Here is a 115,343-nt window from a genome sequence, read left to right as displayed (position 1 = left end):
CACTCTTCGAACCCTCCGTGCCGACGTAGGAGCGCGGCAAGGACCTGCGGCGCCAGTTCGCGCAGCAGGTCCTCGATCCGGTGGGGAGTGCTCACATCTCCATACCGGCCGCGTCCATCAGCGGCCGTACCTCCACACCGCCTATCCGAGCCCGGGAAAGGAGTGCGGCCAATCCGACTGCGCGCTCGTGGCTGTCACAGTCGAGAAGGTACTGGACCGCGACCTGATCCCGGGTCGGCAGATACGGGCCCTCGGTCACCGATACGACACCGTTGCGGACTCCGACGACGGCGCTGAGCGACGGATCCGCGAACCGGTATTCACCCAGCAGTTCCCCCGTATGCCCGGCCGTGGCCGGCAACGGCTCGCCACCGGACCCGTCCCAGGGCAGGGCGGCAACACTACGGTATACGTTCACCAGGTATTTCATCGTGTGTTCAGTCGTCGGCTGTACTCGCGAATACCACCGGCCGCACCTCGATTCCCAGTCCTTCGACCCGGGCGTCGGGGATGAACGCCGCCAACTCCAAGGCGCGGTCCCGGCTGTCGCATTCGACCAGATAGTAGCCGCCGAGGTACTCCTTGGCCTCCAGATACGGCCCATCCGTCACGACCGGCACACCGCCCCGGACTTGCACCACGGCACTCTGCGACGGGTCGGCCAGCGCTGCGGTGCCGATCATCTCCCCGGACTCGGTGATCGTCTCCATGAAAGCGCCGTGTCCGCGCATCACCTCGTTGCGCTCTTCCTCGGTCAGCGCATCCCAGATCTGCGGATTCGAATGCATGATCAACAAAAACTTCACGTCGTCTCCTTCGGTTCTCCGGCAACGCCCCAACGGCGCGCCGTTCCCTATGAAGTCGGTCCTGGTGCCGCTTTCTTGCGGCTGTGTGCGCAAGAATCGTGTGGCCGCTCCGACCAACTTCCGAAGCCGCCCAACCGGGCGTGCCCTTGACCTACTGCCGGCACTGGAGTTTAGGAATGAACTTTCCCCGTATCGGAGTCAGCCTGCCGCACGTCGACCCGTACGCCGGGCCCGACGCCGTCGCCGCCGTTGCCCGCGCGGCCGAACGACTCGGATTCCATGCCGTGTCCGCAAGCGACCGGCTGCTGATTCCCGCCGCAGCGCACTGGAGCAACGACGCAGGCCTGCCCGAGTCCCATGCCTGGGACTCGCTCGAGGTGCTGACCTGGGCGGCCGCGCATACCCACCGCATCCGCGTGACCACAAGCATCCTGAATTCGATCTTCCACTCACCCGTCATGCTGGCACGCAGGCTGGCCACGCTGGACCGGCTGTCTCGCGGGCGTCTCGATATCGGTATCGGTCAAGGCGGCGGCACCCGGCTACCTCCGTTCTACATCCCCGAAGAGTTCGCCGCGGCGGGAGTGCCGACCAGCCGCCGAGGCGCCGGTTTCGTCGATCATCTCGCCGCGATGCGCGCCTGCTGGGCTCCCGACCCCGTCGAATTCCATGGCACGCACTACCGGATCCCGCCATCGACGATCGGGCCGAAACCCTACGCAGGCACCATCCCCGTATTCCTCGGCGCGACGACCCGCCACACCATCGAACGAGCCGCCCGCATCGCCGATGGCTTCATCACCGTCGCCGTCGATTGGCCTGACACTCGCAGCCGGATCCGCTGGTACCGGGACGCCGGCGGGGCCGGCATCGTCGTGGTGACAACGATCCCGGTCCCGCCGGGCAGCCGCGTCTCCCTCGCCACCTTCACCGACGCTGTACTCAGTGACATCGCCCGCGCCACCGCCGCGGGCGCCGACGAGATGCACATCGCGCTGCATCTGCTCGCCACCGACACCGACGGGCAGGTAAGCCTGATGGAAGCCATCGCCGCCCAACTCGACCTGCCTGCCCTCACCGGGAAACCATAGAAACGGACCAACCGGTGTATGGTCGGCGTCCACCCCACAGCGGCGTCAGGTGAGCAGGTCCGGGACCAGTCGTCGGGTGAGCAACCGTCGCAGGCGATGTGGCCTGTCGGGATGACCGAGCCAGTTCCGCTGTGCCAGGGTGACCGAGTGCTTCATCATCGCCCGGGCCGTGTCGGCATCCGGGTACCGGCCCAGACCGCATGGGGCCGCGATGTCGAGTGTGTGTCCGATGGCGTCCTCGGCCAGGTCCAGCGCTTGCCGCTGAACATCCAGAGATTGATGGGCGTGGGATATCCCGGCGACGATACGGGTCTCGGCCGGTAGCGAAAGCCGCCCGAGGTGTGTGTAGTAGTCCGGTTCGAGGGGAGGGCGTGGTCCATCGGCCATGGGAAGGTGGACGAAATCGAAGTGGCGACCGGTGGGCCGGTACCGCGCGATGGCATTCGCAAGCGCGACGACACCTGCCGTCGAGCGGGGTACGGTCGCAGGCGTAGCTATGATGGGACTGTCCAGGTCCGGTGGCAGGCTACCGACGAAGTGGGTCTTCCGACAGTCGTTCACGGCTCTCTTCCGACCGATAACTCGGATGGTATTCCAGCCGGAGCGTACCGGCGGTCGGCGAAGGTGATCGCGAACGTGTTGACTGCAGATTCCCAGCGCATGGTCCATGCGTGCCCGGCCTGCCGAGTACGGTGCGAGCGGCCGGAAGAGGGCGTCGGGAAAACAGTAATGCGCATCGTCGGAGTCGCTGAGCGAACACTGGAGTTGATGTGTTCCAGAGCGCTATCGCGCCGCACATTCGGCGCGCCCCTAGCGATCGCACCAACACCCAGGACTGGATCGCCGAGGCCCGCCTCAACATCGACATGGCACGCCTGCTCACTTGCAGTCGGCGCACCTGGATGTATGCCCAAATACGTGCACTTCGACTTGCCGACGGCCCTGACGAAGTTCACAAGCGTGCTATCGCGAGGATGAAGCTGCGAAAGCATCGGCCGAGGAAGAATCGGACCGACAGCTCGTGAGCGGCCGGCTCCGTCTTGAACGCGGTGGGGTCCGGCTTCGGCTCTTGACCTTGCGTGGCCGACGCGCTGCTCCTTTGACATGGTCGACACAGGACGTCGATAGCCGGAGCAATCTTCGACGGCCGAACCCTCGAGTCGGTGCACAGGGCCGGCTCGGCCTTGATGCACTGTCTCCCCCTCGCATTCCCCCGCCCAAGAAATACTCGCGGTAATGCGCGAGTAAGTGGGCCAACCGGTCCCGGCGCTGGGGCGAGCTCGGCCTGCTCGACTGCTCCAGCACACCGCACCGGTCATCGACGGCGACTCGTGGCACGGGCCCAATTCCCGCGGAGGGACCGCAAGTGGCCGGCGCGGCGAAGCACGTTGGAATCGAGAGCCGAGGGCACACCGGTGTCGGTGCGAACCGTCGGCCGGCCGGTCCTCGCCGCTGATCCGGCGTTGTTCCACGATCCGCCGCCTGGGTCGCTGCGCGGATGGGGTGCGCCGCGGACAACAGCGCGATCCGGCTCGGCGTACCACAGCTTCTCTGGGCCGATAGCCACAGAATCGGGCATGTCGGGTGCCGAGTCGGAAGCGTCGACCACTGCACTGACGACGAGCCGGGTCAGTACACGGTGATGCGGAGCGCGCGCATCTTGGCGTACAACGTGGTGCGTGAGATGCCCAGGGTTTGCGCCGCTTTGACTTTGTTGCCGTCGCATTTGCGCAGCGCCTCGATGATGACGTCACGTTCGGCGCGGTCGATGGGTGCGAGTTTTCGTGTGGGCTGCTGCGTGCGGTATGTCTCGGGCAGATCGGTGAGCACGACGGCTCCGGTACGCCGATGCCTGATGACTTCGGTGATGACCGCGCGCAGTTCGCGCAGGTTACCCGGCCAGTTGTGCGCCGAGAGCGCTGATAGCGCGCCAGGGGTGAAATGTAAGGACTTATCGATGCCCGCTTCACGCAGCATGGCCGTGACGAGTGTGGGGATCTCACCGCGTCGGCTGTGCAGCGGCGCGAGCACCACTTGGTCGGTGCATTCTCCGGCGAGTGCGGCGGCGCGGCCGGCGAGTGTTTCGGTGGGTCCGGTAACCAGCACGATGCGTGGCATCTGCCGCTCCGCGACATGAGTTGCCACGATATCGATGAGGTCATCGGGTAACAGGTCGAGGCCGTCCACACAGACGGTTCCCTGTCGGGTGCGGACCAGTGCGGCGAAGTTGCGCGCCCAGGTGTCGCGGCCGTCGAGCAGCGCATCGGCAGCCGTCATGATGGTCACCGGCTGCTCGGTGGCATGGTCTCGAGCCGCGCGGGAGCGCCCTGATCCGGGTGGGCCGATGATGAGCAAGGGCGCGCAGGGCTCGGGGGCGCGGCGCGAACAGCCGATGGTCGCCTGTTCCTGTGGTTCGACATTGAGCAGTGCTCCGCCGGCGGGGCCGCCGACGCGGGTCGCTTCGACGCGCACGGCGAGCCCGGACTCGAGCGTCAGGTCGATGACAGCGCTTCGGCGCACGTCTGCCGCCATCATGCGCAGCAGCGCCAAATCGGTAGCTCCCAGCAGGTCGGCGGCGGCTTGGTTGGACATCAGAAGGTCGCGCCCGACCGCCACAACCGCGCGCCGCCGCGTCCCGGCTGCTCGAAACGCGGCGAGCAGTTCCTTGTCCGATATACGCGAACCGTCGAGGAGCCGTTGCTCGATGTCGGCGACCGCGCGGGCGACCAGCGGCGGCAGCAGCGGACTCGCTTCCTCTACGACGGCGGACAGGTCCAGCACGCCCTCGATGCGACGGGTCGTGGGGTGGAAGATCGGGTGTCCGTAACAGCTCACCCTCCGCAACGGGAGTGCGAAGTGCTCGTCGCCGTTGACGGCTATGCCGGCGCGGGTCTCGAGCACCACGCCCGGTGCGGTGGTGCCGACCGCTTCTTCGAGCAGGGAAGCGCCGACATCGACACCTAGGTGGTCGAATGCCTTGCGGGCATCGCGGCTGCCGCACCAGCGATGCGCGACGCGACCTTCGCGGTCGACGAGGATGGTGGTGAAGTTGGTGCCTTCGAGGCGCTGGTTGAGGTCGTCGAGAACCGGTGACGCCGCAGCCATGAGCGGACTGGCTTCGTCGACGTCGGCGTAGGTGATTCCATCCAGCGCGGACGCCGGCTCGAGGCCGGCCATCGTCGCTCGATGCCATGACGCGGCGATCGGGTCCCGTTTGGCCTCGCTGCCGATCAGGTCCACCACCATGACCACTCCATTCGATCGGGCCGTTCTCGCCACCACCGTAGCAAGCGTGACCAAGGTCACGGTTGTCCAGTTTCTGAACACTTGCGGTCTCGTCGGATTGGGAATGTGGTTCTCGTCACGTCCGGTTGGGCGCATCAATGAGGATGAGGAGAACCCGCAATGAAGACCAGGGCCGCAGTGGTCTACCAGACCGGAAAACCGATCGAGATCGAAGAGCTCGAAGTCGACAGGCCTCGCGAAGGCGAGGTGTTGATCCGATACCTCTACGGCGGTCTGTGTCACTCCGACGTTCATATCGCCCATGGTGATCTCGAGGCGCGCCTGCCGATGGTGCTCGGCCACGAGGGCGCCGGGATCATCGAAGATGTCGGGCCCGGCGTCACTCGCGTCAAGGCCGGAGACCACGTCGTGTGCTCGTTCATTCCCAACTGCGGCACCTGCCGCTACTGCGCCAACGGCCAACAGTCGATCTGCGACATGGGCGCGACGATTCTCGAGGGCTATCTGCCCGGTGGGCGCTTCCCCCTGCGGGGCCCGGCCGGTGAGTACGGCGCGATGTGCATGCTCGGCACGTTCAGCCAGTACGGGGTGATTCACCAGAACTCCTGTGTCAAGGTCGACGACGAGCTGCCGCTCGACAAGGCGGTGCTGGTCGGCTGCGGTGTGCCCAGCGGGTGGGGCTCGGCGGTCAACACCGCCGAAGTCAAACCCGGTGACGTCGTGGCCGTATTCGGTATCGGCGGCCTGGGTATCAACGCCGTGCAGGGTGCCCGGTTCGCCGGCGCGCGATACGTCGTCGCGGTAGACCCGTTGCAGAACAAGCGTGAGCGCGCCCTCGGGCTCGGTGCCACGCACGCCTTTGCCGATGCCGGTGAGGCATTGGCGACGATCAACGAACTGACCCGCGGGCAGGGCGCGGACGCGGCGATCCTGATCCCGGATCTGGTGACCGCCGACATCGTTCGCGCCGGCTTCGATGCCGTCGGCAAGGGGGGCAAGGTTGTGCTGACGGGGCTGAACAAGCTCGACGAAATCAACATCCAGCTACCCGGTTCGATCCTGACGCTGTTCCGGAAGGAGCTGCGCGGAAGCCTCTTCGGCGACTGCAACCCGACCGTCGACATCCCGAAGATCCTCGCCCTCTACCAGAGCGGCGATCTCGAGCTCGATGAGCTGATCACCCGAACCTACACCCTCGAACAGATCAACCAGGGCTACGACGACCTGCTCAACGGCCAGAACATCCGTGGCGTGCTGGTGCACGACCACTCCTGAGAACTTCCGGAGGCGAACGATGACCGAAGTATCGAACCTCACCGCGACCCCGATCCTGCCGCAGGTCCGAGACTGGCTGGCCACCCCCAAGAAGCTGTTCATCGGTGGCCGATGGGTCGAGGCGGAGGCGGGGCGCGTATTCGAAACGCGTGACCCCGCAACCGGGCAGGTGCTGACCCAGGTGGCCCACGCAGAGGCCGCTGATATCGACCGTGCCGTGCGGGCCGCGCGCGCTGCCTTCGAGGGTGAGTGGTCGCTGTGGACACCGGCGCAGCGGCAGCGGCTGCTGTTCAGGGCCGGAGAGGCGATCTACGCGCATGCCGAGGAACTGGCACAACTCGAATCGCTCGACAACGGCAAGTCCGCCGGTGTCGCCCAGGCCGTCGACATCACGTGGGTCGCCGAGCTGTTCGAGTACTACGCCGGTTGGGCCACCAAGATCGAGGGTCGCACGATCCCGGTGTCGGTGCCGTGGGCGCCCGGCACCCAGTGGCACGCCTACACCTTGCGCGAACCGGTCGGTGTGTGTGGCGCGATCGTTCCCTGGAACTTCCCGCTGCTGATGGCGGCATTCAAGATTCCGGTGGCACTGGCCACAGGTAACACCGTCGTGCTCAAACCCGCCGAAGACACCCCGCTCACCGCGGTGCGCCTGGCCGAGATCCTGGCCGAGGTCGGCTTGCCCGACGGCGTGCTCAATGTAGTCACCGGTTATGGCGACGCGGGTGCCGCCCTGGCCGCCCACGACGGCGTCGACAAGATCGCCTTCACCGGCTCGACCGAAGTCGGCAAGCTCATCGTCGACGCCGCCAAGGGCAACCTCAAGAAGGTCAGCCTCGAACTCGGTGGCAAGAGCCCCCAGGTCGTCTTCGCCGATGCCGACCTGGATCTGGCGATCCCGGGTACGGCGTCGGGGTTCTTGTTCAACCACGGCCAGACCTGCACCAGCGGCAGCCGGCTGCTGGTGGAGGATAAGATTTTCGACGAGTTCACCCAGGGAGTCGCCGAGGTCGCCGCAGCCGGCAAACTCGGCTCGGGCCTGGACCCGACCACCGACGTCGGCCCGCTGGTGTCGCAGACCCAACTCGACCGGGTGCTCGGTTATGTAGATGCCGGCCTGCGCGACGGTGCACGGGCGCTGACCGGCGGCAAACGCCACGGTGACAGCGGCTACTTCGTCGAACCGACGGTATTCGTCGATGTCGACTCCTCGTTCAGCGTATACCGCGAGGAGATCTTCGGCCCGGTAGTGGTGGCGACCCCGTTCAACGCCGAACGCGGTGTCGCCGCGGCCGCCAACGACACCCCCTACGGGTTGGCGGCCTCGGTGTGGACCAGCGATGTGTCCAAGGCGCACCGCACGGCGCGCCAGATCAAGGCCGGCACAGTATGGATCAACGCGCACAATGCCTTCGACGCCGCCCTGCCCTTCGGTGGCTACAAGCAGTCCGGGTGGGGTCGTGAACTCGGTGCGGCGGCGATCGAGGCCTACACCGAGCAGAAGTCGATCAACACCTTCCTCGCCTGATCCCGGCAACAGCGGCTCCGGTACCGAATCCCGTCGGTACCGGAGCCGCTCTGCTCACCCTTCTCTCACATTCCCGTCCCGGAGATGCCATTGACCACCGTGAACCCGTTCGCTCAGGACTCCTACGCCCGGGGTGATACGGCCCTCCCGCTGCTCGAGGAAACCATCGGCGCCTGCTTCGAACGCACTGTCGCTACCTATGGTGACCGCGAAGCCCTCGTCGAGGTGGCGACCGGGCGCCGTTGGACGTGGAACCAACTCGACGACGAGGTCAACGCCGTGGCCCGCGGGCTGCTGGGTCTGGGCGTAGCCCCCGGTGACCGCGTCGGCATATGGGCACCCAACTGTGCCGAATGGACCATCACCCAGTTCGCCACCGCCAAGATCGGGGCGGTCCTGGTCAACATCAATCCCGCCTACCGGCTCCACGAATACGCCTATGTCGCCAACCGGTCCGGTCTGCGGCTGCTGCTGGCCGCCACCACGTTCAAAGGTAGCGAATACCGGTCCATGATCGAACAAACCCGCGAGCAGACACCGGCGTTGGAATGTGTCGTGTTCCTCGATACCTCCGACTGGGACGAACTCCTCGCGGCCGGAAGGCATCTGGCGTCCGACCGCCTGACCGAACGCGCCCTCGACCTGATGCCGGACGATCCGATCAATATCCAGTACACCTCGGGCACCACCGGTTTCCCCAAGGGCGCGACGCTGAGTCATCGCAACATCCTCAACAACGGCTACTTCACGACGGAGACGATCGGCTTCACCGAGGCGGACCGGCTGTGCATCCCGGTGCCCTTCTACCACTGCTTCGGTATGGTGATGGGCAACCTCGGCTGCGTAACCCACGGCTCCACCATGGTGATCCCTGCTCCCGGCTTCGACCCTCAGACCACCCTTCGGGCGATCCGAGACGAACGGTGCACCGCCGTCTATGGCGTGCCCACCATGTTCATCGCGATGTTGGGCGTGACCGACTTCGACTCCTATGACCTGTCATCACTGCGGACCGGCATCATGGCCGGGTCACCGTGCCCGGTCGAGGTGATGAAGCGCTGCGTCGGTGACATGCACATGGAGCAGATCTCCATCTGCTACGGCATGACCGAAACCAGCCCCGTGTCCACACAAACACACGCCGACGACACCCTCGAGCGCCGCACCACAACCATCGGCACGGTCCATCCGCACGTCGAGGTCAAGATCATCGACCCGGCCACCGGTGCCGCCGTCGGACGTGGAACCCCAGGCGAGTTCTGCACCCGCGGCTACTCGGTGATGCTCGGCTACTGGAATGATCCCGCCAAGACCGCCGAAGTCATCGACGACGAGGGCTGGATGCACACCGGCGACCTCGCGGTCATGCGGGACGACGGATACTGCCTGATCGTTGGGCGGATCAAGGATATGGTGATCCGCGGCGGCGAGAACATCTACCCCCGCGAGATCGAAGAGTTCTTCTATACCCACCCCGACATCGACGACGTCCAGGTCGTCGGTGTCCCGGACCGTAAGTACGGCGAAGAACTGTGCGCGTGGATTCGGCTGCACCCGAGCGCAGCCGGCATCGATGCCGAGGCCCTGCGCGAGTTCGCGAAGGGCAAACTCGCGCATTACAAAGTGCCGCGATATGTGCTGACCGTCGACGAATTCCCCATGACCGTGACCGGCAAGGTCCGCAAGGTCGAGATGCGTGAAGAGTCCATCCGCAGACTCGGCCTGGTTTGAACACCTCTCTGTCCCTGAGGAGTATCAACCTCGCGGCAGCCGGCGCGCCGCCGGACAAGTGGACGGGGGTAGTTCTCGACGACGTGGACAGGCCGGCAACGACGCCGACCGCGGCCATACCATCGTTCCGCCCGCTTTCACCACGCCGCCCAACGGCACAGTCCCCAATGAACGAGTGCCACCGAGCCGTATGCGCCGGTCGAAGGGTCGGGATCCGGGAGTCAATGCGTGAAGACCACCGCATCGAATACCGAGACGAAGGTCAGCGCGTGATCGCGCGTGAAATCGATGCTTTCCTGCTCGCCCACCATCCTGGCCGAATCCGCCGGGGGGAGACCAGTTCGCACAGGGCCGCCATCGGGCGCAGGCCGGGCCGTCCGGCATCAGTCCGATCGAAGTGAACGGCATGGAGAAGAAGACGTCGGAACGGGCGACGGTGAAATCCGCCGCCGGCGCGAGCGGCACGCCCACGCCGACGGCCGGTCCGCGAACCGCGGTGACGACCGGACGCGGGACACCGACGATCGCCGAGATGCCCCCGGCAACGCCGGCCTCCGGCAGCACTGGACCCTGGATTACCGAAGACGGTCGTCAGGCCCAATGACCTCAACAAATCGTAGGTCACGCTGTGAACGGTCGATTTCTCGGTCATAGTGGTCGGTCGGTTCGCTTCGCCGGCAGATGCCGGCGAAGCGGGCAAACCATCATCCCGTGCGCATGAAGATCGGACCGACGCGGCCGGACGGGCGGTGAGTCGACCGGATCGCGGTTAGCATCTCGAGGAGAACTCCGGATGACAGCGCGGCGATCGAAGGAGACTTCTCATGGAACGGACAACCTGCCTGGTAGTCGGCGGCGGGCCGGCGGGACTGATGCTGGGGCTACTGCTCGCCCGAGCCGGCGTGGAGGTCACCGTGCTGGAGAAGCACCAGGACTTCCTGCGCGATTTCCGCGGCGACACCGTGCACCCCACCACGCTCGACCTGCTCGACGAGCTGGGCCTCGGTGCCGAATTCGAGAAGCTGGGAGCGCGCAAGTTGAAACAGGTACTGCTGCCGATCGCGGGCGGTACGCAACTGCTGGCCACGTTCGACCACCTGCCCGGCACGCACAAGTACGTGGCGATGGTGCCGCAGTGGGACCTGCTCGACCTGTTGGCCCGGACCGCCGCGCAGGAGCCGAGCTTTCGTCTGCGGATGAAGACCGAAGCGACCGAACTGATTCGGACCGAAGGCAAGGTCGTCGGCTGCGCCTATCGAACGGCCGACGGTGCGACCGGCGCAATACACGCCGACCTCACGGTGGCGTGCGACGGTCGCGCTTCGGTGCTGCGTGCCTCGACCGGACTGCCCTCGCGGAGCTGGCCGACCCCGATGGATGTGTGGTGGTTCCGTCTCCCGCGCACCGATAACGATCCCGCAGGAGCGCTCCCCATCGTCACCGCCCGCCGCGCCGCGGTCATGCTCGACCGTGGTGACTACTGGCAGTGCGCCACCCTCATCGCCAAGGGTGCCGACACCGAAGCCCGGCGTGGGCCGGTCCAGGACATCATGCGCGGCATGGCCGAGGCCGCGCCCTGGCTCGGTAGCCGACGTGACACCCTGACCAGATGGGACGAGGTGAAGCTGCTCGATGTTCAGCTGGATCGGCTGAGCACCTGGTACGTCGATGGCCTGCTCTGCATCGGCGACGCGGCGCACGCAATGTCCCCGGTCGGGGGTGTCGGCATCAATCTCGCGATTCAGGACGCCGTCGCCGCCGCCAGAATACTGGCGGCACCGCTGCTGGCGGGAACCACAACGACCCGCGATCTGGCCCGGGTACAGCGCCGGCGCGTCATCTCGACTGCGGTGATCCAAGGAATACAGCGGGTGCTGCACGCCCGCCTGATCGTGCCGACGCTCTCCGGTCGGATCGAGATCGCCAACGCGGCCCGCGCACCGCGCGCGCTGCGACTGTTGCGCCGGATCCCGGTGGCGCGCAGTCTGCCTCCGTATCTCCTCGCACGCGGGGTGTTTCCGGAACACGCACCGGATTTCGCGCGCCGCCCGCCCACACGGACCGCCGCCGGGCCGGACGAGGCGGGTGCCTGACACCGCGGCAGATGTACAAGCGATCCCACCACCGCGACCGCCACCATTCGCCGGCTACCGAAACCTGCTCGGGGCTCACTCCCGAACGACGGCGGCAGATGCCGCAAAACTCGCTTGTCCCGTCATCTGCGATGGCAAGAAGAGAGGACCTCTCGATGGTGACAGTGGGAATCGACCCGCACAAGCACGCCCATGCCGCGGTAGCTGTCGATGCCGCCGGCAGGCGGGTCGGCAAGCCGCTGACCGTGAAGAACGATGGGTCGCCGATCGCTGCTCTGCTCGAATAGATCCGGTCGATCACCGATGATGCATATGTCCCGTGGGCCATCGAAGATGGTCACGGGTTCGCCCGCCGCCTCGCCGATGGCCTGCTGCCGGCCGGCCACGAGGTGGTTCAGGTCCCGACCCGGACGGCTGCAGCCCACCGGAAACTGCACGCTGCTAACGGAGCCGAACCCGACCCGGACGACTTGGCTCGCAACAAGCCCTTGGATGTGGTGGTCGTATTGGTGAACGCCGAGGACCGGGCATCCACGCCCGCCAGGTCCTCACCGACATGATCTCCGAGATCGCCGAGCAACCGGATACGCTCGGCGGTTTCGACTCGGCTCATCAAGACCTCGCCACCGCCATGGCCCAGTGGGTCAGATCTCGGCGTTGCAGCCGATGAGGGCAGAATACGCCTGGTGAGCGCAACATTGCATGCCAGCGGTCTGGCGGCCGGGCACGGCGAACGCACCCTCTTCTCCGACCTCCATCTCACCCTCGCTCCCGGCGACGTGATCGGTCTGGTCGGTGTCAACGGGGCGGGCAAGTCGACACTGTTGCGCATACTCGCCGACGGCGCCTCGGACGAAGGCACGATCACGCTGAGCCCGCCTGACGCCACCGTCGGATATCTGACCCAGGAACCCGAACGCATAGGCGGCGAGACCGTACTCGAATTCCTCGCTCGTCGGACCGGTGTCGCGCACGCCCGGCAGGTCATGGACGCGGCTGCCGCACGCCTGGGCGACGGCGACGATGACTACTCCCCCGCGCTCGAACACTGGCTGGCCCTCGGGGGCGCCGACCTCGACCAGCGCGCCGAGAAGGTCGCCGCCGATCTCGGGCTCACCGACGGCCTCGCCGGTGGACTGGCCACCCTGATGACAGGCCTGTCCGGCGGACAAGCCGCCCGCGTCGGTCTCGCTTCGGTCCTGCTGTCGCGCTTCGATATCCTGCTGCTCGACGAACCCACCAACGACCTCGACCTCGACGGTCTCGATCGCCTGGAGCGTTTCGTCACCGGTGCCAGGGTCCCGCTGATGATCATCAGCCACGACCGCGAGTTCCTGACCCGCACTGTGAACAGTGTCCTCGAACTCGACCTCGCGCAACAGCAGGTGAGCTTCTACGACGGGGGCTACGACTCCTACCTGGCCGAACACGAGATCGCGCGCCGGCACGCCCGCCAGGCGTACGACGAATTCGCCGCTACCAAGGCCGGTTTGGAGGCACGGGCACTGATGCAACGCAACTGGTTGGAAAAGGGTGTCCGCAACGCACGCCGCAAGAGCAAGAACGACGACAAGGTCAGCCGCAGGACCCGCGCCGAGTCCACTGAGAAGCAAGCCGCCAAGGCCCGCCAGACGCAGCGCCGCATCGAACGGCTCGACGTGGTCGAGGAACCGCGCAAAGAGTGGGAACTACGCATGGAGATCGCGACAGCTCCACGCAGTGGTTCCGTCGTGGCGACAGTGAACAACGCCACTGTCGCGCGCGGCGAATTCGCTCTCGGACCGGTCACCGTCCAGATCGATTGGGCCGACCGCATCGTCCTGACCGGTGCAAACGGCTCAGGCAAGTCCACCCTGCTCGCCCTGTTGCTCGGCAGGCTCGCCCCCGATACGGGCACTGCCGCACTTGGCTCAGGCGTGCAGATCGGCGAGGTCGACCAGGCGCGCGGCCTGTTCCGCGGTGACGCCACCCTCGCCGACACCTTCGGCGCGGCGATGCCCGACTGGCCCGATGCCGATGTGCGCACCCTGCTCGCCAAGTTCGGTCTGTGCGGCCCACACGTCAACCGCGCCTGCGACACCCTGTCCCCCGGAGAGCGTACCCGCGCCGCGCTGGCCTTGCTGCAGGCCCGCGGCGTGAACCTGCTCGTCCTCGACGAGCCGACCAACCATCTCGACCTACCCGCCATCGAACAGCTCGAGCAGGCCATCGACTCTTTCTCCGGCACACTCGTTCTGGTGACACACGACCGCCGGATGCTGGATTCGGTGCGAGCGACACGCCGCTGGCACATTGCCGGTGGGCGGCTCACCGAGGGGTAGGGCATCGATGGGAAGGACGCTCGCGGGATCAACAGAACCGAAGCAACATGGAGGCTGTTCCGACCCGGGCGACGATCGGATCTCTCCGGCACGTCATTCTCTCGAGTTGCGCGGTGACCGAGGACAGGAAGTGGCCGGTCTTCGGTCCACCCGCGGCGGCCGCCGCGTCGGAGATCCGGAGGTTTCATCGGTGGATACGATTACCAGCCGATCGAACACACACCGGAACGTTCACGGGACAGATGGACCACGAAACCGCATCCGGTCTGCGAGCAAGGACCCGAACCGCCGCCGGGTTCTTCGATCGGCTGCCCCGGAAAGCGCTGGACCGGCTCGGCGCGGTCGAGGATCTGGACCGGTCGTCGGCGATCGCGGCCGCGGATGCGGTGGCAGTCGTAGTAGACGCGGGCGCCGGGCAAGGCGGTCGGGGCAGAACGCCTGCCGAATGAGGGCGTCGATGAGTCGGTCGCTGTGCACGAACCGGGCGGCAGCGATCTTCTTGCCGGAGGCGCGGGTGATCGGGTTGGTGCCTGCCAAAATGGGCATGCACCTGCCCTTGCAGTTCGGTGGTCTGCTCGCACCGGGGGCTCAGGCTCCGCTCGGTGTGCTGTATCGGCCATGCACCCCAGGAGACCGCGTCGTCATCGAGATCGCGCCATAAGTTGACTCTGATACCTCGGGAGCGCTTGCGGGGCGAACCCTCGAACAGAGACGTAGCTCGGCGGCTGTATTCGCAGTCGCCGGACCGCCGACTGCAGGTGAGCACAGCGGTGAGGTATAGAAATGCAATGAGCAGATGCCTGTGGCGTTCTGGGTAGACGCCCAGGCGCCGATAGCCGGCGAGCCAGAGGACCATACTACCGCCGCCCCGCTGACCGGCGACACCGAGCACCGCACCACCACCCGTCCACCCTCCCCCACCGATACGGACACGAACCCGATACCGCACCCGACCGGTACCGATGTACCACAACACCAGCGGAATGCACATCGAGCAAGCCTTCACAGCCGTCCTCATGGACCTGCTCACCCTTCAAGCAGCACTGCTCGCCGCAGCAGCACCGCCCCCGGGCCCACCAGCGACCGGCCCGAAAGCCGCCCGGCGACGCTCCACACCCCAGCCCCGCCCGCCCCACCACCGGCGGGCCTGTGCCACCCGTCCCAGGCTGCATACCGAACCGGATATCCCTACCGCAACCCCGAAGAACTCGCCATCAGACGATATGCGGGTGCGCCCGAACTGCTCACTTAGAGGGCGTCTCATATGGGGCGTTCCTTGTAGCAGATGAGCGCGGCAGCAAGGTCGAGGAAGGCCGCGAACAGATGCCCGTGGCGTTCGTAGCGGATGGCCGGACGCCGGTAGCCGGCGAGCCGGGCGAGGGTGCGTTCGATCTCCCATTGATGGCGGCCCAGTCGGGTGGAGTCGTCGATGCCGCGGCGAGTGATGCGCGAGATGATGCGCCGGCAGCGCAGCCGATGACGGTGGCGGGATAGTCGTAGCCGGTGTCGGCACGCAGCCGCTCGGCTCGACGGCGGCGCGGTCCGCGCCGGGGCCGGATCGCTGCAATCGCCTCCACCAGTGGCCGCAGCATAACGCTGCCGTGGGCGTTCGCGCCGTTCACGGCGGTGACCAGCGGGATCCTGTTCGCGTCGGAGAACAGGTGGATCTTCGAACCCGCCTTGCCGCGATCGAAGAGGATTGCGGCCGGTCAGCGATCCTCCCCTTTTCCGGCCCGCACGAACGCCGGGTCCACGATCGCCGCCGACCGGTCCACCTCCCCGGCTGCTCCGAGCCGGTCCAGGGCCTCCCGATGCAGTCGGTCGAAGAACCCCGCGGCGGCTCGGGCGGTGGATCGGCGATGCGCGGTGGGCCCACTCACCCCGAACGCCGGCGGCAACTGCCGCCACGCACACCCACTGGTCAACACGGACACTATCGCGGTGAACACCGTACGACCACCGACCGGCGCGGTCCCACCACCCTGGCGGCGCGCAGCGAACTTCGGAATCAACGGTTCGGCGATGTCCCACAACATATCGCCGAACCAGACGTCGAGTCAGAGCATCCCTCACCCGGCAGGTGATACGGTGCAGCTATTTCTGTCCACATGAGATGTTCTCTTGGCCGCCCGGATACTCCTTGATCGCAGGAGACCTCCAGGAACTCCACCGCGCATGGCGCGTCCGGCCTGGTGCGGCGATTGCGGTGGGTCGAACGCGGTGTCTCGTTTGCATAGGCCGGCGCGGCCGCCGCGCGAAAGCCCTGCGAGCCCAGCACGTCGTAGAAGTGGCGAATCGCCGGCTCGATCTCCTTGATGTCCGAGAGGTCAACCAAGGGCTGCTTCACCTTTCACCTGGGATGCCGCTCGCCCGCCTGCACCTTGAACAACAAGCCAAGGCGCTGCGCGGCTTGTCCGCCGGCGCTCTGTCGTTGGTCCGAACTGCTCTCCGGTGACTATCCGGCCGCGGCGAGAGCGGGGATATCGAGCGCGGCGCGGGCCACTTCCCGAGTCATGTCCGCGGCGCGTCGACGCGTCATGCCGCCCGTGCTCGCCGAGCTGGATAGCGCCCCACTCGGTGAGCTTCTCGGCACGAACTCGCTGCCGCGGTTGCCCGTGTCGCCGTACCCGATGTCGCCGAGCACGAACACAGCGCAGCGCAGGCCGGTCAGCTCGGGTGCTCGGCGGTCGAACGCTTCGGAGAACACCTCGGCCCTGGTGAGACCATCCTGACCATTTTGCCGGAGATGTGCTCCGACCTGTGGTCGCCGGGTCGGGGGCCGGAAGCAGCGGAAGGATAGGGGCGGTCAGCTGCGCCGATTGACGGAATGCCGAATGCGTTGCATCATTCGTAACGGTGCCCGGTGTTGTCTGGGCAACCCTCCCGTCGGCCGATGGCCGTCCGGCTCGGATGCCTGCCACGCGTGCTTCGCGACTTCCGCGCACGGTGCACCACTTCTATCCACGACGCTTCGGCGTCCGGCCGTGAGTGAGGTGAAAACGAAATGGTTTACCAGTCGTCTGGATTTCCGGTGATCAGTTCGCACCCACGCTTCGGCATTCTTCCGCATCTCTGAATGTCGCCGCGCGGAGCGCGGTCCCGGCGCGTCGATGCCACGGCAATCGGCGCCGGACGCCGCTCGGCGCGGTGCCCGGAAGGAACGGAAACCAGCGGATGGACGGAAGTGGAGACAATCATGGTGGACATGGGCGCGATGAACTCGGGGGCGGTGGAGATCCGTACGTGGACGACGGCGGGAAACCTCGCCGTGTCGGCCGCGATGATCGAGGATCTCGGGTACCTGCGAGCGGAGCTGGCGGCGGCGGAAGTGCCGTTTCTGCTCGTGCGCGGCAGCGGGCACCAGCTCGTGCTGGCCGCCGACGCGGCGCACTGCGCGATGGTGCACCGCGTGACGGCCGCCGCCGTGTCGGCGGGGTTTCGCTGCACAGAGTTGCGGCACAACGTATTCCGGCTTGGGCGCGATAGCGACCCGGCGCATCGCGTCGACGTGGAACTGTGGGAGTACCACGGCGACACGGTAACCTGCCCGCGCCCCAACGCGCTGACCAGGGCGGTCTTCGACCTCGCCGACGTCCAGCGCACCGAGGTTCGGCTGTTCGAGCGGAACTGGCCGACCTTGGTGGACATGTTCGCGCCGCAGCCCGGCGACGTCGGCTTCGACATCGACCTGGTGATTTCCTGGGTGGACGGTTCCGATCCCGAATTCCGCGCCCGCCGCGCCGGGATGCTCGCCCAGGTCGCGGTGGGCGAGGGCGACGAGGCGGACGCCAGGATCCGGCAGATCGACGAGGTGAAGTACGCCTTGCGCTCGGTGCACAAGAACGCGCCGTGGATACGCAAGATCTTCATCGCCACCGATTCGGCGATGCCGGACTGGTTGACCACGCATCCGAAGGTCACGGTGGTGCGTGCGGTGGAGCATTTCCGCGACACCACGGACTTGCCGACCTTCAATTCGCACGCGGTGGAGTCGCAGTTGCAGCACATCGAAGGACTCGGCGAGTACTTCCTATACGCCAACGACGACATGTTCTTCGCGCGCCCGGTGCGCCCGTCGATGTTCTTCACCGCGGCCGGGATGAGCCGGTTCATCGAGGCCGGCACCAGGATCGGACCGGGCCGCAACAACGAGCGGCGCAGCGGTTTCGAAAACGCCGCGCGAGTGAACCGAGCGCTGCTGGCCGAGCGCTTCGGCTATGTCATCACCCGGCACCTGGAACACACGCCGGTTCCGCTACGCCGCAGTGTGCTGCTGGAGATGGAAGAGGAGTTCGCGGCGGATTTCGTGCGAACGAGCGCGAGCCGCTTCCGGGCTGCCACCGATATCTCGGTGACCAACTCGCTGTATCACTACTACGCGCTGTTCACCGGTCGCGCAGCGCCGCAGGAGGCGGCGAAGGTGCGTTACGTCGACACGACCAGCCACACTGGGTTGGCCATGATGGACGAGTTGGCGCGCCACCGCGACGTGGACTTCTTCTGCCTCAACGACGGCAGCTTCCCCGAGGTCGCCGAGGCCGAGCGGGTACAGGTCATCTCCGATTTCCTCGCCGAGTACTACCCGGAGCCCGCACCCTGGGAGCGGCTCAGTGCACCGCCTCGTCATTCGATTCCGGAGTCGACGCCTGGCGCCGCATGACGTGCGGGATGCGCGCGGCGGGCGGGATCACGATACCCTCCTGCGCGAGACGTCGCTGTGCTTGCTCCGGCGTAGCGGGTGTGCCGACGGTGCGGCCCTGCTCGATGGGAACCACCGAGTGCACCACAGTATCCGGGTAGACGTGCACGTAGTTGAATGCCTGTGCGCCGTCCCGGCCGCGCAGGCCGCCCTGCTCGACGCCGAGATCCTGGCTGTAGCAGGTCGCCGAGGCCACCGACACCGGGATGCCCGCGAAGGTCGCGCTGGTCGAGAAGTGCAGGTGACCGGCGAGGATGGCCCGCACATCGCTGCCGTCGAGCACGTCGGCCAGCTTACGCTGGTCGCGCAGCTCCACGGCGACGGCGAGGTCGACGACACACGGGACCGGCGGGTGATGCATGGCCAGGATGGTGCCGAACGGCGCCGGTTCGGCCAGCACCGAGCGCAGCCAGTCCAGCTGGTCGTCGGAGATCTCGCCGTGGTGGTGCCCGGGTACCGAAGTGTCCAGGGCGATGATGCGCAGTCCGTCGATCAGGTGCACGCGGTCCAGCGGCGAGGTCGATGCGGGCTCGCCGAGCAGTCGCGCGCGCAGTGTGCAGCGGTCGTCGTGGTTGCCGGCGACCCACACTATGGGTGCGGGCAAACAGTCAGCGAATGACTCGATGATGGCTTTGAGCTTGTCGTATGCGGCGGACTCACCCTGATCGGTGAGGTCGCCGGTGAACACGAGTGCGGTCGGCCGGATCCGGCTGGCCGCGGCCTGCTCGAGCAACTGGCGTAACCGCAGGTCGGCGTCGACATCGCCGTACAGGGGTTGTTCGCCTGCGACGAGATGGGTGTCGCTGAAATGGAACAACACGTGATCCGGTCGCGGGTACTCCGCGACTCTGGTGGTGGGCACCGGATCGAAACCCCTCCCGGCGGGTTGCCCGCCATTGGCTTGATTCTGTCGTCAGAATAGCGGCGGATTACGGACAGGATTCCCGACGCCCGGTGACGACATGCTTGCGGGAAGGTGAGCTTTAGGTGTCGAATATCGCCTGAATCGGCCCGTGGGCTGGGGCGATTACCGGCTGCCGCGCGTCGGACCACCATCGCGACATCCACGGTGAACGGTTTGCTGTGAACTACCTCACCCCGCACGGCCGTCTGTGCGGCGATGGTGGCTGGCGTCGCGTGATCGGCGTCGGGCAGATCGAACACGGCGAGGTGGTCGGCGAGCTCGACGAGATCATCCGGCTGCGGAATCTGTTGCGGCTCATCGGTGAACAAGCCCGTGCGGCGGCACTCGACCAGACCGCCACGGACACACCGGTCGATATGCGGGCCGCACCGGAAGCCAAGGTCCGGCGCTTCCTGGACCTGTTCGATGCCCGCACCGACACCGCGATGCTGGATGCCCTCGCATACGTGAAAGCCGCCCGCGCCGCCGAGATCCCGGCGGCGTTGAAGGTGTCGCAGTCCCGTCGCGACGCGCATGTATGGATCTTCTTCGCGACCGCCGTGCCCGCGGTCTCGGCGCGGCGGATGTCCACCGGCCTGCTCGCCGGAGCGATCGGGTTACGCGGCCGGACGAACCTGTCCGGCATCGCACGGCTATCGGCCAAACAGGTCGAGGGCTTCTCCGCCTCGCTCCCCCGGCCCCAGCTCGGTCACGGCGTGCGGCGCCTGCGGCTGCCGACCTCGTCGAATTCACCGCATTGGCCGCCTTCAGCGTGGTTGCCGTGCCCCTTGGCCACAGCCTCGCCGCCGACCGGCTCCGCGAACCCCTGGACCGGCCTCGAGCCTGGCTGCAAGCCAACAACCATGTGGTGAGGGCGCTCGCGATCACGGGCACGGTTGCGGCCGGGAAAGGTATCAGCGGGCTCCGAAACAGCGGCAGGGCGTGGCGCCTTCGTGGCACGCGTTCGAATCCCTGCTTCTGGACGGATCGGAACGGCTTCTCGCGAGAACGCGGACCGAGCTCAATCCATCCGGAACGTGGCCTCCGGGTTCGAAGTGTCCCGCACGATTCGCAGCGCTTCGGTCAATGCCGTGAGCTGATCGGGCGTGAGCAATCCGACGAACCAGCGGTCGACGGCGGCGAGATAGTCCGGCAGTACCTGCGCGAGCCGCACGGCGCCCGCCTCGGTGAGCACCGCATACGCGCTGCGCCGATCCCCCGGGTCCGGCTCGCGTTCCACCAGCCCGGCGCGCGCCAGCCGATCGATGAGCCGGGTGACGCCGCTGGTGGACAGCGTCGTCTGCACTGCCAGCTCCGTCATCCGCAGCCGCCGCCCCGGCGAACGGCTCAGCCGCATGAGGGCGTTCAGATCCAGTCCGGACATGCCGTGCGCCTTCCAGACCTGCTCCAGTTTGGCGACCACACCGCCGTGCGCCTCGAACAGCAGGCCCATCGTGGTCAGGCGCGGATCGTCGAACAGCTCCGTCACGTCCATGTCGGAAACCTATCAGAATGTTTCCCTGCGGATAGTTGACGAGAGGAATAATTCATCGTAGAAATATGCATACGCATTTTTCCTCGCATCAACTAGTGGAGGTACCCATGTCGCCGACCGCCTGGATCGCCGGATTCCGCTCCGCGGTGATCCGCCCGGACGAGCAGATCAAGCTCGCGGAGTCGCGCACGTTCACCGACCGGACCGTGCGCCAAGTGCTCCACTTGGCAGGCGGCGGCGCGCGGGTACGGGTCGGACTGACCAATCGCTATGGGAAGGCTCCGCTGACGATCGGCGCCGCCCGGGTCGCCCTGCGCAAGACCGGCAGCGAGATCGTCACCGAGACCGATGCCGCATTGCGGTTCGACGGGGACGAGCAGGTAATCGTCCCGGTAGGCGGCGAAGTGTTCAGCGACCCCGTCGATCTGGCCGTCGCGGCGGACACGGATCTGGCATTGAGCCTCTATCTGCCCGGCCCCACCGGCCTGGCCACCTTCTCCCACCAGCCCGCCGAAACCGCATACATCGCGAACGGAAACGTCGCCGCCGAGGCCGCGCTCACCACCGTCGAAGAGGTGCCCGCGCGGTTCTACGTCGCCGGTGTCGACGTGCTCGCACCGGCGGAGACGCCGGTGGCCGTCGCGTTCGGCGATTCCTGGTTCGAAGGCGTCGGCACCACCCTCGGCGCCAACCGGCGGTCGGTCGATTTCCTCAACGCGCGGCTGGAGCGGGGCTGGGTGGTCAACCAGGGCATCGCGGGGAATCGGCTGCTCACCGATGAAATCGGCGAGCCGGGCCTGGATCGTTTCGAGCGCGACGCACGCGCCGTGCCCGGTGCGACGAGCGTGCTGATCAACTTCGGCATCAACGACCTCATCCTGGGCGGGATGGCGGGGCAACCGCCCGCGACCGCCGAAGAACTGATCGCGGGCTTCACCACGCTCGCGCGGCGCGCGCACGCGGCGGGGCTCACGGTCCACGCGGCGACGATCGGCCCCTACGGCGGCTGCGTCTACGAGGGTCTGCCGATCACCGAGACATTGCCGACCCGGCGGCGCGTGAACGAATGGCTGCGCGGCACCGACGTCTTCGATTCGGTGTTCGACGTGGCGCGAGCGGTCGAGGATCCAGAACGGCCCGACTTCATCCACCCCGGTTTCGACAGCGGCGACGGCATGCACCTCAACGACGACGGCGCTCGCGCGATGGCCGAAACCATCGATGTCACAGCGGTTTTCGGTTAGGTCGCAGCTTCGTCCGCCGCTAGGACCCGAAACCACGCAGCACGATCTCGACGCCACCGCGGAATTCGTCGTCGGCCGACATGCCCTTGGCCTGCCCCGCGGTCTGCGCCAGGTGCGGGTATTTCTCCGCGGGCAGGTCGGCCGGCACGATCGTCCCCCGCACTCGCAGCGGGAGCGTAGTGCTCGTTCCGGAGATAGCCGATCAGGAAGGCGATCAGGGTGCGCTCGGCTATGACGTGGACGCGCCCGGTGAACCCGCCCTCGGTGAGTACGGCGAGCATCGTTTCCATCGCGCGTAGCGATTCGACCGACGACTGCCGACGCCGCGGCACGACCGGCACGGAGGCCGGATGGGCCGAGAACGCGTCGCGGATGTTCTCGAGCAGCACCGTTCGGAGTAACCGCAGCCGAGGGGTGCTATCGGTCGTGACGCCGGGTCCAAAGAGGCGCCACCGATAGATCACCCCTACCAGGGGGTATGCCGAACTTCGTTGGACTCTCGGCGATTACTACCGGAAGCCCTACAACCACTGGTCCCGGCGTGCAGCCGGAAGACGGGATTACGCAGGGGGCAGGACTGTCGCACTGCATGCGTGTACTGCTCTCCGGCCGGTCACATGGCAAACAGGAGTGCAGTAACTTCGAACTGTGTGTGGCATACCACACACCATTGAATTCGACGCCTAAGGTCTGACTCGGTCCGCCCATCAGGGGCAGCTGAGCGGAGGGATTCGAAGGATGAAGTTCGAGAAGATCACTGCTGCCGCTTTCCTGGCCATCTCGGCCGTGGGTATCACTGCGGCAACCGCCCATGCAGAGCCGGCCGCAACGGAGCGGCCGGCTGCGGTGACCGCGGGGGGCGCGACTTCCGGCGTGGATCACGGAATCAACTACCGGATCATCGTTTCGCCGGTCGACAGGGTCATTATCACTACCGTCGAGAATGGCAAGTTCGAGATCGTGCAGAACGGCGCGGTGGTGCTCGAGTCCGGCGACGGAGCGGCGGTGACCGAAGTGCCGCAACGGTACGCCGTCGGCGGGCGTTCAATCGCGATTGCGCAGCACATCGGTGCGGACGTCCATACCCTGACGCTGACACCGACCCCGACGGCGGAAGATGTTGCGCAACCGAAGGACATCAGCTCATACGACCGGCTCGAGGAGCAAATCAACAAGAACCTTCCTGGCGTAGTCGGCGGTGCCATCGTGGGCGGCATCCTCGGGGCATGTCTTTTTTTGATATGGGGGGTCAGCATCCCCGTGGGTGTGCTGATCGGTGGAATTGCCGGCGGATACGTCCAGGGCGGCCCGGAGTTCCTCGACGCCGTACAGGCGTTCGCCACCGGCCGGCCGTGATCACGGGCGGGTGAGATAGCGGCCAACCGGTCGGGGGCCGAGGAGCGTCTGCGACAAATCGGATCCCGGTAGTAAACGCCGAGAGTCCAACGAAGTTCGGCACACCCCCTGGTAGGGGTGATCTATCGGTGGCGCCTCTTTGGACCCGGCGTCACGACCGATAGCACCCCTCGGCTGCGGTTACTCCGATATCCGCCCGATTTTCGGCGGGTACTATGGCGTCCCCTCGACGAAAGCGGCGACAAGGGCGGGAAACTGCTGCTCGCCCTTGGGTAAGGGACCGGCTTCGGTGTCAGACCGGCGCCGGTCGGCGTGGCGGTTATTGAGCGCAGTACCCGGCCGGGGTCAGGCAGGTCAGCCGACCGGCCACCCAGCCTTGTGCCGGGGGTCGGGCCGTTGCGTACGCGCACCTGGCGTGGGGTTGTGTCATTTCTCCGACCAGAGGGGATACCGCAATGACCACGACTGCTGCTGTTGCGACAACGATGCCCGGCACCGACGCCGCCCGCCTAACGCTCGAGGCCATCGCCTGCCGCCGTGCCCGCACGCCCTATCCCCCACACAGGTGAGCCTGCATCACCGTGCACGCGACCGCCGCCCGTCCGGATGTCGGCAGCACGTGAATACCGACCCCTGCGTGGCACCGGGGCGTCGACGAGGGGTTTGAGCCCGACACGGCGCCCAGCGGGGACCGTGTCGCTGGGCGACTCACACCGCCGCGGTAAACCGCGGGTCTCATGTGTTGGCGGGCTTGCCCGCCCAGCGCTCGTCGCGGATCCGAGCAGCGGCTTCGACGTCTTCACGCTCGACTGTGTCTGCTTCGTCGAGCACGCGGCTCAGACTGTCGGCGGGGATAACCACCGCGCCGGCCACGTCGGCATACACCAAGTCGCCAGGTGTGACAGTGACGCCGTCGATCTCGACGGCGATGTTGGCCGCGTAGGGCATCACGGTGTCCCCACCCCAACGGGTCGCTTCGCCACGGCACCAGGTCGCGAAGTCGTAGCTGCGCAGCTGTTCGAAATCGCGCAGCCGTCCGTCGGCGAGTACACCGGCGAGCCGGTGGTACTCAACTCTGCCCAGCTTGGTGCCTCCGCCGTGGGATACGTCAGGGTAGCCGCCGCTGGACAACACCAGCACCTGCCCGATCGGCTGTTGTCCGAGCGCCTCGTAGAACAGTTCGCCGAACCCGAGGTTGGCTTGCGGCACATCATCGCGGTAGGGCATAAACGCGATGGTGGCCGCCGGGCCGAACATCGTCCGCCGGGGTTCGGGGCTCTTCAGTGCAAGGATATGTGCACGGTGACGATGGACGCGGCCCATCGCGTCAACCAATGTGGCGCATCCGTATTCGGCCGCTCGGGCCGCGAGATCGCTGTTGTCGACACTGTTCATGCGGCTTCGCCGCCCCCTTTCTCGTGCTGTTATCGGCGCTGTGACCAGCGGTCAGGATGGTCCTCGAGCAAACTGCGATCCCAGCCGCCGTGTTCGGCGGCGGCCTCGTAGCTGGTTTGCAGAAAGGCGAGAAGCGTGCGGTCGGGGTCATCGGCGGTGCGCACCACCTCGTAGGGCAGCAGGAATTCGCCTTCGTCACGGCTGTAATACGCCTGGGGCGGATGGACGGGATGCTCGGCGAAGCCGTCGGGCTCGGGATAGGCGTAGGCGTAGAAGGCGCCCTCCTCGCCACCGGGCCAGAATCCGCAACTACTGAGTTCTCGCGAGTAACCCTCAACCATCACCCAGTCACCCAAGTTCGGTGCGCCGCCGGGGTGTCGTGGGGCGGGGCGGCCGGAGAATCTGGTGCATGCGAGGTCCATCGCGCCCCAGAAGAAGTGCACCGGGCTGGCCTTGCCGATGAAGTAGGAACGGAAATAGCCCATCACCCGATTGGCCTGCAGCAGCTGCCGCCAAAACATGTGCGCTGCCTGCGGATCGTAGGACGCGTGTTCGTGGTCCTCGGCGAACGGAATCGCGGGTTCGACCTCGTTAGGGTGCGGCTGAATGTGTGCGTCCATTCCAAGCTCGCCGAGAGCGTGGAATATTCGGGCGTGGAACTCAGCGACCGACATCGCCTGCAGGGCAACGCGCCGGGTTGCGCCGGTGGTCGTGTGGATCAGCAGCTGGTGGTCGATGAAATCGAACTGAATTTCGAAAGCTTCCGCGCGGTGAGGGATTAGCGACGTCGTCAGACCGCGCGGGCCGACATACAGCGTTACCTGCCACCAGTGATTCAATAGCGGCGCGTATTCCAAGCGAAGTTTGCCGACGATCTGAAGCCACATATGCAGTGTCTCGCGCGTGTCGGCCCAGTCATCGACGCGCAGGCGGGGCCATAGGTCTGTGCCGCGTTGCTGTGCGGTCATGGTGTCTCCCTCAGCTCGACGGCTATCGGTGTTCGGGATTGTCGGACTCTGGTCGACACCCCGCGTCCCACTGGCTGCGCTGATTGCCGTAGCCGGGGATACCGTCGTTGGCCTGCAGCATCCGGGCCAGGTGAAGCAGGTTGTAGGTCATGAAGGTGGTATTGCGATTCGTGAAGTCGTTTTCCGGCCCGCCCGAGCCGGGATCGAGATATGAGGGGCCGGGCCCGGCTTCCCCGATCCACCCGGCATCGGCCTGCGGGGGAATGGTGTAGCCCAAGTGCTGCAGGCTATAGAGCACGTTCATCGCGCAGTGTTTGATGCCATCTTCGTTACCAGTGATCAAACATCCGCCGACACGACCGTAGTAGGCGTATTGTCCACGCTCGTTGAGTACGTTCGAACAGCCGTAAAGCCGCTCGATCACTCGTTTCATCACCGAACTGTTGTCACCGAGCCAGATGGGCCCGCACAGCACCAAGATGTTGGCGTCCAGCACTCGGTCGAACAGGGCCGGCCATTCGTCGCCGGCCCAGCCGTGTTCGGTCATGTCCGGCCAGACCCCGGTCGCGATGTCATGATCGACCGCGCGCACGATGTCGACCTCGACACCATGACGGCGCATGATCTGCGAACTGCGCCGAATCAGTCCCTCGGTGTTGCTGACCTCAGGTGAGCGTTTCAACGTTGCATTCACGTACAACGCCCGCAATCCAGCCACCGACAGGCCCGCGACTTCGCCCTCGTGCTCGGCCCCTGCGCTCATCGTCACCCACCACCGGCCCAGCGGAACATCGACGCGATGCACCGAGCCCGCCGGTTTTCGGGGCAAAGACACTGAATACACCGCATACCGAATTTCCTTCCAATCGGTGGGCCGCCCGAGATGCCGACCCGAAGATGTGACTGCGCGACCAACACCTACATGTCCGTTTCCCTTCGAGACAGCGGACCATCGCGGCCACGTCGAGGCCATACATCTGCATACTGCTTGTCTGCGATCCCGATCTCGCGGTGTGCAGTCGACTACCCTGCCGGCGCCGATGGAAACATCGGCAACCCGTCGGTGATCGTGATGTCACCGGCCCGGCCCAACCGGCGGCCTCGGGAGAGGCGGTAGCTGCCCGATACTGCGCCGGTTGGGCGAGCCACTGCCCGACCGAGGCGTTCATGCTGCCGCAGACAGGGTCCTCGGCTACCCCGATGACGGGCGCAAACGTGCGCATCTCGGACGCGTGCTCCGACCCGTCCGGGTAGGAGCCGATCGCACCGACCATCGCGATCGGTATCTGTGACAGGTCCGGCTCCAGGTCGAGCACCTCCTGAGCGGTCGCCGGCCGCGCTACGGCCCAGCCGGGGCCGTTGTCCACCCACTGGTGGGTCGGCACTCGGTCGCTGTCGATGCCGAGCGCCGTAACGATCCGCTCCAGATATTGCTCCTCGAGATCCCCGCGCGGCGCGTGGGCGGAGCAGCGAACGACGGCAACCGTCGCCGCGGCGCACCTCGACCGGTCCCGCACTGCATTCCTGCACGACCCGATCGGCGTTTCGTGGGGTTCCGCCGTGCTCGGGCCAGGCATGCGCGGAGCCGAGCGTGGGGTGGCCGGCGAATGAGAGCTCGCCACCGGGGGTGAAGGTCCGCAACCGGTAGTCGGCCTCCAGGGTCGTGGGTGGCAGCACGAACGTCGTCTCCGACAGATTCGTCCACCAGGCCGCCCGCTGCATGGCCTCGGCACCGACGACGAACTTGTGGCCATCGGGTGGCGCGGGGTCGCTGAGGTGCGGCGCGCTGTCTTTTGTTGGACGTTGGTGTGCTGTGTCGTCCAGGTCCAGGGTGTGTGTCGAAGTGATCGAGAGTGGGCGGACCGGCGGACCGCCCACTCTCATTCGTGGCGGAGCCATTGGTTGATGGCGGCGACGTGGATGGTCTCCAGGTAGCGAACCGCGAGTTTGTCGAACCGGGTCGCGACTGCCAGGTGTAGTTCGAGCTGGTTGGTGCCGCGTTCGACGGTGTTGCGGTCGCGAGAGAGCATCGAGCCGAACGCAGGTGGCCGTCCACCGGCGCGGCCGCGAGCGCGGCGGTGGACGGCTTGATCGGCCGGCACCGGGATCGTGGCCTTGATCCGGCGCCGTCGCAGCCACACGCGGTTGTGCGACTGGGATAGGCCTTGCCGGCCAACACCCGGCCCGGTCTGTGCCCGGCCTCCACCGGGTTTGGGTACCTCGACCCGGTCGAGGATCGCTGTGAGTTGTGGGCCGTCTCCGGCCTGCTCGGCGATGACCGGCATTCCCATCACCCGGCAACCGGCCTCGCACGCCGGATGCAGCTTCGTCGTCCATCCGCCTCATGACCGGCCGAGTGTGTGGTCGTCGGGCTCGCACCCACCGGAGCCGCCCGGCGGTTCGGCTTGGCCGTTGTGGTCACGGCGGGCACCGGCTACGTGTCGATGGGCCCGCATGATCGTCGAGTCCACAATGGAATGTGATGTCGGGTATCCGCCGGCATGAGTTGCCGGCGAAAGTCGGATTGGTCGATATGACCGACGTACTGACAGGGATTATCGATCGGTTCGTCACGGCCAGTGCCGAGTTCGAATGGAGATTGCGATCGGTCCGCCCCGGGCAATGGACGTCGCCGACTCCGTGCACGGAGTGGAACGTGCGTCAGCTGGTCAATCACATGACCCGGGGGAATCTGAGTTACGTCGGTTTGCCGACAGGTGGCACCGGCGCAGATTTTCTGCGGATGCGAGACGTCGACGCTCTGAGTGGCGACCCGGTTATCGCGTATGCCGCGTCGGTGCGGGAATGCGCCGACGCGTTCGGCCGGCCTGGAGCGCTGCAGCAGCTACTGGATTACCCCTTGGGTCGAGTGTCCGGGCAACAAGCGCTGGCTGTGCGCACCACGGATACCGCCATTCACGCATGGGAGCTCGCGCGGGCCGTGGGTGTCGATGATCACCTCGATCCCGGCCTGATCGCGTGGATCGATGACAATCTCGAAGCGATCTACGCTGGTTTGACGGAAACACCGGTCGCCGCGGAGACGACGCATCGGTTCTTCGCCGCTCCTGCATGCGCACTCACTGACGACGCATCTCCGCAGGACCGGCTGTTGCACCGTATGGGCAGGAATCCGCAGCGTCGGGTGTGAGCCGTTGCCGCCAGGGCTTCAGGTCTCGAGCGACCGGGTAGTCAGGGACTGTCCAGGCGCGCCGGTCCAGAGCCGGGAAGAGATTCGCGTCATGGGCGCGCTCAGGGTTGCCGGAGGGCGATATCTCCATCGAAACCAGCGCAATGCCGAGACCCGGTGGACGCTGTCGCGGTTCAGCCTGCGCGCCGGTTGAACCCGTGGATGAGTGTGCGGTGTAGGCGGGTGTCTCGCCATCCATCGGGTCAGTGAGGCGGCCCCGCTGGACATCTTTCCGCCTGGCCGGGGCCCACCATGCGGGCCGGTCGAAGGCCGAGCTGATCAAGCTCTGCCGCTGCCCGCTGCTGGTCGTCGACGAGGTCGGCTGTGCACATCTCGTTGGAGAACGAAGCCGCCAAGCTGTTCTTCCAACTGGTCTCCTCCCGCCACGAACGCGCCTCACTGATCGTGACCAGCAGCAAGGTCTCGGCTGTTGGGGCGAGGTGTTCGGCAATGACATCGTCGCCGTGATCAACCGCCTCGGCCACCACGCCGAGATCTCGAGGCCGACTTTTGCCGGTCTCCTACAGTTTCCGGCCCAGGCGGCGCGCGCACGACACAACCGCGGAGATCCAATATTTCGGCACTCGAGGCTACCGGCGGGTGCTGGGATGCGTGGAGACACGCACGCAGGGTTCGGCGAGCGGCCCGCAGAAAATGACCGGTGGACAATACCGGCACCACACTGCGAGCCGACTCGACCAAGGACTGCTCGCCGCATTGTAGCCGGGCGTTGAGGGAAAGCGAAATCCAGCAGGATCGGCCGGACTGTTCAGTTGTCCGGCGGGAACTGTCCGTTCGCCTGCACGGTGGTGCCGCTCAGGGTGAACGTCACGACGCTCGGTCCTCCCTGCGGGCAGCACAGCGGGTCGCTCTTCTCCGGCCAGCGGTACTGCACCGACACCGTGTCGCGGGTCTTGCCCAGCACTGTCGTGTACGCGTACGGCTGCGTACTCGCGGTCCCCAGATACTTTCCGCCGGTGAAGAACAGAACATGCGTGCCGGGATGAATTCCCGGCCATTCCACCGTCATCCACGACAGCACCCCGGAACATCCCGCCGCGATCGGATCCTCGCTCGCCCCTTGGATTGTCCAGGACCCGCCGCCGGTCGGCGCGGCCAATCTGGTGACCGCGGCCGCCGCGAGCGCCGAGTTGGCGTCGAAGCACAGGCCGTGGCCACTACCCTCCGGCGCCGCCTGCGTGCTGGGAGACTCGGTCGTCGCAGCGGGTGGTTCGGGAGCCGCCGTGGCCTCAGGAGGCGGTTGTGGCGCCGTAGCCGGTTGTGGCGCCGCCCCCGGCTGTTCGCCGACCGCTGGGGTCCGTGCCCCCGCCGGACCCGCCGGTGACGCGGTGATCGTACTCCCCGCCGACGTTGGAGCTCCGGCTGATGTGCCCGAGTCGGTGCCGCATGCGGCGGTTGCGATCACGACGGTTGCAGCGATCGACACCACAGCCGATAGTCCGACGTTCATTGCGCACTCCTCGAAGGTCCTTGAGCAAGCTGCGGTTTCGATATTCGTTCGTGCACGTGATCATCGGCGCACCGAAACCGGCGCACCACGGCATCGTGACGTTACGAATATTGCTGTCCTCCAACTGTTGTCATAAGTGTCGGACCGACTGCCATAAGCGTTACAGGGATACATCCAGCGGCGAGTCCCGGGACGCCAGTGGCGCATTCGAGGGGTGTGCCACCCAGACCAGGTGACAGCCGCCCCCGCAATGGCGCCGAACCGAGGTGGCAGCGACGATGAGCCGCCGATACGCGCAGGCATTCGATGCCCGCGTCGGTGTTCATCGTGTACATGCCGATGTAGTGCATGACGGCCACATCGAAGTCGGTGGTGGCGCCCCCGAGTGGCAGCATCGAACTCTCCCGCCGGCCACGCACGACGATCGACAGTCCGAGCCACACCACCACGATCGCTACCGTCGCGCTGAACACGGTCATCGGCACGTGGTAGCGGATCCTCCCACCGTAGGTGGAAAAGCCGAGCATCGCGGTGAAGTGTATGACCCGGATTCCGGCACCACCGAGAGCGACAGTTGCGGCGACGAGCCGGCCGCCGCGCCACTCGGACGATCGGGCATGGACTGCGCATCGCAGACCGAGGACGGGTCCGACGACCGACATGGTGTAGGCCAGGGCGGAGGTTATCCATCCGGCGCTGAAGTGATCGAGTTTCAGCACGTAGATACTCCGTGGCCAATGCGGTCTCGGATAAAAGCAATCCGAGGACGAAGAGGCCCGGCTGTCGAGGGTTGGAGAACGGTTGTCGGTTGGGGGCAAGCGTGGCGTGTGGGGATCAGCCGAGCAGATGCGGTGGTGTTCGGGTGGGGCGCACTGCGTGCACGAAGTGTCGCCGCAGCTCATGGTAGGGCTCACCTGGGGCGAAGAAGTTGCGGCGCATATGGCTCAGCTCCTCGCCGCGGTAGGCGGCCAATGGCTTGATTGCCTCGTCGGCGGCTCGGCGTTGCTTCTTCGCCACGAGGAGGCTCGCCAACTCCGGGCTGTCGGCCAGCTCTGTCGCCGCACGTCGTATCGAGATCCAGAAAATCTCGGCGCTACCGGGTAGGACGCGGTCTGCCAGGCCGAGCGTCGCGGCGTCTCGGGTACCAACAGGAAGAGCTTCTCGCATCAGGCGCTCGGCCTCGGCCGCGCCGACACGCCGGGGCAGTGTGTAGGTCCAATATTCCGAACCATGCAGACCCATCAGCCGATAGTGCGGATTCAATACGACAGATTCGCGGCACCAGACCTCATCGGCGGCCAGCGCCAGCATCACACCGCCGGCCGCCGCATTTCCTGCCACCGCCGAGATCACGAACTTGTCCGTGGTGGTGAGTATCGCTTCCACCAAGTCGTTCATGGCGTTGATGTTGAGCCAGGATTCCTCGGCCGGGTCGTCGGCCGCCTCGATTACGTTCAGGTGGATGCCGTTGGAGAAGAAGTCTCGGCCCGGGCCGAGTACGAGTACATCGATCGGCCGCGCACACGCCTGCCGGAAGGCTGCCAGCAGCCTACGGCATTGGCGAGTACTCATCGCGCCGCCGGGAAAGGAGAACTCGAGGTAACCGACGGTGCCCTCTTCCCGGTAGCGAAGCTCGGACCAGGTATCACGGAAGGCGGCCGCGGCAGGTGCGACCGGGACTTCCGGAACCGATGCGGGCAGTTCGGACCCGAGCGCGTCGGTGGCGGGCTGCTTGAACGTCGGTGGGCCGCCTGCCACACGGCGGGGACGCAGCTGCGGCAGCCATACCGCGCCATCGACAGTGGCCCGACAGATCGCGCCGTCTCGGGTGGCTATCACGGTGCCCGGAACGCCGCGCAACCGATCCTCGCCGTGGCCGCCGTGCAGGTAGTACTCCCGCCCGTACAGCTCGTCCAGGACACCCGGTTGCGAATCGGCGGCGCGCAGCTTCCGCAACACGACTGCGGTGTCGTCGGCTGTCCAGTCGATCCGGCGTATCCGCTGATCGTGATAGGGACGCAGTTGTCCCCGGACATCCGGACGACGGTAGTCCAGAGGCTCGGGCTCGAACCGGCCATCGGCGAAGCGGTCGACCGCGAGTAGCACAGCCCGCACGGCGGCGTCGGCGAGCTCGTTGCGGTACAGTTCGCTTTTGCCGCAGGGCTGGACGGTGAACGGTACCGAGGCCCAGATCGGGCCTGCATCCATCTCCTCGATCGCCTGAAGCACTGTGACGCCCCACTCGTGTTCGCCTTCGTGGATGGCCCAGTCGAGGGATGAGGGCCCGCGGTCCCCCTTCGGTCCCGGGTGCATGATCAACACCGTGTGCGCGGACCAGATGTCCTTCGGAATCGCCGTGGTGAGCATGGGTGCGAGGATCAGCTTCGGGTGGAAGGCCGCCACTCGTGCGCGCAACAGGTCGTCGTCGAGGGCCAGCTCGACACCAACGTAGTGATCGCGGGTGCACAGTTCGGTGTATACGCGCTGGGTAAGGCTGTTGAATGCACTAGCGACCAAAAGAATGCGCACTGTCGCCCTCCATCATCTGATATGAAACATCGATACCTCATATTGGTGTCGTCTGAAAATAGCCGTCCTGCGGCCGATCCGCACCTCGTCGCGGTTCGCCTCATACCCCGAACCGGGTTGCCTGTCCCCGACGACGTTGCCCCGTAGGAATTTCAGCAGAAGCGGGCCTGAGACGAGCGGCACGAGAGCACCGACAAGGTCGCCGCGCATCTGGACACGCGCATTCGGGATATGAACGCCAAACGCGCAGCCGCGGGAGAGAAGACCACAGTCACCGATACGACAACGAGCCGACATCGACGAAGGCGCACGCGACGGAGTGACCAGCGCTGAACGCAAGGATCCGGCCGAGCTGCGGCGCAGGACTTACCGGTTCGAGCTCGAGAACGAGGTGCTGCGCAAGGCGGCGGCGTATTTTGCGCGGGAGAACGTCCTCCCGAAATAGTGTTCCCGGTGGTCGCTGAACCGGCCGGGATCTTCCGACGCCGCCGAGGTTGCACGACACAGGATCGGCAGGCCGGTCCACACCCGGACCCGGTCAACCGCCGCTTCGACGCCGAGCCCGGACCGGCAGTGGCGCATGGACGTAACCGAAAGGCTTCTGCATATCCGTTGACAGCAGCGCGACGACTCCTCCGGCCGTCGGTCACAATCCCTCATCTGGTCCGGTAACGGCCACCAGCACATCACCACGTGCGCGCGCACCCTGTCGGCGCGTACTGGTCGATGGTGCTGGATGCCCGCCGAGCAGAAGTATCGACCCCGTCCCATCTTGTCACCAACCCTGGGACATCCGCAGAGGTCGGCCGGGACTCACCGCGAGTTCGCCGCAGCGGTACCGGAATTTACTGGGGTCGGCCGCAGTTCGAGCAGAACGCCGCACCTACCTGAACCGCCCGTCCGTAGCCGCGGCAATCCGAACGCAGGTCGAGCACGGTGCCACAGGCGGAGCAGAAGTGACCGCCGGAGGTGGTCGCGCCGCAGGTCGGGCAGGACACCCGCGCCGGTGTGGCGACGTCGTGCTGCTGTGCCCAGTCCTGCCGGTGCGCCGCGTCGCGGATCTGTACCTCGCGCGCCTCGGCCTGAGCTTGGGCAAGCTGGTGGGCGACCATGGGTGAGCAGCGGGCGCACTGCCCGACCTGCTCGTTCCAGCAGATCCGAGCACACACCCAGGATCCGCAACCCCCGCAGAGCCGGAAGTCGTGTTTGACTTCGTCGACCGCGGTAGCGAATGCCTTGTCCTTTGTGCTCGACGCCGAGCCGCCCCAGGCGTTGGAGTAACTGTCGGCAGCCGAGGATGCCTTGTACAGCACGCTGAAGTGATCGCCGAAGAGGTCTCGTAACACCCGCAACAGCCCGCGCCCACGCGAGAAGTAGTTCTGCTGGTAGGAGGAGCGGTACTCGGTACTGCAGCGATCACAGCGGAACTCCCACTGGAAACCGTTGTCGTTCGACTGGTCGGAGTAGTAGCTGGTGAACACCACCGGTGCGGCCATAATGTGATCGATTCCTCGTGCGGCTGGACGGGATGCGGCGAATGGACACCCGGACCACCGGAGCACCTTTCGTCAGGTTCTTATCGCACAAACCGTCGGAGCGCGCAACGTTTCATCAGCACACCGCGTGTGGATCGACCCATGACTACATTGTTCGCCTGCACCGTCGCGATCGCAGGCGGAGCGTTCGGGCCTTCGCCCACATGTTCGGGGCCCGTGACGTTCGCTTTGCCGATCTGCGGGAAGGATTCGCCTCGGACCACTCTCGCGATCAAATCGGTGGACGGGCAGGCGCTTTCCTCACGTCGTCGACCGTTTTGCTGTCCGGCGCGGTCCGGTACCGCGTCTGGGTAGATTGCTGTGGTAACCGGGTATCGGCTTGCTCCCGCGTCCGGGGACATCGATGCTGCCGGTGGAGGCGATACCGTGGCACGGAAAGCCGACCTTGCAATCGAACGGGAAATCCGATCGGATCAGCCCGGTCGCGTCGACCGTCTGCCGGGAGATCCGCTCGAGCGTCGGACAACTCGGTGGGTTCGCCCCTTGGCAATTACTCGACCCGCCGGCCGACTTCGGCATGGCCGTGCGCGAAGGAAAGGCCGCATTCCCGTACGCTCGCCGCGATTCGAGGCGCCGCCGGAAGGCATTAAAAGCTTTCAGGTCCGGCAAACCATATCTTTCTCGGCACAACCGAATAGACACGACCACGATGAGCAATTTCGGTTTGTTTCGAGCGTCCCTGTCACGGCATCGATGTCAGGTCCGACGGATCAATATTCAGTTCGTTGATCCGCCGTGCGGCGTCCCGGAGCGCCTGGGTCAGGGGCGAGGTATCCGCCAGTCGGGTGCACAGGCACAGCGATGCCGGTTCCACATCGTGTATCGGAACGAAGACCACATCGGGATGGCGATGGGAGTCCTGGACGAACCCGCTCGTTATCGAGATGGCCGCGCCGGAGGCGACGACCTCGAGCAGTTCGTCCATGGTGCGTACGGAGGGTCCGTAAACGACTTGTCTACCGCTCGGGCGCGGATCGCATGCCCACCAGCGAACCCACTCCTGGTCTGCCTCCTGGTCGGTCACGTGCGGTTCGCCGTCGAGATCGGCGACCGAGACCGATGTTCTACCCGCCAGAGGGTGTGTGGCAGGTACGGCCACGACCCTGGGTTCCTTGCACAGGACATCGAGGCGCAGGCCACTGGCGTCCGCCACGGGCGGACGCATCAGCGAGGCGTCCACCTTGGCGTTGCGAACGGCCGAAGCCTGCTCCGACCAGGCGAGTTCGACGAGCTGGATGGAAGCGACGTGCGCTTCCCGGCGCACCAGGTCCAGTAGTGGCCGGGTGCGCGCACCGAGGGCCGCGGTCATGAAGCCGAGGCGAAGCGTCTCACCGTCGACCCGCACCGTGTGGAGCGCTCGCTGGGCGGCGGCGAGCGCGGCACGCGCCTCGGGCAGGAAGCGGCGCCCGGCCGCGGTCGGTTGCAACGGGTGCGCCGACCGGTCGATCAGTTCGACACCGAGTTTGTTCTCGAGTTTGCGGATCTGCTGGCTCAACGCGGGCGGACTGATGTAGAGCCGTTGCGCGGCGCGGCCGAAGTGGCCCTCGTCGAGCACCGTGACCAGATATGAGACCAGATGCAGGTTCAGGTCTACCACGACAGCCTCTCTCGCCGTGGGCCGGCGGAACCCGCCCGAATGCCGCCGGCCTGTATTGATAACCGGAAGGTTAACACCTCCCTCGAGTAATGTAATGGACATCACATCACAGTAGAAGCCACATTGGTAAATGTCCCGCCTCACGGAGACCGGCGCAATGAATTCTCGTCATCGCGGCCGCGGAAGCGGTGCTCAACGCATCCCATTCACTCGAGAGGACCCGAAACTTGACTATCTCGACGCCTGTCGGGTCGGCCTTCTGGATGAACAATCCCGGGGTCACCCCGAAGGGCTCGCGAAAGGAATTCATAGACCCCGACGCGATTCCTTGGACGGACTGGCTTATGCCGGGAACCCGTTTCAAACTGCTCTATGCGAATCTTGTCAACGGCAGCTTCAGCCTGATCCTGCAAGTCGATCCCGGCGTACAGGCCACACCGCATTGGCATATGGGCAATGTGCAGGCCTACATCCTGGAGGGCGGCTTCCATTATCACGAGGACGATCCAGGCCGCCAGGGCACGTACACCTGTGAGGTCGCAGGCGCCGTCCATCAACCGATCTCACCGCAGGGCACGACCATGCTGGCCTTCGTCGAGGGCCCGATCGCTGGTTACCTACCCGACGGCGGCCTCGGGGTCGTCGCCGATGCCCGCCTGCATTACTACATGGCACGCGACAACGATGCCGTTGCACTGACCCAGGTGGTCGACTACGCCACGGACCCCTCCGTATCCATGCACGACCGAAGGGGTGACCGATGAGCCGCGCTTCCGGACGACTCGCGGGCAAGGTCGCTTTCATCACCGGGGCCGCTCGCGGACAGGGGCGTGCACACGCCGTGCGGTTCGCGCAGGAAGGCGCCGATATCGTACTGGTCGACCACTGCGGTCAGATCGATTCGGTTCCTTATGCGCTGGCCACTCCGGACGATCTGGCCGAAGCCGTGCGACAGGTCGAGCAGTGCGGCGCCGGCGTACTGAGCGTCCAGTGTGATGTCCGCGACCTGGTCGCGCTGGAACGGGCCCGCGATGCGGCCATCGACCGTTTCGGACACGTCGACGTACTGGTCGCCAATGCCGGTGTCGGCAGCTTCGGGCCGGCGCTCGAGATCACCGAACAGCAGTGGCAGGATGTTATCGATATCGATCTGACCGGCGTCTGGAAAACCGTCCGAGCCATCGTGCCGTCCATGGTCACGCGCGGCCAGGGCGGTTCGGTAATCCTGACCAGTTCGGTCGCCGGCCTGGTCGCGTTCCTCAATCTGGCCCATTACACCGCGGCCAAGCACGGCGTTACCGGGCTCATGCGCGCTCTTGCCGCCGAACTCGCCCCACATCGGATCCGAGTCAACTCGATCCACCCCACCACCGTCGACACGCCGATGATCGACAACGCCGAAACCCGTGAGCTGTTCCTTCCGGGAGTCGAAAACCCGAACCGGGAACTGGCATCCGAGCTCATGAAGGGCCTCAATGCCCTGCCGGTTCCGTGGATCGAATCGATCGACGTCAGTAATGCCGCATTGTGGCTCGCCTCCGACGAGGCGCGCTACGTCACCGGCGTCGCTCTACCCATCGATGCCGGTGCCACCGCGCCCTACAAAGTCCCGCACCAGTAACAAAGGACAGCATGCTCAACACGGCAACACCCCAGAAATCCATCGTCACCGGCGCGGCATCGGGAATCGGCTATGCGATCGCCGAGCAACTGATCGCCGCGGGCGGCAAGGTGGTCGCCTTCGACCTCGACTCCGCAGGACTGACCGCAGCAGCCGAAAAGCTCGGTGACGCCTACATCTCGCACCCGGGAAGCGTCACCGACATCGGCGATGTGCAGGCGGCGGTAACACTGGCCGAGTCCGAACTCGACGGCATCGACAGCCTCTTCAATGTGGCGGGGGGCCTTCGGCCCGCTCCGATCACCGAACTCGCCGAAGACGACTGGGACTTCACCGTCGACGTGGTGCTGCGCAGCGTCTATCTCTGCACGAAATATGTCGCGCGCAGCATGATCCGGGCCGGCAAGGGCGGCGCGATCGTCAATATCGCCTCGGTCAATGCCCACATCCCGCTCTACGGCGGGAGCGCCTACGCGGCAGGCAAGGCCGGCGCGGACATGTTCGGCAAGAACGCCGCTCTGGAGCTCGCCCCGCACGGTATCAGGGTCAACACCGTCCTGCCCGGATTGGTACAGACACCCATGGCGGGCTTCATCCTCGAGAACGAGCAGATCATGAGCGAGTTCTACGCCAACGCCGTCCTGAAACGCCCAGCGCAGCCCGCCGAACTCGCCGCGCCCGCGGTATTCCTCGCCAGCGGCGCCGCCGGCTACATCACCGGAGCGAGCCTCGTCGTGGACGGCGGTTACGAGATCGGCAGCTACCCAGACCTCAGCAAACACCTTTAGGAGTCCGAAATGACCACGTTACAGGGACACGACACGGCCGCACCGCGCACCTCCTACGAGCAAGAGCTCGTCCATATGATGGACGATATCGACGCGCTGATCGACTCGCTGCCCAACCCGACCCATCGGAAGATCCTCATCAACTACCGCAGGCATGCGCTCCTCGAGGTCTCCGGCCGCTACGATGAACTCCTCGCCCCCGAGATGACCGTCACCCATCCGCACTACCGCATCTTCGAAGGCGGGCAAGGGGTCATCCTGGACGGCATGGACCAGGTGCGCAGCTTCTACCAGTCCCTGGCCGAGCTGGATATGCTTGTCATGTGGACCGGAAGGCAGCATATCGCCGTGGGTGATCACGGCTTCTCCGGCGAAGCCGAGTTCAGCCAGTTCGTTCCGGGAAAGATGTTGGGCGACAACGTCTTCGGATCGATCGGCGACGATGCGAAGACCGCTTCGGAATACGACCCCGACGCCTGGTATCTGGTCCGCCGGACCCTGGCTTTCGTATGGCCCTACGACGAGCACGGCAAAATGATCGGTGAACACGTCTACGAGGACACCAACTCGAAGACCGTCACCCCGGTCGACGCCGGGGACGTCATCTCCGGCGCTCGCGCCGCCGAGCTGCTCGCTCCCCTCATCGACAAGTACCGGCTACCCGCGTAGCGATCACTTGCCGCACGCCGAGTAAGGCATCACCGACGGTAGGCCCGAGCCCGCGACAGGGCTCGGGCCTACCGTGTCCGGCGAGGGGAACAGATGGATCTTCGGCACCTGTCCATGGTGCGAGGGTCCTGTTCCAAGAGCCGGAACACGTGTGGAGGACAGGGTCGTCCGGGTAGGCGAATGTCATGACCACCGCGTCGACCCCGGAGAACCGGCGCAACTTTTCTCTCGATGAGGGCTACGTCGTCGATCTCGAAATCGACTACCGCGGTGAAGGTGTGCTCGATACCGAAGTCCAGGACGCTGAACAGCGAAATACGCCCATATCCATGGTTTTTGCGCGAAACTACCGAGCCCTGTCAGGGCCGATTGGCGCACGGCTCTTTGGCCGTGCACGCACCAGAGGACAGAGCAGTGCGTCGGCTGCTGCGAAACAGCGAGGCGGGCAGGCTTCGTCGGGTGGCATGCCGCGAGGTGGTACCGCCGTATCGTAGACGGCCATACGGCCGACTTGGACCGAACCCCCGGTGCGGCAGCCGAGCGAACCGTCGAACGAATACCGCATCCGACAACAGCCTGGTATCCAGCGGAACGAAGACCTGCGAAATCGGTTTCCGCCAGGCGCCGAAACGCTCCGTCGACGACGGCGCCACGACTGTCACGAGGGTTCGTTCGGCCGGCTCCATGGCCTACTTCGGGCGCAGGTCCACCAGCCGCCGCGCCTTACCGAGTGACCGCTCGATCGAGTCGGGAGTCAGTACATCGACGACGACACTGACGCCGATTCGTTGCTTGATCTGCTGTTTCAACGCTACAGCCGCCGATAGGCGGTCATCGGGGGAAGTGTCGACCCGACATTCCACCCGTACGGTCAGTCGGTCCAGGCGTTCGGGCCGGTCGAGAACGCACTGGAACTGCGGCGACAGCGCCGGGACACTCAGGACGAGTTCCTCGATCTGTGAGGGGAACAAGTTCACCCCGCGCAGGATGATCATGTCGTCGCTGCGCCCGGTGATCTTCTGCATACGCCGCATGGTCCGGGCAGTGCCGGGAAGCAGCCGGGTCAGGTCCCGGGTCCGATACCGCACGATCGGGAAGGCCTCTTTGGTCAGGGAGGTGAAGACGAGCTCTCCCTCGGCGCCGTCGGGCAGCACCTCGCCGATCTCCGGGTCGATCACCTCGGGGTAGAAGTGGTCCTCCCAGATGTGCAGGCCGTCCTTGGTCTCCACGCATTCCATCGCCACGCCGGGACCCATGACCTCGGACAGCCCGTAGATGTCGACGGCCTGGATGCCCAACTTCTGCTCGAGTTCGGCGCGCATGGACTCGGTCCACGGCTCGGCGCCGAAGATGCCGGTTCGCAGCGAAGTGGTGGCCGGGTCGATGCCCTGCTCGATCATCGCGTCGACGATCGTGAGCATGTAGGAGGGAGTGACCATGATGGCCTCGGGCCGGAAGTCCTGGATCACCTGGATCTGGCGCTCTGTCATGCCTCCGGACATGGGGACCACCGTGCATCCGAGACGCTCGGCGCCGTAGTGCGCGCCCAGTCCGCCGGTGAACAGCCCGTAGCCGTAGGCGATGTGCACCATATCGCCGGGGTTCACCCCGGCGATACGCATACTGCGGGCGATCAGATCGGCCCAGTTGTCGAGATCCCGCCGGGTGTACCCGACGACCGTGGGTCTGCCGGTGGTGCCGGAGGAGGCATGGATCCGGTTCACCTGGTTCCGGGGTACGGCGAACATGCCGAACGGGTAGTTCGCCCGCAGTTCGGCCTTGGTGGTGAAGGGGAAGCGGGCCAGATCGGAAAGTTCCCGAAGGTCCGAGGGGTGCACCTCGGCGGTGTCGAACGCCGCGCGGTAGTGCGGGACGTTGATGTAGGCGTGGTTCAACGACCAGCGCAGCCGCTCGAGCTGCAGGGCCGCGATGCGGTCGCGGTCGGCGTACTCGATATCGGTGTCGGAGACGTTCTCGGGTGCGGAAGCGGCGGTGCTCATGGCGGGTTTCCTTCGTGAACGCGGTCAGCGGTCGAAGTCGACCGTGAGAGTGTCGGTGGTCGGATAGGTCTGGCAGGTGAGTACGAAGCCGGCGGCTACCTCGTCGTCGTCGAGCGCGTAGTTGCGGCGCATGTCGGCCTCACCGGCACAGACCAGGGCCCGGCAGGTGCCGCAGACGCCGCCCTTGCAGGCGAAGGGCAGGTCGGAGCGGACCTGCACGGCCGCGTCCAGGATGGTTCGGCCCCGCGGCAGGTCGGCGATGGTGGAACGCCCGTCCAGGGTGATGGTGACCCGGCTGGTGGGGCCGGTCTCCCCGGTCTCCCGATGCCGGTTCGGGGGCGGCGGGACCTCCCCCACGTAGAACAGCTCACGGTGGATGCGGGACGGGTCCATGCCGAGTTCGCCGAGCACCGTCACCGCGTCGGTGACCACGCCGAGCGGACCGCACAGCCAGGCGTGATCCAGGGCGTCGAGTGGAACAAGCTCGGTGAGGATGGCCCGGATCCGCTCGGCGTCCAGTCGCCCGGAGAACAATTCCACATCGCGCGGCTCTCGGGAGAGCACGTGGATCACCGACAGTCGGGGACCGTAGCGGTCCTTGAGGTCGGCGATCTCGTCGGTGAACATCACCGAGCGGGTGCGCCGGTTGCCGTAGAGCAGAGTGACGTGGGCATCGGGGTGGGTCAGCACCGAGGCGGCGATCGACAGCAGCGGTGTGATGCCCGATCCGGCGCCGATGAGCAGGTGGCGGCCACCGTTCGCCGGGTCGGCTGTGAAGGCACCGGATGGTTCCTGCACGTCCACGCGGTCACCGGCGGAGACCTCCCGCACCAGCCAGCGGGAGAAGAGCCCGGCCGAGACCTCCCGCACACCCACGCGCAGTGCCTGCCCGGCCGGGGCGCAGATCGAGTAGGAGCGTCGGTGCTCGATGCCGTCGACCTCGCGCCGCAGGGTGAGGAACTGTCCGGGTCGGAAGCGGAACCGCTCACGCAGTTCGTCGGGCACCGCAAAGGTGACGGCCACGGCGTCGTCACAGAGCCGTTCCACCGCCGAGACGGTCAAGGTGTGAAACACCCCCGTCCGTGGTACGGGCGCGGGTCGCCGCGTGGCGATCGTCATCTCAGATCTCCTTGACGTGGTCGAACGGCTCATGGCACGTCCGGCACCGGTAGAGCGCTTTGCACGCGGTGGCTCCGAACTCGGAGATGCGCTGGGTGTCCGGCGAGTCGCAGCGTGGGCAGAGCACTCGGCGTGCGGCGGGAGTCAGGGTCAGCGCGACCGGCCCAGGGCGCGGCACGGGTCCCGGCGGCGAGTAACCGTGCTCGCGCAGCTTGCGGCGGCCGTCCTCGCTGATCCAGTCACTGCTCCAGGCCGGCGTGAGTACGGTATCGACCCGCACCTGCGGGTGGCCACTACGGCGCAGAGTGCGCGCGATGTCAGCCCGGATCTCGGCCATGGCAGGGCAGCCGGAGTAGGTCGGAGTGATCGTCACGACCACGGTGCCGTCGGCTTCGGCGTGTATATCGCGTAGTATCCCCAGGTGTGCCAAGGTCAGCATCGGCATCTCCGGGTCCGGGACCGCCGCGGCGATCCGGCGGACGGCGTCGAGGGCGTCGGTGGCCATGCTCACCACCGCCCTTCCGGGTGGGCGCGGGCCACGCTCTGCATCTCGGCGAGCAGAACCGTGAGATCGTCGGTGTGCTCACCGCGACGCCCGATCGGTGTGGGCGTTGCGGCGTCGGCGGTAGGCAGCTCCAGGTTCGCGGCGTCGAGGATGGTGGCCAGGATGCGGTCGAAGTCCGCGCGCAGCCCGGCCGGGTCGGCCGCGATGCCCGCGCCGGTGAGTTCCCGCTCCTCGTCGGTGATGGCGAACAATTCCCCGACGAACGGCGCCAGCGCGCCAAGGCCGTTTCCGGTCCGGCTCCGCGACTCCTCGGTGCCGTTTCCCAGCACGACCAGCCGGCGTGCGGCGTAGTCACGGTGGTAGGTGAGTTCTTTGAGGCCCTTTTCCGCGATCGCCGACAGCACCGGGTCGCCGGAGTCGCGCAGGCGGTCGAACAGCAGCGTGCGCCATGTAACGAAGATGAGCAGCCGCGCGACGGTGTGCGCGAAGTCACCGTTGGCAAGTTCGCACAACCGCACGTTGCGGTAGTTTCCGGCGTCGCGGAAGAACGCCAGCGCGTCCTCCGCGGGCACCGGCGAGGTGGGCGAAATCGCCGGAACGACACCGGGGTCGGCAGCGGCCGCGCGGGCGAACAGCAGTCGCGCCTGCCCGATCAGGTCCAGGCCGATATTGGCGAGGGCGACTTCCTCCTCGAGTTCGGGGGCGTGGGTGCACCACTGGACGAGTCGCTGGGCGCTGACCAAGGCGTCGTCGGCGAGCATCAGGCAGTAGCATGCCAGCGCGCCGTGGTCCACGCCGGCCGGCACCGAGGTGTCGGTACCCGCCGGCGGGTCGTCGAAATCGCCGCCGAAGGCCCACCGATCGTGGTTGTCGCCCTCCAACAGGCCGGAGTAGGCGTTGTCGTGATCGATCATGACTGTTGCCTCACATGTGCGGGACGTTGTCGGGAATCTCGTAGAAGGTCGGGTGGCGGTAGACCTTGTCCCGGTTCGGGTCGAAGAACGGGTCCTTTTCGCTGGGGCTGGAGGCGGCGATGACCTCCGAGCGCACCACCCACAGGCTCACACCCTCGTTGCGTCGGGTGTAGACGTCGCGGGCGTGCCGCAGCGCCATCTCGTCGTCGGCGGCGTGCAGCGAACCGACGTGGACGTGGTTGAGTCCGCGCTTACCGCGGACGAACACTTCGTAGAGCGGCCAGTCCGACCGGGTTCCGTCGGTGCCCGACATCACCGTGCTCCTTCTCCGCGCCGGGCGAACGCGGCCGCGGCCTCACGCACCCAGGCGCCCTCGTCGTGGGCGGCCCGGCGCACGGCGATGCGCTCGGCGTTGCAGGGGCCGTCGCCGGAGATGACCCGGTTGAACTCATCCCAGTCGGGAGTGCCGAAATCGTGATGCCCGCGGCTGTCGTTCCACTTCAGCTCCGGGTCGGGCAGGGTAACACCCAGCGCCTCGGCCTGGGGAACGGACATATCGACGAAACGTTGGCGTAGTTCATCGTTGGTGTGGCGCTTGATCCGCCACCGCATGGACTGCGCGGTGTTGGGTGAGGCCTCGTCGGGCGGGCCGAACATCATCAGCGCCGGCCACCACCAGCGGTCGACGGCGTCCTGCACCATCTCCCGCTGCTCGGTGGTGCCGCGCATCATGGTCATCAGCAGCTCGTAGCCCTGGCGCTGGTGGAAGGACTCCTCCTTGCAGATGCGCACCATGGCACGCGCGTACGGGCCGAACGAGCTGCGACACAGCGGCACCTGGTTGCAGATCGCCGCGCCGTCGACCAACCATCCGATCACGCCGACATCGGCGAACGTCAGGCTAGGGTAGTTGAAGATCGATGAATACTTCTGGGCGCCGGAGATCAGTTTGGCGGTCAGCTCGCCGCGGTCGGCGCCGAGCGTCTCGGCGGCCGAGTACAGATAGAGTCCGTGCCCGGCCTCGTCCTGCACCTTGGCCATCAGGATCGCCTTGCGGCGCAGCGAAGGAGCCGAGGTGAGCCAGGCACCCTCCGGCTGCATACCGATGATCTCAGAGTGGGCATGCTGGGCGATCTGCCGGATCAGGGTGCGGCGGTAGTCGTCGGGCATCCAGTCTCGCGGCTCGACACGCTGATCGGCGGTGATGGTGTGGTCGAACTGCGATTGCAGGTTTTCGGTAGAAGTCATGATCGGCCGTCTCTTCTCATCGGCCCGTGAACACGGGGGTGGTCTTGTCGAGGAACGCCGCGACCGCGTTGCGATGGTCGTCGGTCGCACCGAGTTCCTCCTGGACGGCGCGCTCGCGCTCCAGCGCGCCGTCCAGCTCGTCGTCGCTATGGCGGATCAGGTCTTTGACCGCCCGATACGCGGCGGTCGGGCCCGCGGCCAAGCGCGCCGCGATGGTGCGCGCGGTCTGCGCCAACTCCGTCGCAGGCACGCGGCGATGCACCAGGCCCCATGATTCGGCCTGTTCGGCGGTGATCTTGTCGCCCAGCAACAGCAGTCCGGCGGCGCGGCCGGCGCCGAGGCTGCGGGTCAGGGCATGACTCAGCCCGGAGTCGCTCGCCAGGCCGATGCCGGTGAACGCGGTGGCGAAGGTGGCGTTATCGGCGGCGACCCGGATGTCGGCGGCCAGCGCCAGGCCCAGACCGGCGCCGACGCAGGCGCCGTTCACCGCGGCGATCACCGGGATGTCGAGCTCGGCCAAGGCGGTGATCAGCGGGTTGTAGTGCTCGGCGATGGTGCTCATGGCGGGCCCGGGGCCGGCGCGCAGCGCGTCCGCGTGCTCGGCCAGGTCCTGGCCCACGCAGAAGTGCTTACCCTCGGCCCGCAACAGCACAGCCCGTGCGGTTGAGTCCTCGCCCACCTTGCGCACCGCTGCGAGCAGCGCTTCCTTGACCGCGGTGTTCAACGCGTTGGCCGCCTCCGCCCGGGCCAGGGTGATGGTGACGAGTCCGGCGGCGGACTCGACGAGCACAGGGTCGGTGGTTGGGGTGCTCATCGCATCTCCTTCTTCGAGGTGTTCCAGGTGTGGAAGCCCTGGCCGGTCTTGCGGCCGAGTTCGCCGCGAGCGACCTTGTCGCGCAATAGTTGTGGCGGCTCGAAGCGCGGGCCGAGTTCGGCGGCCAGGTGTTCGGCGATGGCCAGCCGCACATCCAACCCGACCAGGTCGGTGGAGCGCAGCGGCCCCATCGCATGCCGGTAGCCCAGTTCCATGGCTCGATCGATGGCCTCGGCGTCGGCGACGCCGCCCTCGAGCATGCGGATCGCCTCCAGCCCCAGTGCCACGCCGAGGCGGCTGGTCGCGAAGCCGGGGAAATCGTTGACGACAATGCCTTCCTTGCCGAGCGCGGTGACCCAGTCGTGCACCTCCGCGACTGCCGGCTCGCCGGTCGCGGCCGAGCGCACGATCTCGACCAGGCTCGACGCGGGCACCGGATTGAAGAAGTGCATGCCGAGGAAGCGGGCCGGGTTCGCCAGCACGGCACCGAGTTCACCGATCGGCAGTGAGCTGGTGTTGGAGGCGATGACCGCCTCGGGTCCGACGGTCTTTTCCGCGGCGACCAGCACATCGATCTTGAGGGTGATGTCCTCCGGCACCGCTTCGACGACCAGCGCGGCCTCGGCGGGCAGGTGGGTGATCGCACCGACCACGCTCACCCTGCGTAGCACCTCCTCGGGGGTGGTGCCGGGGAGTTCGCCTTTCCGGGCCGCCGCTTCGAGCCCCTCGGTGATGCGGGCGGTGGCTGCCTCTCGGTCGCCGGCTTCGGCGACGGTCACGGTGCCGCCCAGGGTGGCGAACACCTGCGCGATGCCCGCACCCATGCGGCCGCCACCGATGACGGCGACGATGTCAGGTGTCCGGGTGGTCATCGAGTCCTCTTCTCCAGGAATGCGGTCATGCGGTTGTGTTTGTCGGTCGTCTCGAACAGGACGGCCTGGGCGAGGTCGTCGGCGAGCGGCCGCGGACCGGATGCGTCGACGACCAGCTTGGTGAGTCGCAGGGCCAGCGCGGAGTTGCCGGCGATGCGGTCGAGCAGGTCGTGGCCGGCCTGCAGGGGCGTGCCGTCCGCGACGATCGTCATGACCAGCCCGCTGCGCAGCGCGGTCTCGGCGTCGATGCGTGCGCCGGCGAGTAGCACCTGTTTGGCCGACGAGACTCCGATCAGGGCGGGCAGCCGATAGGCGGCGCCCGCTGCCGCCATGATGCCCAGTCCAGGTTCGGGATTGGCGAACACGGTGGTAGGGGTGGCGATACGGATATCGCAGGCGTAGGCGAGTTCGGCGCCGCCACCGAGGGCGTAGCCGTTGACCACTGCGACGGTGGGTAGCGGGAGCCGGGCGACCCGATCGAACAGGTTCCTGTTGATACCGGCCAGTGCCGCGTCGCGGCCCCGGATGCGCAGTTCGTTGATGTCGGCGCCGCCGGCGAAATGGTCACCGCGGCCGGTGAGCAGCAACAGTTTCGGCTCCCGCTCCAGGCGCTCGCACACCTGGTGCAGTTCGGCGATCATCTCCGCGTCGATGGCATTGCGCTGCTCGGGCCTGTCGAGGATCACCGTGATCCGATCGTCGCTCTCGACGACCTCGAGGGTGCGGAACTGCTCGGTCACGGCGCCTCCACCGGCATCGAGACGCCCTGGCCGACGTCCACGCACAGGGTCGCCAGTCCGCGGCGGTGGTTCCCGCGCTCCATCCGCCCCAGCAGTGTGAGCTGGATCCGCGCGCCGGAGCAACCCAGCGGGTGGCCGAGGGCGATGGCGCCGCCGTCGGCGTTGACGATCTTCTCGTCGAGTTTCAGTTGCCGGATCATCCCAGGGGACTGAGCGGCGAAGGCCTCATTGAGTTCCACGGCATCCAGATCCGTGACCACCCACCCGGCACGGTCGAGTGCCTTACGGGTGGACGGGATCGGTCCGAGTCCCATCACGTTCGGTGCGACACCGGCACCCGCGCTCGCGACGAGGCGCGCCCGCACGGTCAGACCGTGTTCACGCACCGCCGCCTCGCTCGCCACCGCGAGCGCGGCCGCACCCGAGGAGCTCGCCGTGACGATTCCATCGGCGCGGAAGACCGGCCGCAGCCGCGCCAACGGTTCCAGCGTGGTGTCCGGGGGCGGTGTCTCGTCGGCGGAGACCTCGGTATCGCCCACTGTGACCGGGACGATCTCACGATCGAAGTGCCCGGCGGCCACCGTGGCCGCGGCGCGCTGCTGACTCCGCAGCGCGAACGCGTCGCTCTCGACGCGGGTGATGTTCTCGGCGGCGGCCACCTCTTCGGCGGTCTCACCCATGGACAGAGTCACCTTGCGCGCCTGCGGCGACTCACCCAGCACAGCCCGATCGGCCTCCGTGGAGCGCGAGTTGGTGAACCGCCAACCCAGCACGGTGTCGGCGGGCATACCGGCCCACCGCACCGACTCGGCGACCACTGTGGCCGCCAAATCATCCGGACGCACCTGCGCCGAGGCATCGCCGTAGCGCCCCTGCGGGGTCCTGGCCCCGTCGACGAGATACACGTTCTGCACGTCTCAACTCCTGTCGCCGATAGTCGAATTATTACCGAACATTCGGTCAGTAATCAAGGTCTCGACATTATCCGCCACCAACTGGCCGACACCTGAGAGGATTTGGTCATGACTTCCGCACACGCCACTCGCAGACCGGGCCCGGGGCGCCCGGGCTATGACCTGGACTCGTTACTGTCCGTCGCCGTCAAGGTCTTCAACGAGAAGGGCTACGACGGCACCAGTATGGAAGTGCTCGCCAAGCGCCTCGGGATCAGCAAATCCGCGATCTATCACCATGTAACGAGCAAAGAGGAGCTACTCGACCTCGCCCTGTCGCGCGCGCTCAACGCGCTGTTCGCCGCGACTACGGAGCCGGAGGCCACCAGCGGTCGCTCGGTGGCGCGACTCGAACACCTCGTGCGCCGCAGCGTGCAGGTCCTCGTCGCGGAACTGCCCTACGTGACCTTACTGCTGCGGGTCCGCGGGAACAGCGCGGTCGAGCGACGCGCACTGGCCCGACGGCGCGAGTTCGACGAGTTCGTCGCGACGCTGGCGAAAGACGCCGCCGTCGAAGGTGATCTGCGTCCCGATATCGATCCGGCCCTGATCGGCCGACTGCTGTTCGGCATGGTCAACTCGATCACCGAGTGGTATCGCCCGCGAGGCGGCGCCACCCCCGATCAGCTTGCCGACGCCGTGGCCGCCCTGACCTTCGACGGCCTGCGCACCACCTGATTTCGGCGGCCTCCTTGACAGGACTCCGCCCTGAAGGGATCGTAATTACTGACCGAACGGACGGTTCAAGGAGACGTGGTGAGCAGACTTCTGCAAAGTTATGTGACAGGGAACTGGTACAGCGCGCCCGACGAGGGCTCGCCGGTGTACAGCGCCGTCGACAGCAGCGAGATCGCCCGATTCTCCTCCACAGGATTGGACTACGCTGCCGCAGTGGACTACGCGCGCACCGTGGGCGGCCCCGCGCTTGCCGCGCTGACCTTCCATCAGCGCGCGGCCGCGCTCGGGAAGCTGGGCCAGACCCTGCTGGCGGGCAAGGAGGAGTTCCACGAGCTGTCCCGCGCGACCGGCGCCACGGAGCGGGACTCCGGTCTCGATATCGACGGCGGTATCGGCACCCTGCTCAGCTACGCGAGCCGGGCGCGGCGCGAGCTGCCCAACGACACCGTCGTCCTGGACGGCGCCGTCGAGCGGCTCGGCAAAGCCGGAACCTTCCTCGGCCGGCACATCTACACCTCACGCCGCGGTGTCGCGGTGCAGATCAACGCGTTCAACTTCCCGGTCTGGGGCTTCCTGGAGAAGCTGGCACCCGCCTTCATCGCCGGGCTGCCCACCATCGTGAAACCGGCCGGACAGACCGCCTACCTGACCGAACTGGTATTCCGCCGGATCGTCGAATCCGGCCTGCTGCCCGAGGGTTCGGTGCAGCTGGTCTGCGGCAGCGGTCAAAGCCTGCTCGAACACCTCGGTGTCCAGGACTCGATCCTGTTCACCGGCTCCGCCGACACCGCCCGCGTACTGCGCACCCATGAGGCGGTGGTCGCGCGCGGTGTCAGGTTCACCGCCGAGACCGACTCGCTCAATGCCTCGATCCTGGGCACCGATGTGACCGCCGGATCCGCGGAGTTCGACCTCTTCGTCAAACAGCTCGTGGTCGAGATGACGGCGAAGGCGGGCCAGAAGTGCACCGCAATCCGCCGCGCGTTCGTACCCAACGCCCTGGTGGACGACGTGATCGCCGCAGCGAAGGTCCGGCTCGAGAAGGTCGTCGTCGGCCCCCCGGACACCCCGGGCGTCACTATGGGAGCCCTGGTGAACGTCGAGCAGCGCGAGGAAGTGCTGCAGGCGGTACGGGCACTGACCAAGAGCTGCGAGATCGTCTTCGGCTCCACCGAACCGCCGGCCGGGCCTGGCGCCTACCTGCCGCCGATCCTGTTGCGCAGCACCGACAACACCGCCGACGAACCACACGACATCGAGCCGTTCGGGCCTGTGGCGACAGTAATCGGCTACGACGACACCGCCGAGGTCATCGAGCTCGCCGCGCGCGGCCGAGGCAGTCTGGTCGCCTCCGTCGTCACCGGCGACACCGGCCTGGCCCGCAAGATCGTGCTCGGCCTGGCGCCGTACCACGGCCGCGTACTCGTCCTGGATACCGTCGGCGCCAAGGAGTCGACGGGCCACGGTTCACCGCTGCCGGTGCTGGTGCACGGCGGCCCGGGCCGTGCGGGCGGCGGCGAGGAACTCGGCGGTATCCGCGCTGTGCTGCACCATATGCAGCGCACCGCAGTCCAGGGCAGCCCACAGGTGCTCACCGCCGTCGGCAACCGCTGGGTGCCCGGTTCTGCCCGTGTCGACGACGGCGTGCACCCATTCCGCAAAGACCTCGGCGAACTCACCCTCGGTGACACCATCGTCGGCGGCCCGCGGCAGGTCACCCTGGACGATATCGCCCACTTCGCCGAGTTCACCGGCGACACCTTCTACGCCCACACCGATCCGGCAGCGGCAGCGGCGAATCCGCTCTTCGGCGGGATCGTGGCGCACGGCTACCTGGTGGTCTCGCTGGCAGCCGGACTGTTCGTCGATCCCGCTCCTGGCCCGGTGCTGGCCAACTTCGGCGTGGACAACCTGCGCTTCCTCACCCCGGTCAAGGCCGAAGACGAACTCACCGTCACCCTGACCGCCAAGCAGATCACCCCGCGCAGCGGCGCGGACTACGGCGAGGTCCGCTGGGACACCGTCGTCACGAATCAGAACGACGAGGCCGTTGCCACCTACGACGTCCTCACCCTGGTCGCCAAACCGAAGGAAGAGAGCGTATGAGCCGCCGGATCGCCGTCTGCTACGGCACCCCCACCGATCCCGCCGCGTTCGACACGCACTACCGCACCGTACACATCCCGCTCACCCTGAAAGTGCCCGGTCTGCAAGGGTTCACCTGGGCCAAGTGCGCCTCCCTCGACGGTTCGACCCCGCCCTACTACGCCGTCGCTCATCTCGCTTTCGAAACCGAAGAAACGCTGCAGCAGGCCCTGAACTCCCCCGAAATGAAGGCCGCCGCCAGGGATGTGCGCAACTTCGCCACCGGCCCGGTGACGATGTACGTCGAACATCAACAGTAGCCACCGTGCGGGTCGCATTCGCGGCCCGCACGGTCGCCCCTACCCCACCGCGGAGTATCCGGATGACATCCACAGACCCCACCACGGCGGACCTGTCGGCCGCAATGTTCGAGGCCGACAACGCCTCCCGCGCACTCGGCATCCAGGTCATAGACATCGGCCCCGGTCACGCCACAGCACAGATGACCATCACTGATGCCATGATCAACGGCCATGGCATCACCCACGGTGGATACGTCTTCCTCCTCGCAGACACCACCTTCGCCCTGGCCTGCAACAGTCACAACCACCCGGCGGTCGCCGCGCGCGCCGATATCCGCTACATCCGGCCGACCCGCACCGGCGCCCACCTCACGGCCGTGGCTGTCGAGCGGGCCCGGTTCGGCCGCAGCGGAATCTACGACGTCGCCATCACCGACGAGCACGGGAATCCCATCGCCGAATTCCGAGGCGACAGCCGGCTGAAGCCTGCCGTCTGACATTGCTACCAAATGAAGTCCGACCCCCTCCCTCTCTGAAGGGAGGGTTCCGACTTTCTGTACCAGATGCGTTGACCTCCGCCTGACCTCGAGGCTGCTATTTGCCGTGCCCCGACGCACTCTGCTCCGGGCCTGGTGACCCACATACGGAAAAGTGCACTGCCGCGGCCATCCAGCCACGGCAGTGCATCCCATCACGATGACCAGGGCACCAGCTCGTACATGACCGCACGTGGTAGTGACGGGTTTGCGGCCGCGGCTTCCACCACTTGCCAGTCGTCGTCGGCGGTGAGCAGGTCGACGATGACCGGTGACGGCAGGGCCGGGTGTCCAGCGGCGATACGCCTTGCTTTCCTGTCCGCCAGACAGGCAAGCAGCGACGGAGCCGTCGCATTGGGGTGCCGGGCAATCTCGCGGTACGCCTTATGCACCGTGGGTTTGTACCGGGCCAGATCCTCCAGCAATACCGGTGAGGCGTCTGGATTCGACGCCACTGCGGCGAGAACGCGTACGCCATGGCGTGCGACCATCGCGCGTAGTTGAACTTCGGACAGGCCCGGATGCGGCGCTACGGATTTGACCACCTTCGCATCGGGATCGGCGGCGAGCGCGTCACGGATCCCAGTCGGCAGATCGCGTCGCTGAGCCAGAAGCATCCGCAGGACCGGATGCGGCAACTCGGCCAGTTCCTCGACCTCGGCGGGAGAGGCGGCGGCGATCCTCGACAGCAGGGTGGAACCGATCTTGGTGGCGCCGACAAGACAGGCGAGTACATCGAGGGGCGCATGCCGGTTGTGAGCCAACCTGCGCTGCACGTCGTAGCCCCGATCGGCGGCCAACATGCGGATCAGTGCGGCATCGATCGCGGGATTCTCCGCTCGTTCGCCCCGGACACCGGGAATCGGATCGTCGGCAAGCCGTCGGTACGTCTCCAACGGCAGATCAGTACGGGCGGCGAGCTGCTCGCGCAGCAGCATCGACGGGTGGTCGACGAAACCGACAACAGCTTCGGTCGGCGTAACCCGGGTTCCACAACGCCCTTTGGTATAGCTCGTGAACGGTGGACTCATGGGAACCGTCGCAAGAAGCATCCGGCCTGAGATCACAATCGAGCCGCGAGCAGCGCGGATCGTGCACGAACGGTGTTTCCTCGCGGTCGCAGACCAGGCATCGCCGGGCTGGAGGCAATCCTTCGCCGGTGATCAGCGCCGCCAGCACCGCAGGTGGCGTCGCCTCGTTGGCCGCCGCCGCGGAGCGGACCTCTGCGTGCGGATGTGCCGCAAGCACGGCCGCGATATCCGGTGTCGTCCACAGCGCGAGTTCTGCGACTACCCGCGCGTCCGTGTCGGTAGCGAGTATCCCCATCACATCGGCCGGCAAGCGGAGGCACGCAGCCAACCTTTCCCGCCGCTCAGGAGATGAATCTTCCATCAGCAGGCGCGCCCACTCCGGGGGACCATCACCTTTTTCGAGCAGTGCAAGCGCGGCCAGTGGGTGCGTAGTGGGATCGACGTCATCGGCCGTCAGCAAGCCCCTGTCCACAAGTCGCGCAACGGTTTCCTCGAAACATGAGGCCAACGTGACAGCCTGTGCCCCGTTGAGGGCCCCACGACCAGCAAGGTCCGCGGCAATCTCGGCATCGGCGACCAAGACCAGCCGGTCGACAAGGTCGGATGGCAGGGCCGGATTGGCGGCGAGCCCGCAAAGGACAGGGTCCACGTTGAGCATCCTGCCCGGGCGCGACCACATATAGCCAATGGGTTTTCGACGATAATTCTCCACCGCCACACCCGGCTCAACCGAATGGTCTCCACCGTCTGCGAAGGCAGGTCGCTGAGCAGGACAAAGACATCGCGTTCCCGAAAAAGCGTCGTCGTATTCTGCTGCGATGCAGACGAACCGTCCCGGTTCGATCTGATGACCGAGTATGCCGGCACGTGGGCCGCAGGCCGGGCGCGCAACTGGTCACGGGAGTTTCAGACCGTTGTGGCGACGAAGGCGAGAAGGTATGCGACGGCGAATATGACCGGTACCCATTGTGCAATGTGACTGAGGGGTGGTTATTTACGCCAGTCGTGGCCTTCGTCCAGGGAGTGCCGCGCGGCTCGGGAGTAGGTGTAGGCGGGTAAGCGTTGTTCGAAGGCGCCGATCACCGCATATTTCGCTGCGTTGAGTAATCGGTAGAACCGCACGATAACGAACCGGGCGGTGCATTGGGCGAGCAGAATGAGCAGCCCGGCAGCCGGCGCCCCTGTCGATGGCGGCGCTCGTGCCGGCTGCGTGGATGAGCGTCACCGGTCACGTATCCTTCGGCGCGCCCTGGCCAACCGTTCCGGTGATCACCGCAGCCGGCTATCCTATGGGCGCCCCGGCGTTCGACGGTGCCACCTGGTCACATCGGCCGGCCGCGGCAGACAAAACCAGCGCAAACATCGCATTGCCGGTCGCGGGCCCTCGCCCGCCGGTGGCGTGACGTAACGATCTTGACACTGGATTCCTTTGCGGCCCGTCACTGAAATGGGTTTTGGCACAGGAAGTGTGGATTGCTGTGGCCAACCAGAATGTCAGTGGGTGATTCCACTTCGATGTCGGCAGCCCGCGTCGGTTATCCGGCTCGAGCCCCATGTCCAACCCGCTACCGGCCGGCGGGATCGGCGCTGACGGTCAGAAGCTGCAGCACACAGTCACCGCCGCCGGCCCGAGCCACCCCGAGCGGATTCGGTGGTCGGAACCGTTGATGGCAACGATCACCTCCGCGCCGCGTCACGCACTTCGAGCTCGGGATCGGTGGACAGGCGTTCCAGGAGCCGACGAGCCTCGCCGCCGCGATATCTGCGCAGCGCCGAGGCGAGCGCATAACGGACATCCGGGTTGGGGTGGTCGACAAGGTAGGCGATATCGGTGACATCACCGCGGCTCTTGCTACCCAAACCGTAGAGCGCCTCGACCAGATCGTCGTCGTTGTCCGCACTGCGCAGTTGAGCCAACAGTTGCGGTTTCGTGGGCTCCGGGGGATCTGTTGCGAACCGGCGACGGAGGTCGGCGGCCTTGAACTCACCACGCCCCAGACATGCCGGACACGCACAGGGCCGCTGACCGTGCGCCTCGGGGTGATACCGCCAACCCGTCACCTGCCGCAGGTGCCGAACCCGACGCAGTTCGGCACCTGCGATCGAGCGAGGCACCAGGATCTCGTACCCGCGCGCGTCCTCGGCGTGCAGGATGACCGAAACAGCCTCGACCGCCGGCATCTCGGTCGCGGCGGCGCGGTAGTGTCCGACGAGAACCGGCTCGTCGTCTCGAATCCGGAAATCCACCGCGACGATCAGCCGCTGCCCGCCGCGGCGCAGCTCGCGCAGCCACTGATGCGACAGCACATAAGACGGCATCACCGGCATACAGAACACTCCGCGTCCAGGGCCACTCGCAGTGATGCCCGCACGACGGATCCGCCGAGCGTTCTTCTCCGGTGTCAGGTGCACAAGCAGGGCCACAGGACGACCCTACTGCCCGCCGTCGTCCACGCGGCGGCGATAGCCACCCGCGACCACCGAGACCCGGAAACCCGCGTAACCGGCCCGACCCAACCCACTGCCCGACCATCACCGGCACCGGCAAACGAGCCTCTTCGTCGGCATCGAACGTCCACGCGAGGTCGAACGCACGATGCCGCGTCACCCGCATGAGACTGGGGCGATGCGGCATCGTATACGGTACGTGTCAAAGCAGGGTGTAGGAGTGGTGACGCCCGGGAACAGGGACAGGCCGGCGCCGAAGCCGATCGCGGCCGCGCGCACGCCGGCCGGTTCGTGGAAAACCTCCTGCGGGAACGACCCAATCCATTCTTCGCGGACCCGGACACAACCGCTGAGCACTTGCAGCTCGAAACCGCGTGCTGATGGAGCACGAGCTACTGGCGCCTAAGAGAACGTCTCATGTGGACGGAAACAGCTGCACCGTATAGCCTGCCGGGTGATGGATGTTCTGGCTCGACATCTGGTTCCGGATGCGTTGTGGGAGATCGCCGAACCACTGATACCGAAGTTCACTCCACGCCGCCAGGGTGGTACCGCGCCGGTCGATGGTCGTGCGGTGTTGGTCGCGATCGTGTTCGTGTTGACCAGCGGGTGCACGTGGCGGCAGTTGCCGCCGGCGTTCGCGGTGAGCGTGCCCACCACGCATCGCCGGTTCAGCGCCTGGGCAGCCGACGGTTCTTCGACCGGCTGCACCAGGAGGTTCTGGACCGGCTCGGCGCCGGTCTCCTCGAGCTTCCCTTCTTCCCGCTGCACGACAGGTTGACGACGGTTGGGTTGACGACGGTATCGTGTCGACATTTCGGAGCGACCTCTCCGATTGATATCGAAACCACCACGTGTCATATACCTGCTATCCCCTGCGTTGGGGACAGTGGGCCTCGATGTACGTTGGATTACGCTGATGGTGAGTTACTGGCCGGCTCGTGGGCGACTCCATTGTCGTAGCGGCCGTTCGAGAACGGTGGACGTGGGGACGGTCTGATTCACCTATTCATTAACCCACCGCAGGTATTGGGCGGGTCGTATCGGCAGGAAAGCCGGGTCTGAAATGTGTACAGGGGGTTCGAGAAATGAGTTGACATGTGTGGAATTGCGGGCTGCGTATCGTGGAGCGGACGCCCGTCGGATAGTGATCGGGTCATCGAGCGGATGACCGCCCAACTTGTGCATCGCGGCCCGGACGGTATGGGCGTATGGACGGATCCCCGTGCGGCTCTGGGGCATACCCGGCTGTCGATCATCGACTTGCGTGGTGGATCGCAGCCCATGGTGGTGCGCAACCACAGTGGTGACGGGTTCGTCATCACCTACAACGGCGAGCTGTACAACTATCGGAAGTTGCGATCGGAACTGCAGGCTTTAGGGCGGGATTTTGTCACGGAGTCGGACACCGAGGTGGTGCTGCACGCGTTTGCCGAATGGGGGACGGCATGTGTCAACCGCTTCACCGGCATGTTCGCGTTCGCCATCTGGGATCAACGTCGTCGTCGCTTGGTACTGGCCCGGGATCCACTGGGGGTCAAGCCATTGTTTTATTTCCGAACCGAACATTCGGTGATATTCGGAAGCGAAGAGAAAGCGATTCTTGCCCATCCCGAGGTCGCAGCGGAGGTGGACCATGAAGGGATTGCCGAGTTGTTCTGCATGGTCCCGATGACGAACCGGGACCGGTCGATTCTCCGCGGATTCCGACAGGTCCTGCCCGGCCATGTGCTGACCTTCGACGAATCGGGTTGTGTCACAAGTCGTTACTGGCAACTCGAGGCATTACCGCATCGCGACGATGCGACGACGACGACAGCGCACGTGCGCGAGTTACTGCAGGAGTCGGTGCAGGGTCAGTTGGTGTCGGATGTGTCGCTCGGCGCGATGCTCTCGGGTGGAATCGATTCCAGTGCGGTCGCCGCGATCGCGGCGACCGGGCGGATGGAGGGCAGCCTGGCGACTTTCGATATCGATTACGTCTCCGCCGAGACCAACTACTCGTCGTCGACTCTCCATGTGGAGCGCGACTCACCGTGGGCGCATCGCGTTTCCGCCCATATCGGATCCGTCCACTCGACCAAGATGGTCACTACCGAGGATCTCCTCGCCGCGCAGGAGTACACCCTGCGGATGTGGGGACGGCCGACCCACCGCACGGCGAATGTGTCGCTGTATCTGCTGTTTCGGCATATCCGCGACAACGGGGTGCGGGTTGTGGTGGGAGGTGAGGGCGCGGATGAGGCGTTCGCGGGATACGCGTGGTGGCGCAGTGGGCCGACCGGGTCATTCCCCTGGCAGCATACTTTCCGGTCGGCCGCAGGACTGCTCCGGCCCGAGGTGGTCGACCGGCGTGGCCTGAGAGAGTACGCCCACGACAGCTACGCCACGGCCATGGCCCATGTTCCGACGCTGGACGGGGAGAACCCACAAGACCGGCATGCCAGACGGGTCTCGTGGCTGACATACACCTTCTATCTGGACTATCTACTCACGCGCGTGGACCGGATGAGCATGGCGGCGAGTGTCGAGGCCAGAGTGCCGTTCTGCGACCGTGAGCTGGTTCAGTACTGCTGGAACATCCCCTGGGACATGAAGAACCGCGGCGGCATCGAGAAAGGCATCCTGCGTGACGCCGTCGGCGACCTGCTCCCGGTTGATGTGCTCAGGCGGCGAAAAAGCGGGTATCCCATGGCGCAGACGGGTGACTATCAGCGAGCATCCTATGCCGCGGCCCGGGACATGATCGCCGACCCGAATGCGCCCGTGTGGGAGATCGTGGACCCCGCGGCGATGGCCGACTTGCTCAACCGAACCGACGGGAACGTGGCCGACTGGACGGCGCTCAATCACGTAACCTATGTCCTGGATACCAACGCGTGGATGACGATGCTGGGGATGCGGGTCGTGTGAGCGTCTCGGCCCGACACCCGGGTTGTCGGGAGTCGAGCCGTGAACCACACCCGGTTCATAGTGACTTGGTACGTTTGAGGTAGGCGACGAGTTCATCGTAGAGGCCGCCTTCATCGGTGAACACGGCGGCCGAGCGCGCCGATTCGAACCAGGCCGACACGGAGGGGCGCACCTCGCGCAGCACGGTCTCCAAGCCGGCCGTGTCGATCATTCGGACCTGTCCGGTTCGGGCCGAGTCGATGAGCGCGCGCTCGGCGGTGCTCTCGCACAGGCGCGCCAGATCCGAGCCGGAGAAGCCATCGGTGCGCGCGGCCAAGCCGCAGATAGATTCCCTCGATCGGACGTTCACGCAGATGGTGACGGAGAATCTGCTCGCATGCCACGGTGTCCTGGGAGGACCGGTAGCGTCCGGTCGAACTCGACCGACTCGCAGGCGAAGTTGGCCCGTCGATCATTGTCATCGATGCGACGGACAACAACGATCTGCGCACCATTGCACAAGCCGTTGCCGCCGAACCACTCGTGGCAAGCGGATCAGGCCTGACACTCGGCCTTTCCTCCGCACGGCGACTCGACCACCGGACCGCCGGCGAGCTACCCGCCCCAGCGGGCCACCGTGCGATTGTCGCGAGCAGCGTCTCGACTCGCACCAACAAGCAGGTCACGCAGCACCCGGGCCCCAAGTTCCGGATAGAGCCCACCCACATCGGCGGCGCCGATGTCGTCACCGAGGCGATGGCCTGGGCAACACCACAGTTCGAGGCCGCCTGCACTCCATTGATCTACTCGACAGCGTCGCCCTGTGATGTCGCCGAGGCACAGCGACCAAATGCCACGCAAGTCGGCACAGCCGTCGAGGACACGCTCTCCTCGATCACCGTGCGGCTTGTCGCCGACGGCGTCGGTCAACTCGTCGCGGCCGGTGGCGAAACCTCCGGGGCATGCATTCGGGCTTTGGGCATTTCGCGAACTGCGCATCGGGCGCCAGATCGATCCCGGCGTCCCGTGGACGCACGGCCGGAGTGCAGCGGGACATTCCCTGCATATCATGTTGAAATCCGGCAATTTCGGTGCCGTCGACTTCTTCACCAAGGCATTTGGCCGTAGCGTCCGAATCCAGGAACCGGATCGCACTCGGCTTCCGGTTACCTAGAATCCGTCAATAGGACTGTTTCACAAGTAAATTGACAACTTTCATCGCTCTGTTCACCCATCGGGATGCCGCCGCGAACCGGTGGCAAGTACGTCGCGCAGCGCAGCGGTCCTGCACTTCGATACACGTCCTAGGCGGGCAAGCGGCCGTAGCCGACGATGTTGATGAAATAGTTGCCGGGGATGAGTTCGTTCATCGCGTGCCACTGCCCCGACGGGTCACGCTGATAGAAGCTCACCGGCGGGTAGCCGACGTCGTAGCAGACGATGTCGGCGGTGCCGAACGGGCTCCAATATGTCGGGGCCGCACGATTGAATTCGAACGGTGTCTTGAACAGGTGACTGCACGGGGTGATGCTCGGTTCGTAAATCGACGGGGTGGCTGCCGCGTTCGGTGCGAAGCCGGCCATCCCGCCCAGGGCAGCGAACGCCGACGCGGTAATCGCACATCGGACGAATCGACCCATAGGTGGTTCTCCTTTCGTTTTCGATCAACGGGGTCAACTCTCGCACACTCGGGGTCCGGCCACGTCGGATCCACCGCACGAGCCGGATCCGGCGTCCACGAGCACCGGAATCTGCGGGTGCGCCGCTCGGGCATGCCCGGCATCATCTCCCAACACCAGCATCCCACCCCGACACGCCACGAGCCAAGGAGTAATCAACGAATTCCGGCATGGGACACTGGCCCAGCGATGTGGCAGTCCCGGTTAGGGCGCCATCCGTAATGGCCTGACTTTGCTTTACAGTTCCGGTCCCATCGGAGCCACATCAACCGCATCGGATGCTCAACGCCAAATGTGCGGCTGTAAACCTCGATCTACTCCGCAAATGCACTCTGCTACGGAATTGATCACGAAGTCTGCACCAGAGCCCGTTGCGCACCCATCCATGACTTCGCGGTCGGATCGAAATCCGGCATCCAGATTACCTACCCAACATTGCTTGACGCGGCACTATGCCGAGCGCACCAGCCGGCAAGCGGGCAGACACCCCAGCGGCCGGCACGCCGACCGGCCCTTCATCGGCAGCCAAGCCGAGCACCAACCGCACAGGGGTGCAGAGGCATGGGCACTGCCGGCCCGCCCGTCACTTCTGCCTACGACATGAGCCGGTAGTCCGCGATCTCGACTCGGCGGGTACGTCGGTCGTATTCACTGACCAGTCCGGGCCAGTTCGTCGAGATCCGGCCGGTTTCGGAGCGATACCAGCTCGCACAGGAAGCCCATACCGTCGAGGCGAGCCTGCGCTGAACCTCGGTATCGTAGCGTCGCTCGACGTCGGCGCGCACGTCGAGCGCGGTTCCCGGACGAGTATCGAGATACTCGATGAGTTGGCGGATGTAGCGCGCTTGGCGTTCGAGCATGTAGATGATCGACCCGGAGCCGAGATTGGTGTTCGGGCCATACATGATGAACAGATTCGGAAAACCGGGAACCGCGATGCCCAGGTAGGCCCGTGCGCCTGCGGCCCACACATCGTGCAGGTCGCGACCGTTGTGATCTCGGATCTTCATCGGCGCCAACAGTTCCTGCGCCAGGAAACCTGTCCCGTAGATAATGGCATCGACGTCGTGTTCGACACCGTCGGCAGTCCGGATTCCTCGGGGGGTGATCTCGGTGATGGCCTCGGTCACCACGTGCACATTGGTTTCGGTGAGCGCGGCATAGAATTTGTTGCCGAATAGCACACACTTACACCCGATCGGATAGTCCGGTGTCAGCGCCGCCCGCAGTTTCTCGTCCGGAATTTGTATGCGCAGATTACATTTCGCGATCCAGCCGACAAGGCGTGCAATGCTTCGATTCCCCATAAGACCCAAGGCGGCAAGTTCCCCGCCCGACCAGCACAGCAGCCGCTCCGCGCTGTGCAGCAGTGGCCTCCGCCGAAAAGTCAACCGGCGCAAGCGACCGTACGCGGTGTCCGGCTTCGGCAGGATGTAGGGAGCCGTTCGCTGAAAAACCGTCAGATCTGCCACCACCGGCTGGATCCGCGGCACGAACTGGACGGCGCTCGCACCGGTTCCGATGACCGCCACCCGCTTGCCGGCGAGTTCGTAGTCGTGATTCCACTCCGCTGAATGGAAGCTGACGCCCGCAAATGTTTCTCGGCCCGAGATTGCCGGAATTGCCGGTCGGGACAGCTGGCCAGTGGCGGGCACGAACACATCGGCATCCAAGGCCTCGCCGGTGTTCGTCTCGATCCGCCACCGTCGCGTTGCCGCATCGAAGTCCGCGCCGGTTACCTCCGTATCGAACCGGATGTGCGGACGCAGACCGTAGTCGTCCATCAGCCGGTTCAGATAGTCCTTGATATCGCGCTGCTCCGAATACCGCCTCGGCCAACTGGGGTTCGGAGCGAATGAGAACGAGTAGTACGGCGACGGAACATCGCATGCCGCACCCGGATAGGTGTTTTCCCGCCAGACTCCCCCTGCCTCGGACGCCTTCTCCAGGATGACGAAATCATGGTGACCGGAGCGCACGAGCTCCAATGCCATCGCCACCCCACCGAACCCTGCACCGACGATGACTACAGCCACAAACTCAGCCTAGTACCGCATCGGACTACGTTTGCCCTATCGACGATTTGCGTAGCCGCTCGTCCTCGGTGTGCTTGGTGCGTCAGATGATGTAGCGACGAATCATCGATACCTGCTCCCGGTGACTGCCGTGGTCGGTGCCGTCGAGCGCGAAGTACCGCAGCGCGGTGAACTGGGCCTCGGTCCACTCTGCCACCCACCGACGCTCCTTGGTCGTCAGATGGAGGGAGAAGTCGTCGCACGCGATCGCGATGCGGACCTCGGCCGGGCAGATACCCAGGACAGCCCACACCGCAACCCACATCACCACTTCGATACAGAAGCCAGACACGCCTTTGTCGATTGTCAGTGCGGGTTGTGGTCGAGCGCGGCGGTATCGGTTGCCACCGCACGCAGGCGGTTCGCAGTGATCCGCCGGGCCCGGTCGTATCGGGGGTTGTCGTCGAGCAAGGCGGCGTCCTCGGCGGCGATGCGGGCGAGGGCGTCGAGTTCGAAGGCCAGGTCGGCCGGATCGATTTCGGGGCGTATCTCGCCCAGTTGCTGAGCCTCGGTAACGATGGTCGTGTAGAGGGTGTGCCAGTCCCGGCGGGCCGAGGCGAGGGCATCGCGAACTCGCCCGGGCCGGGTGTCGAATTCGGGCGCCACCGAGATGAAGAAACAGCCGCCCTCGAATACGGGCTGCTGCGCATAGTCCATCCACGACTCGGACAGCGCCCTGACCCGCCGGATCCCGGCGGGCACCTTCATGGCCGGGCGGATCACCCGGGCGGAGAACACGTCGATTGCCGCCCGCACCGTCGCCAGCTGCAGTTCCTCCTTGGACCCGAACTGTGCGAATACACCGCTCTTGCTGACCTCGAGTTCGCTAGCCAGCCGCCGCACGGACAGGCTTTCGAGTCCTTCCACCGAGGCGATGTTCATCGCCCGGTCCAGAATGATCTGTCGTGATCGGAGGCCACGCTGCACCCTCTTGTCCATAACCCCAGAGTACTAGGACGGCTGTCCGGGTTTCAGGGTTGGGGCGACCGGGCGGTGTCGCGCCAGGCGCCGAACTGGGCCGCCGCCGCATCGGTCGACAGGCCGAGTTGTTCGCACATCTGGCGGAAGTCGAAGAAGAATCGTTCCTGCGCGATCAGGCCATCGCGCATACGCCAGTGACAGGCGAACGGCAGCGCGAAGCGACGGCCGGTCGGTTCGATACCGGCCGGCGGCCCCAACCATCGTGGCGCGGATGGTCCCGGCCCCCACAACGAGACCGCGGTCTCGTGCAGGTACTCGAGCTCGACCGAGTAGTCGGGGAAGGCGCGGAAGAACCCGGTCAGATGCCCGGCTGCCTCGGTCCGGCTGCGGCCGACGACCCGGAACGGGACGGTCTCGAGTATCGCGTCGTCATGGCAGGCCGACAGCGCGGCCGCGATATCGGCTCGCGACTTGGCCTCCGCATAGGTCTGCACCGTCTCGATCGGTGTTCCAGTCATCGCAATCCTCCAGATTCCCGGGGCACTAAATGGACAGTCGGATGTCGTTTCGTCCTGAAGCAAAGACATTGATAGGAAAGCACGCTGTACATAGGTGGTCAACTAATAGTACAGTCGTCCATATACTTTTCCCGGAGCGCTCGAGGAGGGTCAGTCATGCTGGCAGTGCTGCAGGAAGAGTGGGGAAGTACGGAGAACATGCGGTTGACCGAGATCGACCGGCCGAAACCCGCCTTCGGCGAGGTTCTCGTGGAAGTGGTTGCGGCGGGCGTGAATCCGGTCGACTTCTACACCGCCCAGGGCTCGGCCTACAACCGGATCCTCGAGCTGCCGTTCGTCCATGGCTGGGACGTCGCCGGCGTAGTCACCGAGGTCGGCTACGGCACCACCCGGTTCCGGCCCGGCGACCGGGTATTCGGGATGCCATGGTTTCCGCGGGCGGCCGGCGCCTACGCCGAATATGTCACCGCGCCCGCCCGTCATTTCGCACAGATGCCGGAGAAGTCGACCTTTCCGGAGGCGGCCGCGTTACCGCTGGCCGGGCTCACCGCATGGCAGATACTGGTCGATGTGGCCCGGGTCGGTCCTGGGCAGCGAGTGTTGATCACGGCGGCCGCGGGCGGAGTCGGACATCTCGCGGTGCAGATCGCCAAGTCGTTGGGCGCCTATGTGATCGGCACCGCGAGCGCCGCCAAATATCCTTTCGTCCGAGCCCTGGGGGCGGACGAAGTGGTGGACTACACCACCATCGATGTCGCCACCGCGGTCGGCGATGTCGATGTGGTGATCCAGATGTTCGGCGGTGATGCCGCCCTCGGCGCGCTGCAGTGCCTGCGTCGCAGCGGAATCATGGTCAATGCACAGAGCGCCTGGACTCCAGGAATGGCCGCCCGGGCCGCCGAGCTGGGGGTGCGTGCCTCCGGGTTCCTGGTCGAACCCGACCAGGTGGGTTTGGCAGCGCTGGCACAGCTCGTGGACGAGGGACAGCTGACGGTGCATATCGACAGCGAACTACCACTGGCGCGTGCGGCGGAGGCCAATCGGCTGGTCGGACGCGGACATGCCACCGGCAAGGTCGTACTGACCGTCGGCAGCCCTGCCCGCTTCGGTGCCACAGCACCACGTGATATCCGGTAATCACTTGTCGGGAATCCGGTAAAGGTCGGCTATCTGCTACCGACGCGGGACCAGTCTGTGTTGGACAGGCACGGCACGCAGGCATTCGTCGAGCCGGCCTGATGCGCCGAGGCATGCGGATTCGACTCGATCCGGGCGGGCGACGGTCCTGTTACCCGACCACACGCGGATCCGCTCATATTGCCGGCCGCAGTCGCCCAGGCCACCGAACGCCTTACGCTCGGCATGGCCGTGCTGCATCCCGCGCTACATCATCCGCTCCTGCCGGCCCATCGGCCGGCCGCCGTCGACCGGCTGTCGGAGGGGCGGCCGATCGCGGGTATGGGCGGCGGATGCCCGAACTCCGCCACCCGGGCCCACCACGCCGCCAGGGGGATCGATTTTCGAACCCACACCGACCGCCTGGTGGAACCATCGATATCCTGCGGCAGCTGTGGTCCCGAGTGGAACGGAGCGCACTTTGCCTTCCAGGACGTGCGGCTCGTATCTCCACCCACGCGGCCCGCGGGTCCCGCGCTGCGCCGCGTTGCCCATCTCACCGACGGCCGTGCCGTACCCGGTGAACGCGAACGAATACAGGTTCATCGAACAGGCGGCAACCAGATCGGGGCTGCCCGCGCTTTCTCGAGCCGGCGCCGGCCACAGGCACCGACCACGTCACGCCACACCCGTCGTAATGGTTCAAGGGACCGTTACGACGGGCACCAGGGGAAGCGGATTGTCCCGGGGGACGTCGAGGATGGCGCCGGTGGGGATGTCGGGGTGTGAGTGGTTCGGTAGGTCTACGGTCCGAGTGTGGCGGGCAGGACGTTTGCCACGGTTGGCAACTGCTGTTTGCATCCGAGTGTCGATTGCGAAACCCTCCATGTGGGTGCGATCCGATCCTGGCGATGAACTGGTCGAGGCGATTGGGGGGCGATTGTGGAAATTGCTCGTGAACTCTTGGTGGTCGAGGCTGCGGGACTGTGTTGCGGAGCGGTCGGTGTAGTGAAGGTTCGCCGAATTGGGGGTGTGCTGTGATCGATTCGGGAGGTGAGGATCTCACGGAGCCGGCCGATCGGATTGTGGATGGGTTGCGGGGGCTTGCCCCGCTCGGGTGGCAACGGTTGGAGGCGTGGTTCGCGATGACCGTTGTCGCTGAATCGGCGCTGCTGGTGGCCGATGACGGCAGCAGGGCGATTCGGTGCCAGGTGTCGGATGCGGTGTGGGAGTCGGTGCGTCGGCATCGGCGGATGTCGGCCGGGTCGGAGAGCGGACCATGGTGGCGGTTGCTGGTGCGCATCGACGGGGACGGTGCCGAGGTCGTCGCCGATTATGGTGCCGAGCCGTTTCCCGGTGAGCAGTTGTTCGCGCCGGAGGCATATCTGGCTGATGTGGAACACTATCCGCGCGGTCGGCTGCCGGTGTGGTTGGCGGCTTACATCGGGCGTGGTGATCGCCAGTCGAGGCCGCCGCAGGCTGCCGCGGACGGGATGCGGGCGGACCAGCGTGCGGGTGTGCGGGCGGTGGTCGTGGCCGGTGAGTTGCCGGAACTGGCGGTGTTGTGGGCCCGGTGGGCGGTGCTGGCGGCGGCCTTCGTGGCGGTCGGATCGGAGCGGGGGCCGCGGATCGGTCCGTCGGTGGGCATATTCGAAAGCGCGGGGCATAGCGGCTCGACGTTGACTCTGCTGCCCGGGGACCGCGCGGTGCTGTCGGGCGGGGTGTGGGATGCGCCGGTCTTGGACGCTGCGTACAACGGGGGTGGCGAGATGCCGAAATTGTTTGCGGGAGCTCCGGACTGGGTGGCGGACCCGGTGCTCAATCCGCGTGCGATGACCGGCTTGCTGTCGTTCTGCTACTGGTGGGAGGCCGGGCAGTGGTATCGGGGCGAATCCGCTCCGATACCGGAATGCGCGCCGGCGCTGCCCGCAGTGTGGACGGTCGAGACGGTTGCGGGAGTGGTCGACAGCCTGCTGGATGGCCCGTCACCGGAAACGGCAGGCGCCGAGTTATTGGTGTCGTCGGCGCAGGCCGCCGCGGTGACACGAGAGGCGATCGTGCAGGTTCTCGGTAACGGCGCCGGGGTCGACATCGATGGCGCCCTGTTCCAGTTCGTGCTCGCCGATCTGGTCGCCGGTCGCACCGCCGGGATCCGCGAAGCGGATGCGCTCGACCTGGTCCGGGATCACATCCACAGGCGGGGTTACGACACCACGGGGTACCCCCTGTCGACGTTGCGGGCCGACCGCATCAGCATGGGCTGGATGGTGCGTTCGCCGGTGCCGGACGGTGAAATGACTTTGGACCGCGCGGTTTTCTACGTCGCCGACGATGGTGTCGTGGAGCGTTCGAGCTCGTCGGTGCCGCTATCGGTCTTCGTCACCGATTTCGAGCGGCGGTTCCGCCTGCGCACCAGCGGCCGAGCCTGACCGACCTAGGTGGGACATGAACAGTGAAACACGGTTGGACCTGGCCGGTCTGCGAGAGCGGGGAGCACGGCTGGCCGAACTCGGTGACCGGATGAGGCAGACCTATGCGGGATTGCGGGATTGCCTGGCGCAGGCCGAGGGTAGTTGGGGCGACGACGATCTGGGCCTGGCGTTCGCCCAGGAGTTCAAACCGCATGCCGATCAATTGCTGACCAATGTCCAGGCGATGGCGGAGAGCCTGCACGGTACGTCCGTCGGAATGACCAATGCTGCAAGCCAATTCGAGGCACAGGATGTCGACGGTGCTGCCCGGATAAATACCGCGGCTCCGGGCATGCATCCGCAAACCGGAGAGCCGGCTTTGCTGCGGTTGGACGACGGCACGGGCACGCCGTCTCCCGTCGGTGTACAGCCGCCAGTGTCGTTCGATCCCACAGCGACCTCTCCGGCGGCGAGGGCCCCGGCGTATCCGACGGACCGGGCGCAGCTCACTGCGCCACCCACACCTGGCGCACCGCTCTCGACGGATGGTTCCGCGGGACGGCCGACGTCGGAAAGCGGCCAACAGCGTCAGGAGCCGTCGGAACACGGACGCCCTCAGCCGGATCGTGGACGCCCCGAGCCGGAACAGGGCAGTCGAGCGGGCAATGGTGTATCCGGCAATCCTGCCGAAAACTCCGGTCGACGACCCCCCTCTTCGGTAGCGCCCCCGTCCACGGTGCCTCCCACGTCCTCGGTGCTGCCCCCGGCCGCCACGCGGGATGCACCCCGCACCCCAGGCCCAGCTCCTGGTCGCCCGGTAGAGTCAGGTATGGGACGGCGCGACACCCCGTGGGCCGGACAGCCGTCTCGAACAGCGGGCCCGCCCATGGGTGCCGAGCCGAGCCCTCGGCACGATTCCCCGCCGCCGTCGAACAAACCGCCCGGCGAAAAGCCCCGTGAGCGTGATCGGCGCAGTTCCGGTGAGCGACCGGCATCCGATCCCGTGATCGGGTGGCTGGCGCGAATGTTGGTCGACCGCCACGGTGTGCGGGTGGTCGGATTCGACACACCCGGCCTCCAGGTACCGGCCGTGCGGGAGTTCGTGTCCGCGGTGGACCGGGTGCTCACCGACTACCCGGTGATCACCCTGGATATCGCCGCGGTGGCAGAACTCACCGACGAATCGGGCATGGCGCGGTGGAGCTCCGAACCGCGCGGCATCCAGGGCGCAACCCGCTCGATGACTCTCGACCAGCGAACCGCACAGGAGCCGAAGCGAGCGACCGGAATCACGGAACCCGGCGCCGAGCCGGCACAACTGGATATCTATACGGCAACATTGCGTGAATTCGGCCGGGCGCTCGATATCGCTGGTGGCGGTCTCGCGAGCAGGCAGGCACAGCGGGTCCTGATCGCGGAGTACCTGCGTCGGGAGTCGGGACGCCACCGCACACTCGCCGAGGTGGTGCGTGGTTACCGGCAGTGGCGTGCCGAATTGACCGGGGATGCCACGGCCCTGGGTGGTTTCGATGTGAGCCGGGCTGTGGGCGCTGCGTTCGCCGAGGTGGTGCTGCGGGGCGACGAGGCGGGTGTGCAGGCCAGGACACTGCATGCGGTGCTGGTCGCCGCGGCGTCTGAGCCGGTGTAGGCAGTGCCGGTGGACGGTTCGTCGTTTCCGGATCCCGTCGCGGAGCTGCAGAACTTGTTCGAAAGTCTGCCTGATGGATTGCGGGATCTGATCGAGGCGGTGGTGTTCGGAGGAGGACTGCCGCGTGCCGACATTTCCGGGATGCGTTGGATGGTCACGGAGCTGCGGAAGTATGCCACCGCGCTCGACGGCCAATCCGAGGATGCGAAATACATTCTCGAGCAAGAAAATTCGGTAGGCACGGTCGGCGACCAGGCCCGCAAGGCGCTGAGTTTGCACCGGGATGGTGCGGCCAGGCTCGGTGACGACGCGCGCGCATTGGCCGATCAGGTGCAGGCCGGTGCCAACGAGGCGGAGAAGACGCTCTGCGTGATGCTCGCCTTCGGGATCGAGTTGGCCTGGCGGATTGTGACCGTGGTGTCCGCCGCCGCGGCGGGGGGTCCTGCCGGGCCGGTGGCGGCGGCGCCGGTGGTGGAGTCGATGCTGGTCGAGGGGCGGGGCCGGATCGCGATGCTGCGTGCGGCCCTGTTGCAGGCCTTCAAGGCGGTCGCGATGAGGATGGCGGCCCGGTCCACGGAGTTGGGGCCGCTCCGGTTGGCTGTCACGTTGGGTAAGGCCGCCGCGCTGCCCGTGGCTGTCGATGCGGGCGTGCAGGGACTGCAGGTCGCGTTCGGTGACCGCGCCTTCGCCGTGATCGGACCGAACGGCGAGAATCCGACGGGCATCGATCTGACCTCGATCGGGGTGGCGGCGTTGTCGGGTGCGGGTGGTGCGGTGGGCGGCATGATCGCGGGCCGGTTCGTGCCGAAGGTGTTTCCCCGGATCGAGAGCAGCAGATTGGCCTTGGGGTTGGTGCACGGCACGGCCGGCGCGGTGGGGGGTTTGGGAGCGGCGGCGGTGGTGACCGGCTGGCCGGAGAATTTCCATCAGGTGATCGCGCCGCTGCTCAATGGCGGTTTCGCCGGGGCCGTCTATGCGCATGTCGGTGCTCATCCGGGTTCGGGTGCCGCGGCGGGGGCGGTGGTCGACGGTGGTGGGGCCTTCATCCCGCCCGACCTGCCCGCGGCCATGCACAGCGGGGACACCGCCCTGGCGGCTCGCCCGTCGGTGGAGGTGTCTGCGGAATCGAAACATGCGTGGGAGGCTGCGAAGGCGGCCTGGGTGGCGGCTCCGGAGGCTGTGGTTGCCGGGGGTGAACGCCGGGAGGTGCCGGGGGCCGGAGCGAACGGGAACACCGCACCGCTGCGGCCCGTGGCAGTGCGGTCGCCCGTGACGCTGGGCTCGACACCTCACACCGAGGCGGCCGGTCGTGGTCCGGTCGCACCGGCTTCTGCGGCCGGGGCCACCGGTCGTTCCGAGGCCCTCGCGCCGGTCGAGCGCCCGCAGCCAGGGGAATCGGTCGCCCGCCCGAACGTGACAGCGCCGCGGCAGGTCGAGGCCGTGGGTGAAACGTCGGCGCCGCCGAAGGTTTCGATGAACACCCCGCCGCGTCCTGTGGGCGATGGGCCCGAAAGGGCTGTTGCTTCGGGCGACCACCCACCGTCGGGGAATGCGGAGCAGACTCGGACCGGGAAACAGAACATCCCGGCCGCCGGTCTCGGCCACGAGCCGTCACCCGGCACCCACCCGGACACGGGTACCGGCAACGGGCCCGAAGCGGCTGCCCCGGGCGAACACCCATCGCCAGGGAACAAGGAGCGCGCTCATGCCATAGAGCGCAATATCGCGGCCGATGAACCTGGCCACGAAACTCCAACCGGCGCCCGCCAGGCCGAGGTGGCCGGCGACAGGTCCGAAACGCCCGGCGCCGGCGAACACCGCTCGTCGGTGAGCGAGGAGCATGGCCACAGCGCGGAACAGGGCGCCCCTGCTGCTCGTCACGAGACGCCGGCCGACCCGGCCGCGGATACCGACAACCTTGCCGGTTCGCCGCCGCCGAGTGCGCGTGATCGTGCGGTCGACCTACTGATCGATTTCCACGCGAGTTCCGGTGATCGGGTGCCGGAGCACCTGCGGCTGAGCAACCTTCCCGATGAGGTGGTGAGGGCCGGGCTGTCCGACAGCGACGCTCAGAAGTCGATGATCGCGACGCTGGAGATCATTCGGCGCGGCACGATCAGCGACGCGGTGCCGGGGGGGATGGTGTTGCGGGTCGAGCAGGTGGAGGGGGTGTATGCGCTGGCCAAGCATCCGGTGGAGATGAAACCGGGCGAGGGTAAGTCGCTGATGTTCATGGCGACGGCGATGCAGCGGGCGGTGCATGAGGGATCGGTTCTGTTGGTGACCACGACCGACGGGCTGGCCCACCGCGAAGTCGAGAAGTATCGAAAGCTGTTGACCGATTTCGGCATCGACGTGTTCCGGGCCGATCAGCAGCAAGGTTTCGGGCCGGTCGCCGACGGGCGCCCGGCGATCGTGGTGGCCACCGGTGAGACGGTCGGGCATTTGTGCAATGCCGGTCACCGGCCGCCGCGAAATGTGTTGATCGACGAGATGGACGGGATCATCGACCGTGGTCAACGGCTGTTCCTGCGGTCGGAAGGGGCGGAGCAGGCCGCGCCCGAGCCGACGGCACGCGAGGTGTTCGCCGCACACGACTTCCTTGCCGACGCGCTCGAGAGCGGAGGTTTGTCCCATGAGGATTTCGGCCTCGCGCAGATCACCGAGGAAATCGGCCTGTATCCGGACGGAACCCCTGAAGTCGAGTTCTGGTACGACGGTCAGGCGGCGCTGACGCCGGAGGGACGGGCGAAGGTCGAGGCACTGCCGGGCGGGAAACAGTGGCTGGAAGGGCTGGGATTGTCGCGGCTCGAGACGGCCGCCGCCGCCGAGTTCACCACCCGCAACAAAACCCACTACGTGATGGATGCGGGCAAGATCGTCATCATCGATCAGGGCGAACACGGCCTGCAACGCAATCCGATGACCTCGAGCGAGTCACGGTGGAGCGCCGAGCCGGGTAAGGCGAGCCTGGCCCAGGCCGTCGAGGCGAAGGAGATCCGCGCTGCGGAGGCTCGCGGGATGAGCGCCGAGCAGCATCAAATCGTGGTGCGCGCCGACGCCGACTCGGCCAAGCGCATCGATGCGGTCGAAATCTACCGCAAGGGGGGCCGGTTCTTCGACGAAGTGACAGGTGCGTCGGGCACTCTCGCGGACCTGAACCCCGTGCTGGAAAAGATCTACGGTTTGGAGGGGTCACACCAGGTCGACCGGTCCCAGACGCATCGGTTGCGGGAGGGCTGCCCCGATGTGGTGGCCAACACCCGCGCCAAGTTGGACACCATCGCCGACTACGCGCACCAGATGTGGGAGGGGGGCCGCGGCCGGTTCCAGGAGATCCTGTGTCACCGCAACGACCTGGTCGACCGACAGGTGGCGGTGTTGGTGGGCAAGGGCGTGCCCAGGGAGGCAATCGAGGCGGTCGACGCCGACCGGATCGCCGGGTGGGGTGCGGACTGGGAAGCCGAGTTGCAGAAGGTCTTCGACGCCGCCGGCGAACAGGGCAAGATCCTGGTGATCAACCGCCAAGGCCAGCGCGGCGTCGACATCTCGGTGTCCGAAGAAGTGCTGGCCAAGGGCGGCATGCACGTGTGGATGACCGAGATCCCCGAGCAGTCCTACATCTACGAGCAGGCCAAGAATCGCACCGCCCGCAACGGGGACCCCGGCACCGCGCAGGTCCTGATGTCGCCGCAGGACGCGCTGATCCGCAACGCCATGCACCTACACGCAGTACGCGAGGCGGTGATCCACTACGAACAGGCCGCCGCCGCCCACCGCGCCGACCCCACCCCCGAAAACCACAACACACTCCTGTCGGCAAGCCACAACCTCGGCTCACTGACACCCGATCTGCAACAACGCGCGCTGCGGCACTCCACCGCCGACTTCGTCGGCCACCACGCCCACTCCACCGCCAACCCCGCCCTCACCCTCGCCGCCGCCGAAACCGGCACCTACCACAGCCGCATCGACCCCACCCGACCCGACGAGCAACCCGACGAGCTACCGGAGCAGGCCACACGCCTGGCCGGGCTGCTGGGCATCCCCACCCCCACCGTCACCGGCCACCTCACCGCCCCCGACCACCACGGTGCCGCCGACCCGCTGCGGGGGCTGCTCGAACAGACCGGCATCCCACCCGCGGCGGCAGAAGCCCTACAACAACACGTCACAGCGACCGCACCCGCCACAATCCTGCAACACGCCCGGTTCGCCGACGAACAAGCACTGGACCGGCTGACACTACTGCGGGACCGGCTCGCCACCGAACTGGGCCTACCGATCGCCGATATCGACGGCGCCGAAGGCCTACGCACCCTCGACCCCGCGCTGACCGAAGCCAGAAACACCCTCGCGAAAACACTGGACTACCCCCTCACCGCCGTCACCCCCGCCATCGCCCGCGACATCCTCGGCGAAGCAGTCGAGCGCCACCTGACCACCACGAACACCGTACAACCCTCCGCCCGCGACGATACCGCCCCGGCATCGGTCGACCCCGTATCGGTGGACCGGGACATCGAGAACCCGATGGCCGAGACGCCGGTGGCCGAGGATGTCGTCGCCGCGGCGTCACAGTATCTGGCCACCGCGGCCCTGTTCGACCTCGTCGTGCAGATCCACCGCCGCAGCCCCAAAAGCTGCCTCAACAACGCCGTGACCGGCATGCGGGTGCTGTGCCCCGACAACGCCCACCGCTTCGAAAAGCCCGCCACCACGCTGCAGGGCCACGACCTCGACGTGGTGCAGGAGGTGTTCGACGCCCCGCTCGAGAAGGCCGCATCGCTGGACCAAGTGGTCGAATCGTTGAAGGCCCGGCCGGGCGGCATCACAGTCCTGATCTACAAATGGAAAGACACCCCGGCCCGAAACAACGCCAACGCCGACGACCGCGCCGAATACCACATGGTGCTACTGGTCAACGACAGCACATCGGTCCGGCACCCGAACCTGGTCGTAGTCGACCTCGCGGTCTCCAGAGACGGTGACACCGACACCGACTACAGCCCCAAAGACCTCCACAACCGCCGCACACTGCTGAACAAGGCCGTCGGATTCGACGAATGGCACCACAAGCAACGAAAGTTCCTCGACAAGATCCCCACCCACAAGCAACATTTCGAGACCATCGAGTTCGACCACAACGGCAACCTCACCTCGGACCCCCGCCGAGGCGCCCCCGCCGCCGAAGCCCTGCCGCCATCCCAGCGCGCTGTCGTCCCATCGGCCATGGTGGACGAAATCAACAGGGTGTACCCCGATCGGCCGAGGCCCGAAGCGGACACGCATAATCAGCCGAACAACCCCCGCCAGGCCGAACTCGCCCTCGTCGGCAGCCGGCCATCGGAGCATCCCGGTGACCGTCAGGACGAGCGGACGCAGGAGCACGGTCCGCCGGGAGATGCGGCATCGGCCGACCGGAACACCGGTTACCTGCCGAGTCCCACCTCTGCGCCGTTGCCCGTACAGGTGATCCAGCGCGAGATCGACGAGGTGACCGAGATCCTGCGCTCACGGGTGCCGCAGGCACAGCTCGGCGATCCGAAAATCTTACGCGGGATACGACTGGCGGCCGAGGGGCTGTTCATCGGCCGGACGCGGAACGACGACGCGGACGTCGCTCGCGCCGACCGCATCCGAGACGATGCGATCGGACTGCACGAGTTCGGGGCGGTGGACCTGCGCCACAGCGGGATGAACGTCGCGGAGGACCTGCGCCACATTCTGGACAACGGCGTATTGCAAGGCGCCGACCTCGGCGAGATCATGGCGGCGATGATCGCTGCCTCCTGGAGCGATCTCGGCGACGGGCGACGCAGCGCCGACCGGCCGCGCTACGACACATCGACATCGGCGGAACTGCTCAACGCCCGTGCCCTGGCGCACGGCTATGCCGTGAGCACCGCCCGGATGCTCGGATTCGCGGTCAACGGCGCCGGATTCGACGAACGGACCGGAACCCAGCTGATCGCCTTGCCCACGGCCGTGACGGAGATGCGGCAGCGCTGGGAGGAGACCGACGACGGCGAGTTCGAGACGGCGATGCGAGTTGCCCGCTGGGTCGCGGCAGCGGGCCTGCAGACGTTGTCGGAGTCCGACGCGGTCGCCGGGTGGGTCCTGTCCGAGTGGCGCGCTCGGGGCAACGAGATTCCGGAGCGCCAGGCCCTTGTCGACCACCTTCGTGACCGCGCCGACTTCACCCACCCCGACAGCGGATACCGGGTGCCGGACGGGTGGCTGCTGTCCAACCGGGACATGCGTCGCGACCACGCCGTGAAGGCACGGGAGATCGCCGACCGGTTGGCGAGCGACCCGGGCTATGCGCCGCTGGATGCTTATCGTGACGCTCGGTCGCATGCGGTCGAGATGCGAGAGGAGTACAGCGGTTTCCGCTGGCAGTTGGTCGTCGGGCCGGTCGCCGACGCATCGGATCCCGGTGCTCTCGCCGCCACGGTCGCGGCCCGGCTACCCGAATCGGACCCCGCGCGGACGCGCGAGGCCGTCATCGATGCGGTGCCGCGACTCGCGGACCTGGTCGGGCCCTACGTCGGGAACGACTCCGTATTCGTCGTGACCGCGTCCCAGGACGCCGACGGCCGCCACCGATTGCTCGCCCAGCTGGACTACACCAGGCCGGCCGCCATCGATCCCGATCCCGGTGTGACGGTGGAGGAACTGCGTCGCGAACTGTCCGACGTGGACGGCCGCATCGATATCGGCACCGCCGAACCCTTACCGGAGGGCCAGGTCTGTCATCGTGTCCGGCTCGACCTCACTAGGCAGCGGATCCTGGTGTGCTGCAGCCAATGGGGGGCCGGCGGGACAGGTATGGCCACGTTGAACGTGTCGCTGTGCGAGGGACTGGCGCAGGCCGGGCACGAGGTGATCGTCTGGGCGGAAGAGGTGATCGTCCAGGCGGAAGACGTCGAGAGCGATTTCCGGCCCCCTGATGTGGAGGCATCTCTCACCGCCGCTGTCGGCAGTCCGCGTCTGCCGAGGCTGGTCGACAGGTACGCCGACGATTTGCCGCAGCCGGTGGATCTGGTGATCGTGCATGATGCGGACGACGGCCTCGAGGCGGCGCTCGAGGCCGAGATGCGGTATCCCGCCGCGAAACTCGTGAGTGTCCACCACCTGACACCTATGCTTTGGGAAAGACTCAGCGACAATCCGGAACAAGGCCGTTCCAAGGTTGCGGCCGGTATCTACATGGCGCGGCGCGCACATCTGGTGACGGGCTTGGGGCCGGTGCTCGCCATGGATGCGCTGTCGGAAGCTGTCATGGCGGGGCGCGGCTCGGTGCACGAACTGCGGCCGGGTCTGGCGATGGTCGAGCAGCCACAGGTCCCCTCACCCGGCGACCCGGCCCGGATTCTGCTGTTCGGTCGGTTGGAAGACCCGTTGAAAGGTGTCAAGGAGATCGCCGGGGTGGTGGGGCAGCTGCGCGCGCAGGGGCGTGACGTGCGGCTGGTGGCTCGAGGTTACTCGGGGGATGACGCGGAGTTGGTCGAACTGATCGGTGACCCGGCTGCGGTCGAGCTGAAGCCGCATACGTCGGATCTGGAGGAACTGCAAGCCGATATCCGCTCGTCGACCGTCGTGGTGATGCCGTCGCGGGCCGAGGGGTTCGGCCTCGTCGCTACCGAAGCAATCGAACAGGGTGTGCCGGTGGTGGTGCCGTCATCCAGCGGAGTGGGCCGCTTCCTCGCGGATATCCCGGAGTACCGTGTGTGGGCGGAGCGATTCAACCTGGTCGAGCAGCCTCTCGGTGCGAAGCCGGACGATACGGCGTGGGTGGCCGCACTCGGTGCCATACTCGCCGATGTGCCCGCCGCGTGGGCGGCGGCCCGCCGGCTGCAGGAACAGCTGCGGCCGTTCACTCGCGTCCGCAGCGCGAAGATGCTTCTGCACGCGGCACTGAACGTCGACCCGCACCCTCGGCCGGAGATCTGGCCGTCGCGGACCCAGGTGTCGGTCGAATCCGGGCAAGTGGTGGTTCGCGGCGAGGGCGAAGACTACGAGCTGATACTCGCCGTGGCCGACGCGATGGAAACCGACCCTCTGGTAGAGGGGGCCATCATCCGCGGTGCGGACGTCGTGTTCGCGCCGCCCCGGGAGCCGACGTTCCTCCGGCCCGCGGACGACGACGAGCGGTTGTTCGCGCCGCCCCGGGAGCCGACGTTCCTCCGGCCCGCGGACGACGACGAGCGGTTGTTCGCGCCGCCCCGGGAGCCGACGTTCCTCCGGCCCGCGGACGACGAGGAGTGGTTGTTCGCGCCGCCTCCGAGAACTGCTGTGCAGCAGGATGATTCCCGCGAGAGATTGCTGCGGGCGTTCGTGGCGACGGTGTTCGAGCAGGGGTTCGACGCAACCACCGTCGACGGTGTCTGTCTACGTGCGCAGGTCTCCCCCGAGATCTTCGACGACTACTTCCTGAGCACGTATTCTGTCTTCGCCGAGGCGCATGAGGAGGCACTGAGCAATTTAACGCAGCTGGTCATCGACGAGGTGCGTGTCGTGCCGGCGTCGGACCGCGCCGCTCGCGTCGCTGCCGCGGTGGATACGTATGTGACTGCTTTGGCCGCACGCCCGGCTACGGCGCGCATGCTGCTGGTCGAGGGGTTCACCCTCACCCCGGAAGAGCGCGCCGAGCGAACCGTGGAGACGACGGAAGCGATTGCCACCACACTCGCGACCGTCTTCGACGAGCGGGTCGTCCCCGAGCGCGGGCTTCCCGCCTTGGCAGCAGCGGTCCACGGGATTCTCGCCGACTGGGCCGTGACCGGCGACACCGCCGCCCTACCGGCCCTCCGCCGAGATCTTGCCGACCTCCTCCGGATCGGCACGATGACACCGGCCGTGAACCTCGCCGCCACCCCGGACGTCCTGCCCCCGGTCTCTCGGCCTCATCGGGAACAGCTGCAAGGTGCCCCGGTCGCACCAGCAGAACCCGATCAGAGGGAATGGATACTGACGCAACTGATCGCGGTCGCAGCCGAACTCGGCTACACCGAGATGTCTCCGTACGATGTCAACTGGAGTGCTGGGGTATCCATCGAGAACCACCAGGAATTGTTCTCCGACAAGCAGGCCGGATTCGAGGCTGCCTGCGTCGCGGCCATCGAACGCCTGCGAACCGCCACCCGGGCAGCCATGTCCGACACACTGGGCGGCGACGTGCGATCGCGACTGGAGGCCGCGATCCGCGCCTATCTCACCGTCCTTGCCGCCCATCCGGCCGAGACGCGCGTGCTGCACCTGGACCTCCCCGCATTCGGCCCGCTGCACGACCGGCATCGGGCGATGCTGGCCGAACATCTCTCCCGGGCCGTCGACGAGATCGACGACCGTGCCGGCCGGCTCCTCGCCTCTGCCGTGTCGGGAGTCGTCACCAATTGGATCGTCTCCGAAGAGTCCGCCATATTCGAATTCCGAGTGCCCGGCGATGGCGAGTCCGCGCGGATCGAAGCCCTGCCCGAGGTCGCGCCGGTGGTGACCGCCTGGGCCCATGTTCTCCTCACCGACACCGCCGGGACGGCCGACGCGGCATCCACCGCGGCGGGCGCGAGGTCCCCGGTCGGGGACGAAGGCGAACTCGGTAACCACCAGGAGATGAGTGAGGGCGACGGTCTGCAGGGTCTCATCGGCAGCCGACCATCGGAGGACCCAAGCGAGCCGCGACCGGACGAGCCTGCCGACGCAAGGTCCTCGGCCGGGGACGACAGTGCGTTGGGCGACGGCCTGCAGGTGCCCGGGGAGACGGGCGAAGACACTCGGTCGACACCGTGGACGGACCGGTCGGCGAGGCAGGGCCCCGCCGGCGAACCGATCGACGGCACGATCTTCGTCGCCGACACACTTATCAACTCTCCTATCAACGTTCCGCGCATACGCCCCTACCAAAACGGAGACGACCGCTGGACACCGCCCTATCACGAGGTCGTCGACGCCTTCGTCGCCTACATCGGGAACGACAACAGACCGACCAACCGCACTGCGGCCGAGCGTGCTGCGGCTCGACGTAGGGACGGTTGCATCGGCCGGGTAGCCCGAGTGGTGTCGGCGCTGGGAAGCGACGAAGCACGCGAGGTCGAAGAAGGTAGAAAAGACTGGCGCGCTCTGGAAACCGCCATTGCCGCAGAGCTGATCAAGGTCGAGCTGACACCGCATACCGACGATCCCCTGGCATCGATCGTCGAAGCCGTCCACCACCGACAGAACGGCGCCGACACCGCCGTCATCGTCGTCGACGACGGCACCACAGCACACGGCTATGTCATCACCAACGTCGACGGCACCATCGTCGTCTTCGACACCAACATCGAAGACCCCGACACCCGGGTACGAACACTCGACCGCTGGAGACAGTCCTACCCGCACATCGAAGAAGCCTTCGTCGCCTTCCTGCGAAACGACAACGGCACACTGTCGGCCCTCAACGAACCAGCACCCGACCACACCGACCGAGCACACCCACGACACGACATCGAAGGCCCACCCGCCAACGGACACGAGGGAACCCCGTCCGACGACAGCAGGAAGGACGACGGCGGGAAGGACAACGGCAGAAAAGACACACCGAGCAAACCCGTCGGAGACACACCGAAGCCGCGACGACGCACACCCTGGAGTCCGACGCCACCGTGGTCACGCAAGGACAAGAGCCGAAAGGGGGAAGCGCACACCCCGCATGAACTCGAACGTACCTCACGCACCCTACCTCGCGACGACGCCACCGAAGAATCACCCGGCCCAGCGGCCGCGCCGGACAGGCATAACAGTGAACGCGAGCAGGTGTCCGCGTCACCGACCGACAAGCAGAGCGCCGTCGAGTCCGACCGCACCGACAGCGGACCGGCCGCCGCCTCCCTGCGCGCCAATCGACCGTTGCGACGGCTGCTTAGCGGCCTTGTCGCGAGCGCGATCGGCAGCAGCATTATGTCGGCAGCTCTGCCTCTATTGACGTTGGCCGAGACCGGGTCGACTACCGTCGCGGGTTGGGTCACGTTCGCGTTGACCGCGCCCACTGTGTTGTTCCCGATCGCGGCGGGAGTCGTTGCCGACCGTTTCAACCTCGGACGAACCATAATGGTGGGCCAGGCAGCCGGATTCGCGCTCGCTACTACCGGATGCGTCCTGGTCCTCCTCGGAGCGCCGCATCTGGGACTGGCACTGGCCGGGCTGGCATTCGTCGAGAAGACGGCGGCGATATTCACCGATGCCAGCGGCAAGCTTGCGGTGCGAGCCTTGGCGGGCACGAAGCAGGAGGACAAGGACAAGGCCTTCGGGCTCAACGAAATGCGCAAGTACTCAGCGTCGACCCTCGGCCGGTTCCTCGGCCCGGCGTTGCTCGTCGTTGGGAGCTTCATGCCGTTCGCGGTCAATGCCGCGTGCCATGCGTTCGGCTTCGAAACGGTGAGGAGACTGCGGGCGCACTTCCCGCCGCAAAAGCGTCGAGAACGCGAGCGTGTCACGCTGCGTGACGGTATACGTGCGCTGTGGAGGAACCGCTTTCTGCGCAACGCCACAGTCGTGACGGCCGTCGCCAATGCGATGTGGGCCGTATTCACCCTACGAACCACCGCACTGGTTTACGAGGCGGCTCTGCCGGGCTGGGCGGCCGGAGCAGTGCTCGGTGCAGGAGCTATCGGCGGGGTCGTGGGCCCGCTGCTGGCGGGTCGGCTGACTGGTCGCACCGACATGAACATCAAGCGTCTGTACCCGGGCATGTTGGCATCGTTTACCGGCCTGGCAGTGATCCAAGCGCTCTTCCCCAATCCGTTCGTAGCGGGTGCGGCAGCGTTCGGCGTCTCCTTCGTCGGTGTGTCCTCCAACGTCGGACTCGAAGTCCACCGGGCGCAATCGGTGCCGGAGAGGATCCTCGGCCAGACGGGCGGCATCGCGAGCACGATAAGTGGGACAGGCGTTGCGTTGGGCGGGCTCGCCGGAGGTTATCTGTTGTCGATGCTCGGCATCGGTGGCGGGGGCTGGGTTGCGGCAACCGTAGTGGGTGTGGTCTCGGGGGTTGGGGTCATCGAATTCCTCTGGTCCTCGCGGAAAGACCGAAGCGAGGATACGCAACGAGCGGTCGAGCTGGCGAACAAGGCGAACGAGCGCGCCAAGGAATTGCAGCGGATACGGGTCGGTCTGCACGAACAGATCAGGGCGAAGATATTCAACGAAACAATGCTCGGCACGGCAGTGCCGCCACGCCGGCGCACCGAGGCTTTGTCGCAGGCCGAGTGGGAGAATGTCAAATGGACAGAACGAATTCAGCACAACCTTGACCAAAGCACCTTGCAGCACGAGTTGGTCGTATTGCGTAATATCCTCTGGTGGCTGCAGCGCGAGGCCGATCTCGGCGAACTCGAGCGGCGGTATCTGGAGATGGCGTCGGGAATACAGGTTTCCGAACCGGTCGAGCCGACTACCGCGACGCCGGATCCGGGCGAACCGCTCGACCCGGAGATCATCGAGGCTCGTGGACCGGCGCACGGGTGGCCGGTGTTCGTGGTGAACTATTCATCCGATGAGTTCGGTCGTCTCCCTCATGACTACATGCTGAGAATGTACGACGTGCGATTGATCTCGGTCGACGTGCGGGCACAGCAGTCCGACGAGGCAGCAGCCGATCTCCGCGGCCTCGCCGACCGGCTCGGAATAGACCACTTCTCCATCGTCGGCCGATTCGAGGGGAGAACATTCACCGAAGACATGGCCGAACTGCTCGGAGATCGAGTGCATCGCGTGGCGGCACTCGTTCCCCGCGTCCCGGCCGCCGAAGAATTTCTGAGCTGGTATGAGGTATTGGGTGAACTCGATGCCCACACGACGGAGCAGTTTCCGAATATCGGGGTCTGGTTCCCGGCCGACAGTGGCTCGATGAGGCGCCGTCTGCGGGTGCACGACATATTGCCCTGGCTTTCCCGCCCGGGAAGTGATGTCGGTGAACCCGCTACCCGAACGACTGCCGTGCGGCCGGATAGCGCGCAGCGAATCCGTTTCGACGAGGCCATCGTGGATGAGTTGTACGCACCTCCCGATCCATTGGAACAGTCCCGGCTTCCCGATCAATACGTGGTGGTGGCTCCCGGCAGAGGCGTGGCGTTCAACGAGTACGGTCCGCCGTCAGGGCGACCGGTGGTGTTGTTGCCCGACGTCCCCGGTTCACGCTTGGATCCCCGACCGTCCGATGACGATTTGGACCGGCTCGGTATCAGGTTGATCGTGGTCGACCTACCAGGCACCGGGTTCTCGATAGGGCCATCGGAGCGGACCGTTCGTGAGGTCGCCGCCGATATTCTCGCTGCGTTCGCCGCTCGGGGACTTTCCACCTTTTCAGTCGTCGGGCGCGGTCTCGGCGGCCCGGTTGCCCTGACCATGGCAGCGCTGGCTCCCGAACCGTTGGACCGAGTCGTGGTGATGGCCGGGCCCGGCCACCCTCATCCCGAGACGGGCCTGGATACCACCGGTATGACCGCCGACAATGCCGCGATATTCGCGTCGAGCGACGATCTCGATATCCAACGCACTCTCTTCGCGGCGGAGCTGCGAATAGAGCAGGACCCCGAGGGCTACGTGGCCGAACTCACACCACAACTGCCTCCCTCAGACCAGGAAATCCTCAATGACACATTCTGGCGTCGCCAATTCGTGAAATCGCTTGGGGAGGCGTTTCGACGCCATACCGGCGGTTGGGCCGGGATTGTCCGATCAACCAGAAACCCTTGGGGTATCGACCTGGCCGACATCCGGGTCCCGGTCCTGTTCGTGCACGGCACCGACGACAACGTCATACCGGCGACACACGCGCAGGGTAATCTGGCCGCAATTCGAGGTGCCTCGATGATAGTGAAAACGGGCGTAGGTCATTTCGGCATGCTTCCGGCTACCACTGAGGCATTGCGGTGGATCAACGGCGAATTGGAACAACCGAGAATCGTCGACGACGGTATCCTGATCCGCCCTCAACATTCCGAGGAGGATGTGGCGGCCGCTCGAAGTCATGTCCGACAACAGCTCGAAGGCTGGCCGGTCGACGCTGTCGAGGCCGCAGAGGTGTTGGTTGCCGAGCTGGCCGATAACATGCTCGCCCACACCGACGGCGATGGCCGGGTGCACGTTGTCGTCGGTGACGACACAGCGCGAATCATGGTTCACGACGGGGCCGACGAGGTCTTCTCGGCCGGCCACACCGACACGGAACGACTGCCGTGGTGGTCGCTACGGAGCGGATTCGTCGCCACCCATGGTGTGATCCGACATGGTTCCGGCGAGGGCAAGACGGTCTGGTTCGAGATTCGGAAACCGAACGCCGCCGGCGCCGCGGACAAGCCGGTTCGATAGACGGGAGGGATGGAGAACCGACAGCGAATGAGGGGAGCAGCGGCCGCAGGGTGCCACCGGTCATAGGTTTCACCCCATCAGGGGCGAAACCGCAGTTCAGGACGCTGAGATAAAAATGGGTGCCCAGGCGATATCTGGACACCGTTGCTGAGGCATAAATGTCTCGTTTGTGTCCGGAGGTGGAATCGACCACCACGCCCACGCGCTTGGTCGGTAGCATCTATTAATTATCGAATGAGGACAAGGAGACACACACCTCAACCACAAAGATCAACCCGCGGAAACGATGAAACCACCCCGTGTGGATTCACGTGGGCGTCTTCCCCGGCACGAGTTCGGATAACAGCCATGAGGTGGTCGCTGCCCCCGTCGGCGGGATACCCCGTACGGTACGGCGCAGTCGGGGGCACTGCGTGGCGCGGTCACTCGCTTCCGGCGTTCGTGGCGGCCTTGCGCACCGCAGGAGCCGGCGCTGGTGCGCGCTCGCGGCATGTCGTCACTTCTGACGGAAATCTTACCGTCCTACGCGGGTATCCCGAGCCCCTCGGCGAGGATCGGCCAGGACTTGTAGAACGCCTCGCGCCAGTAGCCCCAAGAGTGCGTGCCCGACGGCGCGTAGTCGAAGGTGGCCGGGATCCGAAGCCGAGCAAGCCGGTCCTGGAGGTTGCGGGTGCACCAATTGGTGGCGGCTTCGATGACGCCGCCCACCACGAGCTGGTTGGCCAGGCCGTAGGGACCGGGCTGGGCGTAGTCGCCGTCGACGGTGTCCCACTGTCCCGGCAATCCGTTGCCGGTCGATACGAACAACCTCGTGCCGCGCAGAGCCTCGGCGTTCTCGACCGGATCGTTGGCAACCCATGCCGGATCATCGTCTTCGCCGTACATGTTGCGGACATCGCCGCCACCGTAGAGCTCGACGACCAGTTTGGTGAACTGTCTCCCGATCGGGTCCGCGATCTGGGCACACCCGCTGTACCCGGCGACGCTTCGGTAGAAGCCGGGTTCGGCTTCGGCCATCTGCAGGACCGCGGTGGCGGTCATCGAGTTCGCGGCGATGGCATTGATCCCATTGGCGCCCAGAGCTTCGTCGACCAGCGGCGGCAGCTCGTGGAGGAAGAAGGTGCGCCATTTGTTGCGGCCGAGCGCTGGATCATCGTGCTTCCAGTCGGTGTAGTAGGCGAACGCGCCACCGAGCGGCATCACGACATTGACGTCCTTGGTGGCCAGGAAATCACCGACATCGGTATTGGCCCACCAGGTGGCCTGGTCGGTCCCACCGCCTGCCCCGTTGAGGAGGTAGAGCACCGGCCGGGGTTGTGAGGCGTCGTTGGGGCGCTGCACCCTGACAGTAATGTTCTCGTCCATCGCCGCAGAATGGACCAAGATGGTCAGACTGCGGCCGTCGATTCTGCTCGCGACAATTCGCGAGCCGTCCGGAGAGACGGGATCGGCAAGTAACTTCTTGGACGCGATGATCGGATCGCCGCTGTCGGCAGAGCCGTTCCCGACTCCGAACACCATGACAGATGCGGCGAGCATCACAGTGGCAACAGCGACTCGCAGTGCGGGCCTCAATCGTTGGCGTCTCACGTCAAACCCCAGGTCTCGACTCACGACAGACATTGCGTCGGTCGGGAATGGCAATCTACCCGACCCGGCGGTAGAGCAATCACCTCGAGCCCGGCGCAAGGACGTGATCGGAAAGCGCATCCTGTTGAGCGCCCGACAACCCCGACCGTCCGAATCAAGGGCCGCACAGGAAAGTCGTGGCCGATACCGATGAGACGAAGCCGATGTTGCCGCGACCGTGAAATGCATCGAGAACGCCGAGCGAGGACAGATACCGGTGGAAGCCGTTCGAGCCGAACCTCTCCTTCGCTCCGTGGCGGTGGGACCGTGTCCTTTTCGGCCTCGATGATCCCGGTTCATCCAAGTCGCGAAGTCGTCCGGGTCGAGCTCGACAACACCATGCACCTCGGAGGCTATGCCGGGGGCGCCACCCCTGGGTCCGGGGGCGCTGAAAACGCAGTTCCTCGAGGTAGCCGCCGAGTTCTGCCGCCAGGGAATTGCGACCGAGGGGGTCGCGGGCCTGTCGGACGCGCATCCGGATCGGCGGCTCTGCGCCTTCAGCGAGTATGCCGATGAATGGGGGGTCGGTAAGGACGGGGCCACCGACCGCACACGCGGGTTGAGCCGGTGGGGCGGGTGCACTGACGATGGGTGGATGGTGGAACGGCCGACGCTGTGGTCCTTGGGGACGGCGCCCCATCGGTGACGCTGCCTACAGTCTCGAGCCGTGGACGTGCGGGGTTTCGAGTGTGTGGCATAGTGGGAGGCCGAGACCGGGCTCATTGAAGTGATCTGCACGGCTCGCCTACAGAAAAGAAGTTAGTACAGCATGGCTCAAGGCAGCGTGAAGTGGTTCAACGGCGAGAAAGGCTTCGGCTTTATCGCTCAAGACGGAGGCGGTCCTGACGTCTTCGTGCATTACTCGGCCATTGGTGGCTCGGGTTTCAAGACCCTCGATGAGGGCCAGCGTGTGGAGTTCGAGATCGGGCAGGGCCAGAAGGGTCCGCAGGCTCAGGACGTCCGCGCTATCTGATTCGGCGTGGCTCGAAGGCTCCGCACCGTAACGGTGCGGAGCCTTTCTCGTTCTGGCCGTTCGGTCAGGTCTCGCGGTCCTGAGGTCGTCCGGAGCCGCGAAGCAGCTTGCGTACAGAGGCCCGAGACCGCCACCCGTGAGGGGTTTTCCGGCCGAAGGTGGCGAGTATCCGGTCACTCCTGTTGGGTGGGTCTGGCGTTGAGTTCGCGGGCTTCGGCGAGTTGGTCTTCGAGGATGATGATCCGGCACGCCGCTTCCAGGGGTGTGCCGCGGTCGACCAGTTCACGGGCCCGCGCGGCGATACGCAACTGATAGCGGGAGTAACGGCGGTGTCCGCCGGGTGAACGTTGCGGGGTGATCAGCTTTGCCTCGTCCAGGCTGCGCAGGAACGCCTGGGTGGTGCCGAGCATGTCCGCGGCCCGGCCCATGGTGTAGGCGGGGTAATCGTCATCGTCGAACTTCTCGTTCGCGGTGGGGGGTTCAGAAATCGTGAGGCCTCCATACGCCGAAGTGCCCCGGCGCCGTACGGCGCCGGGGCACTGAAAGGGGGAATTACTTCGTCTTCCGACATGTAACCACAGCGCCGGCGATCACCCGAATCACACGTACTCGCGGGTGACCCGACGGGTAACTTCTCCCTTCTCCTCACAGGGTTACTTCATCTTTCCGTGCAACTTCATCTCGCTGCCCGGCGGGCGGCGCGCCCGTCGTACCTGCTGGTCCCGCGCCCGCCGTCTTACCACGGGCAGTTCATCATCTCCCGTGCCGTCTGGACACTTCCTTCACTTCCAACACTATAGAAACTACCGCATACTTCAGAGGATGTCTACCGCCACCACTATAGATTTTTCTATGCCGTTGTGCCCGGCCACTACCAGTGATCTCCCGACGACACCACGAGCCGGCCCGGGAATACGGCGTCTCATTCGCTCCACCATCCACCGCACCATCAGCAGGCCACCCACGGGCCTACCCCTCGTTTGTGGCTGGTGACATGACTTACCGACATCCCGTGTAGGCGACTTACGTGCCGTGGACCGCGCGGTCGAGCGATTCGATGAACGCTCAGCACGCCTGTGCCGCGTCGAGAAGATTCCGATCGGTCGGGACGACGCGGCCATTCTCGACCGCTATTCCCGCGATGCGCAGCTTGTCGCGGATTGAAGTTCCGGATTGTTTCCGGCGTCGAGCGAGCTTGCCCAGGCCGTGCGCGATGACGTCTCACGCATGCGCAAGCCGCTCGAACGGACCCCAATCCACAAGCCGGCTTCTTGACATTCGGCCACTTCTCGTAGGCCTTCGACTGCTCGTACCGGCTGTTCGTTGCACTGATCAGGCTGTCGTCTACTGCTGCCGTGAGGACGTTGCCGGACAAGGCGGCGAACGTCTGTTCGACTTCACGTCCCAAGAGGTCGGCAGCGAACGCTTCGGTGATCGGCAGCAGCCGCAGCAATGTGGCCTGGCGCTGATCTTGGACCCGGTCGGCGTTCGCGTTCGGACGAAGACACCCAGGTGGCTGCGGCGAGAAGGACGCCACGGCGATCTGGTGTGAGGCCGGGGCGCGGAACAGCAAACCCACGAGCCAACCCGACTCGGGGCGGTCCCGCATAAGGTTATGTCGACTTACTCGCTCCTCATCGCATCGAAACGCGCACCAAACCAAACGGTCGCCAGATCTGGCGGCAACGCCCGGCGCCCACGCCTGCGAAGAGACCTACCAGCGGCCCTGTCCCCATCGCGGAGGAAGCGGTAAGACCTATCTCACCAACCAGTGGGCCGCCCTGTGGGGCCTTCCGGTGAGCATGTGGACGCCGTCTATTACGACAGTGAGTGGAACCGGTGGACCAGGAGGAATTCGCAGAACGCCGGCGTGAGTTGGCGGCCGCGGACCGCTGGGTTATCGAGGGTAACTACGCCGGCACGCTCCCGATCCGGCTGTACCGCGCCGATACGGTGATCTTCCTGAACCTGCCCGCGACCACCTGTCTGTCGGGGGTGTTGCAGCGTCGGGTGAGATATCGGGGCGGACAGCACAGCGATGGGATCTACGACCGGATCACCCTCGATTTCCTCACCTACATCGGTAGCTACCGCCGCCGGATGAGGCCGCGAATGCGGCAGCTTTTCAGCGAGCACGGCTCGACCACGGTGGTCACGTTGACCGGCCGCCGCGCCGTCACACGGTTCGTGCGTGCACTGCGCGCCGAGCATCACTCCCCTATGTGAGTCACCACCGTGGTGAACTATCTGTCTTCGTCCGCCCTTCTCCATTCACCCGGCCGATATCCACCATCGGAGCGTGCTCCGAGACCGTATGGTCAGGTGTGTTCCCAACCGCTGCGCGGCGGCGCCGGTCCACCGATGTCCCCTTTCGAACGCACGGTCACCGGCCGTATCGACGGCTCGGACGAGACCGAACCGGGCAGGCAACGGCAAGGCCCGCTCGCCCGTACCGCATGCGAAATCGACAGCCCCCCTCGCCGCCGGGCCGTACCTCTCGATCCCTGCGCGGGTCACCAGGTCGTCGAGCAATTCGGTCGGATACGGCGGCCGGAACCGCACGTGCCATTGCGCAGTTCCGGCGAACGGACTCTGGCCGTAACCTGGTGTAACCGGCCAACTCGACACACCCGGATCACTCATGACACCAGCTCCTGCCCCCTGGTTCGAGCAGCTACATCCGAGGTCCCGGAGGCTCCCGCAGAGCTGTCTTCACAGGGCAAAGGACCGGAATCTCTCGACACGGAAATTCGCCGGCCCCTACCATCATTATGCGTATGAGCTATCAGTATTCCTGTCTGGCCGACGCGATCGATGACAAGGGCTGCCCGTTACGCCAGTACCTCGATCGGCGTTTCCCCGACCCCGGACCCGTGCAGGCCGGCTACCGCGCGGCCGCTGGGACCCTGCTGGTCGACAGCGGCTCGGCCAGCCCCAGAACCGTGGAGGCTACCTTCAACTACCTTCTGCGGTTCACCCTCGATGCCGACTACCTGCCGGGGCCCGCGATCAGCGCCGACCCGATATTGGATGTCCCCGAATACATCGACCAGGTCCGGGCAGTAGCGAAACTGGCAGGTTCGGTCCACACCAGTCCGCTGCCGGAGAACACACTGCTCACCGTTATTCGCGCCTGCTGGGCCTTGGCATTGTGCACGCAGCTGTACCGCTACCCGTCCATCTTCCCCACCTCCCCCCTCGCAGACCCGATCCGCACCGGAAGATTCACCGTCGACACCCTGCTCGCCCTGGCCCCAGAAGATGCGGTCAACCAGCTGAAATCCCTCTACCCGCCGGCGCTTGTCGAACTCGACGACCTACTGACCGCCCCACCGGCCACCGTGACGCTGGATCCGACTTTCCCCGCCTCACAGCTCTGCCGCACAGACGCGGACATCATCGCGAACGGGGTGCTGATCGGGTTGACAACCCGGCCAGGGCTGAAGAACAGGAGAACAGGGCAGCGGCAGGACTCGCTGCCTGTGACCGACATCTACCAGCTCGTCGGATATGCCCTGTTCGACACCACCGACATCTACCGGATCCACACCGCAGCCCTCTACTCTGCCCGCTACGGAAAACTGCACCGCTGGCACCTCCAAGAACTACTCGACACCTTGGCGGGCGAACCGATCGACCTTGCCGCGGAACGCGCGTATGTGTGGAAACTGTTGGGTGGCCGGAAACTACCGCGTACGGGCCGCCGTAGAAGATGGCCGTAATCCTCACCCAACCGGGCAGATCCGTTGCTTTTCGGCGAGCACTACCGGGACCGCCCCGGCTGTCACCGTGACACGGGTTGGCACTCGCCCGATTGTCACAGCCGTCACCCGGTCCGCTGTCCGGCTGTCCACCCGGTTTGTCCCGGGCGTCTGTTTGGTTTCCACACCAGCGGCTACTGCGGGAGAGGACCGGCGACACCGGATCGCCGGCCGACGCGGAAAGGGGATCGCCATGGGCGCTACCGACAAGGCGAAGAACAAGGCCGACAACCTCGCCGGTCAGGCCAAGGAGAAGTACGGTAAGGCCACCGACGACCCGGAGAAGAAGCAAGAAGGCAAGACCGACCAGGTCAAGTCCAATCTGAAGGATGCGGGCGAGAAGGTCAAAGACGCCTTCCGTGACTGAGGCCCACAATCACACACTTCGCTTTCGAGCGGCAACGGGGGTGAGGCCATACGGCCGAGGAAATCATGTGGTGGACATCGACGTGTAGGCCGGCGACGTCATGGTCGAAGTGACGGACTGGACCGATGCCGCCCTCGTCCGATTCCTCCACCGCGCGATTATCCCCTACCTGCCCAGAAAGCCGGCGAGATCGAAAAACTCGTCCTCGACCGCGGGGACCCGGGACGACAACGCGTGGTCGCCTGGCCCGCGCGGCGACCGGTCCGTGAAGGGGGTCGAAGGTGGAGAGCCCGGTCAGGGCCGCAGTTCCGGCCCTGACCGGGCTGCTCCGATAGTGCCGCCGCCGGCCGGGTGCGGCGTCTTGCGGCGCTACGGCTGTCCCCAAGCAAGTCCGGTCTCCCGCATCCAAGCCCGTGTGCCGAGGCACCGATGGCACCCGATCGCACGTACTCGTCAGACGTACGACGTGCATATGACGTCGTACTACGCTGTGAGGGGTGGGTTACGGCCGGCCGGAGTGGGCGCGGGATCGGTTGCGCGGGATCGAGCCGTGGGAAGTGATGTAGATCCTGACCGGGAAACGTCCGCGTTGGCCGCGCCGCGGCCACGATCGCAGCGGAGCATCCATCCTGACCATTTGGGGCCGCACAAACGCGGGGCGACCGCCGAAGAGGGCCATTTGTCAGGTGTCGGGCCGGTAATGGCATATCGCCTCGGCCCGGGACCTGAGCCCCGTCGAGCCGGCCGAGTTCGAGCAGTGGGAGGAGACCCGCCGATGGCCGAGCAACGGCACTGGCCGGTACCGACACCTGAGCAGGTGGACGCCTTGATGGACGACCCGAACCTGGTGTGGGAAGAGGTCTCCAAGGCCGAAGCGCCGCTTGTGTTGGCCGAGGAAGTCATGGTGGTTCGACCTCTGCGCATGCCGGTGGAATTGGACCGACGTATCCGCGCCGAGGCCGAAGCCCGCGGCGTCACCTGGTCGGAGCTGCTTCGGGATTGGGCCGCCATCGAACTGGCCGCCCTCTCCGACGATCAACCCATCTCCCGTGCCGACGCTCTGCGCGCCTGGCCTCCATCCCACCACGACGAGCCGCCTGAACAGCACCACTCCCCAAAGGCCGGCCCCCCTGCGCCGACGCGGCACCATGGACACCTTCAGCCGCGTCCGGGCACGAGTGTCCTCCTGGCGCTGTTCGCGCCATCATTGTCATCACCGCGTTCGCCGCTGCGGCGGCGGTCCGGTCGATGCGCCGCGCCAAGGCACTGGAACCTGCTTCCCCGGCCATTCCCACACAGGGCCTATCGACTGTGGTGGCCCGTGACAAGGTTGCGCAGCGCACGGATCTTCTCGCTCATCGTGGTGACCATCCCCCGCAGGCGAGGAGTGGGCTCGGGAACGGCTTCCATTTCCTCCGGCATATCCACGACGGCGGCCGGGAATGCCTGCACCGACTCGGAGCCGGCGGGGTCGGCGTTGTCGGTGAACGGCTCCGGCTCTTGGTGTATCACCTGCTCCTGCGCGTTATTTTCCGGATCCGGGTCGGCGGCGATGGAGCTGTTACCGTCGCGCTCGGCTCCCTGATCGGAACGCCCCTCGGTGTGCGTGGTCTCGATGGGGAGGGGTGCAACGCCGGCGGCGCTGTCGGGCTGCCGTTCGAGCGCTGCGTCCACCTTCTCCAGGTCGCCGAGGCCAGGACGGTATTCGGAGTCCTCACCCTCGACCCGCCCGAGCTTCTCGGCGGTCTCGGCGGTCGTGGTCGGGCCGGCGTCGTTTCCCGATCCTGCTGTCTTGGCCCACTTGGTCAAACTCGTCGCCGACGGGCGGCCGCCGTTGCGTTCGGCGACCTGCCGGCAGGCTGCGTTCAGCGAATAGCCTTGGCCGAGAAGTTTTTTCACTTGCTCGAGGTATTTTTTCTTCTCGGTATCGGAATAGGGCCCGGCCATTCGAATATCCTCCTACCAGTTAGGTTGTCGCCTCTAGTGTCAACCATTCACCACAAACGTGAGTTGGTTACAGGTGTAGCATTCGCCGCCGGCCGGCCCCGTCCCGCCCGCGGCCCGAGAAGCGCAACGGCCGGCCCAACCATGGCAGCGCGGGCGTGACCGGGTAGGAAACCGGTGATCGGCATGGTCGGGGTGCCCTTGCCGCAACTCGCACACCCATCGCCCCATACCCGAGGCCCCTCCGGCAGAGGACCACGGTCGACGCGATCCCGCGCCGTGTCGGCCGGCACTCCTACGTCGTCTGCCACAGCACCTATGGAGACGGACGGCCGGCACCGCACGCGACCTGCCGCGGGTTCTGGGACCACCACCGCACCGACCCCGCCGCCCCCGCCCACGGTATCGATGTCCTCGAGGCCGGGGAGACCCTGGCCACCTCGAGTGCATACCCCTTCGCGAACGATCCATGACCGATCAGCCCGCACCTGTACCGATGGCGTAACAGCCGCACCGGTCGGGTCCGGACTCCGCATCACCATCACTCTCCAACACGATACCGGCCGATGCGGACCTCGCCCGCGCGGCATTCACCAGCGCCGACCTCAGCGCCGCAGACCTCACCGGCGCACATTTGGCCGGCGCGGTCCTCCCCTGGGCACGTTTCGGTCACGCGAACCTCACCGGGGCGGACTTCACCGGCGCGACCTCACCGACATCGGGGCCGGCCCCGGCACACGGTGGCCCACCGGTATCACATCCCCGCCCTGAGACAACAGGGACGACCACCTCGGCGATCACGGCTTGTCCCCAGGCGTCCACGCCAGTCAGCGCGCTACCGAATGAAGTGAACACCCATACCGAGCGACTTTCCCCGCGCCGACGGCGACGATACAGCTGCGCACAGGGCGGTCGACTTGTCGGTAGAGACTGCCGGCTCCTTCGACGAGACGCCCACCGAACGCGTGCACTCGTGCCGAAGTACGGATAGCGGCCTTGACCGTGCGCTTGCCGCTTCTCTGGCTCATCGTGCTTGCTCGTAGGCTGAATCCCACATAACGGACAGGAGGCCGAGGTGACCGATACGACGGTGGCCGAGGTGATGGCCGAGTTGGCCGCGCTCGAGGACCCGAAGATCCGCGAGGTGAACGAGAAGCACGGTGACGATCACGGCGTAAACCTCGGCAGGCTGCGCGCTCTCGCCAAGCGGCTGAAAACACAGCCCGAACTCGCCCGTCGACTCTGGGAGACCGAGGACACCACGGCGAGACTGCTGGCGCTGCTGATCTGCCGGCCGAAGGACTTCGAGCACGACGAGCTGGACGCCATGTTGCGCGCGGCACACACACCCAAGGTGTGCGACTGGCTGGTGAACTACGTGGTAAAGAAGAACCCGCACGCCGAAGCACTGCGCCTGGTCTGGTCCGCCGATCCGGATCCGGTGGTCGCGAGTGCCGGCTGGGCGCTGACCACCGACCGCGTGGCAAAGAGGCCGGCCGGCCTCGACCTCGCCGGACTGCTCGACATCATCGAGGCACAGATGAAGAACGCCCCGGATCGCCTACAGTGGGCGATGAACCACTGCCTGGCCCAGATCGGGATCGAACACGCCGCACACCGCGCCCGGGCGATCGACATCGGTGAACGCTTACAGGTGCTCGCCGACTACCCGACCCCACCGAACTGCACGTCACCGTACGCGCCCATTTGGATCACCGAGATGGTGCGCCGACAACACGCCGGGTAGGTAGGATCACGCTCACACCCGTGCCGCCACCCTGCCAGAACGCGACACCCCGATCGACAGAAGCAGGATGTCGAGCCGAGAGCTCGACACACGGAGATATCGGCAAGACCTGTGGATGTGCGGCAACTGGGCTGACGTGGCGACGGGGCTGTCGGTCGAAGGACTTTGCTCGATCGGCCAGGAGTGTCACGTCGTGATCGTTATTCCTTCCGTTCTGGTCGATTTGCTCGAGGCGGCAGAGCCGGGCCGGCGTAAAGCCGTGTGTCTGGACTTCGGCGCTCATGTTCTCGATGTTTGTGCCGATAGCATCAGCGGCGACCTGCTTCGGGCGTCGCGTGGGTATCTCGACGCGGCGCGGCGGCTCCTGGCGGGCACTGGCGATGCCGGTCTTCTTGCTCGTGCTCGTTCGGATTACTTCGGCGCTCGTGGTGATGGCCAGGATGTCGTCGATGCCAGTGGGGTCGCGTCGGTGTCCGTCTGTGCGGCTTGTCAGCGCGAAATGGAGGGCGCCGGGATGGTCCAGTCCAACAGGTACGTGCCCAGAGCAGTCGACGTCGCCAAGGAGGCGCAGGCCGCCGTTGGTGCGTACGCCGCTCATCGTGCCACGGCAGGGATGCAGGGCGAGGTTACTGGCAATGCTCGCACTGCAGCACGAGTCGCCCGATGGGAGGAGGCGCGATGGCAGTTGCTTCGCGTGATCGAGGTTGCGCCGCGGCCGGCCGAGAGCCGGCAGCGGGTGACAGAAAACCGGGCATAAGCGATTACGCGACTGCCGTTTATCCGGATTCAGTGGTTGGTGCCGGGGTGATATCGATGGGGCGTTCGAGCGGTTTGCCCCTGCAGCGCATCGGCATCACCGGTGATCTTCGCGACAGCTTTGGGATATTTTGCGCCGTAGACGATCTCGAACTAACTGGGCGTGGTCGATGTCTTCGGCTTTGTAGATCCCCTTCATCGTCGCGATCGCCCCCGAATGAGCTGATTTCGGCAGCGCAGCAGGTATATTTTCCTGCTTATGCCACCAACAGCGCCGCTCGCGGGTCTCGGAGAACACCTCCCGTACCACCTTCCAAACCCCAGCGCCCCGTCGCCGACGGCCAGTACCGGCGCCCGCATACCGCGGCGGCGGCAATCACACAGCAGATCCGCCCACGATTCGTGCGATTCGCGGTACCCGTCAGTGAGTGCGATGAGTTCCTTGCAGCCATCGGCGCGTATGCCGATCACCGCCGGCAGGCACAATTTCTCCTGCTCCAAGCGGACTTTCAGGTGGATGCCGTCCACCCACAAATGCACATAATCCACACCCGAAAGCCACCTGGTAGCAAAGGCTTTCGCTTCGTCCTGCCATTGGCCGGTCAGCTTGTTGACCGCCGACACGGACAGGCCCGACCCGGTGCCGAGGAACTGCTCGAACGCCCGGGGCGAAGTCGCCGGTGGACAGCCCGTGCAGATACAACAGCGGAGGCACCTCGTTGATCTGCGGCAACCGGCGACACCACGAGCGGCGGGGGAAATCGATCGGATCAATTCGTCAGGTGTGTACCGGTCTAGGCTGCAGACGTGTCGATGCTGAGAGCAGTGTGGTGGGCCTTGGCCGTGGTCGCGTTGATATTTACCGCGTGGGTCGGTACTTCACCGATGGCCGGCGTGTCGTTGTCGTGCGCGAAGAGCGGTGAACTGTATCTCGATGGCGACCGATCCTCCTTGCAGTGCGATGACTCGATCGTCCACGTGTTGGGGGTATGGCCGCTGCTCTGCCTCGGGCTGTTGCTCGCGACCCCACCTGTGGTAGCGGCACTGGCAATGCGAGGGTGGGTTTCCTGGTTGGTTGTCGCCGCACTTGTCGGTTTGTCGATCACTGGGCCGGCGAACTGGTCGTCACACTGGAGGTTGCTGCTTTTCGCTGCTCCCATGGCGGCCCTTGGATTGGTCGCCGCCACGGTGCAGCAGGCTGTCCCGCGCCTGGTAACACCGCAGATTGGTTCTATTGCAGCAGATCCCAGTTGACTGGTCGCTCGCGGGACCGACTGGGCCGTGGGAGTAGAACGCTCAGGTCACAGCAACGTTGAGGGCACCAGCAAGATCACCTCTTACAGGCTCGGCGTCTTCCGGAGTGACATGTTGACCATTGGGCCCTCACGCAAAGTGGGCCAGAACCAAGGCTTATTCGCCGTTTGACACCCGCGGTCAGCCGGCGGCGGCCACGAACAATGGCATGAGGATAGTGTTGCCCACACCCATCACCGGGGCTCGGCATTTGTCAGACATGCTCTAGCCAAACCCTGCCGAGCCCAAGCACCAACGCGGCACAGTAGCAGCTTTACAACCTGGCCCCAGTATGGAACGCGCCCAGCAGACGAACCCCGGACTCAGGACAGATCATGCCGGCGGGCACGTGTTCAGGTCTGCGCCTGGGCACGCCCAAACATGCGGCAGCACGGTCGAATCGCTGCGGGGCGCGGCGAGCGGCGGTCCGGGCTGCCCTCCGTCCGGGTCCGGGCCAGGTCGAACGCGGACCGCGTGAACAAAGCGCGGAATCCGCCGAGAATCACCGGGCGGCGCCAAGAGTTGCTCGCCATCACCAAGGAGGCGAGCCCGCCCCTGCCAAGTGGTTGTCCTCGCGCTGGTCCTGGTCGGCTACAAAAGCCACGCCGGCAAGGACATCTGGCGGTCTTCTGACACCGGGATGTAGCGGAAAGCCAGGCCGGCCGCCGTGCACGGGATTCGCTTGCTGCTGCGTGCGCGGCACTCACCTCGTCGCGACCGCAAGGATCGTACTGATCGCGGCGGGGCACCGGCTGTTATCCCCTACCCCACTCGGTCGACAGAACGCCTACCGGGTGACTCTTACAAAACAAGTTCAGGTCCCTACTTGGCGTCCCCGTAGCACTCCACCACCGCCGTTGTGAAGGGAAACCGCACCGGTGTCGGCCCGAAGGTCAGCCGACCTGCAGTATCAGCCGCGGTGGCGATCATTTCGGCGACCCTCGTCGCCTCCTCCGACGGGCAGTGCACCATCACCTCGTCATGCTGGAAGAAGACCAGCTCAGCACGGAGCCCGGCACGAGATATCGCATGACGCAGGCCCGCCAGGACCAGCAGGGCCCAGTCGGCGGCGCTACCCTGCACCACGAAGTTACGAGTGAAGCGGCCACGGGCACGCGCCGCCGAGGTGCTGCCGTACTCGCCGAGATTCTCCCGGGACAGGTCCTCCCGGTCCGGCGACGCGACCGACACCGGCGGGCACGTCCGCCCCAGCCACGTGCGTACCAGACGGCCCTCCTCACCGGCACGCGCCGCATCGTCGACATAGGCCACCGCGGCCGGATACCGCCGGCGGAGACCGGCCAAGCGAGTGAGGGCATCGCCGGAGGTCTGGCCGTAAATGGCGCCCAATAGGGCGAGTTTGGCTTGCGCGCGATCGCCGCCGAAGTCACGGACCGCCAGATCCGCGTACAGATCCTCACCTCGACCGGCCACCTCCATCAACCCTGGATCGCGTGAGACGGCGGCAAGTATCCGCGGCTCCATCTGGTCGGCGTCGGCGACCACCAAGGACCAGCCCGGATCGGCACGTATCGCCCGGCGGATTACCTTCGGGATCTGTAGGGCACCACCACCATTGGTGGTCCAGCGGCCTGAAACCGTGCCGCCGGGCAGGTATTCGGGACGAAAGCGGCCGCCGTGTACCCACTGTTCGAGCCAGGACCAGCCGTGGGCGGTATACAGGCGGTACAGCGACTTATAGGCCAATAGTGGCGCTACCGCCGGATGATCGATTCGTTGGAGCTCTCATTTCCGAGTGGAAGACAACTCGATTCCGGCGCGAGCGAAGGCCTTGACGATGTCGTTGGGCAAGTCCGGACGGACCCTCACCCCGTCTCCGAAAGCCCGCGATACTTCTTCGGCCAACTCTGCCATCCGGCGCGGTTCCGACCCACCCGGATAGCGCTCGCCCAGCAGCGTGTCCAGCAACTCGCGGTGAACATCCGCGCGCCACGGGATCCCCGACCGCGACATCTCCGCGGCAACCAGCATGCCCGCCGATTCGGCGGCAAGCAGCAGCCGCATCCGCTCCGGATGCTCGGTGGCCGCTGTCCGGACGACCTGACCCGCGTAGACCTCCAACAGGGCGGTGAATTCGTTCGTGCCGGGTGGCAGCGGCACCGGGCCCGAGCCGAACAACGACGGCTGGATCTCGGCAACCCGTGCGGGGGCGTCCGGTGGAACAGGCAGATTGTGCAAGCGGGCCCAAGCGGCCGCCAGCGAACGGGGCTGACCCGACTGCCCTTCCTCGTACCCGATCAGCAAGGCCTCCGCGGCCTCCACGTCGTAGCAGCGCTCGACCCGCACGCCCGCCGCCGGCAGGAATCGGTATATCTCGGCGGTGGACCGCCACACCCACCTCTCGACCTCGGGGCGGGAACGCACTGCCTCGGCGATCGAGGGCTCGTAGATCACCGCTCCGGCGGGCCGACCGTCCGGGTCGAGTGCACACAGATACGCGCCCCCATCGCCCGATTCTGCCACCACCCACCTCACATCCCCGAGTCTGGCACCAGTGTCCGACACCCACGGCAGCGGTTCGTCGCGTCGTCGGCTCTATCTGTTGGGTGGCCCGCGATGAGGACCGCTCTGATGTCACCGAGGGCGTCGATGAACGTGCGGATCTCTGTTTCGGTGAATCGTTGAGGCTTGGGCAGATGGTCGAGCTCTGCTTCGGCGGCGGCCTTGTCTGCCTGGGCGGCGTTCATCGCGGCTACCAGCACCTGCGGATCGACACCTGCCTCGATTGCGGCCAGATGTCGGACCGGGCGGACCTCGGCATCATGCAGGACACGCTGTGGGACCGCAAGTGCCGGAAGGCGACGTCAGTGCAACAGGCCGAACAGCTGGTGCGCGTCGATCAGGGCAAGGACTTCCTTTCCGGCCCTATCGGGCCGTGCTCAGAACCCGCCGAGGAAACGAGGCAACCTCAACCGGAACCAGGGCGGTTCAGCACAACCCGGATACAACCGGACCAGCCCTTCTACCGGAAGGATCGGGTTAACCCGCTGACATACTTCATACAGTAATCGGCGGAGCCGGTACGAATGCAACGGGCAAGCACGCCAAGGAGCGATGGTAGGGTCCGGGCCGCCACTGCAAATCCTCGATGGGGACCGCCAACTCCATCTCGGGTAGCGCATCGAGCAGTTGATCTATCGCCGCGCGAGCGACGGTAGTGGATAGATCCTTCGCCGGGCAGGCATGCGGGCCGGCACTCCAGGCAAGGTGGGACCGATTGGCAGTGAAATCCCCGGAATGCACCGCGGGATCGTTATTACACGCGGACATGCTGATCAGCACAGGCTGATGCGCCGGTAACCACACATCATCGATGAGGATCGGCTGCCGCGGATAACTGAAGCAGAAGTTCGCCAGAGGCGGATCAGTGAACAGCAACTCCTCCAGCGCGTCCACGGTCGAGAGACTACCGCTGACCATCCCTCCGCCGAACCGGTCGTCGGTCAGCATCAGTCGCAACGTATTCGATATGAGGTTGACTGTCGGTTCGATCCCCGCCCCGTATATGACGACCAGTTGGTGAATCACCTCCTCCTCGGTCAGTTCCGCGCTATGCGCGATCATTCGAGTGGTGATGTCGTTGCCGGGCTCGGCGATCCTGTGCATGGTCTGCTCATACAGCGCCGATTCCAATATCACGTTGCCCGCTTCGGCATCGGCGGAGGTGTCGAATACGGCGGCCATGCCCTGCGCGACGCGCGCCCCGATATCGGGCGAGCAGCCGACCAGGGTGTTGAGGACCTCGAAGACAAGGGGGTGCACGAACTGTGCGAGCAGATCGGCGTGTCCGGCGGCGCAGAAGGTGTTGATCAACGACACCGCGGTTTTCTCGACCAACGCCTGTGCGGCGTGCAGGTCGATTCCATTGAGAGCGAAGGTGTTGGCCGAGCGCAGCCGAGCATGTACAGATCCGGTATTACGCAGCGCATTCGGCCGCCACTGCAACATCGGTCGGACGGGACAGTCGAGCGGCACGTTCGCCTGCCAGGCCCGAGGGTCGGCCGGAAAGTGCTCGGGGTCGTGCAGGATTCGCTTCGCGGTCTCGTAGGTGACCACAAGGGTGGCCGGGACACCCGGCGCGATCTCCACGGGGGCCAGCGATCCGTAGCGGGCTCTCAGCTCCAGGTAGACACGCTGGGGATCCGCGGCGAATTCCTTGGTATATAAAGCTACTCGCGGTCCGTCACCATCGATCAGCGAACTGGGTGCAACCGGGCGGCCGTCATGGGAAGACAACGGCGTTTCCAGCGGCTGAGGCGTAGACACAGGGAAACTCCAGACGATTCGACAGTTACAAACGGAATATGGCGAACGAGGTTGTCGGCCGGATCCATGACCGACTGGCGGGGGACCCATCGGGAAGGCGTGTCTTGTTGTTCCTTTACCGTCGGACACAGGTTGAGGGCAATAACTGCCGGCGATCACCGCCCGGCGGGGCTTGCCAATCGACTTCGACCCGCGCTGCTGACCACCGGTACGGTATATGGTGCGAGCTCCTGGCTCATGCGCCCCCTGGTCGAAGCGATTGCAATCCGTTGGCAAAGATTCGCGGTGATCATACTCTCTCCCCAGAAGGGGCGAACACCTGGCTACGATGCTACTCACCGATGTCAAGGCCTGCGGCGAAAACCGTGACCGGGCCGGCCGTTGAGGTGAGAATGTGACCGAATTGCGAGTATGTACGTTCTTCGCAGAGCGCACACCCGCGGCCCTTGTACACTCGTGCCATCGACTCGTCCATCGACCGAACTTCTACCCCGGCACGGATACCCGCGAGCGTGCACAGGATCGAAGAGGATCGCGGTGCGGCCGGCGGCTCGACCGATTCCCGATTCGAATCCGAGCCATACCGGGTGCCGGTGGGTATTCCTGCCCGCGGGCATCCGAGAGCGGGCGCTGTCCTCGCGCGGCCTCGAGTCATCGACCGGCCGGTCGGCCTGCGGGGTGCGCGCCGCCGAGCCGCGGAGGCCATTTCACTCCTCGAGCGGCAAGGGACGGCATGGCGCTCGCACGCCGCTCCGCATGGCTCCCGGCCGGTCCCGTGGCATCCGGTTCGGCCGGCGGGTCGGCCGAACCGGTGCTCAGCCGAGACTGAAAGGCCGACCCCACAGGGTGACCCAACTGGTAACAGTGTCGGTGATGACTTCAACTTTTCACGAATGCTCTGGCCTGGGCGTAGCCGGCGCAACCGATGAGCCCGATGGTGGAGTCCGCCCAGGTCACCGAACCGCTGCTGCCGGAGAAACTGTTGTAGGTTTTGTGCGACTCGGCACCGAAGTCGTAGGCCTTCTCCCGGTCCAGTAGGTAGAACGACCGCGCCTGCCCGGGACCGAGGGGAGAGACTGCCTCCCCCGACGCACCGACACCACCGGTGACCTGCTCGCCGCTCCAATCAGCGGTGCCCTCCACTCCACCATCGACACCGCCACCGGCGATATTGATCTGACACCCCACCGTGTAACCGGGGAAGATGCTGCCGCCGACCGCACTGTTGGCGCCGCCGATCTGCACCTGAGCACTTCCCGACGCCCACGCATTGCGGTGCGACGGCGTCGAACCCATCGACGGACTGATCGTCGCCGACTCCCCCACCAAACGTACGGTGACGACGGTGCCGTCCGACAGCGTTTTGACAATCTCACCACCCGGAAGCGGGACAAAAGTGTCAGCGTCGGCGGCGCCGGTGGACAACATACCGAACGCGATGGCAACCGTGGCACCGGCCACCCGCGCCGCATACTTACCGTTGATCATGTGTAAATCACCCTTCAAATGGATTGAGTCCGCTTATGCGAGAGGGATTTGGCCCATGGCAGGCTCAGCCGATGCTGAACGGCATGCCATACAAGGTGGTCTTGGAATAGTGGTCACCGATGATCTCCACAACCGTGTACGCACGCGCCTGCGCAAACCCGCACACCCCTGGACCTCGATCTCGGCGTCCTGATACTCCACCGAGTACACCCCCGATTTCTGAATGTCCTTGTAATCGATCTGCACGAACTTCACCTCCCCCGGACCTACGCTCAACCCCATCGACCCACCCAACGACCCACCGTTGAGACTCACCCCGCCCGACACGCCCGCCGAGATGGCGTCATCACCGATGGCAACCTGGCAGCCGACGATGTAGCCGGTGCTCAACTGCGAAGCACCATGAGTAGAAGAGTTATTCGTCCCCGGTGCCCCACTGGGCCCATTGGTCGGCCTCGGTTGCGGTGTCGACGTCGAACCACGTCATGCCCGCCTCGAGACCGGTGAGCGGGTACATGTCACGAGTGAATGTAGCGGTCGAGGGGAAGTCACTCGAGGACGACACCGTGATACCGGAGTCGAGGTAGCTCTGAAAACGCATCGCATTGTTCACTTCCGACGCGGGTGCATCGTCATACCAGCCCTTGCCATACCACGCCGGCTGCGGGACCGCGATGATGCCGAGTTCCCGGAAGCGGGCCAGGTCTTCGCCACGTGTCCAATCGAGATGCGTGATCGCATGCCTGGAGTCGCGCCGGCCGTTGCGCTGGGCGGCGTATTCGAAGGCGTCGAGCGCGTTGTCCTCCGGATAGAACCCGGGACTGCCGATCGCGTGTATGTATATCCGGAAGCCCTCCGCGTCCAGCGCCGCGACGGTCTCGTTGAGCACGTCCTGCTTCCACACGAGCTTCGCCTCCCCCACGCCATCGGCGAAGATCTTGATCGTGTCCAGCGTGAACTTCGACCCACGGTATTTGTCGCGCATTTCTACGAAATGCGCGACCTGCGAGTCGCCCTTCGTCTCGTCCGCCTACTGGGCGAGATCGAATTGGACTGTCAGTTTCTTCTCGTCGTCGAGTTGCTGGAATGCCTGTAGCAATGTCTCGGTCGGGTAGTGAATGGGCACGAAGGCCGAGGTGATCCCGTCCTCCGCGGCAACACGCTGCCACTCGAGGATGGTTTGCCGGTACTGCTCCACGGTAAAGTCCGATTGCGGCAGTGCGGAGATCACAAGGTTTTCCGCGCCGAACTCCTCGAGCTCTCCGGTGGGCTCACCGGTGACCGGGTCACGGACGATCGTCGCGCCTTCGGGATCTGGGGTGTCTTTGGTGATTCCGGCAAGCTCGAGCGCTTTCGAGTTGACGAGCAGCGTGTGGTGGCTGTTTTCGATAATCGCCACGGCAATATCGGGCACCGCCGCATCGATGAGTTGTTTGGGTAGGGCCCCGCGAGCACGGGCATCCTTCTCGATGTCGTCCCAGCCGACCCCGCGGAGCTGCGGCATGCTCGGGTTCTCGGCCCGATAGCCGCGCAGCGCGGCCTGCTTGTCCTCGACCGTTCTATGGCGGTCGAGGCCTAGCCAGAACAGGCTTTCGGCCATGAGGTAGGCGTGATTGTGTCCGTCGATGAACCCAGGGGTCACCATCTTGCCGTGAAGATCGACGACCCGCGCCGCATCGCCCTCGTAGGCCTGCGCACCGGCGTCGTCACCGACATAGACGATCCTGTCACCGCTGACCACGATCGCCTGGGCCCATTCCTGGGTGTCGTCGACGGTATAGATCCGACCGTTCTTCAACACGAGGTCGGCGTCCGGGGTCCGATCGCCGCTCGAACAGCCGGTGATGAGGCCTGCCATGAGGGCGGCCGCACCGAGAAGCACTGGGTACTTCTTCATTTGTATTCATTCCTGTCGTCGTGCCGTTCTGCTCACCGCCTTCGGCGGGGCCGAAATCGATGCCTGCCGGACCGGTCGCGCCGAATCGAGCCGAGGTGATCGCCATGGCGCACCCGGTACCACCCATAGGTGCCTGCCACCTGCTCGCAACGGCCGGGCGTGGAGTCGCGCCGACCAGTGTCGTAGACCGCGTGTATACAATCAGAGGCCCAAGAGAGGCCTTCCCGGTGAACAGATCCGGATGTTCAATAAACGAGCCCCGACGGCGCGCGGGCGCGTCGGGGACCGGCCCGCGCCGGCGGAAGCTACGTGGTGGTCAGTACCACCACGGCAATTCGTCGTGACCGAAATCGTGGAAATCGCCGAACCGGCCCGAGTAGAAGGCCAGTCCGGTGCCGTCGCGCCACCGCATATCGGTGATCTCACTGTAGAAGACACGGTGGTCGCCGATATCGTGCGCAGGGTGCACGCGACATTCCAGTTGCGCCAGGGGCATCCGGGATCAGTGGCAGTCCTGATCGGCCGAGGTCTATCGGAATGCCCTCGAACCGCGCACCACCGCGGGTGGCGAACCGCCGCGCAACCGCTTCCTGACGGGAACCGAGAATCGAGACGGCGAAGGTCCAGGTGGTTTCGACGGCCTCGGTGGTGCGGCTGCCGTGGGTGAGCGAGACGAGCAGAATCGGTGGTTCGAGACTCACCGAGGTGAGGGAGCTGATCGTCATCGCGCAGGGATTGCCGGTCCTGTCGTCCGCGCTGACGACCGCCACGCCGGTGGTGAACCGCCCCATACTGCGTCGCATATCCGTCGGTGTCGGACAATGGAATGCGGGTAGCGTCATGGCAGGCTCCTACCTGCTGTGGTAGCGGACTTCGAACGTTACGACGCCTTCGTCGGTGCGCCAGGGACCGTGCGGCATGCCCGGCGGCCGGCAGGCGTACATGCCTGCGGTGAAGGTTTCGCCGAGGGTGAGGTCGGTGAACGATCCCTCCAGGATGTAGACCTCTTCCCAGAAGTCGTGCTTCTGTACACCCATCGGCGATAGTCGAAACCACTCGTCGCGGCCGGGGCGTAGGGACGACGGCAGTAGAGCTTCAGACCGGCGGCATTGGCGGGGACGACAAACGACACCGCGAAGTCCTGATCGTCCGGGCCCAGCGGCTTGATGCAGGACACCAGGATCTCGTCGGCGATGGCCGCACCGGTGGCAAGCATCTGCGAGCCGCGCGCGATGAGCCCTTCCTCGGTTTCGCGGACGACGCCGACCTGGAGGAACTCTCCTTCCCAGCCCGAGGCGGTGGTCGCGCGCGATACCTGTGGCGGGATGATCGCGTAGGAGGCATACAGGTTCTCCGCGAGCAGTCGCCGGTGGAACGCGGTGACGTTGGCGGAGAAGTCGCGGGCGCCGCCGGCGAAGACCTCCGGGTGCGCGGCGAACGAGGCGAGGAAGGTACCGACATGGTCGGGGCTGCGACCGACCCAGCCCTGCGTGCGCCGGGCCCAGGTCTGAATCGCTTCGCGGCGGGCGCGTAGTTCCTCCTGGCTGCGCGGGATGCCGAAGACCAGGTTGGCGGCGGTGCCGGTTTCCGGCGCGGTGTACTGCATCTTGTTGGCGGGGTCGGCGGCCAAGTCGAACAGTTCGGCGATAGTGTGCGCGACCGGCGCGAACGCGGGGTGAGTGGTGACGTCGTCGACCTGTTCGCCGTCGACGAGGACGACCCGTCCGTCGTTCAGTGAGGCCAGGTACTCAGCTCCCGTACGCATCTCGAGCTCCTTCGGTGGTGGTTTAGGTGTGGGTTAGGGCGCCCGTCGGGCAGCAGAAGTTCGAAGTCCCAGCGCTTGCCGGGGGTAAACCGGCCATCGAGCAACGGCAGGGTTCCGGCGAAACAGACGATGTCGCCCCCATCGTCGCCGAGCCGGTCGGTGACGACGCCGAGCAGGTCGCCGGGCGTGCGCAGGGCCGCGAGCGTCCCGTCCTGGTAGAGCCGTCCGTCCACCCAGCTGCGGGCGCGGCAGGCGTCCCAGTCGAAGGCGTCCCAGTCGTCGACCTCGACGATGTTCGGCCCGAGCGGCTTGGCGCAGGCCCGTTTCGACTCGCCGATGTCGACGGTCTCGAGGATGCGGTCGGTGTGGTCGGAGCCGACGCCGAGGAAGTAGCGGCCGCAGTGGTGACGGTGGCGGTGGCGACGGAGTACAGCATCGGCACGGTCTCCGGAGGTGCGACACCGATGGCGGCCAGCTCGGCGATGTGGTGACGCACGGCGGCTTCGTCGCGACCGGTATAGCCCGCGACCAGCGCTCGCGCATCGTCGAAGCGCAAGTTCTCGCCAGAGCCGAGGACGGTGCAGCTCAATGGGTCGGTGATGGCGTCGGTCATGGCAGCACCTCTCGCGGAGCCAGGGCGCCGTAGTCGTCGAGCCGGTCGTCCAGCACCGGGAACTCCGCGCGGGTACGCCCGACGACGGCGGGGTCGACCTCGACGAGGGTGAACCCTTCGGAGTCGTCGGCCTCGGCGAGCACCTCCCCCCACGGATCGACGACGCGGCTGTGGCCGCCCAACTCCACCCCATTGTGCGTCCCGACCGCATTGCAGGCGATGACGATGACCTGGTTGTCGACCGCGCGGGCGGCGGTGAGCAGGCGCCAGTGCGCCAGACGGGCTTTCGGCCAGGCGGCGGGCACGATGACGATCTCGGCGCCCGCGCGGACCAGTTCGGCCCACAGTCCGGGGAAGCGCAGGTCGTAGCAGGTGGTCGCGGAGGTCGGACCGAATGCCGTGTCGGTGACCCCGATCCGCTGTCCGGGCAGCAGCAGCCGCGCTTCGCGAGACCGGTAGCCGAAGACGTGGACCTTGCTGTAGCGGTGCGCGATTCGGCCGTCCGGGTCGATGAGCACCACGGTATTGCGCAGTTTACCGCCGTCGGTGCGCTCGACGATGCTGCCCACGTGCACGTAGCAGCGTCGGTCGCGGGCCGCGGCCTGCAGCACCTGGACGGTGGGACCGTCGAGGGTCTCGGCGGCGGTCTGGTAGTCGTCGAAGTGGTTGTAGCCGACGCGCCACAGCTCGGGCAGCACGATCAGGTCGGCGTCGGCGCTGAAACCGGCCAGCGACCGCCGTACCCGTTCGAGCCGGTGTGCCGGAGTTTCGGTGTCGGGGCTGACTATCTGCGCCAGTGCGACTCTCATCAATTCATCCTTGGGTATCAGTGGCTCAGAATCTGGGTTGCTTGAGTGAGCACAGGGTGGTGTCGAGGTGCTCGCGCACGGCGCGGATGGCGGCCTCGGTATCGCGTACGGCCAATGCGTCGAGAATGGCGCCGTGTTCGACGAGGACCTGCTTCTTGCGCTGTTCGTCGGAGAGCATGATGCGCACGCCCATCCGCATCTGCCGGTCGCGCAGCGAACGGTAGAACTCGTGCATCACCTGGTTGCCCGCCGCGCGGATGACCGTGGTGTGGAACTCGAGGTCGTGGGCGATGAACTCGACCGGGTCGGTATCGGCCTTCTGCTCTGCGATCAGATCACGCAGCCGGTCGGGAACCCGACCGGGGTTGGGTGCGACCTGGGCGATCGACCACTCCTCCACGACCCGCCGGGCCTGCATCACATCATCGACGTCCTTGTCCGTCAGTGCCGGGATGTAGGCGCCCTTGTGGGGCACCCGGCGGATGAACCCTTCGGCCTCCAGCCGCAACAGGGCTTCGCGGACGGGTGTGCGTGAGGTGCCCGAGGCCGCGGCGACCTGGACCTCGGACAGGAACATCTCTTCATCGCGAGGCAGGGTGAGGATGGTGTTCTTCAACCATTCGTAAGCCAGCTCCGGCGCGGAGGCCGCGCTGGTCTTCGATGTCGTCATGAGAGATGCCCTTTCCTCGGTAGTTACCGGATGACTACAGCTGTGTCGGCGGAAGCGCTGGGAAGCGTCGCTTCCTCGTGCACGTCGGCGAGATCCACCGCGCGGGTCTCCCGGGCCACCAGGGCAGCGACCAACGAAATCGCCCCCATGACCGCCAGGTAGGCCGCGATGGCCTGGCCCGTGCCGAAGTGGTCATACAGCGCGATGGCGATAATCGGGGCCAGCGATCCGGCCAGCACCGAGGCCAAGTTGTAGGCCAGCGACACCCCCGAATAGCGGACCTCGGTCGGGAACAGCTCGGAGAAGAAGGCGCCGATCACCGCGCTGTAGGCGGCGAAGATAACCAGTCCGACGGCCACCGCGAAGAAGATCGCACCGGTGGCGGTGGTGTCGAGCAGCGCGAAGAATACGAACGCCCACACGATCGTCGCGACCGAAGCACCGATGTAGATGGGCCTGCGTCCGATCCGGTCGGCCAGCACCGCGAACAGCGGGATCGCGACCAGGGCTACCGCCATCCCGATCATCACCGCGTTCAATCCGGTGCTGCGCGGCAGGTCGAGAATCTGCGTGAGATAGGTGATGACGAATAGCGAGAAGATAGAGAACCCCGCATTCTCGCCGAACCGGGTAAACGCTGCCAGCAGGATCTGGCGCCAGTATCCGCGGACCGCGGCGTTCAGCGGCATTCGCACCATTCGCGGGCCGGTCGCGGCCCGGGTCTTGTTCGAACAGCGGAGTCTCGGCGACGTACAGTCGCAGCACCAGGCCGATCACGACCAGCAGCGCCGACATACCGAATGCGGTCCGCCACCCCCACGACAAAAACGCCTCCTCTGACAGCACCGCGCCCAGCAACGCCAGCGCGCCCGCGGCCAGCAGGTTGCCCAGCGGCGGACCCAGGTTCGGCCACGCCGACCAGAAGGCCCGCCGCTTGGAGTCACCATGCTCGGAGACCAGCAGCACCGCACCGCCCCATTCGCCGCCGAGCGCGAAACCCTGCACCAATCGCACCAGCACCAGCAGCAGCGGGGCGGCAATCCCGATGGTGGCGTAGGTCGGCAGCAGCGCGATAAGGAATGTCGATACGCCCATCAACAGTAGGCTCGCGATCAGCGTGGCCCGGCGGCCCTCGCGGTCGCCGAAGTGTCCGAGCACGGCGGCACCCAGCGGACGGGCAACGAACCCGACGGCATACGTGGCGAAGGCCAGCATCGTGCCGATCAGCGGATCCTCCGATGGGAAGAACAGCTTGTTGAACACCAGCGCGGCGGCGGTGCCGTACAGGAAAAAGTCGTACCACTCCACGGCGGTGCCCGTGAGGCTGGACCCTGCGACAATCGGCAAACTCGTGTGTGTTCGCCGGTTGGTAGATTTGGTTCTGGCGGTTGCCATGTCGACTCCTCGTCGATTCGTCGCTACCTGACGATCCACCGCCCCACGTCTACCTGCACGTAGATGTCTGAAACGGGCGATGGATGGTGCTGCCGGGCTCGGTGGTTGTTGGCGCAACCACCGAGCCTCCCCACCCCTCGGACCGACTGTGAACCCGATCACGAAGAGCGTGTGTACCAGTTGTATACTATCGGTCTACAATCGATCAAGTGGGTGAATGTTCCCCGAAGCCGAGAAACCGAAAATTGATCAGGATCCGCCTCGCCGATGTGTCCGGCGAGGGTAGCGACACCACCGCAGCCGCACACAACAGTCTGGCCACCTTCGCTGGACACCTGACCGACGCCCGTGCGCTTGCCTGCCCTTCCGGCCGAGGGAATACACCGGCGGGCAGCACTGCACCGGGTGGCGGCCGGTCGATGGTCGGCCCGGCAGCCGGCCTGCTCCAGAGCAGATCCGTCCACTGTCGACCAGCAGTCCGGGTTTAAGGCAGCTCCGCATGGGGTAGACCCAACGGAAGTCTCGCAGAGAGGAACAGTTGTTTTGGGAATGCTATTGCGCCCGTTGCTCCTCGGCGCATGCGCCGCGACGGCTCTGCTGCCGGTCGCCGCGCCCGCCGGCGCCCAAACAACAGCAGCTGATTTCGAAGACGCCCGGGTGGAAGTGTTCCCCGGATGCGCCGGCATGGTCCGCACGGTGGTATCGGTAAGCCCGCTACCGACCGGTATTCCGGGAGTCCGTGTGGTAGTGCTGTTCAAGGCAGACCGTCAGGACCCGGCCTGCGCAGTGACGACAACGGTGAATTGGCGCAATATCGATTCCGGGACCAGCGGATCCGCGGACCTCATAGTGTCGTCCCTTCCCGCACCCGGCGGCTTCTTCAATCCCGACCACGGTTACGGCCGGACACTGGCCGATACCGGACCCGGCACAGTGGTCATCACAGTCAGCACGAATCCGGGCGAGGTCAGCATCATCGTCTGAGGGCGGGACGGCGAGAAGCCGCCTCGGACCTACAGTCCGTCGATGACCAGCCTACAGTCCGTCGATGACCAGGAGTCTTTGCTCCAGTAGAGCGTGTGCGTACTGGTTCGCTCCCCCTCCGGACACCAGGGCAGAGCGGCGGCCCCGGGACAGGGACCGGGCCGAGCGGGCCGATCTGTCTCCGCCTGCTGTTCGTGAAGCGAGTCAACGCCGTCAGGGCATATCCAACACACTTGCCGGAACACCATAGGGCAGAAACCGCACCCGACGGCGTGCATCGGTGTTGTCGCGATGCGCACGCAAGGCCTCGAGCTCGCTCGGAAAGACCTGGTCAACCCTGGCCTCGCCGACGTCATCGATACTGTAGATCGCCCACACCCCGCTACCGGTCTCACCGGTGGTCCCGCCCTCGGGTTCCGGCGGACGTGGCCGGTCCGGTTGGACGAACTGACCGAGCAGCGACGCCAGCGAACCGACGCTCGCATGATCTACGCGATCCAGGTATGCGCCGGCTTTCCCGAGCAGGTCGCGGAGCTCGGTTCCCGCCCCACGCAGTGCGCGTTCGAAATCTTCCGGGTCAATGCCGAAAGGCCCGTTGGTTGGCATCGCATGTGCTCCTTGGGACGATGTTGGGCGCTACGTTCTCAGTGTCCTCGCGAATCACCGACTTCGCCACGCCGACCTCGCCGATCCTCGATGCCGTCACGTTTCCGCGATGTGCGGGCGATCTCACCGGTGGGTGTGGACGGCCGCGGTGTGGGCACCGACCGCCGAACCGCTGCCCGGTACCCAGATCATCGGGACCCTGCCCAACGGATCCGCCAACCGGCCACCGTGCTGGACTCCGGTGAACCACTGCACCTGGACCGGGACGAACTCACCGCCGCCACCTGCCCCGGAACCACACACCGGCCACCGTTACACCGCGACCGGCCGGAGGCGCCTCGGATTCGCGATACGGGAAGAACGCAGCGCAGGTTTGTCGACCGGTCGGCTATTCCCTGACCAAGTTCATGCGGTGGGCGTTGCGGATCGGAGCCGAGGCCTCAGACTGGGTGGTTGTGAAACTGCCCGAGCTTCCTGATCTACCGGTCCGTGGCGTTCTCGAACGTCTTGTGGAGATGTTGGCCGACCGCGGGACGGCTGTGCTGGTCGCGCCGCCGGGGACCGAGAAAACGACCTTGGTGCCCTTGGCGCCGACGGTATGTGTTGCGGGACGGGTGCTCGTTGCCGAGCCTCGACGGTTGGCGGCTCGGGCCGCAGCCGGACGGATGGCTGCGCTGCTGGGCGAACAGGTGGGCGAAACCGGGCTACTCGGTCCGGGGAGATCGACGAGTAGGGCGGCAGACTCGGATCGAGGTCGTCACGTCCGGATTGCTGGTACGACGGTTACAGGACGATCCCGAGTTGGCGGGGGTCGATGTGGTTGTGCTCGACGAGTGTCATGAGCGGCATCTCGATGCGGATCTGCTGTTGGCGTTGCTGCTGGATGCTCGGGCCGGACTGAGGCCGGATCTGCGGGTGCTCGCCACGTCGGCGACTGTCGCAGCCGAACGTCTTTCGGCGCTCTTGGGTGGGAATCACGCGGCGCCGGTGGTGCAGGTCCAGGGTCGGACCTATCCCGTGGACACGACATATTTCCCGTCGTTGCCACGGGAGCGGATCGAAGCGCTGGTCGCGCGCGCCACCCGAGCCGCGCTCGCCGGAACCGAGGGCGATGTACTGGTCTTCCTACCCTGGGCATCCGAAATCCGAAAGACAACAGCACTTCTGGCCGATCCGGACGGCGTGGACGTCGTTCCGTTGCACGGCAGACTGTCGGCGGCGAGGCAGGACACGGCGTTGCGGTGCCCGGTCCTCGGCGACGAGTGGTGTTGTCCACGGCGGTGGCGGAGTCCAGTCTGACGGTGCCGAGGGTACGGTCCGTGGTGGATTCGGGACTCGCCCGTGTCCCGCGCATCGACCGGGCGCGGGGTTATCGGGGCTCGCGACAGTCCGCGTCTCGGGGGCGGTGGCCGAGCAGCGGACCGGGCGGGCCGGACGTGAGGCGCCGGGCCGGGTGTGGCGATGCCGACCGGAGTACGAGCAGGGCACGCTGCCCGCCTATCCGGAGCCGGAGATTCGAACGGCGGACCTGACGCGGTTGGCGTTGGAGCCGGCATGCCGGGGCACGGCCGATGGGCACGGCCTCTCCTGGTGGGATACTCCACCGCCCGGCGGGCCGGCTGCCGGCCGGGCAGTACTGCGTGCGTTGGGGGCCGTGCACGAAGACTGTGTGGTGACCGACCGTGGGCGGCGCATGGCGCGGGTCGGGCTGCACCCCCGGCCGGCGCGCGCATGGCTCGATGGGGCGGCCGTGGTCGGTGCGCGAACGGCTGCGGAAGTGGTCGCCCTCCTCGATGACGACACATATACGTCTGTGGTGGATCTCGCGGCCGGTCTGCGTATACTGCGGCGCGAGCAGCCGGTGCGCTGGCGGCGAGAGGTCGAGCGACCGGCCCGATCGGTCGAGGGACCGGACGGGGCCGACGACCCGGCTTACGTTGTCGCGCTGGCTCATCCGGAGCGGCCGGCGCGACGGCGCCGCCCGGATTCGGCGAGCTATCTCATGGCCGGCGGCACTGCGGTCATGCTGCCGCCGGACTCCGGAACAGGCGATCCGGAGTGGCTGGCAGTCGGCGTCGCGACACGCGACCCCGGTCGCTCCGAGGGATACATCCGGCTGGCTGCGGTCGCCGATGAACGGCTGGCCCGCCGTGCCGCATCGAGCCTGCTCACCACCGTCGACGAGGTGGAGTGGGTCGACGGCGATGTAGTCGCCCGGCGGGTCGAACGGCTGGGTGCGATCACGTTGTCCGAGAGGCAGGTTCGCGACCCCGATGCCGAGTTGCTCGGCGCAGCGGTGCGGTGTGGGCTGACCTCGACCGGGCTCGGCCTGTTGACCTGGAATTCGGAGGCGATCGCTTTACGTCGGCGCCTCGACTTCCTGCACCGCATCCTCGGCGACCCCCGGCCGGCGGTCGATGACGAGTCGCTGCTCTCCACCGCCGACACCTGGCTCGGCCCCGAACTCGCCACTGCCCGCCACCGTGCCGACCTCGAAAGCATCGACACCGGACAGGCCCTACGCCGCCTGCTGCCATGGCCGGACGCCGCCCGAATGGACGAACTGGCACCGGAGCGCATAGCGGTCCCCTCCGGCAGCCGACCCCGACTCGACTACTCGACCGACCCGCCGGTACTCGCGGTCAAAGTGCAGGAAGTCTTCGGCTGGACAGATACACCACGCCTGGCCCATGGCCGCGTCCCGATCGTGCGGCACCTGCTCTCACCCGCCCAAAGCCCGGTCGCGGTCACTGCAGACCTGGCGTCCTTCTGGCGCACCGGCCGGCCCCGAGTCCGCGCCGACCTCCGCGGCCGCTACCCCAAACACGCTCGGCCGGAAGACCCCACCACCGTGCCCGCCCACTGGGGCACTGCCCGCAACGCGAGCCGTGATCAACCAGGACCACCACGCTGACCAGTAATTTCGAATGCTGGAACGGCCGGCAAGCCCTCCAGCCCGTGCCCGGAGGACCGAAGAACCGGCCTTCGATCAGCGCTCTGAGGTCCATAGCGCGGGCCTCGGCTCCGAGCTCCACGCTCGGAGCCGAGGTACTGGCCACCGTCGCGTACCCGTCTTCTTCCGCATCCACCACCGATACCCGCTACTACCGGTTCGTGGTCCTGCAGGGACCCACTGGCCACGGTCTTCGGCGCCGCCTACGTCAACCCAGACCAAACGGGGCGCCGCCATGGTCCGGCGCAGCTGCGCCGCCATCCGCGACCCGGAATCCCTCACCGGGCAACCGGCCACCGTATTCTCCGAACCGGCCCGTATAGGTACTCTCGAAGCTCCAGCAGTACAACACGATTCGCATGGTCGGCGCCGCGTCAGCGGGTCGTCGGGGAGGTATCGGTCACATGTATCCAGGCCGGCAGTCGCATCCGGAGCAACCCTCGCAGGGGTACCCGGGTCAGGGACAATTCGCGGCACCCGCCACCGGGCCGGTCGAGGTCGCTTTCGTCTCGGATCAGACCACTGCGCGCACACTCGGCCGGGTGACCGCCCTGATGAACTGGCGGCTACCCGCCCTGTGGATATTCGTGGCGGTGCTACCGGTCATATTGTTGGTTCGCGGTATCTTCCGATTGCTGTCCGGTGGGACGGATACGGAGATCGATCCCGTCGAGATCTTCGGTGCGTTCTTCGTGGTCCTGGCCTTCGAACTGGTGGTCCTCATGCTGCTCACCGGATGGACGATGGTGCGTGGCAATCCGCACATCCGCCGGTACTCTCGGCCAGGGACACAGATGTGGGCACGCTACACGCACGACGCACTGTACCTGCGATTACCACAAAGCGTCGATATGCACCTGCCGTATACCAACATCAAACGGCTCAGCGTGTACCGGGACGTGGTGTACCTGCGCAAGAGCGACGGTAGAGGTTTTGCGCTCCCGCGCGCCCTCGTCTCGGAGCCCGCGCTGGCGCTCATGCGAAACGCTGGAGTGCGAATCTGAGCGTGACCCGCGCCGAGCAGGCGGAGTTCCGATACCCGTGGGGGCGGGCCGCGCGGACCTGACCGGCGCCCAGTGGGCGCGGTTGCAGCCGCTGCTGCCCCGCAACCAGAAGACGGGCCGCCCACCCGCGTGGACGAAACGACAGCTCATCAACGGAATCAGATGGCGGACCCGCGTCGACCGTCCGTGGCGCGACATCCCACCGCAATACGGCTCCCGGCCGGCGGTCTATGGATTGTTCCGGCGATGGCAGCGCACCGGGCCTGGGCTGTCATCCTGAAAATGCTGCAAGCCTTCGCCGAGGCCACCGGTGCGATCGTGTGGCAGGTCGGCGTCGACTCCACGATCATGCGAGCTCATCAGCATGCGGCCGGAGCCCGTCGTGACCCGGGCCGCCAAGCCGGACCACCAGACGGGTCCGGCGAGGAGGAACCCGGCGACCAAGCCCTCGGCCGCTCCCGCGGCGGATGGACAACAAAACTGCATCCGGCCTGTGAAGACCACTGCCCGGTGATGGGAATGCTGCCCACCGCCGGCCAGGCCGTCGACAGCCTGTGCTTCGCGACGGTCCTGGACCGGATCGAGGTGCCACGACCCGCGACCGGACCCGCCGCCCGGAACGGGTGCTCGCCGACAAGGCCTACTCCAGCCGCGGCAACCGCACCTGGCTGCGTCGGCACCGGGATCAAAGCCACGATCCCGGTGCCGTCCGACCAGGTCGCCCACCGCCGGGCCCGCGGCCGCGCCGGTGGACGGCCGCCGGCGTTCGACCCGATCCTCTACCGCGACCGCAACACCATCGCACGCGGCATCAACCAACTCGAACAACGTCGCGCAGTGGCCACCCGCTTCGACAAACTCGCCGTCCGCTACCTGGCCACCACCCATATTGCCGCCGTCAACCAATGGCTCCGTCACGAATGACAGCCGGGCCGGCCCTCGGCAGACCCACTGCCGAGCACTTCGGTACAGGCT

The 115,343-nt window shown here is 66.1% G+C and carries 98 protein-coding genes and 16 pseudogenes (1 of these 114 running past the window's edge); 50 read left to right on the top strand and 64 right to left on the bottom strand.

Annotated features, from left to right (window positions below):
- The 3 genes in view from ON20_RS32535 to ON20_RS32525 are tightly spaced (at most 19 nt apart) and all read right to left on the bottom strand, a layout consistent with a single transcriptional unit that may run on beyond the window.
- Positions 1 to 95 carry the 5' end (the start) of an RNA polymerase sigma factor gene (locus ON20_RS32535; RefSeq protein ID WP_051163746.1) on the bottom strand. Its footprint begins 1,195 nt before the window's first position, so the window shows 95 of its 1,290 coding nt (coding positions 1-95); it begins with the start codon at positions 93 to 95; its stop codon lies beyond the left edge, outside the window.
- A complete protein-coding gene (locus tag ON20_RS32530) occupies positions 92 to 418 on the bottom strand; it encodes a YciI family protein (RefSeq protein ID WP_157229188.1) in 327 nt (108 codons plus the stop codon). The genes ON20_RS32535 and ON20_RS32530 overlap by 4 nt, the downstream gene beginning before the upstream one ends.
- Positions 419 to 437: 19 nt before the next feature.
- Complete coding sequence (locus ON20_RS32525; RefSeq protein ID WP_040842056.1) at positions 438 to 806, bottom strand: YciI family protein; 369 nt, start codon at positions 804 to 806, stop codon at positions 438 to 440.
- Positions 807 to 982: 176 nt separating this feature from the next.
- Here ON20_RS32525 and ON20_RS32520 point away from each other — a divergent pair, with 176 nt between their 5' ends.
- Positions 983 to 1,897 carry a TIGR03619 family F420-dependent LLM class oxidoreductase gene (locus ON20_RS32520; RefSeq protein ID WP_040842054.1) on the top strand — a complete coding sequence of 305 codons (915 nt, stop codon included), beginning with the start codon at positions 983 to 985 and terminating at the stop codon, positions 1,895 to 1,897.
- Between the two features lie 45 nt (positions 1,898 to 1,942).
- Here the strand turns inward: ON20_RS32520 and ON20_RS32515 are convergent, their stop codons facing one another.
- Positions 1,943 to 2,284, bottom strand: coding sequence for a hypothetical protein (locus ON20_RS32515; protein WP_040842053.1), 342 nt, complete (start codon positions 2,282 to 2,284; stop codon positions 1,943 to 1,945).
- Between the two features lie 342 nt (positions 2,285 to 2,626).
- Here ON20_RS32515 and ON20_RS39755 point away from each other — a divergent pair.
- Positions 2,627 to 2,922, top strand: a pseudogene (locus tag ON20_RS39755) (acyl-CoA dehydrogenase family protein); the annotation flags it as partial.
- 604 nt (positions 2,923 to 3,526) lie between these two features.
- Here ON20_RS39755 and ON20_RS32505 read toward each other — a convergent pair.
- The gene (locus ON20_RS32505; protein WP_040842050.1) at positions 3,527 to 5,143 is read right to left on the bottom strand and encodes a sigma-54-dependent Fis family transcriptional regulator; all 1,617 of its coding nucleotides are present in this window, start codon (positions 5,141 to 5,143) and stop codon (positions 3,527 to 3,529) included.
- 159 nt (positions 5,144 to 5,302) lie between these two features.
- On the opposite strand from ON20_RS32505, the gene ON20_RS32500 reads away from it, so the two are divergent.
- The 3 genes from ON20_RS32500 (at position 5,303) to ON20_RS32490 (ending at position 9,677) form a co-directional block, all read left to right on the top strand.
- The gene (locus ON20_RS32500; RefSeq protein WP_040842048.1) at positions 5,303 to 6,418 is read left to right on the top strand and encodes an NDMA-dependent alcohol dehydrogenase; all 1,116 of its coding nucleotides are present in this window, start codon (positions 5,303 to 5,305) and stop codon (positions 6,416 to 6,418) included.
- A gap of 19 nt (positions 6,419 to 6,437) precedes the next feature.
- The gene (locus ON20_RS32495) at positions 6,438 to 7,946 is read left to right on the top strand and encodes an aldehyde dehydrogenase family protein (RefSeq protein WP_040842046.1); all 1,509 of its coding nucleotides are present in this window, start codon (positions 6,438 to 6,440) and stop codon (positions 7,944 to 7,946) included.
- Positions 7,947 to 8,030: 84 nt separating this feature from the next.
- A complete protein-coding gene (locus ON20_RS32490) occupies positions 8,031 to 9,677 on the top strand; it encodes an AMP-binding protein (protein WP_051163744.1) in 1,647 nt (548 codons plus the stop codon).
- Between the two features lie 375 nt (positions 9,678 to 10,052).
- Here ON20_RS32490 and ON20_RS39745 read toward each other — a convergent pair.
- A pseudogene (locus ON20_RS39745) lies at positions 10,053 to 10,241 on the bottom strand (enoyl-CoA hydratase-related protein); the annotation flags it as partial.
- A gap of 260 nt (positions 10,242 to 10,501) precedes the next feature.
- Here ON20_RS39745 and ON20_RS32480 point away from each other — a divergent pair.
- Positions 10,502 to 11,770: an FAD-dependent oxidoreductase gene (locus ON20_RS32480; RefSeq protein ID WP_040842043.1), complete on the top strand. Its 1,269-nt coding sequence runs from the start codon at positions 10,502 to 10,504 to the stop codon at positions 11,768 to 11,770.
- 155 nt (positions 11,771 to 11,925) lie between these two features.
- Positions 11,926 to 12,057 (top strand): hypothetical protein, encoded by a 132-nt coding sequence (locus ON20_RS40150; RefSeq protein ID WP_281032951.1) that lies wholly within the window; start codon positions 11,926 to 11,928, stop codon positions 12,055 to 12,057.
- A gap of 107 nt (positions 12,058 to 12,164) precedes the next feature.
- Here ON20_RS40150 and ON20_RS37570 read toward each other — a convergent pair whose 3' ends face one another.
- On the bottom strand, positions 12,165 to 12,383 hold the full coding sequence (locus tag ON20_RS37570; protein ID WP_169332416.1) for a hypothetical protein: 219 nt from the start codon (positions 12,381 to 12,383) through the stop codon (positions 12,165 to 12,167).
- A 73-nt stretch (positions 12,384 to 12,456) separates the two neighbouring features.
- On the opposite strand from ON20_RS37570, the gene ON20_RS32475 reads away from it, so the two are divergent.
- The 3 genes from ON20_RS32475 to ON20_RS37235 all read left to right on the top strand — a co-directional run bounded on the left by ON20_RS32475 (position 12,457) and on the right by ON20_RS37235 (position 14,752).
- Positions 12,457 to 14,091, top strand: a complete 1,635-nt coding sequence (locus tag ON20_RS32475) for an ABC-F family ATP-binding cassette domain-containing protein (RefSeq protein WP_040842041.1) — start codon at positions 12,457 to 12,459, stop codon at positions 14,089 to 14,091.
- 242 nt (positions 14,092 to 14,333) lie between these two features.
- Positions 14,334 to 14,540, top strand: a complete 207-nt coding sequence (locus ON20_RS37240; RefSeq protein ID WP_157229186.1) for a hypothetical protein — start codon at positions 14,334 to 14,336, stop codon at positions 14,538 to 14,540.
- Positions 14,541 to 14,548: 8 nt separating this feature from the next.
- Positions 14,549 to 14,752, top strand: a complete 204-nt coding sequence (locus ON20_RS37235; RefSeq protein ID WP_040842037.1) for a hypothetical protein — start codon at positions 14,549 to 14,551, stop codon at positions 14,750 to 14,752.
- A 599-nt stretch (positions 14,753 to 15,351) separates the two neighbouring features.
- Here the strand turns inward: ON20_RS37235 and ON20_RS39740 are convergent.
- A pseudogene (locus ON20_RS39740) lies at positions 15,352 to 16,152 on the bottom strand (IS5 family transposase).
- A 394-nt stretch (positions 16,153 to 16,546) separates the two neighbouring features.
- Positions 16,547 to 16,798 carry a hypothetical protein gene (locus tag ON20_RS37715; RefSeq protein WP_051163742.1) on the bottom strand — a complete coding sequence of 84 codons (252 nt, stop codon included), beginning with the start codon at positions 16,796 to 16,798 and terminating at the stop codon, positions 16,547 to 16,549.
- A 489-nt stretch (positions 16,799 to 17,287) separates the two neighbouring features.
- Here ON20_RS37715 and ON20_RS32450 point away from each other — a divergent pair, with 489 nt between their 5' ends.
- Positions 17,288 to 18,751, top strand: coding sequence for a stealth family protein (locus ON20_RS32450; RefSeq protein WP_040842108.1), 1,464 nt, complete (start codon positions 17,288 to 17,290; stop codon positions 18,749 to 18,751).
- Here ON20_RS32450 and ON20_RS32445 read toward each other — a convergent pair.
- Complete coding sequence (locus ON20_RS32445) at positions 18,699 to 19,652, bottom strand: phosphodiesterase (protein ID WP_040842035.1); 954 nt, start codon at positions 19,650 to 19,652, stop codon at positions 18,699 to 18,701. The genes ON20_RS32450 and ON20_RS32445 overlap by 53 nt on opposite strands.
- A gap of 221 nt (positions 19,653 to 19,873) precedes the next feature.
- Here ON20_RS32445 and ON20_RS32440 point away from each other — a divergent pair, with 221 nt between their 5' ends.
- Positions 19,874 to 20,566 (top strand): TOTE conflict system archaeo-eukaryotic primase domain-containing protein, encoded by a 693-nt coding sequence (locus ON20_RS32440; protein ID WP_040842033.1) that lies wholly within the window; start codon positions 19,874 to 19,876, stop codon positions 20,564 to 20,566.
- A gap of 149 nt (positions 20,567 to 20,715) precedes the next feature.
- Here the strand turns inward: ON20_RS32440 and ON20_RS32435 are convergent, their stop codons facing one another.
- Complete coding sequence (locus ON20_RS32435) at positions 20,716 to 21,189, bottom strand: MarR family winged helix-turn-helix transcriptional regulator (protein WP_040842031.1); 474 nt, start codon at positions 21,187 to 21,189, stop codon at positions 20,716 to 20,718.
- A gap of 107 nt (positions 21,190 to 21,296) precedes the next feature.
- Here ON20_RS32435 and ON20_RS32430 point away from each other — a divergent pair, with 107 nt between their 5' ends.
- Positions 21,297 to 22,433 (top strand): GDSL-type esterase/lipase family protein, encoded by a 1,137-nt coding sequence (locus tag ON20_RS32430; RefSeq protein WP_040842029.1) that lies wholly within the window; start codon positions 21,297 to 21,299, stop codon positions 22,431 to 22,433.
- Positions 22,434 to 22,452: 19 nt separating this feature from the next.
- Here ON20_RS32430 and ON20_RS39735 read toward each other — a convergent pair whose 3' ends face one another.
- Both ON20_RS39735 and ON20_RS40875 read right to left on the bottom strand, forming a co-directional pair.
- Positions 22,453 to 22,596 (bottom strand): hypothetical protein, encoded by a 144-nt coding sequence (locus ON20_RS39735; RefSeq protein ID WP_157229185.1) that lies wholly within the window; start codon positions 22,594 to 22,596, stop codon positions 22,453 to 22,455.
- A 76-nt stretch (positions 22,597 to 22,672) separates the two neighbouring features.
- Positions 22,673 to 22,765 (bottom strand): annotated as a pseudogene (locus tag ON20_RS40875) (hypothetical protein); the annotation flags it as partial.
- A gap of 406 nt (positions 22,766 to 23,171) precedes the next feature.
- On the opposite strand from ON20_RS40875, the gene ON20_RS32420 reads away from it, so the two are divergent.
- Positions 23,172 to 23,789 carry a DUF8020 domain-containing protein gene (locus ON20_RS32420; protein WP_040842028.1) on the top strand — a complete coding sequence of 206 codons (618 nt, stop codon included), beginning with the start codon at positions 23,172 to 23,174 and terminating at the stop codon, positions 23,787 to 23,789.
- Between the two features lie 735 nt (positions 23,790 to 24,524).
- On the opposite strand, the gene ON20_RS32415 is transcribed toward ON20_RS32420, so the two are convergent.
- From ON20_RS32415 to ON20_RS32400, 6 genes and pseudogenes are all read right to left on the bottom strand, one after another.
- Entirely contained in the window at positions 24,525 to 25,124 is a 600-nt protein-coding gene (locus tag ON20_RS32415) for an RraA family protein (protein ID WP_218002748.1), read from the bottom strand.
- An 89-nt stretch (positions 25,125 to 25,213) separates the two neighbouring features.
- Positions 25,214 to 26,152, bottom strand: a complete 939-nt coding sequence (locus tag ON20_RS32410; protein ID WP_040842026.1) for a DUF5996 family protein — start codon at positions 26,150 to 26,152, stop codon at positions 25,214 to 25,216.
- 22 nt (positions 26,153 to 26,174) lie between these two features.
- Positions 26,175 to 26,915: a flavodoxin family protein gene (locus ON20_RS32405; RefSeq protein WP_040842106.1), complete on the bottom strand. Its 741-nt coding sequence runs from the start codon at positions 26,913 to 26,915 to the stop codon at positions 26,175 to 26,177.
- Entirely contained in the window at positions 26,818 to 27,729 is a 912-nt protein-coding gene (locus ON20_RS35500; protein WP_281032956.1) for a PhzF family phenazine biosynthesis protein, read from the bottom strand. Before ON20_RS35500 ends, ON20_RS32405 begins: the two co-directional genes overlap by 98 nt.
- Positions 27,659 to 27,874, bottom strand: a pseudogene (locus tag ON20_RS40145) (PhzF family phenazine biosynthesis protein); the annotation flags it as partial. The pseudogene ON20_RS40145 and the gene ON20_RS35500, both read right to left, overlap by 71 nt.
- A gap of 158 nt (positions 27,875 to 28,032) precedes the next feature.
- A complete protein-coding gene (locus tag ON20_RS32400; RefSeq protein WP_218002746.1) occupies positions 28,033 to 28,437 on the bottom strand; it encodes a transposase in 405 nt (134 codons plus the stop codon).
- A 197-nt stretch (positions 28,438 to 28,634) separates the two neighbouring features.
- Between ON20_RS32400 and ON20_RS32395 the strand changes: the two genes are divergently transcribed.
- Both ON20_RS32395 and ON20_RS38410 read left to right on the top strand, forming a co-directional pair.
- Positions 28,635 to 29,303: a TIGR03086 family metal-binding protein gene (locus tag ON20_RS32395; RefSeq protein WP_218002745.1), complete on the top strand. Its 669-nt coding sequence runs from the start codon at positions 28,635 to 28,637 to the stop codon at positions 29,301 to 29,303.
- A gap of 272 nt (positions 29,304 to 29,575) precedes the next feature.
- A pseudogene (locus ON20_RS38410) lies at positions 29,576 to 29,839 on the top strand (ATP-binding protein); the annotation flags it as partial.
- Positions 29,840 to 30,111: 272 nt separating this feature from the next.
- On the opposite strand, the gene ON20_RS37215 reads toward ON20_RS38410, so the two are convergent.
- From ON20_RS37215 to ON20_RS32375, 3 genes are all read right to left on the bottom strand, one after another.
- Positions 30,112 to 30,462, bottom strand: a complete 351-nt coding sequence (locus tag ON20_RS37215) for an LppP/LprE family lipoprotein (protein ID WP_157229184.1) — start codon at positions 30,460 to 30,462, stop codon at positions 30,112 to 30,114.
- A 452-nt stretch (positions 30,463 to 30,914) separates the two neighbouring features.
- Entirely contained in the window at positions 30,915 to 31,532 is a 618-nt protein-coding gene (locus ON20_RS32380) for an MHYT domain-containing protein (protein ID WP_051163739.1), read from the bottom strand.
- Between the two features lie 115 nt (positions 31,533 to 31,647).
- Positions 31,648 to 33,342, bottom strand: a complete 1,695-nt coding sequence (locus ON20_RS32375) for a hydrogenase maturation protein (RefSeq protein ID WP_040842022.1) — start codon at positions 33,340 to 33,342, stop codon at positions 31,648 to 31,650.
- Positions 33,343 to 33,661: 319 nt separating this feature from the next.
- Here ON20_RS32375 and ON20_RS40140 point away from each other — a divergent pair, with 319 nt between their 5' ends.
- Complete coding sequence (locus tag ON20_RS40140; protein ID WP_281032950.1) at positions 33,662 to 33,787, top strand: hypothetical protein; 126 nt, start codon at positions 33,662 to 33,664, stop codon at positions 33,785 to 33,787.
- 400 nt (positions 33,788 to 34,187) lie between these two features.
- Here ON20_RS40140 and ON20_RS32360 read toward each other — a convergent pair whose 3' ends face one another.
- Positions 34,188 to 34,838 carry a zinc ribbon domain-containing protein gene (locus ON20_RS32360; protein ID WP_051163738.1) on the bottom strand — a complete coding sequence of 217 codons (651 nt, stop codon included), beginning with the start codon at positions 34,836 to 34,838 and terminating at the stop codon, positions 34,188 to 34,190.
- 742 nt (positions 34,839 to 35,580) lie between these two features.
- Positions 35,581 to 36,495, bottom strand: coding sequence for a LysR family transcriptional regulator (locus ON20_RS32350; RefSeq protein ID WP_040842019.1), 915 nt, complete (start codon positions 36,493 to 36,495; stop codon positions 35,581 to 35,583).
- 263 nt (positions 36,496 to 36,758) lie between these two features.
- Here ON20_RS32350 and ON20_RS32345 point away from each other — a divergent pair, with 263 nt between their 5' ends.
- From ON20_RS32345 to ON20_RS37210, 5 genes are all read left to right on the top strand, one after another.
- The gene (locus ON20_RS32345) at positions 36,759 to 37,259 is read left to right on the top strand and encodes a 2,4'-dihydroxyacetophenone dioxygenase family protein (RefSeq protein WP_051163737.1); all 501 of its coding nucleotides are present in this window, start codon (positions 36,759 to 36,761) and stop codon (positions 37,257 to 37,259) included.
- Positions 37,256 to 38,116, top strand: coding sequence for a mycofactocin-coupled SDR family oxidoreductase (locus tag ON20_RS32340; RefSeq protein ID WP_040842017.1), 861 nt, complete (start codon positions 37,256 to 37,258; stop codon positions 38,114 to 38,116). Before ON20_RS32345 ends, ON20_RS32340 begins: the two co-directional genes overlap by 4 nt.
- Positions 38,117 to 38,127: 11 nt before the next feature.
- A complete protein-coding gene (locus ON20_RS32335) occupies positions 38,128 to 38,904 on the top strand; it encodes an SDR family NAD(P)-dependent oxidoreductase (protein ID WP_040842016.1) in 777 nt (258 codons plus the stop codon).
- A 9-nt stretch (positions 38,905 to 38,913) separates the two neighbouring features.
- Positions 38,914 to 39,573, top strand: coding sequence for a hypothetical protein (locus tag ON20_RS32330; RefSeq protein WP_040842015.1), 660 nt, complete (start codon positions 38,914 to 38,916; stop codon positions 39,571 to 39,573).
- A 185-nt stretch (positions 39,574 to 39,758) separates the two neighbouring features.
- Positions 39,759 to 40,067, top strand: coding sequence for a hypothetical protein (locus tag ON20_RS37210; protein WP_157229183.1), 309 nt, complete (start codon positions 39,759 to 39,761; stop codon positions 40,065 to 40,067).
- 195 nt (positions 40,068 to 40,262) lie between these two features.
- Here ON20_RS37210 and paaK read toward each other — a convergent pair whose 3' ends face one another.
- Genes paaK through ON20_RS32280 form a run of 10 tightly spaced genes read right to left on the bottom strand, consistent with a single transcriptional unit; the run spans position 40,263 to position 48,699 of the window.
- A complete protein-coding gene (gene paaK / locus ON20_RS32325) occupies positions 40,263 to 41,573 on the bottom strand; it encodes a phenylacetate--CoA ligase PaaK (RefSeq protein WP_040842014.1) in 1,311 nt (436 codons plus the stop codon).
- A gap of 24 nt (positions 41,574 to 41,597) precedes the next feature.
- Complete coding sequence (paaE, locus tag ON20_RS32320) at positions 41,598 to 42,692, bottom strand: 1,2-phenylacetyl-CoA epoxidase subunit PaaE (RefSeq protein ID WP_040842013.1); 1,095 nt, start codon at positions 42,690 to 42,692, stop codon at positions 41,598 to 41,600.
- 1 nt (position 42,693) lies between these two features.
- Positions 42,694 to 43,197 (bottom strand): 1,2-phenylacetyl-CoA epoxidase subunit PaaD, encoded by a 504-nt coding sequence (paaD, locus tag ON20_RS32315; protein ID WP_040842012.1) that lies wholly within the window; start codon positions 43,195 to 43,197, stop codon positions 42,694 to 42,696.
- A gap of 2 nt (positions 43,198 to 43,199) precedes the next feature.
- Entirely contained in the window at positions 43,200 to 44,111 is a 912-nt protein-coding gene (gene paaC, locus ON20_RS32310; protein WP_040842011.1) for a 1,2-phenylacetyl-CoA epoxidase subunit PaaC, read from the bottom strand.
- Positions 44,112 to 44,121: 10 nt separating this feature from the next.
- On the bottom strand, positions 44,122 to 44,424 hold the full coding sequence (gene paaB, locus ON20_RS32305) for a 1,2-phenylacetyl-CoA epoxidase subunit PaaB (protein ID WP_040842010.1): 303 nt from the start codon (positions 44,422 to 44,424) through the stop codon (positions 44,122 to 44,124).
- Positions 44,424 to 45,359 carry a 1,2-phenylacetyl-CoA epoxidase subunit PaaA gene (gene paaA / locus ON20_RS32300; protein ID WP_040842009.1) on the bottom strand — a complete coding sequence of 312 codons (936 nt, stop codon included), beginning with the start codon at positions 45,357 to 45,359 and terminating at the stop codon, positions 44,424 to 44,426. The genes paaB and paaA overlap by 1 nt, the downstream gene beginning before the upstream one ends.
- Positions 45,360 to 45,375: 16 nt before the next feature.
- Positions 45,376 to 46,173: an enoyl-CoA hydratase-related protein gene (locus tag ON20_RS32295; protein WP_040842008.1), complete on the bottom strand. Its 798-nt coding sequence runs from the start codon at positions 46,171 to 46,173 to the stop codon at positions 45,376 to 45,378.
- Entirely contained in the window at positions 46,170 to 47,045 is an 876-nt protein-coding gene (locus ON20_RS32290) for a 3-hydroxyacyl-CoA dehydrogenase family protein (RefSeq protein WP_040842007.1), read from the bottom strand. The genes ON20_RS32295 and ON20_RS32290 overlap by 4 nt, the downstream gene beginning before the upstream one ends.
- Positions 47,042 to 47,785 carry an enoyl-CoA hydratase/isomerase family protein gene (locus ON20_RS32285; protein WP_040842006.1) on the bottom strand — a complete coding sequence of 248 codons (744 nt, stop codon included), beginning with the start codon at positions 47,783 to 47,785 and terminating at the stop codon, positions 47,042 to 47,044. The genes ON20_RS32290 and ON20_RS32285 overlap by 4 nt, the downstream gene beginning before the upstream one ends.
- Entirely contained in the window at positions 47,782 to 48,699 is a 918-nt protein-coding gene (locus tag ON20_RS32280) for a thiolase family protein (RefSeq protein WP_040842005.1), read from the bottom strand. Before ON20_RS32280 ends, ON20_RS32285 begins: the two co-directional genes overlap by 4 nt.
- Positions 48,700 to 48,807: 108 nt before the next feature.
- Here ON20_RS32280 and ON20_RS32275 point away from each other — a divergent pair, with 108 nt between their 5' ends.
- From ON20_RS32275 to paaI, 4 genes are all read left to right on the top strand, one after another.
- Entirely contained in the window at positions 48,808 to 49,416 is a 609-nt protein-coding gene (locus tag ON20_RS32275; protein ID WP_040842004.1) for a TetR/AcrR family transcriptional regulator, read from the top strand.
- A gap of 78 nt (positions 49,417 to 49,494) precedes the next feature.
- Positions 49,495 to 51,522: a phenylacetic acid degradation bifunctional protein PaaZ gene (gene paaZ / locus ON20_RS32270; protein ID WP_040842097.1), complete on the top strand. Its 2,028-nt coding sequence runs from the start codon at positions 49,495 to 49,497 to the stop codon at positions 51,520 to 51,522.
- Positions 51,519 to 51,821 (top strand): EthD family reductase, encoded by a 303-nt coding sequence (locus ON20_RS32265; protein WP_040842003.1) that lies wholly within the window; start codon positions 51,519 to 51,521, stop codon positions 51,819 to 51,821. Before paaZ ends, ON20_RS32265 begins: the two co-directional genes overlap by 4 nt.
- 62 nt (positions 51,822 to 51,883) lie before the next feature.
- Complete coding sequence (gene paaI, locus ON20_RS32260) at positions 51,884 to 52,300, top strand: hydroxyphenylacetyl-CoA thioesterase PaaI (RefSeq protein ID WP_040842095.1); 417 nt, start codon at positions 51,884 to 51,886, stop codon at positions 52,298 to 52,300.
- A 194-nt stretch (positions 52,301 to 52,494) separates the two neighbouring features.
- Here paaI and ON20_RS38405 read toward each other — a convergent pair whose 3' ends face one another.
- The 4 genes from ON20_RS38405 to ON20_RS32240 all read right to left on the bottom strand — a co-directional run bounded on the left by ON20_RS38405 (position 52,495) and on the right by ON20_RS32240 (position 55,794).
- Positions 52,495 to 53,277 carry a hypothetical protein gene (locus ON20_RS38405; protein ID WP_218002744.1) on the bottom strand — a complete coding sequence of 261 codons (783 nt, stop codon included), beginning with the start codon at positions 53,275 to 53,277 and terminating at the stop codon, positions 52,495 to 52,497.
- Positions 53,243 to 54,088, bottom strand: a complete 846-nt coding sequence (locus ON20_RS38400) for a hypothetical protein (protein ID WP_218002743.1) — start codon at positions 54,086 to 54,088, stop codon at positions 53,243 to 53,245. Before ON20_RS38400 ends, ON20_RS38405 begins: the two co-directional genes overlap by 35 nt.
- A gap of 272 nt (positions 54,089 to 54,360) precedes the next feature.
- Complete coding sequence (locus ON20_RS40135) at positions 54,361 to 54,534, bottom strand: RipA family octameric membrane protein (protein ID WP_438803467.1); 174 nt, start codon at positions 54,532 to 54,534, stop codon at positions 54,361 to 54,363.
- 513 nt (positions 54,535 to 55,047) lie between these two features.
- The gene (locus ON20_RS32240) at positions 55,048 to 55,794 is read right to left on the bottom strand and encodes a HEAT repeat domain-containing protein (protein WP_040842001.1); all 747 of its coding nucleotides are present in this window, start codon (positions 55,792 to 55,794) and stop codon (positions 55,048 to 55,050) included.
- A 481-nt stretch (positions 55,795 to 56,275) separates the two neighbouring features.
- Here ON20_RS32240 and ON20_RS32235 point away from each other — a divergent pair.
- Positions 56,276 to 56,556 (top strand): annotated as a pseudogene (locus ON20_RS32235) (transposase); the annotation flags it as partial.
- A 360-nt stretch (positions 56,557 to 56,916) separates the two neighbouring features.
- Positions 56,917 to 58,731 (top strand): asparagine synthase (glutamine-hydrolyzing), encoded by a 1,815-nt coding sequence (gene asnB / locus ON20_RS32230; protein WP_040842000.1) that lies wholly within the window; start codon positions 56,917 to 56,919, stop codon positions 58,729 to 58,731.
- 55 nt (positions 58,732 to 58,786) lie between these two features.
- On the opposite strand, the gene ON20_RS38395 is transcribed toward asnB, so the two are convergent.
- The gene (locus ON20_RS38395; RefSeq protein ID WP_040841998.1) at positions 58,787 to 59,047 is read right to left on the bottom strand and encodes a hypothetical protein; all 261 of its coding nucleotides are present in this window, start codon (positions 59,045 to 59,047) and stop codon (positions 58,787 to 58,789) included.
- A gap of 206 nt (positions 59,048 to 59,253) precedes the next feature.
- Between ON20_RS38395 and ON20_RS40870 the strand changes: the two are divergent.
- Both ON20_RS40870 and ON20_RS40865 read left to right on the top strand, forming a co-directional pair.
- Positions 59,254 to 59,691 (top strand): annotated as a pseudogene (locus ON20_RS40870) (nucleotide-binding domain containing protein); the annotation flags it as partial.
- A complete protein-coding gene (locus ON20_RS40865; RefSeq protein WP_157229182.1) occupies positions 59,654 to 59,884 on the top strand; it encodes a nucleotide-binding domain containing protein in 231 nt (76 codons plus the stop codon). The pseudogene ON20_RS40870 and the gene ON20_RS40865, both read left to right, overlap by 38 nt.
- A 130-nt stretch (positions 59,885 to 60,014) precedes the next feature.
- Here ON20_RS40865 and ON20_RS32215 read toward each other — a convergent pair whose 3' ends face one another.
- The 5 genes from ON20_RS32215 to ON20_RS32195 form a co-directional block, all read right to left on the bottom strand.
- On the bottom strand, positions 60,015 to 60,350 hold the full coding sequence (locus ON20_RS32215) for a hypothetical protein (protein ID WP_040841996.1): 336 nt from the start codon (positions 60,348 to 60,350) through the stop codon (positions 60,015 to 60,017).
- 632 nt (positions 60,351 to 60,982) lie between these two features.
- Positions 60,983 to 62,425: a flavin-containing monooxygenase gene (locus ON20_RS32210; protein ID WP_040841994.1), complete on the bottom strand. Its 1,443-nt coding sequence runs from the start codon at positions 62,423 to 62,425 to the stop codon at positions 60,983 to 60,985.
- 82 nt (positions 62,426 to 62,507) lie between these two features.
- The gene (locus tag ON20_RS32205) at positions 62,508 to 62,729 is read right to left on the bottom strand and encodes a hypothetical protein (protein WP_245547625.1); all 222 of its coding nucleotides are present in this window, start codon (positions 62,727 to 62,729) and stop codon (positions 62,508 to 62,510) included.
- A gap of 41 nt (positions 62,730 to 62,770) precedes the next feature.
- Positions 62,771 to 63,403: a TetR/AcrR family transcriptional regulator gene (locus tag ON20_RS32200; protein WP_040841992.1), complete on the bottom strand. Its 633-nt coding sequence runs from the start codon at positions 63,401 to 63,403 to the stop codon at positions 62,771 to 62,773.
- Between the two features lie 32 nt (positions 63,404 to 63,435).
- The gene (locus tag ON20_RS32195) at positions 63,436 to 63,903 is read right to left on the bottom strand and encodes a nuclear transport factor 2 family protein (RefSeq protein WP_040841990.1); all 468 of its coding nucleotides are present in this window, start codon (positions 63,901 to 63,903) and stop codon (positions 63,436 to 63,438) included.
- Positions 63,904 to 64,059: 156 nt separating this feature from the next.
- Between ON20_RS32195 and ON20_RS32190 the strand changes: the two genes are divergently transcribed.
- The 5 genes and pseudogenes from ON20_RS32190 to ON20_RS40130 all read left to right on the top strand — a co-directional run bounded on the left by ON20_RS32190 (position 64,060) and on the right by ON20_RS40130 (position 83,427).
- Positions 64,060 to 65,040, top strand: a complete 981-nt coding sequence (locus ON20_RS32190) for an NADP-dependent oxidoreductase (protein WP_051163733.1) — start codon at positions 64,060 to 64,062, stop codon at positions 65,038 to 65,040.
- A gap of 117 nt (positions 65,041 to 65,157) precedes the next feature.
- Positions 65,158 to 65,808, top strand: a pseudogene (locus tag ON20_RS40860) (LLM class flavin-dependent oxidoreductase); the annotation flags it as partial.
- A gap of 356 nt (positions 65,809 to 66,164) precedes the next feature.
- Complete coding sequence (locus ON20_RS32180; RefSeq protein WP_245547624.1) at positions 66,165 to 67,448, top strand: hypothetical protein; 1,284 nt, start codon at positions 66,165 to 66,167, stop codon at positions 67,446 to 67,448.
- 1,006 nt (positions 67,449 to 68,454) lie between these two features.
- The gene (locus tag ON20_RS32175) at positions 68,455 to 69,078 is read left to right on the top strand and encodes a hypothetical protein (RefSeq protein ID WP_157229181.1); all 624 of its coding nucleotides are present in this window, start codon (positions 68,455 to 68,457) and stop codon (positions 69,076 to 69,078) included.
- A gap of 9 nt (positions 69,079 to 69,087) precedes the next feature.
- Complete coding sequence (locus ON20_RS40130; RefSeq protein WP_157229180.1) at positions 69,088 to 83,427, top strand: alpha/beta fold hydrolase; 14,340 nt, start codon at positions 69,088 to 69,090, stop codon at positions 83,425 to 83,427.
- A gap of 522 nt (positions 83,428 to 83,949) precedes the next feature.
- On the opposite strand, the gene ON20_RS32165 is transcribed toward ON20_RS40130, so the two are convergent.
- On the bottom strand, positions 83,950 to 84,966 hold the full coding sequence (locus tag ON20_RS32165) for an alpha/beta hydrolase (protein ID WP_040842089.1): 1,017 nt from the start codon (positions 84,964 to 84,966) through the stop codon (positions 83,950 to 83,952).
- Between the two features lie 859 nt (positions 84,967 to 85,825).
- Here ON20_RS32165 and ON20_RS32155 point away from each other — a divergent pair.
- Complete coding sequence (locus ON20_RS32155; protein ID WP_011209970.1) at positions 85,826 to 86,029, top strand: cold-shock protein; 204 nt, start codon at positions 85,826 to 85,828, stop codon at positions 86,027 to 86,029.
- A gap of 173 nt (positions 86,030 to 86,202) precedes the next feature.
- Here the strand turns inward: ON20_RS32155 and ON20_RS32150 are convergent, their stop codons facing one another.
- The gene (locus ON20_RS32150; protein ID WP_051163732.1) at positions 86,203 to 86,457 is read right to left on the bottom strand and encodes a MerR family transcriptional regulator; all 255 of its coding nucleotides are present in this window, start codon (positions 86,455 to 86,457) and stop codon (positions 86,203 to 86,205) included.
- Between the two features lie 604 nt (positions 86,458 to 87,061).
- Here ON20_RS32150 and ON20_RS40125 point away from each other — a divergent pair.
- From ON20_RS40125 to ON20_RS32130, 4 genes are all read left to right on the top strand, one after another.
- Positions 87,062 to 87,193 (top strand): hypothetical protein, encoded by a 132-nt coding sequence (locus ON20_RS40125; protein WP_281032948.1) that lies wholly within the window; start codon positions 87,062 to 87,064, stop codon positions 87,191 to 87,193.
- 675 nt (positions 87,194 to 87,868) lie between these two features.
- Positions 87,869 to 88,255, top strand: a complete 387-nt coding sequence (locus ON20_RS32145) for a P-loop NTPase family protein (protein WP_218002742.1) — start codon at positions 87,869 to 87,871, stop codon at positions 88,253 to 88,255.
- A 551-nt stretch (positions 88,256 to 88,806) separates the two neighbouring features.
- A complete protein-coding gene (locus ON20_RS33810; RefSeq protein WP_157229179.1) occupies positions 88,807 to 89,751 on the top strand; it encodes a hypothetical protein in 945 nt (314 codons plus the stop codon).
- 232 nt (positions 89,752 to 89,983) lie between these two features.
- Positions 89,984 to 90,157, top strand: a complete 174-nt coding sequence (locus ON20_RS32130; RefSeq protein ID WP_040841980.1) for a CsbD family protein — start codon at positions 89,984 to 89,986, stop codon at positions 90,155 to 90,157.
- 1,302 nt (positions 90,158 to 91,459) lie between these two features.
- On the opposite strand, the gene ON20_RS32120 is transcribed toward ON20_RS32130, so the two are convergent.
- Complete coding sequence (locus tag ON20_RS32120) at positions 91,460 to 92,104, bottom strand: hypothetical protein (RefSeq protein WP_040841978.1); 645 nt, start codon at positions 92,102 to 92,104, stop codon at positions 91,460 to 91,462.
- 553 nt (positions 92,105 to 92,657) lie between these two features.
- Between ON20_RS32120 and ON20_RS40855 the strand changes: the two genes are divergently transcribed.
- The 3 genes from ON20_RS40855 (at position 92,658) to ON20_RS32110 (ending at position 94,605) form a co-directional block, all read left to right on the top strand.
- Positions 92,658 to 93,092 (top strand): pentapeptide repeat-containing protein, encoded by a 435-nt coding sequence (locus ON20_RS40855; RefSeq protein ID WP_083865585.1) that lies wholly within the window; start codon positions 92,658 to 92,660, stop codon positions 93,090 to 93,092.
- Positions 93,093 to 93,203: 111 nt separating this feature from the next.
- Positions 93,204 to 93,848: a DNA alkylation repair protein gene (locus ON20_RS32115; RefSeq protein ID WP_051163753.1), complete on the top strand. Its 645-nt coding sequence runs from the start codon at positions 93,204 to 93,206 to the stop codon at positions 93,846 to 93,848.
- Positions 93,849 to 93,963: 115 nt separating this feature from the next.
- Positions 93,964 to 94,605: a hypothetical protein gene (locus tag ON20_RS32110; RefSeq protein WP_218002740.1), complete on the top strand. Its 642-nt coding sequence runs from the start codon at positions 93,964 to 93,966 to the stop codon at positions 94,603 to 94,605.
- A gap of 83 nt (positions 94,606 to 94,688) precedes the next feature.
- Here the strand turns inward: ON20_RS32110 and ON20_RS35470 are convergent.
- A pseudogene (locus ON20_RS35470) lies at positions 94,689 to 95,352 on the bottom strand (IS256 family transposase); the annotation flags it as partial.
- Between the two features lie 65 nt (positions 95,353 to 95,417).
- On the opposite strand from ON20_RS35470, the gene ON20_RS32105 reads away from it, so the two are divergent.
- Complete coding sequence (locus ON20_RS32105) at positions 95,418 to 95,858, top strand: ABC transporter permease (protein WP_245547627.1); 441 nt, start codon at positions 95,418 to 95,420, stop codon at positions 95,856 to 95,858.
- Between the two features lie 861 nt (positions 95,859 to 96,719).
- Here ON20_RS32105 and ON20_RS39710 read toward each other — a convergent pair.
- Entirely contained in the window at positions 96,720 to 97,631 is a 912-nt protein-coding gene (locus ON20_RS39710) for a bifunctional 3'-5' exonuclease/DNA polymerase (RefSeq protein WP_281032954.1), read from the bottom strand.
- A 12-nt stretch (positions 97,632 to 97,643) separates the two neighbouring features.
- A complete protein-coding gene (locus ON20_RS39705; RefSeq protein ID WP_245547622.1) occupies positions 97,644 to 98,381 on the bottom strand; it encodes a hypothetical protein in 738 nt (245 codons plus the stop codon).
- An 83-nt stretch (positions 98,382 to 98,464) separates the two neighbouring features.
- Between ON20_RS39705 and ON20_RS32095 the strand changes: the two genes are divergently transcribed.
- Positions 98,465 to 98,926, top strand: coding sequence for a hypothetical protein (locus tag ON20_RS32095; RefSeq protein WP_040841972.1), 462 nt, complete (start codon positions 98,465 to 98,467; stop codon positions 98,924 to 98,926).
- Here ON20_RS32095 and ON20_RS32090 read toward each other — a convergent pair.
- The 12 genes and pseudogenes from ON20_RS32090 to ON20_RS41215 form a co-directional block, all read right to left on the bottom strand.
- Positions 98,916 to 100,184 (bottom strand): cytochrome P450 family protein, encoded by a 1,269-nt coding sequence (locus ON20_RS32090; RefSeq protein WP_083865584.1) that lies wholly within the window; start codon positions 100,182 to 100,184, stop codon positions 98,916 to 98,918. The genes ON20_RS32095 and ON20_RS32090 overlap by 11 nt on opposite strands.
- 815 nt (positions 100,185 to 100,999) lie before the next feature.
- A pseudogene (locus ON20_RS32085) lies at positions 101,000 to 101,672 on the bottom strand (MspA family porin).
- A 64-nt stretch (positions 101,673 to 101,736) separates the two neighbouring features.
- Positions 101,737 to 102,125: pseudogene (locus ON20_RS32080) on the bottom strand (MspA family porin); the annotation flags it as partial.
- Positions 102,088 to 103,530: pseudogene (locus tag ON20_RS39700) on the bottom strand (amidohydrolase). The pseudogenes ON20_RS39700 and ON20_RS32080, both read right to left, overlap by 38 nt.
- Before the next feature lie 355 nt (positions 103,531 to 103,885).
- Entirely contained in the window at positions 103,886 to 104,065 is a 180-nt protein-coding gene (locus ON20_RS40120) for a flavin reductase family protein (RefSeq protein ID WP_281032947.1), read from the bottom strand.
- The gene (locus ON20_RS32065) at positions 103,992 to 104,360 is read right to left on the bottom strand and encodes a flavin reductase family protein (RefSeq protein WP_281032953.1); all 369 of its coding nucleotides are present in this window, start codon (positions 104,358 to 104,360) and stop codon (positions 103,992 to 103,994) included. Before ON20_RS32065 ends, ON20_RS40120 begins: the two co-directional genes overlap by 74 nt.
- Positions 104,361 to 104,449: 89 nt before the next feature.
- Positions 104,450 to 105,334 (bottom strand): 4-hydroxyphenylacetate 3-hydroxylase N-terminal domain-containing protein, encoded by an 885-nt coding sequence (locus tag ON20_RS32060; RefSeq protein WP_281032946.1) that lies wholly within the window; start codon positions 105,332 to 105,334, stop codon positions 104,450 to 104,452.
- Positions 105,301 to 105,947 (bottom strand): annotated as a pseudogene (locus ON20_RS40850) (DUF2848 family protein). The gene ON20_RS32060 and the pseudogene ON20_RS40850 overlap by 34 nt, the downstream one beginning before the upstream one ends.
- On the bottom strand, positions 105,944 to 106,756 hold the full coding sequence (locus ON20_RS32050; protein WP_040841969.1) for a carbon-nitrogen family hydrolase: 813 nt from the start codon (positions 106,754 to 106,756) through the stop codon (positions 105,944 to 105,946). Before ON20_RS32050 ends, ON20_RS40850 begins: the two are co-directional and overlap by 4 nt.
- 25 nt (positions 106,757 to 106,781) lie before the next feature.
- Positions 106,782 to 107,426 (bottom strand): GntR family transcriptional regulator, encoded by a 645-nt coding sequence (locus tag ON20_RS32045; protein ID WP_040841967.1) that lies wholly within the window; start codon positions 107,424 to 107,426, stop codon positions 106,782 to 106,784.
- 23 nt (positions 107,427 to 107,449) lie between these two features.
- Entirely contained in the window at positions 107,450 to 108,115 is a 666-nt protein-coding gene (locus ON20_RS41220; protein WP_245547621.1) for an MFS transporter, read from the bottom strand.
- Between the two features lie 70 nt (positions 108,116 to 108,185).
- Positions 108,186 to 108,821: pseudogene (locus tag ON20_RS41215) on the bottom strand (MFS transporter); the annotation flags it as partial.
- Positions 108,822 to 109,364: 543 nt separating this feature from the next.
- Here ON20_RS41215 and ON20_RS32035 point away from each other — a divergent pair.
- A complete protein-coding gene (locus tag ON20_RS32035; RefSeq protein ID WP_157229177.1) occupies positions 109,365 to 109,805 on the top strand; it encodes a hypothetical protein in 441 nt (146 codons plus the stop codon).
- Between the two features lie 213 nt (positions 109,806 to 110,018).
- Here ON20_RS32035 and ON20_RS32030 read toward each other — a convergent pair whose 3' ends face one another.
- Together ON20_RS32030 and ON20_RS37205 are read right to left on the bottom strand one after the other, a co-directional pair.
- Complete coding sequence (locus ON20_RS32030) at positions 110,019 to 110,411, bottom strand: Rv0313 family protein (protein WP_040841966.1); 393 nt, start codon at positions 110,409 to 110,411, stop codon at positions 110,019 to 110,021.
- Positions 110,412 to 110,534: 123 nt separating this feature from the next.
- Complete coding sequence (locus ON20_RS37205; protein WP_157229176.1) at positions 110,535 to 110,714, bottom strand: hypothetical protein; 180 nt, start codon at positions 110,712 to 110,714, stop codon at positions 110,535 to 110,537.
- Between the two features lie 318 nt (positions 110,715 to 111,032).
- On the opposite strand from ON20_RS37205, the gene ON20_RS39680 reads away from it, so the two are divergent.
- The 4 genes and pseudogenes from ON20_RS39680 (at position 111,033) to ON20_RS33805 (ending at position 115,292) form a co-directional block, all read left to right on the top strand.
- A complete protein-coding gene (locus ON20_RS39680; protein WP_245547620.1) occupies positions 111,033 to 111,710 on the top strand; it encodes a DEAD/DEAH box helicase in 678 nt (225 codons plus the stop codon).
- A gap of 106 nt (positions 111,711 to 111,816) precedes the next feature.
- The gene (locus tag ON20_RS39675; RefSeq protein ID WP_245547619.1) at positions 111,817 to 113,325 is read left to right on the top strand and encodes an ATP-dependent helicase C-terminal domain-containing protein; all 1,509 of its coding nucleotides are present in this window, start codon (positions 111,817 to 111,819) and stop codon (positions 113,323 to 113,325) included.
- A 443-nt stretch (positions 113,326 to 113,768) separates the two neighbouring features.
- A complete protein-coding gene (locus tag ON20_RS32015) occupies positions 113,769 to 114,368 on the top strand; it encodes a hypothetical protein (protein ID WP_040841964.1) in 600 nt (199 codons plus the stop codon).
- Between the two features lie 37 nt (positions 114,369 to 114,405).
- Positions 114,406 to 115,292: pseudogene (locus tag ON20_RS33805) on the top strand (IS5 family transposase).
- Positions 115,293 to 115,343: the final 51 nt, after the last annotated feature.

It is taken from the genome of Nocardia brevicatena NBRC 12119, assembly GCF_000308495.1.
Classification (GTDB): domain Bacteria; phylum Actinomycetota; class Actinomycetes; order Mycobacteriales; family Mycobacteriaceae; genus Nocardia; species Nocardia brevicatena.
Note: the sequence above shows the minus strand (reverse complement) of the source record. Positions and strands in the feature narration are given on the sequence as shown.

Coding starts and splice junctions, on each gene's coding strand:
- ON20_RS32520 (WP_040842054.1), top strand. CDS start 983: ATGAACTTTCCCCGTATCGGAGTCAGCCTGCCGCACGTCGACCCGTAC.
- ON20_RS32515 (WP_040842053.1), bottom strand. CDS start 2,284: ATGGCCGATGGACCACGCCCTCCCCTCGAACCGGACTACTACACACAC.
- ON20_RS32505 (WP_040842050.1), bottom strand. CDS start 5,143: ATGGTGGTGGACCTGATCGGCAGCGAGGCCAAACGGGACCCGATCGCC.
- ON20_RS32500 (WP_040842048.1), top strand. CDS start 5,303: ATGAAGACCAGGGCCGCAGTGGTCTACCAGACCGGAAAACCGATCGAG.
- ON20_RS32495 (WP_040842046.1), top strand. CDS start 6,438: ATGACCGAAGTATCGAACCTCACCGCGACCCCGATCCTGCCGCAGGTC.
- ON20_RS32490 (WP_051163744.1), top strand. CDS start 8,031: ATGCCATTGACCACCGTGAACCCGTTCGCTCAGGACTCCTACGCCCGG.
- ON20_RS32480 (WP_040842043.1), top strand. CDS start 10,502: ATGGAACGGACAACCTGCCTGGTAGTCGGCGGCGGGCCGGCGGGACTG.
- ON20_RS40150 (WP_281032951.1), top strand. CDS start 11,926: ATGGTGACAGTGGGAATCGACCCGCACAAGCACGCCCATGCCGCGGTA.
- ON20_RS37570 (WP_169332416.1), bottom strand. CDS start 12,383: ATGAGCCGAGTCGAAACCGCCGAGCGTATCCGGTTGCTCGGCGATCTC.
- ON20_RS37240 (WP_157229186.1), top strand. CDS start 14,334: ATGGACCACGAAACCGCATCCGGTCTGCGAGCAAGGACCCGAACCGCC.
- ON20_RS37235 (WP_040842037.1), top strand. CDS start 14,549: ATGAGTCGGTCGCTGTGCACGAACCGGGCGGCAGCGATCTTCTTGCCG.
- ON20_RS32450 (WP_040842108.1), top strand. CDS start 17,288: ATGGTGGACATGGGCGCGATGAACTCGGGGGCGGTGGAGATCCGTACG.
- ON20_RS32435 (WP_040842031.1), bottom strand. CDS start 21,189: ATGGACGTGACGGAGCTGTTCGACGATCCGCGCCTGACCACGATGGGC.
- ON20_RS32430 (WP_040842029.1), top strand. CDS start 21,297: ATGTCGCCGACCGCCTGGATCGCCGGATTCCGCTCCGCGGTGATCCGC.
- ON20_RS32420 (WP_040842028.1), top strand. CDS start 23,172: ATGAAGTTCGAGAAGATCACTGCTGCCGCTTTCCTGGCCATCTCGGCC.
- ON20_RS32410 (WP_040842026.1), bottom strand. CDS start 26,152: ATGACCGCACAGCAACGCGGCACAGACCTATGGCCCCGCCTGCGCGTC.
- ON20_RS32405 (WP_040842106.1), bottom strand. CDS start 26,915: ATGAGCGCAGGGGCCGAGCACGAGGGCGAAGTCGCGGGCCTGTCGGTG.
- ON20_RS35500 (WP_281032956.1), bottom strand. CDS start 27,729: ATGCCTGGCCCGAGCACGGCGGAACCCCACGAAACGCCGATCGGGTCG.
- ON20_RS32400 (WP_218002746.1), bottom strand. CDS start 28,437: ATGCCGGTCATCGCCGAGCAGGCCGGAGACGGCCCACAACTCACAGCG.
- ON20_RS32395 (WP_218002745.1), top strand. CDS start 28,635: ATGTCGGGTATCCGCCGGCATGAGTTGCCGGCGAAAGTCGGATTGGTC.
- ON20_RS32360 (WP_051163738.1), bottom strand. CDS start 34,838: ATGGCCGCACCGGTGGTGTTCACCAGCTACTACTCCGACCAGTCGAAC.
- ON20_RS32345 (WP_051163737.1), top strand. CDS start 36,759: ATGAACAATCCCGGGGTCACCCCGAAGGGCTCGCGAAAGGAATTCATA.
- ON20_RS32340 (WP_040842017.1), top strand. CDS start 37,256: ATGAGCCGCGCTTCCGGACGACTCGCGGGCAAGGTCGCTTTCATCACC.
- ON20_RS32335 (WP_040842016.1), top strand. CDS start 38,128: ATGCTCAACACGGCAACACCCCAGAAATCCATCGTCACCGGCGCGGCA.
- ON20_RS32330 (WP_040842015.1), top strand. CDS start 38,914: ATGACCACGTTACAGGGACACGACACGGCCGCACCGCGCACCTCCTAC.
- ON20_RS37210 (WP_157229183.1), top strand. CDS start 39,759: ATGACCACCGCGTCGACCCCGGAGAACCGGCGCAACTTTTCTCTCGAT.
- paaK (WP_040842014.1), bottom strand. CDS start 41,573: ATGAGCACCGCCGCTTCCGCACCCGAGAACGTCTCCGACACCGATATC.
- paaE (WP_040842013.1), bottom strand. CDS start 42,692: ATGACGATCGCCACGCGGCGACCCGCGCCCGTACCACGGACGGGGGTG.
- paaD (WP_040842012.1), bottom strand. CDS start 43,197: ATGGCCACCGACGCCCTCGACGCCGTCCGCCGGATCGCCGCGGCGGTC.
- paaC (WP_040842011.1), bottom strand. CDS start 44,111: ATGATCGATCACGACAACGCCTACTCCGGCCTGTTGGAGGGCGACAAC.
- paaB (WP_040842010.1), bottom strand. CDS start 44,424: ATGTCGGGCACCGACGGAACCCGGTCGGACTGGCCGCTCTACGAAGTG.
- paaA (WP_040842009.1), bottom strand. CDS start 45,359: ATGACTTCTACCGAAAACCTGCAATCGCAGTTCGACCACACCATCACC.
- ON20_RS32295 (WP_040842008.1), bottom strand. CDS start 46,173: ATGAGCACCCCAACCACCGACCCTGTGCTCGTCGAGTCCGCCGCCGGA.
- ON20_RS32290 (WP_040842007.1), bottom strand. CDS start 47,045: ATGACCACCCGGACACCTGACATCGTCGCCGTCATCGGTGGCGGCCGC.
- ON20_RS32275 (WP_040842004.1), top strand. CDS start 48,808: ATGACTTCCGCACACGCCACTCGCAGACCGGGCCCGGGGCGCCCGGGC.
- ON20_RS32265 (WP_040842003.1), top strand. CDS start 51,519: ATGAGCCGCCGGATCGCCGTCTGCTACGGCACCCCCACCGATCCCGCC.
- paaI (WP_040842095.1), top strand. CDS start 51,884: ATGACATCCACAGACCCCACCACGGCGGACCTGTCGGCCGCAATGTTC.
- ON20_RS38405 (WP_218002744.1), bottom strand. CDS start 53,277: ATGCTGCTGCGCGAGCAGCTCGCCGCCCGTACTGATCTGCCGTTGGAG.
- asnB (WP_040842000.1), top strand. CDS start 56,917: ATGTGTGGAATTGCGGGCTGCGTATCGTGGAGCGGACGCCCGTCGGAT.
- ON20_RS32215 (WP_040841996.1), bottom strand. CDS start 60,350: ATGGGTCGATTCGTCCGATGTGCGATTACCGCGTCGGCGTTCGCTGCC.
- ON20_RS32205 (WP_245547625.1), bottom strand. CDS start 62,729: ATGTGGGTTGCGGTGTGGGCTGTCCTGGGTATCTGCCCGGCCGAGGTC.
- ON20_RS32200 (WP_040841992.1), bottom strand. CDS start 63,403: ATGGACAAGAGGGTGCAGCGTGGCCTCCGATCACGACAGATCATTCTG.
- ON20_RS32195 (WP_040841990.1), bottom strand. CDS start 63,903: ATGACTGGAACACCGATCGAGACGGTGCAGACCTATGCGGAGGCCAAG.
- ON20_RS32190 (WP_051163733.1), top strand. CDS start 64,060: ATGCTGGCAGTGCTGCAGGAAGAGTGGGGAAGTACGGAGAACATGCGG.
- ON20_RS32180 (WP_245547624.1), top strand. CDS start 66,165: ATGACCGTTGTCGCTGAATCGGCGCTGCTGGTGGCCGATGACGGCAGC.
- ON20_RS32175 (WP_157229181.1), top strand. CDS start 68,455: ATGTTGGTCGACCGCCACGGTGTGCGGGTGGTCGGATTCGACACACCC.
- ON20_RS32165 (WP_040842089.1), bottom strand. CDS start 84,966: ATGCTCGCCGCATCTGTCATGGTGTTCGGAGTCGGGAACGGCTCTGCC.
- ON20_RS32155 (WP_011209970.1), top strand. CDS start 85,826: ATGGCTCAAGGCAGCGTGAAGTGGTTCAACGGCGAGAAAGGCTTCGGC.
- ON20_RS32150 (WP_051163732.1), bottom strand. CDS start 86,457: ATGGGCCGGGCCGCGGACATGCTCGGCACCACCCAGGCGTTCCTGCGC.
- ON20_RS33810 (WP_157229179.1), top strand. CDS start 88,807: ATGAGCTATCAGTATTCCTGTCTGGCCGACGCGATCGATGACAAGGGC.
- ON20_RS32130 (WP_040841980.1), top strand. CDS start 89,984: ATGGGCGCTACCGACAAGGCGAAGAACAAGGCCGACAACCTCGCCGGT.
- ON20_RS32120 (WP_040841978.1), bottom strand. CDS start 92,104: ATGGCCGGGCCCTATTCCGATACCGAGAAGAAAAAATACCTCGAGCAA.
- ON20_RS32115 (WP_051163753.1), top strand. CDS start 93,204: ATGGCCGAGTTGGCCGCGCTCGAGGACCCGAAGATCCGCGAGGTGAAC.
- ON20_RS32110 (WP_218002740.1), top strand. CDS start 93,964: ATGTGCGGCAACTGGGCTGACGTGGCGACGGGGCTGTCGGTCGAAGGA.
- ON20_RS32105 (WP_245547627.1), top strand. CDS start 95,418: ATGCTGAGAGCAGTGTGGTGGGCCTTGGCCGTGGTCGCGTTGATATTT.
- ON20_RS40120 (WP_281032947.1), bottom strand. CDS start 104,065: ATGCCCCTGGCGCAACTGGAATGTCGCGTGCACCCTGCGCACGATATC.
- ON20_RS32065 (WP_281032953.1), bottom strand. CDS start 104,360: ATGGGGCGGTTCACCACCGGCGTGGCGGTCGTCAGCGCGGACGACAGG.
- ON20_RS32060 (WP_281032946.1), bottom strand. CDS start 105,334: ATGCGTACGGGAGCTGAGTACCTGGCCTCACTGAACGACGGACGGGTC.
- ON20_RS32050 (WP_040841969.1), bottom strand. CDS start 106,756: ATGAGAGTCGCACTGGCGCAGATAGTCAGCCCCGACACCGAAACTCCG.
- ON20_RS32045 (WP_040841967.1), bottom strand. CDS start 107,426: ATGACGACATCGAAGACCAGCGCGGCCTCCGCGCCGGAGCTGGCTTAC.
- ON20_RS41220 (WP_245547621.1), bottom strand. CDS start 108,115: ATGCCGCTGAACGCCGCGGTCCGCGGATACTGGCGCCAGATCCTGCTG.
- ON20_RS32030 (WP_040841966.1), bottom strand. CDS start 110,411: ATGCCAACCAACGGGCCTTTCGGCATTGACCCGGAAGATTTCGAACGC.
- ON20_RS32015 (WP_040841964.1), top strand. CDS start 113,769: ATGTATCCAGGCCGGCAGTCGCATCCGGAGCAACCCTCGCAGGGGTAC.